The following is a 115,343-nucleotide window of genomic DNA, read 5'->3' on the forward strand; positions in this document are numbered from 1 at the left end:
AAATATCTAATCCAAAGGAATCCCAACACCAACACCAACCAAAAAGGCCGATGCCAGTGACGAGGATAAATTGGCATATGACATAGTGCACGCTGTTGAGTTCTCAAGGATCGGACACACCCGACCATCGGCCCCTCGGCCTACTTGTCGGAGTAACTTCCCTTCGTCCACCGAACGGGCCACGCGTCGAACACGAGGTTCAGGATGTGGAACGCTGGTGGATGTTTGCCCTCAAGCCAGTGGTTCTCTCCTCCAGGAGGAGTAGCTCTTCGGCTGAGGATCGTCCCGCTTGAGGCCGGAAGCTTTTCGCTTTCCGCACCTTTGGGGTGACAAGTAAGTACTTTACGCAGGATGGGCGGGGGGCGGCAAATCGCGGTCGCAGCCCGGGCGTGTCGCGGCATCCACCCGCATCGAGGCCGACACGCACCGCTGTCGGCTGCCCCGCTGGACCAGGCCACCGACGTGGCGGAAGCTCTGAGAACCGGAGGCGGCGACGGGGACCGGCGGAATCCTCCGGTCCCCGTCGCGAGAGCGCGAACACTCCGGTTTCGGCGACACGGGCGCTCGCGACATGAGCGCACGCAAGCCCGGCACACGCGACCCGAGCAGAGGACGCGGGCCACATGCAACGTGGCCGCGCAGTCCTCTAGATCCCGCGCGCGAGCCGGTAGTACGCGGCACTCCAGTGCAGCTGCTGCTCGAACTCGCGCGGACGTGTGTCCTTGTCGATGACGACGAGCTCGGTGCCCGACATCCGTGCGTAGTCCTCCCAGGCCTCGATGCCGACGGCGTTCGTCATGACCGTGTGGTGGGCGGCGCCGGCCTGCAGCCAGGCCCAGGCCGACGTGCGGAAGTCGGGCTCGGGGATCCAGACGGCGCGTCCGACCGGCAGCTTGGGCAACGGCTCGCTCGGAGCCACGACCTCGACCACGTTCGCGGTCAGACGGAAGCGGTCGCGCATGTCGGAGAGGGCCACGACGACCGCGGGACCGGCATCCGCGTTGAAGACGAGCCGCACCGGGTCGTCCTTGCCGCCGATGCCCAGCGGGTGGATCTCGAGCGTCGGCTTCGACGTGGTCAGGGACGGGCTCACCTCGAGCATGTGGGCGCCGAGGATGCGCTCCTGCCCGGGGGTCAGGTCGTACGTGTAGTCCTCCATGAGGGATGCCCCGCCCGGCAGCCCGGCGCCCATCACGTTGGCGATGCGCACGAGCACGGCCGTCTTCCAGTCACCCTCGGCGCCGAATCCGTACCCCTCGGCCATGAGCCGCTGCACGGCGAGGCCTGGCAGTTGCTTGAGCGAGCCGAGGTCTTCGAAGTTGGTCGTGAAGGCGCCGAAGCCGCCATCCTCGAGGAACAAACGCAGTCCGAGTTCGATGGCGGCGCCATCCCGCAGCGACCGATGCCGCTCTCCCCCGCGGCGCAGCTCCGGCACGACGTCGTAGAGCTCTTCGTACTCGGCCACGAGCGCGTCGATGTCGGACTCGGATGCCCCAGCGACGGCATCTGCGAGCTCGTTCACGCCCCACGTGTTCACCTGCACGCCGAACACGTGCTCGGCCTCGGTCTTGTCGCCCTCGGTGACCGCGACGAAGCGCATGTTGTCGCCGAAGCGGGCGAGCTTGAGAGAGCGGGATGCCGCGTATCCGGCGGCCGCGCGCGTCCAGATCCCGACGCGACCGCTCACCGCCGGGTCGCTGACGTGTCCGACGACCGTGGTGCGGGCCACGCCCAGGCGCGACTGGATGTATCCGAACTCGCGGTCCCCGTGCGCCGCCTGATTGAGGTTCATGAAATCGAAGTCGATGTCAGCCCATGGCAGCGCAACGTTGGCCTGCGTGTGCAGGTGCAGCAGCGGCTTCTGCAGGGCGTCGAGGCCGGCGATCCACATCTTCGCGGGGCTGAAGGTGTGCATCCAGGCGATGACGCCGATCACGGAGTCGTCGGCATTGGCGTCGAGGGCGACGCGGCGGATCTCGTCCGATCCCGTGAGCACGGGCTTCCAGACGATGCGGACGGGCACGTCGGCGGAGGCGCCCAGATGGTCGGCGATGGCGCGCGACTGGTCTGCCACCTGGGCGAGCGTCTCCGGACCGTAGAGATGCTGGCTCCCGGTGAGGAACCAGACCTCGTAACCATCGAGCGAAGTGGTGAGCGGGGTGCGGGTCATGGGATTTCCTTACTGATGGAGCGGATGGCGGATGTTGCGGCGTTCACTCCGCACCCACGTGCGCACCGCGTGGTCTGACGCCGAGGGAAGCGTCGCAGCGGAGCACAGGGCTGAGAAGAACGGGAACTCTCGAGGGGAGGAACAGGCACCCTCGGGCGGAGGAACAGGCACCCTCGGGCGGAGGAACAGGCACCCTCGGGCGGAGGAACGGGCACCCTCGGGCGGAGGAACAGGCACCCTCGGGAGGAGGAACAGGAACGCTCGAGGGGAGGAACGGGCACCCTCGGGCGGAGGAATGGACACCCTCGGGAGGAGGAATGGACACTCTCGGGCGGAGGAACGGGCACCCTCGGGCGGAGGAGGGGTCAGAGGGCATCTGCTGCTGCTCGTTCGATGGCGAGGCCCGCCCGATAGCGGTCGAGGTAGTCGGCGAAGCCGGCCACGTCCGCCGGGTCGGGGGCGACGACGGCGGACTCGGCATCCCGGAACACCGTGTCGTTCAGGTAGTCCGCGAGCGAGGACCCGGATGCCGCACCGCCGGCGGCCAGGTACGCCGCGAGCACCGCGATCCCCCACGCGCCACCCTCGGCCGCCGTCTCCGCGACGGCGACCGGAGCGTCCAGTGCCGCGGCGAGGATGCCCTGCGCCACCCCGGCCGTGCGGAAGATGCCGCCGTGGGCGTGCATCCGATCCAGGGCGACGCCCTCGTCGGCGAGAACGCGCATGCCGAGGCTCAGCGTGCCGAACACTCCGTAGAGCTGGGCGCGCATCACGTTGGCGAGCGTGAAGCGGCTGTCAGGGGTGCGTACGAAGAGCGGACGTCCCTCCGTGGTGCCGGTGACCGGCTCGCCGGCCAGGTAGTTGTAGGCGAGAAGGCCGCCGGCATCCGCTTCGCCGTCCAGCGCCTCGCGGAACAGCAGCTCGAAGACGCGGTCGGAGTCGACGGATGCCCCTGCCAGCCCCGCGAAGCGCTCGAAGAGCCCGACCCACTCGGCCAGCTCGCTGGCTCCGTTGTTGCAGTGCACCATGGCGACCGGGTCGCCGGACGGCGTGGTCACAAGGTCGAGTTCCTCGTGGGATGCGGCGAGCGCACGCTCGAGCACGACCATGGCGAAGATGCTCGTGCCGGCGCTCACGTTGCCGGTGCGCGGCGCGACGGCGTTCGTCGCGACCATGCCGGTGCCGGCGTCGCCCTCCGGCGGACACAGCGGGATGCCCGGTCGCAGCGCCCCCGACGGATCCAGCAGCGCCGCGCCCTCTGCGGTGAGCTCGCCGGCAGGATCGCCGGCACTGAGCACCTCGGGGAGGAGGTCGGCGAGAAGGTCTGAACCCGCGGTCAGCGCGTCGAAGCGGGCGAGCAGGTCCGCGTCGTAGGTGCCCGTCGCGGAGTCGATCGGGAACATGCCGGAGGCGTCGCCGACGCCGAGCACCCGACATCCGGTCAGTTTCCAGTGCACGTAACCGGCCAGCGTCGTGAGGAAGGCGACATGCGGAACGTGAGGCTCGGCATCCAGCACGGCCTGCCGGTAGTGCGCGACCGACCACCGCAGCGGGATGTTCACGCCGAACAGCTCGCTGAGCTCGGCTGCCGCCGCGCCCGTCGTCGTGTTGCGCCACGTGCGGAACGGCACGAGCAGCTCGCCGGATGCGTCGAACGGCAGGTATCCGTGCATCATCGCGGACACGCCGATGGCACGCAGCGAGGCGAGTTCGGCGTCGTATCGCCGACGAACATCCGCGACGAGGTCGGCGTACGCGGCTCGCAACCCGGACCAGACGTCGTCGAGCGTGTAGGTCCACCTGCGGTCGACGAAGCGGTTCTCCCACGAGTGACTGCCCGACGCGATCGTCACGGACGGGTCGTCTCCGATCAGGCAGGCCTTGATGCGGGTCGACCCGAGCTCGATGCCGAGCACGGCGCGGCCGGAGCGGATGACGTCTGCCGCGGGTTCCACGACAGGGGAGGTCTCTGCGCTGTTCGACGCGACGTCTCGCGCTTCGAGGTCCTTCGCCTGTTCGGTGCGCTCGGTGCCGGCGGCGCTCACGAGTCGCTCCTGCGGGCATCCGTCGCCTGGCCGTACACGTTCTGATACCGGTCGTACAGGCTGTCGATCGCCTCCTGAGGGATGGGGATCAGCTCGCCGCCCTGGCGGGCGATGTGCACGGTGCGGGCGACATCCTCCACCATGACGGCGGCCTTGACGGCGTCCTTCGAGCTGACGCCGATGGTGAACGGGCCGTGGTTCCGCATGAGGACGGCACGGCTGCGGTGCCCGCTCAGCGTCTGCACGATGCCGCGGCCGATGGAGTCGTCTCCGATGATCGCGAACGGCCCGACCGGGATAGGTCCGCCGAACTCGTCGGCCATCGCCGTGATGACGCACGGGATCTCCTCGCCGCGCGCCGCCCACGCGACGGCGTACGTGGAGTGCGTGTGCACGACCCCGCCGACCTCCGGCAGGTTGCGGTACACGTAGGCGTGCGCGGCGGTGTCGCTGGACGGTGAGCGGTCGCTGCCGAGGGTGCCGGGCACGACGTTGCCGTCGAGGTCGCAGAGGATCATGTTCGCAGGTCGGAGGTCGTCGTACGAGACGCCGGACGGCTTGATCACGAAGAGGTCGGCGCCCGGCACACGCCCCGACACGTTGCCGCCCGTCCACACGACGAGTCCGTACCGGACGAGCTCTGCGTGCAGCGCCGCGACCTCCGCTCGGGTTCGCGCTACTGCCGGGTCGTCGTCGAGGGCTGCGCCGTCGATGGGGTGGGGGGACATGGGGCTCCTCCGTCCGTGTCGCGTCGACGCGACCGATGTGACCGTTTCGCTTGAGGAGTATAGCCAGGGCGGTATCCGCCCGCTCGGCCGAGCGTGCACGACGGGCAGCCAAAGGCGAGCCGCCTGCGCGGATATCGCACGAAACGGTCACAGCCCGACCCGGTACCCTCTCGCTATGGCCGCGAGCACCGACAGTCGACGACCACCGACTCCACGGGAACCGACTCCACGGGAACCGACTCCACGGGAACCGAGTCGACGGGCACCGAGCATCCGCGACGTGGCACGCGTGGCGGGAGTGTCCTATCAGACGGTCTCGCGCGTGCTGAACGACCACCCCAACATCCGCCAGGAGACCAGGGAGCGAATCGTCGCCGCGATGGCCGAGCTCGGCTACCGGCCCAACAAGGCGGCACGGCGGCTCGTCACGAGCCGCAGCCAGACCGTCGGCGTGGTGGCCAGCGTGTACGGATCGTATTTCGGGCCGACCAGCATCGTGGCCGCCTTCGAGGATGCCGCCCGCGAGCGCGGATACGCCACCCTGCTCGCCAGCCCGCGCACGCTGGACGAGGCCTCCCTGCGGGATGCGATCGAGCACCTGATCGACGAGAACGTCGAGGGGATCGTCGTGCTGGCCCCGCATGCCCGCACCGCCGAGGTGATCGCCTCACTGCGCACCCCCATCCCGATCGCGCTGCTGCAGTCCGACCGAGTGCCCGCCGATCTCGGTCTCTCCGTCGACAACGCCCTCGGGGCCACTCTCGCGACCCGGCACCTGCTGTCGCTGGGGCACACCCGTATCGCGATGGTCGCCGGACCCTCTGACTGGGTCGACGGACAGGCGCGCTCACGGGCGTTCGGTGAGACGCTCGCCGCATCCGGGATCGAGCCGGTTGTCGTCGTGCCTGGCGACTGGACCGCCGAGTCCGGCTACCTCGCGTACCAGACGCTGCGGGAGCACGACGTGACCGCCGTGTTCTGCGCCAACGACCAGATGGCGCTCGGCCTCATCCACGCGGCGGCGGAGCGCAGGGTGCGCGTCCCTGCCGACCTGTCCGTCGTCGGGTTCGACGACGTGCCAGAGGCCGCGCACTACCTCCCGCCGCTCACCACCATCCGCCAAGACTTCGCGGAGCTCGGGCGACGCGCCATGTCGGCACTGTTGGCGCGGTTGGGCGGTGAAGAGGGCGCGGCCGGGATGCCGGTGCCTCCGAAGCTCGTGGTGCGCGCATCCACGATGCCCGTCGGCGGCGAGCGAGCCGCCTGATCGCACCGCGTTCCGGCTCAGACCGCGCCGAGCGTCGAGCCGCGCGTGACGAGCCGCGGCTCCACGAGCTCGATTCCCGGATGCGCTGTGCCGCCGATCGCGTCCAGCAGCATCTCCGCAGACCGCCGGCCGATCTCGCCCAGTCGTCTGTCGACCGTGGTGAGCGGCGGACGGCATCCCTCGACGACGACGTCCCAGTCGTCGAATCCGGTGATCGCGATGTCGTCGGGCACCCCGACACCGCGTTCGCGCAGCCGTTCTGCCACTCCGCGGGCGATCTGGTCGTTGCCGCAGGTGATGGCATCCGGTGTCGTGTCCGCGTGGTCGAGCAGGATGTCCGCCGCAGCCCTGCCCCACGCCTCCGTCCACGCACCGAAGAGGGGCTCATGCGTGAGGGAGCGGCCGCTCGCGTCGGCCGCCGCGAGCGTGGCATCCCCTCGGACGCGCGCGCTGCGCTGATCGGATGGTCCCGTCACGTGCGCGATGCGCTCCCGCCCCAGGCTGGTGAGGTGGTCGAACACGAGGCGCACGCCCCGCTCGTCGTCGGTGATGACGGACGTGTCGCCGTCGCGGATCGACGGTGCGTGCGCGTACACGACGGGGAGCTCGGTGCGAAGGCTCGGCCGCGGACTCGTCGGCCCGCCGGTCACGATGACGCCGTCGACGTTCTGCTCAGCGAGGCGCTCCAGGTAGTACTGCTCGCGAAGCGGATCGTCGCGGGTGTCGCAGAGCAGCACCATGATCTGCCCCAGGCTGAGCGCGTTCTCGGCGCCGAGCAGGATCGGGAGGCTGAAGCGTCCGACCGAGTCGCCGGTGAGCAGCGCGACGGTGATGCTGCCGGTCGACTCGCTCTCGCGTGGGCGCGCCCTGAATCCGAGGCGTTCCGCGGCCTCCCGCACGCGCTGCCTCGTGTCATCGCGCAGCTGCCCGGTGTTGCCCAGCACCTTGGACACCGTCGCAGGCGACACACCGGCCTCCGCTGCCACATCCGCGACACGCACGAGTCGTGACGCGGGCACCGCGCTCGGCGTCTGTTGCATCGCAGCCCTCCGCACTCTGTCCAGGCACCCATCGACCGGACTCGGAAACACTTTCCGTGCCACCAGGAACCGTACATTCCTCACGATATCAGGGCACTTCTCCTTGACCGGGTGTGGGGCGATCGTTAGATTTGAACCCATTCCAGAACGTTTCCGGAACATTCCTTCACCTTGACGAGGATCCCGTGACCGACACCACGTACGACACTGTCCGCCGCACCGACGGCATCCCCGGCCCCGCGCATCCGCTTGCACCGACGACGCTTCGACCTCTCGGCGTCTCGGACGTGCGCATCGGCGAGGGATTCTGGCTCGGCCGACAGCACGTGAACCGTGACGTGTCGATCCCCGACGGCCTGCGCCAGCTGGGCGATGCAGGCAACCTGCACAACTTCGAGGTCGCCGCCGGTCGGGCAAAGGGCGAGGTGATCGGCCCGATCTTCGCCGACTCCGACGTGTACAAGTGGCTGGAAGCCGCCGCGTGGGAGTACGGACGTGAGCCGAACGAGCAGTTGCTGCAGGACCAGCTGGCCATCACCGAGCTGGTCGCCGCCGCCCAGGACGACGACGGATACCTCAACACCGTCGTGCCGGTGCGGGAGGGGAGACGGTACGGACACCCGGAACGCGACCACGAGCACTACTGCGCAGGCCACCTCATCCAGGCCGCCGTCGCGCAGAAGCGGGCGACCGGGCACGACGAGCTGCTGAACGTCGCGATCCGCGTGGCCGACCACCTGGTGCGCGAGTTCGGACCGCGCTCCGCGACGGGGTCTGCCGGCGATGTGGACGGTCATCCGGTCATCGAGACGGCCCTCGTCGAGCTCTACCGCGAGACCGGAACGCGCGACTACCTCGACCTCGCGGAATGGTTCGTCGATGCCCGCGGCCACCGCACCCTCGAGCGTTTCGGCGGCAACGCGACCTACCTCTCCGACCGCGTTCCGGTGCGCGAGGCGACGACAGTCGAGGGACACGCCGTGCGCGCCGTCTACCTCGCGACGGGGGCAGCGGACGTTGCCATTGAGACGTCGGACAGCGAGCTCGTGTCGACGCTAGCGGGCCAGTACGCCCACATGGCCGAGACCAAGCAGTACCTCACCGGCGGACTCGGTTCGCGCTGGGAGGGCGAGTCGTTCGGCGACCCGTTCGAGCTGCCGTCCGACCGCGCCTACGCCGAGACGTGCGCCGCGATCGGCGCCATCCAGTGGGCTTGGCGCATGCTGCTGGCCACCGGCGAGGCGTCGTACGCGGACCAGATCGAGCGGATGCTGTACAACGCGTTCCTGCCCGGCGTGTCCCTGCGCGGCGGCGACTACTTCTATGTCAACACGCTGCAGGTGCGCGAGGACTCGCACGCGGACGACGAGCGCTCCGCGGTCGGCGGACGCCACCGCTGGTTCGGCTGCGCCTGCTGCCCGCCGAACGTGATGCGCACGCTGTCCAGCCTCGGCGGATACGTCGCCACGTCCTCTGCGGACGGCGTGCAGCTGCATCAGTACGTGCCGAGAACCGTGCGCGCGGTGACGGATGCCGGCGAGCTGACGCTGACCGTGGAGACCGGCTATCCGTTCGACGGCGCCGTGCGCGTCACCGTCGACGCTGCACCGGATGCGGCCGTCACGCTGAGCCTGCGCATTCCATCCTGGGCGGCGGGTGCCACGCTTGACGGCACAGAGGTCGCTTCCGGCGGCTACGCCACGGTCACACGCTCGTTCGCACCCGGCGACGTGCTCCTTCTGGACCTGCCGATGGCTCCGCGGATCGTACGACCGCATCCGCGCGTCGACGACCTGCGCGGCTCGCTCGCGATCGAGCGCGGGCCGCTGGTCTACGCGTTCGAGGCGGTCGACCAGCCGGACGGCCTGGTGCTCGACGACGTCATCGCGGATGCCGGATCCGTCACGGACGGCGGTGTCGGGGCGGGTGCCGACGCCTCAGCCGGGCTCGCCGACTCGTCCGGTGCCGTGGACGCTGCCGGCATCCCGATCGCGGGACCCGACACGGTGCCCGGCCTGGTCACGGTGAGTGTCGGCACCGCATCCGGGGACGTGCTGACCGGCATCCCGTACTTCGCCTGGGCCAACCGCGACGTCGCCGACATGCGGATCTGGTTGCGCGAGGCCTGACGGCCCATCCGCGCGGCCGTCGTCGCTGCAGGCCAACCCCGAGTTCCTGGCCCGAACTGTCGCTAGACCGACGTGTAGCGACCGAACGCGCCAGGAATTCGCCTGGGTGGGTGGACCGACGCTACGGCCCGGACACCAGGGTCGCCGTCACCGTGTGCTCCGTGCCGTCGCGCACGTACGTGATCTGAACCCGGTCGCCGGCCTTTCTGGTCAGCATGAGCTCGGTGATCACGTCGGAGTTCGTGGCTGGTCGTCCGTCGATCTTCGTCACGATGTCACCCACCTGCAGGCCTGCTGCAGCGGCGGATCCCTTCGGGTCGACGTACTGGATGTAGAGACCGTCCTCGATCCCCCACCGTTCCGCGACCGCAGCCGGGATCGGGGTGACCTCGACGCCGAAGTACGGATACGCGACCTCGCCCGTCTCGATGAGCTGATTCGAGATGCGGATGGCGAGGTTGACCGGAATGGCGAAGCCGATGCCCACGGATCCGCCGCCGCCCACACCCTCGGAGTTCGGCACGGTCGAGATGGCCGTGTTCACGCCGATGAGATGCCCGCGGCAGTCCACGAGGGCGCCTCCGGAATTGCCGGGGTTGATGGAGGCATCCGTCTGGATCGCACCGGCCAGGATGGCCGTCGTCCCATTGTCACTCGGCACCGGCACGTTGCGTCCGAGGGCACTCACGATGCCGGCGGTCACCGTGCTGGAGAGCCCCAGCGGTGCGCCCAAGGCCACGACGGGCTGCCCGACGACGACCTTCTCGCTGTTGCCGAGCTCGATCGTCGGCAGCTGGGAGTCGGCGCTCACCTTGAGCACGGCGAGATCGGACTGCGGATCGCGTCCCACGATCTTCGCCTGCTCGGTGTGGCCGTTCGAGAAGGTCACGGTGACAGCGCCGCCGTTCGCCGCGGCGGAGATGACGTGATTGTTGGTCACGATGTAACCGTCGTGGCGGATGATCTCCCCGCTCCCCACGCTGCTGCCGGCGGACGCCGAGACGTTGATGGTGACGATGGTGGGGAGCACCTCGTCGGCGACTGTCACGGAGTTGCAGGAGCCTCCCGCAGATCCGCTCGCCGTTCCGGTGGACCCCGTGGAGGCGGAGGTGTGTTCGCCGGAGATCCACGCACCGAACCACCCTGCGCCGAACCCGAAGACGAGAGCGATTAGCAGAGCGATGACCCAGACGAGCCAGGCCGGAACTCTGGACCGCGTGGATCCTCCCCCGCCGAGTGCAGGGGTCGACAGTGGCTGCGCGGCGGACGGCGAGGCGGCAGACGCCGGAGATGGATCGCTCGCAGCGGAAGCGGCCGCCGGTGTCGACGATGCGTCGTGGGCGTCGGGCGCACCCGGCGCGCCGCCGTCGCGCCGTTCGTCGCCGCTCGACGGCGTGGACTGCGGATCGCTCATCGTGCATCCCCCCGATGTCACTGACAGGACCCGTCGACCAGGTGCTTCATGGCCCCGCCGTTACGACTGTAGTGCGACGGTTGGGCCTACTTCTCGCCGATTCTGGGCTATTCGCCGTGTCGAGTGGTGCTCGTCAGCCGACGAGACGCCGTCCCTCGAATGCGCGGCCCAGGGTCACTTCGTCCGCATACTCGAGGTCGCCGCCGACGGGCAGCCCGGAGGCCAGCCTGGTGACCCGCACCTCCATCGCCTGGAGCATTCTGCTCAGGTAGGCGGCCGTCGCCTCGCCCTCCACGTTGGGGTTCGTGGCGATGATGACCTCGCGCACCGAGGCATCCGCGAGGCGGGTCATCAGCTGACGGATGCGCAGCTGGTCCGGTCCGACGCCCTGGATCGGGCTGATCGCGCCGCCGAGCACGTGGTAGAGGCCACGGAACTCGCGCGTGCGCTCGATGGCGACGACATCCTTCGCCTCTTCGACGACGCAGATGAGGCTCTGGTCGCGGCGCGGATCGCGGCAGATGGAGCAGGTTGCCTGCTCGCTGACGTTGCCGCAGATCTCGCAGAACCGCACCTTGTCGCGCACGGTGGTGAGCACATCCGCGAGTCGGGACGGGTCGTAGCTCTCGGTCTGCAGGATGTAGAACGCGATGCGCTGCGCAGACTTCGGCCCGACGCCGGGCAGGCGACCGAGCTCGTCGATCAGGTCTTGGACGACACCCTCGTACATGGCGCCCTCCTACCTGTTCCAGCCGGACGAGCCGGATTGACCCGACTGCGCCACCTCTTGCTCCTCGATGAACTTCGCACCGAGCAGCTCGCGGACGACGGCCTCGCCGTATCGTGCCGGCTCGCGGAATCCGACGGATGCCTTACGCTTCGCTGGACCCTGCTCGCCTCGGGCGGGGTCCGCCGAGGCCGAAGGGCCATCCGGTTCGTCCTTCACCGTCGGCCGCGTCGCCGCATCACCACCGGCGGGAGCGGATGTCGCACCGTGAGTCGCGACGACACCGACGCCGACGGACGTGCCGCCCGTGACGCGTGCCGTGCTCTCGCCGTCGTCGGGGAAAGGCGGTTCGTCGTCGTCGGGCGCGTCAGGACCCACGTACCAGCCGTCGGCATCGGTATCCGTGGACATCTCGGCCGGCCTGGCGTCTCCCGCGCGCTGCCCGGCCCGTGCCGTCGCCGGTTCGGCGACGCGCGCCGGCGACGGAGCCACCGCAACCGGCCGCTCCTCCTGTGACGACTGCTGCTCCTGCAACGGCTGCTGCGGAGAAGACGCGTCGTCGTCCGGGCGCTCCAGGACGGCCGTGGCGGCACCGGGGATCGCGACCGTCGGCCATCCCCCCGATGCGGCAGACCGTGTTGGTGCTGGACGTGCCGCGCTTCCGGCGCGGGGGCCGTCGGACGGATGAGACGCCCGCTGGGGCTGGGGCGAGGACTCGCGCACCGGATCGCTCGGTGCCGGATCGCTCGGTGCCGGATCGCGCGGCCCCGAACCGGGCCTCGTCGGGCTGAGCCCGGTGGGCGCGGACCCGGCGGGGGCTCCCTGGGCCGGACCATTCTGGGTCCGGCCGTTCTGGGACGGACCGTTCTGAGACGAACGGTCCGGGGTCCGACTGCTCTTCGTCGAATCGTTCTTGGTCGGATCGTTCTGAGACGGACCGCTCCGGCTCGGACCGTTCTGGGGCCTGCCGCCGCCGTCGGATCCTCCCGCGCCGCCGTCCGGTCCGGCCGCCTTGGCGAGGAACTTCACCTTGACGCCGAGCAGGTCGACGATGGCGTTGCGGAGCACCTCGCTGGCGGCATCCGTCGCCCCCGGCGTTCCGCGGAAGCTGTCCACGTCGTTCGCGCTGGGGAAGGAGAGCGAGAGGACGTCGCCGTCCAGCGAACGGACCGACGCCGTGTAGACGACAGTCCACGCGGTGCGGCTGGCCTCCTCGACGGATTCCAGGATCTCCGGCCACGCGTCCTTGACCTGCTGCGTCGTCACGGGTGCGATCGCGGGGGAGGCTGCATCGTCGGTCACCCCGGGGGTCGCCCAGCCCGACGCGGATGCCGGTCCGCCTACTGACGGTGCGGACCCCTTCTTGGCGGCCGCTGCTGCGGCGAACGCTGCGGCTTGCGCGACGGCGGCGTCGGCGGAGGGTGCCTCCGCTGTCGGCGTCGGCGCGGAGGGCGATGCGGAACTGTCGGCGGGCGGTGCGGGGGGTGCCGTCGCCGCCGTTGACGTCGACGCTGCCGGAGGTGCCGACGCTGCGGCAGTGGCCGAAGCCGCGGGAGCGGCGGAAGCGGGAACGGATGCCGCACTCGGCGCACGCACTGACCAGGCTGCCGCCGCCGACTCGGCGTGGTTCGCGACCGATGCCGCCTCGGCGGCCTTGCCGGTCAGCGGCGCAGAAGACGCGCGGACTGGTGGGGCCGATTGCTCCCGGGCGGGAGCTGAAGCCGGAGCGGATGGCTGGGCGGAGGTCTGCTGAGACCGGGCCCCCGCGGCCGGAGCCGGACGTTCCGCGGCCGCAGTCTGCGGTGACGCGCCGGCCGGCGCCGACGAGCCCTCGACGCCCACCCGGCGTTCCAGCCGCTCGACACGTGCCAGCGCTCCGCGCTCGGTGGCGTCGGATGCCGGCACCAGCATGCGGGCCAGCATCAGTTCCAAATGAAGCCTGGGCGAGGTCGCGCCGGTCATCTCGGTGAGTGCGGCGTTGACGATGTCCGCGCAGCGGGAGAGCTCGGCGGATCCGAACGCGCGTGCCTGTACCGACATGCGGTCCAGTTCCTCCTGCGGGGTGCCGCGGAGGACGGCGGCTGCGGCATCCGGAGACGTGGCGGCCACGATGATGAGGTCGCGGAGGCGCTCGAGGAGGTCTTCGACGAATCGCCTCGGGTCCTGCCCGGTCTGGATGACCCTGTCCACTGCGGCGAACGCGCTGGCGGCATCCTGCGCGCCGATGGCATCCACGACCTCGTCGAGCAACGCCGCGTGCGTGTAGCCGAGCAGTGCGACCGCACGCTCGTATTCGATGGTCTCGCCCTCCGAGCCCGCGATCAGCTGATCGAGCAGCGAAAGAGTGTCACGCGGGGATCCACCGCCCGCACGCACGACGAGCGGCAGCACGCCGGGCGCCACCGACATGTGCTCGCTCTCGCAGAGCTGCTGCACGTAGTCGAGCATCTGCGCGGGCGGAACGAGCCGGAACGGATAGTGATGGGTGCGCGAACGGATCGTGCCGATCACCTTGTCGGGCTCGGTGGTCGCGAAGATGAACTTCACGTGCTCCGGCGGCTCCTCGACGATCTTGAGCAGCGCATTGAAGCCCTGCGGCGTCACCATGTGCGCCTCGTCGAGGATGAAGATCTTGTAGCGGTCGCGGGCCGGAGCGAAGATGGCGCGCTCGCGGATGTCGCGAGCGTCGTCGACACCGTTATGGCTGGCGGCGTCGATCTCGACGACGTCGAGGGATCCCTGTCCCCCGCGACCCAGCTCGATGCAGCTCTCGCACTTTCCGCACGGGGTGTCGGTTGGGCCTTCCGCACAGTTCAGGCAACGGGCCAGGATGCGCGCGCTCGTCGTCTTGCCGCAGCCGCGCGGGCCGCTGAACAGGTAGGCGTGATTCACGCGATTCGTGCGCAGCGCCGTCATGAGCGGCTCGGTCACCTGGGACTGGCCGATCATCTCGGCGAATGTCTCTGGCCGATAACGGCGATACAGGGCGGTGACCACGCCCCCATGGTAGCCGTGACCACCCACACTCGATTCGGGCCCTGTACCGTGCAGCGGCATTCCGTCTCGACACGCCGCGGCCGACACCGGCCGCCCGACGCGTCGCAACGGAATGCCGCGGTTCAGTACACTCCACCTCTGTGGCGGCTATGTCGCTTCCGAGAGTTCCATCGACAGCGCCTTCTCGATTCTTCAGCGCTTCATCAGGCGTTTTATGCTGGCTTGTCGCCGCGAAACCCGAACGCGGCAGCAGATAACGGAGCCTTTCGTGCAGCACATCGCCGTCATCGGTGCCGGCCCCTCCGGGCTGGCCGGTGCCCGCGCACTGACGATGGCCGGGTTCGAGGTCGATGTCTTCGAAGCCGGCGCCGACGTGGGCGGTCTCTGGAACATCGACAACCCGCGTTCGACCGTCTACGAGTCCGCGCACCTCATCTCCTCGCGCACCACGACCGAGTTCGCCGAGTTCCCCATGGACTCCACGACGGACTATCCCGGCCATCGCGAGCTCATGCGGTACTTCCGGGCGTATGCCGACGCGTACGACCTGCGGCGACGCATCCGCTTCTCCACGACCGTCACAGCTGTCACGCCTGCCGACGGCGACGCCTCCGGCTCGAGCGGATGGGACGTGACGGCCCAGGGACCGGATGATGAGGCGAAGACCGAGCGGTACGCATCCGTCGTGCTCGCCAACGGCACGCTGTCGAAGCCGAACGTGCCGACCTTCCGCGGAGAGTTCACCGGCGAACTCATGCACACGAGTGCATATAAGAAGGCATCGGTGTTCGACGGAAAGCGCGTGCTCATCATCGGGGCGGGCAACTCCGGCTGCGACATCGCCGTGGATGCCGTGCACCACGCCGCATCCGTCGACCTGAGCGTGCGTCGCGGCTACTACTTCGTGCCGCGGTACCTCTTCGGCAAGCCGTCCGACACTCTGAACCAGGGACGTCCGCTCCCCGCACCGATCAAGCAGTTCATCGACACCCGGGTGCTGCGGGCGTTCACCGGGGATCCGGTGAAGTTCGGATTCCCGAAGCCCGACTACCGCATCTACGAGTCGCACCCCATCGTCAACACGCTTGTCCTCAACCACCTCGGACAGGGCGATCTGCGCGTCGTGCCCGACATCAACCGGTTCGACGGTGACACCGTGCACTTCGCCGACGGCAGCAGCGACGACTACGACCTGGTCATGCTCGCGACGGGATACAAGCTCGACTATCCGTTCGTCGACCGCACGCACCTCGACTGGACGGGTGCCGCGCCGTCGCTCTACCTCAACATCTTCCCGCCCTCATTCAACGGGCTGTACGTGCTCGGCATGATCGAGGCATCCGGGATCGGCTGGCAGGGGCGTGCCGAACAGGCCGAGCTGCTCGCCGCCTACCTGGCGAGCGTGCGAGACATGCCGGCTGCGGCATCCGCTTTCCGAGACCGCGTCACCAAGCCGTGGCCGGACCTCAGTGGCGGCTACCACTACCTCGGACTCGAGCGGATGTCGTACTACGTGAACAAGGATGCTTACCGTCGCCAGGTGCGCGCCCACCGCGACGCGCTCACGCAGGCGGCACACGCGCAGCCGGGCCCGCCGGTGAAGGACGGACCTCAGACGTCGGCGGCGCCGAAGGATGCAGTGCAGACGTCGGCGCAGAAGCTCGTCGGTCGGCAGGATGCAGCGCAGCAGTCGCCGCAGAAGCTCGCCGGTCGACAGGATGCAGCGCAGAAGGATGCCGCACGATGAACGTCGACTCCGTCAGCGTCAGCTTCGCGCCGGGATCGCTGATCGCCCTCGACGTCGTACTCGGACTGATCATGTTCGGCATCGCGCTGGACACGAAGCTCGAAGACTTCAGGGCCGTGCTCAAGGCCCCGAAGGCCATGATCATCGCGCTCGTCGCCCAGATCGTTCTCCTGCCCGCCGTCACGTTCTGCCTGACGCTGCTGTTGAACGTTCAGGCATCCATCGCGCTCGGCATGATCCTCGTGGCGTGCTGCCCACCGGGCAACATCTCGCAGGTGCTCACCTACCGCTCAGGCGGCAACGTGGCACTGTCCGTCTCGATGACCGCCGTCTCGAACGTGATCTACATCTTCGTGCTGCCGCTCAACGTCGCCATCTGGGGCAACCTGCACCCGACCGCGCGCGGCATCCTCGAGCAGGTCAACGTCAACGTCGTGCAGATGGTGCTCGAGATCCTGCTCGTGATCGGCGTGCCGTTCGTGCTCGGGCTGTTCATCCGGAACAAATGGCCGAAGTTCGCCGGCCGTGTGCACCCGTATGCACGGTGGATCAGCCTGCTCGGCCTCGTCGGTTTCATCGTGGCGGCGCTCGCCGGCAACTGGGCCGTGTTCGTCGAGGTGATCGGCGTCGTGCTGATCGTCGTCTTCCTGCACGACGCCGTCGCGCTGGGACTCGGGTACGCGAGCGCACGGATCGGCGGTCTCGGCGTTCGGGAACGCAAGGCCATCACGTTCGAGGTGGGAATCCGCAACTCGGCGCTGGGCCTCGGCCTCATCTTCACGTTCTTCGGCGGGCTCGGCGGCATGGCCGTCGTCGCCGGCTGGTGGGGCATCTGGGACATCATCGCCGGTCTCATCGTCGCGACGTTGTGGGGGTGGCACACGAAGCGGAAGGATGCCCGCGGCGCGGCCGGCGCGACGGCTTCGGTCGGCGCGACGGCTTCGGTCGGCGCGACGGCTTCGGCCGGCGGTGGGGTGAGGAGCGCCGCGGATTCGGCGGGATCGACCGGCGGTGGCGGCGGCACGGTATCGACAGGGCCGGCCGGCGGTGGTGGTGGTGGCGCGATATCGACAGGGCCGGCACGCGACGGCAGCGAGGGGGATCCGGCATGAGGCGCGTGCTGGTCACCGGCGGCAGCGGATTCCTCGGATCCAGCGCGGTGCGCGCGCTTGCGGGACATCCGGCCGTTGACGTGGTGGTCGCTGGCGACATCCGGAACCCCGGGCACCCGGTCGAAGGCGCGGTGTACGAGACGTGCGACATCACGAATGCGGCGAGTGTGGCATCCGTCATCGCTCATCACGACATCGACACCATCGTGCACCTCGCGGCGATCGTGAACCCCGGCACGCTCAGCGAAGAGATCGAGTACCGGGTCGACGTCGGTGGAACCCGCAACGTGCTCGAGGCTGCCGTCGCGGGCGGCGTGACGCGCATCGTCGTGTCGTCGTCCGGTGCGGCCTACGGATACCACGCCGACAACTCCGAGTGGCTCACCGAGGACGACCCGGTGCGCGGCAACGACGAGTTCAGCTATTCGCGGCACAAGCGTCTCGTGGAGGAGATGCTCGCCGAGTATCGGACGGAGCATCCGGAGCTCGGGCAGGTCGTGCTGCGCATCGGCACGATCCTCGGGCCGACGGTGAAGAACCAGATCACGGCGCTGTGGGATGCCCCACGACTCCTCGTCGTGCGCGGTTCGGACAGCCCGTTCGTGTTCGTGTGGGTGGACGACGTGGTCGGGGCGATCGTGGCCGGCGCGACGGGCGACGTCACCGGAGCGTTCAACGTCGCCGGTGACGGATGCCTGACCGTGCCCGAGATCGCGGTCCGCCTCGGCAAGGGCACGATCGCGGTGCCCGCCCGTCTGCTGGCAGGCGTGCTGCGCGTGGGACACGCACTGCACCTGACGGTGCACGGACCGGAGCGCGTCGGATTCCTCCGCTACCGGCCGGTGCTCGACAACACGCGCCTCAAGACGGTGCTGGGCTACACGCCGCAGAAGACGAGCGCCGAGGCGTTCGACGCATACCTGGAGCAGCGGGTGCGCTGAGCGCACCTCGAGGCAGTGCGTGCTGACTCCCTCGCCAGGCGGTCCGTGCTCACTCCGTCTCCAGGCGGGCCGTGCTCACTCCGTCTCCAGGCGGTCCGTGCTGAAAATCGGAGTTTCGTCTTGTGTGCCGCGTGTCGCGAGCGGATGGCGGCGTGGCGCGCTGTGCCTCCGATTTCCGGCACGCTTCGACACCCTCCAACTCGTGTCGGGTGCGCCGCGCGACTCTGCGTCCCCAGCCATGAGAAAGCGGGCTCGCCCCCACATCCGCGATACCGGCCCCATCCGTCCGTCTCGACGTCAACGGTGGACGCATGCTCTTGTGCGCATTGGGACACGTCGCAGCTTCCGGCCGTCTGATCGCGGCTGGCATGTCCAGGCGAGATGTAGCCAGACTCGGGGCGGATGCCGCGGTCTGGCGTCCACGCCGAGGCACGCTCGCCTGCGCGCACCTCTCCGGCGATGCACGACTGGCGGTGGAACTGGGCGCACGACTCGACTGCCTCAGCGCGCTACGCGAACGCAACATCTGGACTGGGGGCGACGACCGTCTGCATCTGCGGCTCCCTCGTGGTGGGCGCATAGCGCGTCCGGCCCTGCTGCCGGATGACGCCTGCATCCATTGGTCGGATGCGCCAGCCGGAGGCGACCAAATCCGTGTGTCCGTACCAGCAGCGCTTCGACGTTCCACGACCTGTCTGGGCGAAGAGGATTCCGTGGCCGCTCTGGAATCCGCGCGCTATCGCAAGGCGATCTCATCATCTGCGTTCCACCGACTGGTCGCCGGTGCCCCAATACGTATGAGGTCGGCATTCGCTCTGGCGGTCGAGGGACCGCAATCCGGATACGAGACCAAAGCACGCCTTCGATTGCAGCGCGTCGGCTTCCGAGTCCGTCCGCAGGTACTCGTTCCCGGCGTCGGGCACGTTGACAATCTGGTCGACGACGTCGTCGATCTCGAGACAGATGGTCGCGAGTTCCACGCTGAGTCGTTCGCCGACGATCGCCGACGGGATCTGGCCGCTGAATGGATCGGCATTCGAGTACTGCGTGTTCCGGCCGTTTCGGTCGATGCAGAGTGGGACTACATCGAGGAGACGGTGGGGCGGATGGTGCGGGACGCCCATCGCCGCCATCTGTGATTGCTCTGCGCGGACGCGACGAAAACCATGAGCGGGCCGTGCTGGAAATCGGAGCTTAGACGCGACACACCGCATCTGTGCCTGCGACACGTCGGACGGGAGGCTCCTTCCGGTTTTCGGCACCGGTCGTGGCCATGTCGCTGCCGCACTGGCCACGCAAAGGACCACGTCGGCCCCATTACCTCACGGCCTGAAGCGTCTGGCGGGCGATCTCGAGTTCCTCGTTGGTGGGTACGACGAGGACCGTCACGGGTGAGGCGTCCGTGGAGATCATCCTGGGACCGTTGTTCGGGGCAGCATTGCGGTCCGGATCGAGCTCGATGCCGAGGCGTTCCATTCCTGCGAGCGCGCCGGCGCGTACCGGCACGGAGTTCTCCCCTACTCCGGCTGTGAACGAGATGACGTCGACACCGCCGAGTTCCGCCATGTAGGCACCGAGATAGCGCTTGATGCGACGCAGGTAGACGCCCAACGCGAGCTGTGCGGCAGGGTCACCCGTCTCGGCCGCACGTGTGAGGTCGCGCATGTCCTTGTGCCCGGACAGCCCGAGGACCCCGGACCGCTTGTTCAGCACATCGTCGAGGTCGTCGACGTCGATGCGGGTCTTGCGCTGGAGGTACAGCAGCACTGCGGGGTCGATGTCACCGGCCCGTGTCCCCATCACGAGGCCCTCGAGCGGGGTGAATCCCATGCTCGTGTCCACCGAACGGCCGCCGTCGATCGCGCAGACGGATGCCCCGTTCCCCAGGTGCAGCACGATCTGCTTGAGGTCCGTGAGCGAGCGCTGCATGAACTCCGCTGCCGCCTCCGACACGAACTTGTGGCTGGTGCCGTGGAACCCGTAGCGACGGATGCGGTACCGCTCGGCGAGAGATGTCTCGAGCGCGTAGGTGTAGGCATCCGGCGGCATCGTCTGGTGGAACGCGGTGTCGAACACGGCCACGTGCGGCAGATCGGGGAAGGTCTTCTGCGCCGCCTTGATGCCCTGCGCGTTGGCCGGATTGTGCAACGGCGCGAGGTCGGAGAGGTCCTCGATGTTGATCAGCACGAGCGGCGTCACGAGCGTGGGCTCGAAGAATCGGGCGCCGCCGTGCACCACGCGATGTCCGACGGCGACCGGCGGATGCTCGTCCAGGCTCGGTCCGTGCTCCCGGAACGCGTCCAGCATCACGGCGAACCCTGCCGTGTGGTCCGGGATCTCCAGCGAACGCTCCCAGTGCCCCTCATCCGTATCGTGCGTTGCGTGCCCCGTCGCCTCGCCGATGCGCTCGACGAGGCCGGATGCGAGCCGCTCTTCGCTGTCCGCATCGATCAGCTGGTACTTGAACGACGATGATCCGCTGTTGATCACCAGGACGGATGCCATGGTTTCCTCTTCTCTGCCGGCTCCGCCAGGCTCGACCGTGTTGTTTTCTCCGTCGACTCCGCCACGTTCGGGTGTGTCGTCCAGCGGCGATCTTGTGCGACACGCCGGGATCGACGCCCCGACGGCGGCGCGTTTGACCGAAGCACCGCTCGAACGAACAGGGACGCGTGCGCAGGAGCGTCGGGTTTGTATGCCGAGGTGCCTCGCCAGGTCATGCCTGCGCCTGGATCGCGGTGATCGCGATCGTGTTCACGATGTCGTCCACGAGCGCGCCGCGCGACAGGTCGTTGATCGGCTTGCGCAGGCCTTGGAGCACCGGTCCGATTGCGACCGCGCCCGCCGAGCGCTGCACCGCCTTGTACGTGTTGTTGCCGGTGTTGAGGTCGGGGAAGATGAACACCGTGGCACGGCCGGCGACCTGGCTGCCTGGCATCTTCGCGGCGGCGACCGCGGCATCCGCGGCGGCGTCGTACTGGATCGGGCCTTCGACGAGGAGTTCCGGCGCCCGGGACCGCACCAGGGATGTCGCCTCCCGCACCTTCTCCACGTCGGCCCCGCTCCCCGACTCCCCCGTCGAGTACGACAACATCGCCACGCGAGGATCGATGCCGAACTGGCGTGCCGTCGCGGACGACGAGATGGCGATGTCGGCGAGCTGGTCCGCCGTCGGATCCGGGATCACCGCGCAGTCTCCGTACACGAGCACCCGGTCGGCGAGCGCCATGAGGAACACGCTGGACACCACGGAGACGCCCGGCCTCGTCTTGATGATCTCGAACGCCGGACGGATGGTGTGCGCGGTCGTGTGCGCCGCGCCGGACACCATGCCGTCGGCGAGGCCGAGCTGCACCATCAGGGTGCCGAAGTACGAGACGTCGGTGACGACATCCGCAGCCTGCACACGAGTGATCCCCTTGTGCGCGCGAAACCGGGCGTATTCGTCGGTGAAGCGTTCGTGCAGATCGGCGTCGAACGGCGACAGGATGCTCGCCCCCGCCAACTCGAGACCGAGCTCGGCCGCGCGCGACCGCACCGCATCCTCCTCGCCCAGGATGGTGAGGTCGGCGATGCCCCTGGAGAGCACGATGTGCGCGGCGCGCAGGATGCGGTCGTCGCCGCCCTCCGGCAGCACGATGCGCTTGCGATCGCCCCGCGCTCGCTCCACGAGTTCGTACGCGAACATGAGCGGGGTGACGATGGGCGATCGGGTGACGTCCAGCGCAGCCAGCAGCCGGCCCATGTCGACGTGGTCGGCGAACAGCTGCAACGCCGTCTGCCGTTTGCGTTCGGAGTCGGCGGCGAGACGTCCTCGGGTGTGCGTGATGCGCACCGTGGTCTCATAGCTCCCGTAGGGCGAGGAGATGATGGGCAGCGACGAGCGCACGCCGTCGAGGAGCCGCCTCACGGGCTCGCTCAACTCGAATCCGCCGTTGAGCACGATCGCCGAGATGGACGGGAACGTGCCAGCCGCGTTCGCCATCAGCACCGCGAGCAGCACCTCCGTGCGGTCGCCGGGAACGACGACCACAGACCCTTCGATGAGTCGCGACAACACGTTCTCCATGGACATCGCCGCGACGACCACGCCGACGGCCTCACGGTCCAGCAGCTCGGGGTCGCCGCGCAGCAGCTCGCCGTCGACGGATGCCATGATCGCCCGCACCGCCGGCGCCACCAGCATCGGATCCTCGGGGATGGTCCACACGATCGTCGACTCCGCAGCCATGTGGACGGCGTCCGCGATCGCGGGCAGGGCGTTCGGATCGGCGCGGTTGACGACCACGCCGAGCAGGTCGGCGTGCTCCGCCCGCAAGGAGGCGACCGTCACCTCGGCGAGCTGGTGCAGGTCGGCGGGAGTGCGGGCATCCGCTTGCCCTAGGCGCTCGTCGGAGCCCTGGGCGATGCGTCCGCCGAGCACGAGCAGCACCGGGGCACCGAGATTGGCGGCGATGCGGGCGTTGAAGCCCAGCTCGGTCGGTGTACCCACGTCGGTGAAGTCGCTGCCGACGATGACGACCACATCGCTGGATGCCTCCACCGCCTTGTACCGGTCGATGATGCGCCCGAGCGCGGCATCGGGGTCGGCGTGCACGTCTTCATAGGTCACCCCGAGCGCCTGCTCGTACCCGGTCTGTACGCCGTCGAGCCCCAGCAGCAGGTCGAGCACATAGTCGCGCTCGGACGCCGACCGTGCGATCGGCCGAAACACGCCCACTGTCCGGCCCTGCCGCAGCAGCAGGTCGACCACGCCCAACGCGATGGTCGACTTTCCGCTGCGTCCCTCGGCCGACGTGATGTAGACGGACTTCACGCGTTGTCTCCTCCGGTGTCCGCTGACGCGTTCACCGTCTCATCTGCGCTGTCCTGCGGATGTCCCCATGCCCAATTCGCGACCTCGGGGAGGTCTTCGCCGTGATCGCGCGTGTACTGACGCGCCTCGAGCCGCGCATCCTGCATGCGCTGCCGCAGTTCGGCATACCGCTCAGACAGGCCGGGAACACGGTCGATGACATCGATCACGAGGTGGAAGCGATCGAGGTCGTTGAGCATCACCATGTCGAACGGCGTGGTGGTGGTGCCGTTCTCCTTGTATCCGCGCACGTGCAGATTGTCGTGTCCGTGCCGGCGATACGTGAGGCGATGAATCAGCCACGGATAGCCGTGATAGGCGAACACCACCGGCCGATCGGCGGTGAAAATGGCATCGAACTCGCGGTCGTTCAGCCCGTGCGGATGCTCCGTCTCCGACTGCAGGCGCATCAGGTCCACGACGTTGACGACGCGTACCCGCAGGTTGGGGATCTCGTCGCGCAGGAGTTGCGCCGCCGCGAGCACTTCGAGCGTCGGGATGTCTCCTGCCGCGGCGAGCACGACATCCGGCGCCTGGCCCTCCACCTCGGTGCCCGCCCAGTCGAAGATGCCGATGCCCCGCGTGCAGTGCGCGATGGCCTGCTCCATGGTGAGCCAGTTGGCGGTCGGCTGCTTGCCGGCGACGACGACGTTGACGTAGTCGACGGATCGCAGGCAGTGGTCGTAGGTGGACAGCAGTGTGTTCGCATCGAACGGCAGGTAGACGCGAACCACGTCGGCGCTCTTGTTCACGACGTGGTCGATGAAGCCCGGATCCTGGTGGCTGAAGCCGTTGTGGTCTTGGCGCCACACGTGGCTGGACAGCAGGTAGTTGAGGCTCGAGATGGGTCTGCGCCACGGGATCTCCCGTGTCACCTTCAGCCACTTGGCGTGCTGGTTGAACATCGAGTCGATGATGTGGATGAACGCCTCGTAGCAGTTGAACAGGCCGTGCCGACCGGTGAGCAGGTAGCCCTCCAGCCATCCCTCGCATTGGTGCTCGCTGAGCATCTCCATGACGCGACCGGCGCGCGCGAGGTGGTCGTCCGTCTCCCAGATCTCCGCGTTCCACTGCTTGTCGGTCGACTCGTAGACTGCGGGCGCGAGCCGGTTGGATGCCGTCTCATCCGGCCCGAAGATGCGGAACGAGTGCGGATTGTCGGCGATCACCGTCGCGAGCCAGTGTCCGAGCACCTTCGTGGCCTCGGCCGTGGTCGCGCCTGGCGCCGGCACGTCGACGGCGAAGTCACGGAAGTCACGCAACGAGAGCTCCTTGCGGAGGAGGCCGCCGTTGGCGACCGGATTGGCGCTCATCCGCTTGTCTCCGGATGGTGCGAGCTCGGTGGCGATCGGCACCGGAGCGCCGTCCTCGTCGAACAGCTCCTCCGGACGGTACTTACGCAGCCAGTCCTCGAGGATGCGCGTGTGCTCCTCGGTGTCCCGCGCGTTCGCGAGCGGCACCTGGTGGGCGCGGTACGTGCCCTCCACCTGCACGCCGTCGATCTCGTGCGGGCATGTCCATCCCTTTGGCGTGCGCAGGATGATCATCGGCCATGGCGGGGTGGAGCCGTGCTGCTCGTCGCCGGGCGCGGCGTCGTATCGGCCGGCACGGGCATCCGCTTTGATGGTCGCGATGTCGTCGAGCACCTGGTCGAGCACGTCGGCGAAGCGCTTGTGCACCGCGATCGGATCTTCGCCGTCGAAGCCCCCGGTGACGAGGTACGGCACGTGGCCGTAGCCGCGGAAGAGGTCGAGTAGTTCGTCCTCCGGGATGCGCGCGAGCACGGTGGGATTCGCGATCTTGTACCCGTTGAGGTGCAGGATCGGCAGCACGACGCCGTCGTTTCGCGGATCCACGAATTTGTTCGAATGCCAGCTCGTCGCGAGCGGCCCGGTCTCCGCTTCGCCGTCGCCGACGACGCAGGCGACGAGCAGATCCGGATTGTCGAACGCGGCACCGTACGCATGACTCAGCGAGTAACCGAGCTCACCGCCCTCGTGGATGGATCCGGGTGTTTCTGGCGCGACGTGACTCGGGATGCCGCCCGGGAACGAGAACTGCCGGAACAGCTTGCGCATCCCCTCGGCGTCCCTGGTGATGTGCGCGTACACCTCCGAGTACGTGCCGTCGAGGTAGGCATTCGCCACCATGCCGGGGCCGCCGTGGCCGGGACCGGTGACGTAGATGGTGTTGAGACTGCGCTCCTGGATGACGCGGTTCAGGTGCGCGTAGACGAAGTTCAGTCCCGGCGTGGTGCCCCAGTGCCCGAGCAGACGCGGCTTGATGTCATCCCGTGTCAGAGGCCGTGTCAGCAACGGATTGTCGAGCAGGTAGATCTGTCCGACGCTGAGGTAGTTGGCCGCACGCCACCAGGCGTCCAGCGCCTCGATCGTCTCGTGCCGGAGGCCTTGCTCGGTCCTGTGCGGAAACGCCGGATCTTCACCCGACGCCGGGCCATCATGACTCGGTTCGACGGCAGTGGCGGATGCCACGACCTGCGCCGTCTCGTTCCCCTCGCCTCCTGCTTTCTTCCGCTTGCCTGCCTCGTTCTTCTTGGTGCGGGACTTCGTCGACGTCGACCCGAATGGCACGGATACCCCCTCCAATCCGGTCGCGGTTGCGGCCGCATCTCCATCCTTGTCGGGTGGACGTGTGACGCGCCAGGCATGTGGAGAGATCAATGCTGCGGGCCCCCCTGTGGACGGAGGGATGCGTCGCCGCCGCCCCGCCCCGGTTGAATCCGAACGATCCTGTTCACCGGACGCGGATGACGCGCATTCGGGTGGATCCGCCCGCTGGGCTCAGGCGTGCCGGCCGCGATGCGCGGGAGGGGACCGACGCAATGGAAGCCGCCGGCGCGACCGTTCGGACCCGCACCAGCCGGTCGCCCGGAACAGCGACAAGCCGCCCTCCCCGGAACGCAACACGCTCCACGTCGCGGCGGCGTGTACGCCGCGACAAACGCAACCATTCAGACTGCCGACAGCGGTGCGCCGGGCGGGGCGCGCTGGAGCTGAAAGCGGAGGCCATTTCTGGCCTCCGCCGCGACGTCAGCGCTGGCGGCCGTCCCGGCCGCCAGGTCTCGGCGCGTAAAACAAAAGGGACCCCTCGCGCACCCGCCAGAGCCCGGTTACCCTTGCTACGTTTCCGTCCTGGGGGAGTTGGCCTGGATGGCGCCACGCGAGGAGCCGTCGTCCAGTGTACCGGCATCCGGATGCCCGTTGCTCCGCGGCGCCTGACCGCCGTGTTCGTGGGCGGCAGACGCCTGATGCCCGGTGCGACGGCGCCCGACGACCGCGGTCTGCAGCGCCTCTGGCGTCGGGTAAGATTCTTTGAGGCCGTTTGCGCGGCCGCCCGGAGGATTCGCCTAGTGGCCTATGGCGCACGCTTGGAAAGCGTGTTGGGTGAAAGCCCTCGGGGGTTCGAATCCCCCATCCTCCGCCATGAATTGACGCATCTACCGGGTGTTTTCCTCTCCTCAGCAGCACAAGACGACACATGAGGCGCCCGGGTGGCTCAGTTGTGTGCGGTTTCACGCTGCGACACGCTGGTGCACGCCTCCGAAGGATGGGATTCCCGCGCGGGGGGGGGGGGGGGCTGGAGCGACGAGTCCGGCTTTGTTCTGTCGCACCCGCGGGCAGGCTCTCACTTCTTGGATGAGCGGTTGAGTAAGCGGTTCTCCACGCTGACCATCCAAGACAGCTGTTCCAGGCGCTCGATGTCAGTGTGGAGTACGTCTGCGCCGTTGGGATCCTTCCTCATCGACGTCGTCGTGCACGCGCTGCATCGTCGCGACCGTCGCGTCGATGCGTGCCGAGATCATGTCGACGACGCTCGCTGTGTCCTGTTCACCATTCGGGAATGCCGGCAGGGTCGTGGTGGCGGCGATGGTGTCGCTTCGCCCGTCGGGGACCGCGTGCAGCGCTCGCAACCGTTCGGCGGTGGTGCGGCAGCAGTTGTGACTGCGCACTTTTCGGGCGACAATGCGCGATCGCATCCGGCGTCGCATCGTCATACAGCCCTACACCAACCGCGCGCAACCACTCGACGGCGGCTCCGACGCACGATGACGATGAGGGTGGGCGGAAGACCTTCGGGCGGGCGATGGAGAGAGCAGTGGCGCAGCAGACGCGAACTATGACGGAGATCGTCACGAACCGCCGTGACGGCCTTGAGGACTACCTGCCGGCGGCACATGAGGCCGGCGAGATCGATGACCTCCTCGCACGCCTGCCGAACGCCGGTGCAGACGTGCCACTGCCTGGCAGGGGTCGAACCGTCGATCGCTTCTCCGGGCTCGCGACGGCCGGATTCACCGACATGACGGCCGCGCGGGTGCTCGAGCCGCATCTTGACGCCCTCGCCATCCTGCAGGAGGCGAACGTTCGACTCGATCGGCACAGGTCGTGGGGTGTTTTCGCCGCCGAGGCGCCTGGCGTTGCGCTCGACGCGAAGGAGACGGCGAACGGCTGGATGCTGACCGGCATCAAGCCGTGGTGCTCGCTCGGAGACCGGCTGGATGCGGCGCTCGTCACCGCCGCGACGGGCCCTTCGTCTCGACGGCTGTTCGCCGTCGACCTGCGCGCCGACGGGGTGCAACCTGTCGAGCACGAATGGGCGGCTGCCGGCCTCCGACAGATCGACAGCGGACCTTTGCGCTTCCGCGACGTCCCGGCCACGCCGGTCGGCGACGACGATTGGTATCTGAATCGGCGGGGATTCGCCTGGGGCGGCATCGGCGTGGCCGCCGTGTGGTGGGGTGGCGCTCAAGCACTGGCAAAAACCGTCGCCGACGCCGCCCGGCAGAGGGGCGGAGGCCCTTTGCTGGAACATCGGGTCGGCACCCTTTGGCAGCTGCTCGACGCGGCACGCGCATCGCTCGAACGCTCGGCGTTGCTTGTCGATTCGGCTCATTTGACCGCCGACGAGTGGGCGGCGGTCGCCCACTCGACGCGCGCGACGGTGATCATGGCGGTAGATGATGCGCTCTCCGCCGTTCGCGACGTCAACGGTCCAGCAGCTCTCGCGTTCGATTCGACGATCGCGCGTCGGGCCGCCGATCTCGAGTTGTACGCGGCCCAGTACCATCGGCTGCGGGACCCGGGGGCGATCGGACGGCGTCTCCTGGCGGGCGACCTTCGATGGTGACCTTCGATTCCGCGCGCGCGGTCACGTCCGCATCCGAATGGATGGCGGCCCCCGCGTGGACACACGTGCCCGTCGCTGATCTCGACCTGCTGTTCGGCAACGGGCTGCTCGTCTGGTCGGCGCATCCAGATGACGAGACGTTAGGCGTCGGTGGCCTGATCGCGGCGGCGGCCGAACGAGGGGTGCAGGTGCACGTCGAGCTGGCTACGGGCACCCCCGAACGGCTCCGTGAGCTCGCGTCCGCGCTGGCACTGCTGCATCCCGACGCAACGTTCTCCGCTCTTGAACTCACGGACGGCGCCCTGCGCGCCGAACAAGACCGACTGGATGCTGCGGTGCGGTCGAGCTTGAGCGAGTACCCCGGCCGCACGATCGTGGCCCCGTGGAGCGGAGACCGCCACGGGGATCACCGTGCGCTCGGCCAGGCCGTCTCAGCCGTGGCCCGCGACCACGGTAGACAGGCATACGCGTATCCCGTGTGGTTGTGGCAATGGGGCGAGCCGGCCGACGTTCCCTGGTCGGATTCGATCGCACTTCCGCTGACCGAAACGGCCCGGTCGCGTAAACGCGCAGCGGTGCGCGCGTTCTCGTCCCAACTGTCCGGTGACGATCCGGTGCTGCGTTCCGGAGTGTTGGACTGGGCCGATGCCGGCCGTGAAATCCTCGTGCTCGAGCCGACGAGTGCCGACCTGCATTTCGAGCTGCTCCACGGCTCGAGCACGGACCCGTGGAACGTACGCGACAGCTGGTACGAGCGGCGCAAGCGTGCCGTCCTCCTGTCCACGCTCCGGCAGGAGCGATATCGCGCCGTCCTCGAACTCGGCTGTTCGATCGGTGTCACCACGGCGGAGCTCGCCGGGCGCGCCGACGACGTGCTCGCCGTCGACGGATCCTTCGCCGCGGTGCATGCGGCACGGGATCGAACGCGGTCCAGGCCCAACGTTCGCATCGAACGGATGCGCCTGCCGCACCAGTGGCCCGGCGGCGCCTACGACCTCGTCGTGCTTTCCGAGCTGGGCTACTACTTCACACCGGACGAGTGGCACAGCGTCTGTGGACGTGTCGCGGACGCGCTCGTGTCAGGCGGCGAGGTGATCATCGCCCACTGGACAGGCGACGCGGCGGACTTTCTCCAGAGCGGGACGGCAGCACACCACGCGCTTGCCACGGCGATGGGCACGCCCGCGGATGTCACCCATCTCGAGAGAGACTTCCTCATCGAGAGCTATCACCGCCCGGAACGCTCATGACCGTGCACGGAGGAACGCACACGGACCGCATCGTCGTCGTCGTTCCCGCGCACAACGAGGAAGCGACCCTGGCCGGCTGTTTGGACTCGATCCTGGTCGCCACGCGACGCATCGATGTCGAGAGCGCGGATGTGCTCCTCGTGCTGGATGACTGCAGCGACGGCTCTGCAGCGGTGTCCGCGGGCTATCCGGCCGTGAGTACCGTCGTGATCAACTCCTCGTGCGTGGGAGCTGCCCGATCAACCGGGGTCGCGCGAGCCTTCGAAGGCCGCACCGACGAGGAACTTCGCCGAACATGGCTGGCGACGACGGACGCGGACTCCGTCGTGCCGCCGAACTGGCTGCGTGTGCATCTGGCCGCAGCGCGGGCGGGTGCCGACGTACTGATCGGTGCCGTCGTGCCCGTGCTGGAGGACCTCGACGAGCATCGTGCGCGGATCTGGCGGGCTCGGCATCAGCCGGGCGCGACCCTCGGGCACGTGCATGGCGCGAACCTCGGGGTGCGGGCCTCCACCTATCAATCGGCGGGCGGATTCCCGTCGACCACGGAAGACGAAGACATCGACCTCGTTCAGACGCTGCGTGGAACGGACGCCATCATCGTCGAAACGGAACAGGAGCCGGTCGTCACGTCGGCACGACTGAGAGGAAGGGTGCCGAACGGATACGCGGCGTACCTGGCAGCGCTCGACTGAGTCGATCACGCCAGATCGTGCACGGACACTCGAGGCGGTCGGACTACGGACGGCCCGCAGCCGCAGGGCGTCGATCGCTGATGACTACGCGCCGCTCGCGTTGAGGATCCGCATCAGGCGCGCACAGCCTCCACCACCGATTCTTCTTCCATCAGGACCAAGCCCCGTGAACTGTCCGCTGCAGCACGAAGGGCGAGAACCCAAGCCGCGTTGATGTTCGGCGACCGCGACCCGTCGAAATGGAATGTGAGGTCCGCAGACGGATGCAGCCACAACGACGTGCGACCGCTGCCCTCGCTCAAGGGAATTCTCCATGAGAGAGCAAAACTCTCGCCGTGCCGCAGCTTGTCGATCACAACGATGTGAACATGAGCAAGCGTGCGATCCTCGAACCGGTATCGCTCGCCCTGATAGATCACGTAACCCATGACGGCCCCTTCCAGCAATCCGGAAGAGGCAAAACGTCGGGGTCTGGGAAGGTTCACGACATCCGGTGATTCAAGTATCACCCTGTGCAGCGGCGACCGACACGCTCTCCTGGGCGCTCTGCGGCGATGTCCGAACGCAACGAGCGTGATCGATCGTTCCGCTTCACGTCCGCCGTCGACATGTCAACCCGAAGACGCAACGGCCTCGGCCCCATACGCTCGAGCCATGAAGGAGCTCATCTTCTGCGGAACTCCCGTGTTGATCGGTGACGAAGCCGCAGACACGCTCGTCGCGTACGCTGCCACGCTCAACCGCGTCGGCCGAAGCGACAACGTCGAGCTCCGCGCCCTCACGACCGAAGGCCACGACATCTCCGTGCGCTACCTCCTCAACTCTGCAGCCACCCTCATGACGCAATCCACAACCATGGCGGCGCTGGAGCCGAACAACCGCCAATCCGTTCGCTACATGAAAGCCGCCCAGCACAGACTCGACCCGCCGCTCGACGAGTACGCCCAACCAAACACGGCTGAATGAGCACGGCACACGGCGTCTGAGCGTCTGATCCCGTGAACCAGGCTGCCGCGCGCACCGATTGTGACGGTCGAGGGTCGATGACGTTCGTCGGAGAGCCGAGTCATCCCTGGTTCAGAGTCCGATCCGCAGCGGCGGTTCCGTCGCGGCGATCACCTGGTCGACGGTGACCTCGGGTGCCAACTCGACCAGCCGCAGTCCCTCCGGGCTGACGTCGATCACTGCGAGGTCCGTGATGATCCGATCCACCACACCCTTCCCGGTCAGCGGCAGGGTGCACGCGTTGACGATCTTCGGGGATCCGTCCCTGGCCACGTGCTCCATGAGCACGATGACTTGACGGGCACCGTGCACCAGATCCATCGCCCCGCCCGGGCCCTTGACCATCTTGCCCGGGATCATCCAGTTCGCGAGATCTCCCGAAGCCGACACCTGCATGCCGCCCAGAATCGCGGCATCGATCTTGCCGCCGCGGATCATCCCGAAACTGAGCGCGGAGTCGAAGAACGCCGCCCCCGGCAACACCGTCACCGTCTCCTTGCCGGCATTGATCAGATCCGGATCCACCGCGTCCCCGCTCGGGTACGGACCGACACCGAGGATGCCGTTCTCCGACTGCAGCACGACACTCACGCCATCCGGCACGTAGTTCGGCACCAGCGTCGGCAGACCGATCCCGAGGTTCACATAGGCTCCATCCGACAACTCCAGTGCCGCACGCGCCGCCATCTGCTCGCGGGTCAATGACATGGTCAGGCCTCCCCTCGCCCGGTCGCCTGCGATACGGGACGCACCGTGCGACGCTCGATCCGCTTCTCCACGTCGCGCCCCACCACCACGATGCGGTCGACGTAGACGCCGGGAAGGTGCACGGTGTCGGGATCGATACCACCGGCATCCACGAGCTCCTCGACCTCGGCGATGCAGATCCGGCCCGCCATCGCGGCCAGCGGCGAGAAGTTGCGCGCCGATTTGTCGAACACGAGATTGCCCTGCCGGTCCGCGAGTTCAGCGTGCACCAGCGCGAAGTCGGTGCTGATCGCTTCCTCCAGCACGAAGTCCTTCACCGCACCTGCCACGGTGAACGGCTGCACCGGCTTCGGCGGCGACGCCACCGCCACCGAGCCGTCGGCGTTGTAGCGTCGCGGCAGTCCGCCCTCCGCCACCTGCGTGCCGACACCGGTCTGCGTGAAGAATGCCGCGATGCCGCTGCCTCCCGCGCGCAGCTTCTCGGCGAGCGTGCCCTGCGGAGTCAGCTCGAGCTCCAGCTCGCCCGAAAGGAACTGTCGCTCGAACTCCTTGTTCTCCCCCACATACGACGACGTCATCCTGCGGATGCGGTGCGCGGCCAGCAGTACGCCGAGCCCCCAGTCGTCCACGCCGCAATTGTTCGACACCACGCTCAGCTCGTCGACTCCGGACTCGAGCAGAGCGTCGATGAGCACCATCGGGATGCCGCACAGCCCGAACCCGCCCACCGCGAGACTCGACCCGCTCCGGATGTCTGCAACGGCATCCGCCGCGGAACCCACCACCTTGTCGATCACCGCCGACACCACCTCCTCAGGACTCGCGATGCCGAGGCATTCGCACATTCGGTTCGGACATGAACCCCTTCGGGTCACGACCCGGTTCGGATCATCAACCTTTTCGGGTCACGACGCGCCTGGACCGCTCGTCGCCACGTGCGCCGCTGCCTCCCGCTGCGCGAACTCGCGGAATGTCGTCGGTCGCCGTCCCAGCAACCAGGTGAGCACGCCGGGGTTTCCCACGAAGTCGTGGTCGCTGTACGTCGCGGTGATGCCGCGCAGCACACTCAGTTCGTGCTGCACGGATGCGGGATCCGCGTCGCCCACCCAGGCGCGGAGGTAGGCGTCCGCGTCGATCTCGCGTGCCTCGATCGGGCGGCCGAGAACATCCGACAGCACCTCGACGATGTCGTAGGCGGTGAACCTGCCGGGCGCGACCAGTTCGTAGGTGGCGCCGGCATGAGCATCCGGATCGGCGAGTACTGCCTCCGCGACCTCGGCCACGTCGGCGAGGTCCACCATCGACTGCCGCCGCTGCAGCGACCACGACAGCTCGAAGACGTCACGCTCGAACACCGGCCGCAGCTTGAGCGGCAGCATGTAGTTCGCCGGCTGCAGAATGCTGAACTCGAGGCCCGACAGCACGAGATGCTCTTCGATGTCGCGCTTGAGCTCGTGCTGCACGAGGCTCGTCACGATCGAGTGCAGCACAGAGCTGAAGACGAAGTGTTCGACGCCCGCCTCCTTGGCGGCGTCGACGAGACCGATTCCCATCGCGCGTTCGCGCGGGTGCAGCGTTGGCCCGATGTGATAGATCGAGCGGATGCCGTCAACAAGGCGGCCCCAGCACCGCTCGTCTCCCAGGTCGGCGGTCACGACTTCCGAGACGCCCGCATCGCGCAGCGCCTGCGCCGACCCTTCGCCGGCCACGACCGCGCGCACCTCGTCGCCTGCTGCGACAAGCCGGGGAATCAAGTGTCTGGCTTGGTTGCCGTTCGCCGCCGTGACCAGGATCATCGCGTGAACCGCTGTCTGATGGTTCCGATGCCCTCGATCGAGGTGGCGAGCGCATCACCGTCCGTGAGGTATTTCGGCGGCGTGAGTCCGGCACCAACGCCTGACGGTGTTCCGGTGAAGATGAGGTCGCCAGGGTGCAGCTCGACGATCTCCGAGAGCCGACTGACGAGCTCGGGCACGTCGAAGATCAGCTGGTCGGTGCGCCCGTCCTGCAGAAGGGTCGTCTCACCTTCTGCAGAGGTGAGCTCGGTGGTGATGCGCAGGTTCGCCGGATCGTCGAACTCGTCGAGCGTGACGATCACGGGGCCGATCGGCGCGAATCCCTCGAACGACTTGCCCACGCTGAACTGCGCCGGCTGGCCCTGCCACTGCACGGTGCGTTCGGAGAGATCCTGGCCGACGGTGAAGCCGGCGACGTGCGCAATGGCATCCTGCGAGGCGATGTGACGGCCGCCGCGGCCGATCACGACGACGAGCTCGGCCTCCCAGTCCACCGTCTTGCCCGGCAGGCGCACGTCGGCGTCGGGTCCTGTCACGCTGGAGGGGAACTTCGTGAACACGAGAGGGAACTCGGGCAGAGCGAGCCCTGACTCCTTCGCATGGTCGGCGTAGTTGAGTCCGATGCCGAACACCTGCGACGGAGCCGGCGACGGTGCACCCAGGTCCGCTGGCGAGTAAGCGGCGGCGTCGGGGTGGGATGCCACGTCGACGCCGCGCGCCCACCCGGCGAAGTCGTCCCATCGAGGGAAGACTGCCTGCGGCTCGCTGCCGAACCGACCCTCTGAGGCCTTCTCGACGTCGAGCGCCAGCTCGTCGGTCACGAGCGCGAGTCGATCTCGCAGGTTGGCGATGCGCATGGTCATTCCCCTTCGGTGAGGTGGGTTGCGGTGTCGGGAGCCGCGGTGAAGTGCGGTTCATCGGTGTGGTGAGCCGCTGCCTGAAGTGCTTCGGCGGTGTTGGCTGCTCCCGTTGAGGTGAATCCGCGGAGCACCTCGCCGAGGACTGCCCCTGGATCGGCATACGGTGCGCCGATCCAGGCGATGTGCTGATCCGGCCGCACCAACACAAGCTCGTCACCTGCCACCGGAGCGAAGCCCTGTACAACGGGGTCGACGCGGCGCAGCGGGATGCCGCGGTCGTCTGCATACTGCTGCCAGGCATCCGTCGACTGCATGTCTGAGGCGAAGCCTGGGGCGAAGAGCGTGAACTCGGGGCCGAGGAGGTCGAAGAGCGACTCGCCGCGGCCGTTGCGCTGGTGTGGCAGCCGATTGCCGGGCCGCGCAAGCGGACGGTAGACGTCGGTGGTGGGCGCCTGCGCGGCGGCGTCGGGTCCGTAGCCGTAGCCCAGCACGAGGCCGAGGGCGTGGAACTCCGCGCGCTTCGTCTGTTGGATTGTCGCCGCCGCCGCCGCTCGCGCACGATCGCCACGCTCCCCCTCGGCCATCAGGTCGGGTGAACTGAGGTCGTGCGACAGCGTCTTCATGTTCGTCGCCGCGAGGTCGGTGGTCTGCTGGGCGATCGGCCTCCTCTCGGCCTCGTAGCTGTCGAGCAGTTCGGGCGGCGCCCAGCCGTGCACAACCGCGGCGAGTTTCCACGCGAGGTTGACGGCATCCCCTACCCCGGTGTTGAAGCCGTGGCCACCCCACGGCGGGTTCTGGTGCGCGGCGTCGCCCACCAGGAAGGCCCTGCCGCGGCGATAGGCGTCGGCGAGCAGCAGGCGTGCCTGCCATGGATCGGTCGCGAGCACCTCGACGTCGATGTCGGCGCCGACCAGCCGCCGGATGACCTCGGCCGCCTCTGCGTCGCTGTCGATGCGCTCCGTTCCGGTGGCGATCGCCCACCACTCGCCATCGAGGTCGAGCGGCCCCAGCACGCCCGGCGCCGCAGGGTTGAGCGCCCAATGATGCACGGCGGTGCGCGGCGGCAGGATGCCCGTCAGCTGTCGCGACCGGAAGGTCACGTTCACGTTCGGTCGTCCTCCCGCCGCGCCGACGTAGTGCGCGCCCATGGCATGCCGGACCAGGCTGCGCGCGCCGTCCGCACCGACGAGATAGTCGCACACCACCGTGGTCTCGACTCCGAGACCATCCACGATGACGGCGCTCGGACGGTCCCCATCCAGGTCGACGCTCAGTCCGGCGCTGCCGTACCGGCACTCGACGGTGGGGATGCCGACGAGCAGGTGACGCAGGCTCTCCTCGACGATGGACTGCGTGACCTGCTGGCCCGCTTCGGCGGTCAGGGCGGAATCCTGAAGCTCGAGTCCGAGAACGTCGCTGAACCAAGTGATGTCGCGGCCGGCAGGGGTCGTGCAGAATCGCACCTCTGCGCTCCAGCTGACCGGGATGGGCGCACGGCGTCGGATCTCCGCCGCCGCGCCGGTTCGCCGGAACAGCTCCATGGACCGTGCCGAGGTGGTCTTGGCGCGCGGCCGGGAATGCTCCACCTCGGTGCGCGGCTCGACCAGCAGGCACCGCACCCCGTGGAACGCCAGCTCGAGCGCCATGGTCAGTCCCACCGGTCCTCCGCCGAGAACCAGCACCGGCACATCGACGTCGGCGGCGATCATGCTTCCTCTTTCCTCCGCCCCTGCGCGAACATCCGTCGATCGCGGCGTGCGTGATCGAGGTTGCCGGCCGCGGTCCGTTGGGGGTCCCGAACCGCGGCCGTCCGGCTCACCAGACTTCGGGGCTCACCAGACTTCGGGAAGGAAGATGTCTTCGGGAATCGTTGCCGGCAGATACTCACCGGCACGGGCACGCTCGTGGATCTCCTTGAACGAGAACCCGGCCTCGCGAGCCTCGACCAGCTTGTCGGGGTCGAAGAACGTGCCGATCGGGTTCTCCGCGAACTCCTTGGCGTTGGCCATCCACTCGGTCGAGTCCGCCCAGTCGCCGAAGCCGTCCACCTGGATCTCCACGCCGTTGCCGTCGGGGTCCTGGTAGTACACCGACATGGTGATGCCGTGGTCGAGCGTGAGGAACGGAAGGATCCCCTTGTCACGCAGCCGGATGTAGTTGTTCAGCCACATGTCGAACGTCTTGAACTCGAACGCTGTGTGATGGATGCCCGTCTCGTGCCCCTTGTCAGTCGGATGCTTGAGCCCGGGAGGCGACAGCAACGCGATGCGGTGGTTCGCCTCGTCGTTGGTGAGCCAGGCGGCCTCGTCGCCGTGGAACACCGGGTGAAGTCCACAGACGACGCCGTACCACTCGACCATCTGATCGAGGCGGAGCGTGGTGAAGGTGGTGTGGTGAAGCTTGGGCGCGTTCACCGGATAACTGGTGTTGCGATTCTCCGGCACGGGTCTCTCCTTTGAGAAACGGCCGACCAGGCGGGCCGACCGATGAGAACGGGTTCGTTCGATTCAACGTGCACAGGCTGGATGTCGGCTAGTGCTCCCAGCACAAGGTCGGCATATCGATTGTGCGAGTGGCGCAATCACCGCCGGGCAGCGATGCCGGCAGCTGGCCATCTCATGCGTCGGTGCGGCGTGTCGGCGCTGTGTCAGCGCATCGCCTTCTCGTACACGGCGAGCGCCGCCTGCAGTTGCGCACGACGCACGGCGACGGGGCGTCCCAGCAGTTCCTCTGCACGCTTCACCCGGTAGGTGACGGTGTTGCGGGAGATCCGCAGGCGCGCGGCGGCGATCTGCGGGCTGCCGCCGACATCCAGGTACGCGGCGAGCGTGCGACGGATCTCGTCCATTGCCGCGCCCTCCTTGGCGAGCGCTCCGAGCTCCGACCGTGCGAATCCGATGGCGCGTGGCCGGTCGGCCAGCAGCAGGGAGAGCAGGTCGACGTCACGATAGTCGGTGACGGAGGCGGGATCAGGATGCCGCGATTGCAGCGCGAAGACGGCCAAGGCATCCCGATGCACGGAGCGGAAGCCCGCCGTCCCCTGTGCCGGTCCCGCGAACGCCACGTGGGTCGACGGCGGGAGCTGCGCCATCGCGATCCGCGTGCGGATGTCGAGCCCTGCCTGCAGCGTGATCCAGGCCCAGACCACAGCGGGTCCGGCGTCGAGCACGAGCTTCTGCTCGCAACCGATGCGGCGGATCAGATCGCAGGCCGTGTCGTGCATCGCTCCGGGATCGACGTCGAGCGATCGCGCCGAGCTCCACACGACCAGCGCGACGTGCGCGCGCGAGAGGTCGTAGCGCAGCCGGCGCGAGACGAGCGCTTCGGATTGGTCGTGTCCGCGCAGAACGTCTTCGACGAGGGCGAAGCGTTCGACGGCGTCGCTCTTCGCCCAGCGTCGCTCCTCCTCGCGGTAGAACGCCGCCATCTCGGTGGAGAACGCATCGAAGAAGACGAACATGCGCTCGGACAGCGTGCGCATCTGCTCGGACCGCTGGGACGGATCGCCCAGTCGCGCGCACTCCGTGAGGAACGCGGCCGCGATCACCGAGTGACCGAGCTGGATGCCGCGCAGCATGTCGTCGAGGCTCACCCGCCTGCGCACGAACTCGGGCACTCCGGAGAGCGACTCCGACGTCGCGGCCGCGCTGAGCTGGACACCGGAGAGTGCCAGGAGCAGCTGCAGGGTCGCGGATTCGGTGCCCATGCGGAGCACCTCGAATCCGTTGTCGGCCACGTGTCCTGGGATCTCGGCGGCCACCCGCTCTGCGACATCACGGCCGACCTCGACGGCCCACTGCGCGGCATCCGCACTCACCGCCTTGGCGACCCTCGAGACCTGGCCGCTGCTGCTGGCCGGCGTAAGTCGGGCTCCACTCCCCGCGGGCGCCAGCTCGTCGAGCCACGGCAGCCTGGCCTCCAGCGTGCGCACCGCGAAAAGGCCGGGCATCGGCACCGGGACCACCGCTCGAAGACCCTCGTTCATCTGCGACCTCCTGCCCTCAGCGCCTCGCCGCTTCGACGAGATCCAGCGCCGCCGCCACCTGGGCATCGGCGCCGATGCCGTGCAGGCTGTAGAGCTCCTGCAGGGTGCCAGTCTGACCGAACTCGGTGACGCCGAGGTTGACGCTTTCCACGCCGCGGATCGTGGCCAGGAACGCCAGCGTGTGCGGATGCCCGTCGAGCACTGTCACCATCGGCAGCGCGCGCTCGGCAGAGAACACCTGGTGGATCACGTCAGTGGACTCGGTTCCGTGTCCACTCCGTGCGCGCACGGCTCGGTAGAGCCGGTCGGCGCTCGTCACACAGACCACGTCGGCGCCGATCCCCATACCCTCGAGCCGGTCGGCGGCCCTCAACACCTCGGGCATCGCGGCGCCCATGCCGGCGATCGTCACCCGCGGATGCTCGCTGCGGCGCAGCAGGTAGCCGCCGGCCGTCACGTGGCGACGCCGTCTCTCCCTCGCTGCCGGATCGCCCGGCACCGCGGCCAGCGCCTGGTCGATCACCCGCGAGGTGAGCCGGAAATAGCTGGACGAGCCGTCCGGCCGTCCCAAACGGGAAAGGGCGTCGAGCATGCACCACTCGAAGTCCTGCACGAATGCCGGCTCGAAACTCACCACCCCCGGCTGCTCGATGCCGACCGACGGCGTGATGATCGACTGGTGGGCACCGCCTTCCGCTGCCAGCGTCACACCGGAGGGCGTGCCGACCAGGATCGACTGACCGCCGCCGTAGACGCCGAACGACCACGGCTCGAGCGCCCTGGTGACGAACGGGTCGTAGAGCGTTCCGATCGGGAACAGCGGTTCGCCCCATCGGCTCCAGGTGGCACCGAGCTCACCGAGCAGCGACACCAGGTTCACCTCGGCGATGCCGAGCTCGATGTGCTGGCCCGTCGGCCGCTCGTTCCAGTGCAGGATCGTCTCGCCGTCGTCCGCGAACCAGTCCGTGCGCTCGGTCGGTGACCACACGCCGGCCTTGTTCACCCATCCGCCGAGGTTGGTGCTGGACGCCACGTCGGGGGCCACCGTGACGACGCGCGCTGCGGCATCCGGAGCGATACGTGTGAGGTCGAGCAGCAGCCGCCCGAGCGCCTGCTGCGTTGAGCTGTGCCCCTTGACCTCGCGTCCGAAGTCCAGCGGAACCGCCGGGGGCGTGTGCGATGGCACGGATGCCCGGTGCAGGCGCTCCGCGGTGCGCGCGCAGAGCATGGCCTCGGCCGAGCCCGCCTCGAAACGGCGCCACGGATCATCCGTGCTCTCGCCGAGCTCTGCTGCCACCTCTGCCAGCTGCTCCGGCCCCAGCAGGTTGGAGTGGTTCTGCGGATGCCCGGCGTTCGGCAGCCCGTTCCCCTTGATCGTGTAGGCGAGGATGACCGTCGGTCGGCTGTCGTCGATGCGATCGAAGGCCTCGAGCAGGCTCGGCATGTCGTGTCCGGCGAGTCCTCGGATGACGCGCACCACCTCGGTGTCGTCGAGACCGTCGAGCAGAGCGGAGATGGCCTGCGCGCCCTCGCCCGCGCCGGGGAGCCGTTCCCGCAGCTCGGCGGCCGAGCACCGCAGCAGACGCTGGAACTCGGGGTTGGACATCTCGTCGATGCGGCGCTGCAGATGCTCGCCGCCCTCGCGGGCGAACAGGTCGGTGAGCAGGTGACCGTACTTGAGCGTGATGACCTGCCAGCCCGCCGCCGCGAAGAGAGCCTGCAGCTTGGTCGCCGAGATGTTGGGAACGACGCGGTCGAGCGACTGCCGGTTGAAGTCGACGATCCAGACGAGCTCGCCGAGGTCGGCCACCGTTGGGTCGAGGACGGCCTCCCACACTGCGCCCTCGTCGAGCTCGGCGTCTCCGACCAGGCTGTACTGCCGTCCCGTGCTGCGCGGCAAGCCGGCGGCGTCGGCGACGTAGCGCCGGGAGATCGATCCCCACACGGTCGCAGTGGCGCCGATGCCGACAGAGCCGGTCGAGTAGTCGACCGTGTCGGGATCCTTCGAGCGGCTCGGGTAGCTCTGCAGCCCGTGGAACGCGCGCAACGTGCCCAGCTGCTCCGACTCGAGCTCTCCGAGCAGGTAGTTGATGGCGTGCAGCACGGGAGAGGCGTGCGGCTTGACCGACACCCGGTCATCGGCGGTGAGAGTGGTGAACCAGAGCGCCGTCATGATCGTGGCCATCGACGCACTGGATGCCTGGTGCCCGCCGACCTTGAGCCCGTCGGGGTCTTTGCGCTCCGGGGAGTTCGCAGCGTCGATCATGGCGGTGGAGAGCCAGAGCACCTTGCGCTCGACGGATTCGAGCACGGCGACCTCCGTGGCAGCCGGCGAGCGCACCGTCGTCACGTCCATGCTGAACTCCTTCGTTCCCGACCTCTTTGCCGGCGACCGTTGTCACGGCACGATTTCATCGCCGTACCGTGATAGCTCGTGTCCCGCAGAGGATATATCTTATACAGTAGCTATCGGCTCCACGTGGACGCAAGAGTCGAGGCGACGACCCACGATCTGCGTGCGACGATGAGGTACGCACAGCCCGAAGGAGGACGGATGGCGCTGGAGACGCAGGTCAGATCGGTCGCGGAGGCCAACGCATCCGCGGTCGATCTCGTGACGGCGGAAATCCGTCGCGCCGTGCTCACCGGGGCGTTGGCGCCGGGATCGACCTTCTCCATCCGCGACCTGGCATCGCAACTGGGCGTCAGCCACATCCCGATCAGGGAGGCGCTGCGGCGGCTCGAGTCGCAGGGCCTCATCGTGCTGCGCAGGGCCCGCAGTGCGAGCGTCGCGCCGCTGACCACCGCGGATCTGCAGGCCATCTACCGCCTTCGCTACGTGATCGAGCTGCCGCTGGCCGGGGCATCAGCAGGCAAGAGGGATGCCGCGACACTCGAGCGTCTCGACGCACTTCTGGAGGGCAGCCGCGATCCCGATCCCGAGGTCGCCTGGCAGGCGCACTACGACTTCCACGCCGCGCTCGTGCACCCCGCGGCGAACGAATGGGACGACCGCATTCTGCAGAGCCTGTGGATGGCCGCCGAGCGCTACACGCACCTCGTCTTCGACCCGACGCGCATCACCGAGGCGGAGCGGCGGCGCCGCTACGAGACCCACAAGGTGCTGCGTGACGCGGCGGTCGCGGACGACGCCGCAGCGATGGTGGACGCCCTGCACGCGCACCTCGCCGCCAACGAGGAGCGCATCCTGAAACACGTCGCGGCGCTCGAGTCGCATTGAGGGTCCAGCGGTACTGAGCTCCAGAGGCGCTGAGCCCCCGTCGCGCTGGGTCGCAGCCGTGCTGAGTTCGATCGTCACCGAGCTCGAGCATCCCGGATCAGGGCGAAGCCGCCAGACGGCAACCGAACGGCGAGCCCCGCACCCACCATGACCGGCCTTGTGCCACGGGAGAAGTCCCTTTAGCATCGCGGATATATCGTAGCGAATAGCGAGGAAACAACGGTGTCGACTCTCATCCTCGGCGCGACGGGCAACATCGGCCCGCACGTCGTCTCAGAACTGCTCGTCGCAGGTGAGACCCCACGGGTGCTCGCTCGAGACGCGGCGAAGGCCCGCGAGGTGCTCGGCGACGATGCCGACGTCATCGAGGGCGACATGCGTGATCCTGCGGCGATCGAGGCAGCAGCCGACGGCGTCGACACGGTCTTCCTCCTGTCACCGCACGGCTTCGACATGGCCGATGTGCAGCTCGGCGTCATCCGTCAGCTGCGCCGGTCGGACGCTCGCATCGTGAAACTGTCGGGCACGAGCTCCGCCATCACGCCGAACGGGCCTCACGCGTGCCGTCAGCACTGGGAGATCGAACGCGTGCTGATCGAGAGCGGCCAGCCGCACGTCATCCTGCGTCCGAACTCGTTCATGCAGGTACTGGTGGAGCGGCTCATGCTGCCGTCGCTGCGCGCGACCGGCACGCTGATGAATCCGCTGGGCGCGTCGGGAATCAGCTTGATCGATGCCCGCGATATCGGTGCGGTCGCCGCCCGGGTCGTGCTCGACCACAGGTGGGACGGACAGACACTCGTACTCACCGGACCACGTGCCGTCACCTACCACGAGATCGCCGAGCTCGTGTCTGAGCGCTCCGGAACACCCACCGAGGTCGTCGAGGTCACGCCGGCGGACGTGCGCGGCACGCTCGTCTCCCGTGGCATGGCGGACTGGGAGGCCGATCACTTCGAGGAGATGTACGAGCTCTTCCGAGCCGGCGAGTCGGCATTCGTCACCGACACCGTCGAGCAGGTCACCGGTCGCGCACCGCGCACGATCGAGGCGTTCCTCGACGAGGTCGTCACCCCCGCCGGAGCGAACGCATGAGCGCCTGTCTGCCCTGCGACCTCGAACAGGCTGATGCCGATGCAGTCGTCTACCGCGACGACACGTGGTCGTGCGAGGTCGCCGACGGCTACGACGTGCCGGGGTGGTACATCCTTCGCCTGCGCAGGCACGCCGAAGGCTGGGCCGCGCTGTCCGCGGACGAGGCGGCGTCGTTCGGCGCGGTCTCGCAGCGGATCGCCGAGGCCATCCAGTCCGCCACCGGTGCAACCGGCGTGTACTTCATGAGCTTCGGCGAGAACTATCCGCACTTCCACTTCCTCGTCATCGCCCGGCCGGCCGAGCTGGCGCCGGAGCTGAAGAGCGCGGGCATCCTCGCCCTGCGCGCAGACCACCGGGATGTCGTCGCGTCGCTCGCGACGGCGGCCGATGTGCGGACGGCACTCGCCGCCGCGTGATCACCAACCCACCCGAAAGGACGACGATGTCCATCTCCTTCACCCACTCGGTCAGCGGCTCCGGCGCCGCAGCAGGCATGAGCTTCAGCGGGCTCGCCAACGACGCCACCCCCGGCCGCGACGTGCCGCTCGTGATCGCGCTGCACGGCGGCACGTACAACTCCACGTACTTCGACATCCCGGGGTACTCGCTGCTGGACCACGCCGCGGATGCCGGCATCCCGGTCATCGCGCTCGACCGACCCAACTACGGGCAGTCCAGCCCGCTCGAGGAGGGTGAATCGATCATCCTCGCCAACGCCGAGGTGCTCGGCGACGCGATCGGTTCGATCTGGCGCGAGCACGGCGCGGGGACCGCGGGCGTCGTGCTCATCGCGCACTCGATCGGAGCCGCGGTGGCGACGGCGATCACCGCAGAGCCGCAGGACTGGCCGCTGCTCGGACTGGCGATCTCCGGATGCCTCGTGCGCGTTCCCGGTGAGTCCCGCGACGCGTGGGAGGCACTGCCCGACATCCCGATGATCGAGCTGCCGACGCCGATGAAGGACCAGGTGATGTTCGGACCGGCGTGGACGATGGCCGACGACATGCCCGCTGCCAGCCATCCGTCGAATACGCTCGTGCCGAAGGCGGAGCTGCTGGACATCACAGGCGGCTGGATCGAGCGCCGCGCGGAGGTGTGCGGCCGGGTGACGGTCCCCGTCTTCCACCGGCAGGGCGAGTTCGACGCGCTCTGGCTGACGGACGACAGCGAGATCGACGCCTTCCGCGCGGGCTTCGCGAACGCGGCATCCATCGATACCAGAATCATTCGTGGCACGGGCCACTGCATCGACTTCCATCGCCCGAGCGAGGCGTTCCAGCTCGCCGAGCTGGCCTTCGCGCTCGAGTGCTCGACCCCCAAGGAGGCATGACGGCATGACACGAACGGTGTTCCGCGAGGTGCGGGTCTACCGCGACGGCGGATTCGGCCAACCGACCGACGTCGTGGTCGACGATGGCGTCATCGTCGAGATCGCGGAGGGCGCCGCGTCCGGCCACGCCTCGGCGAGTGGCGAAGAGCACGTGCACGATGTCGGCGTGCACAGTGTCGACGTGCACAGCGTCGACGTACACAGTGTCGACGTACACAGTGTCGACGTACACAGTGGCGGCTATCTGATCCCCGGTCTGATCGACGCGCATATCCACCTCGACGGCGCGGAGAATCTCGAGCAGCTGGCCGATCACGGGGTCACGACGGCGCTCGACATGGGCTCACCCACCGCGTTGGTGGACTCTCTGCGCGGAACACCGGGGGTCACCGACATACGCAGCGGCCTCATGGTGGCGACCTCGCCGTCGAGCGCACACGCCCAGCGCATGCACCTCGACGACGACACGACGCTCGTCGGCAGCCCCGAACAAGCGGATGCCTGGGTCGCCCGCCATGTCGAAGACGGCGCCGACTATATCAAGATCGTGATCGACCTGCCCGGATTCGACGTCGAGACCGTCACCGCGATCGTGGATGCGGCCCACCGCCGCGACCGGATCACCGTCGTCCACGCGTCCAGCTTCGACGCCGTGGCCATGGCCCAGGCCGCGGGCGTCGACGTGCTCACGCACGCGCCGCTGGATCGCCCGATCGGCGCGGAGCAAGCCGCAGCGCTCACCGCGGCGGGCGCGCAGATCGTGCCGACCCTGGTCATGATGCGCGACATCGTGTCGGCGATCAATCCGAACGGCGGCCCCGGTCCGCGCTACGCGGCGGCCGAGGAGTCGGTGCGGACACTGCACGAGGCCGGCATGACGATCATCGCGGGCACGGATGCCAACCGTGCGCCCGCGGCACCCGCCGCGCCGGCGCACGGCGAGAGCATGCACGAGGAGCTCGAACTGCTCGTGGCGGCCGGCCTCTCCCCCGCAGATACGCTGGATGCTGCCACGTCGTCCGCCTCCGCGCGCTTCGGCCTCGACGATCGCGGCAGCATCGCACAGGGGCTGCGCGCCGACCTGGTGCTGCTCGAGGACGACCCGACCACGGACATCCGTGCGACCCGCAGCATTCGCGGGGTGTGGTGCGGAGGCGTCCGCCGCCGCTGACCCCGCGCTTGCGCCACGACCATGCAAATGCGCCGTGTGCGCACTCTTGCGCTGCTACTCATGGCGCGGTAGCGCGCACGTGGCGCAGACGGGAACGAACACCGAGCAGAAGGAGCATCCATGCCACGCCGCATCATCACGCTCGAGGAGCACTTCGCCGATTCCGCCGTCGGCGCTGCCGGCCGCGAGCGATCACACGAGCTGAGCCCGGGATTCCCGGTGTCGTACGCCCCCTCGACCGGCCTGCCGTACACGCCGACGCCCGACCAGCTCACGGATCTCGGCGAAGGCAGGATCGCCGACATGGATGCCAACGGCATCACCGTGCAGGTGCTGTCCAGCCTCGGCGCGCAGTACGTGCCAGCACCCCACGCGGCCGAGCTCGTAGGCGCGGCGAACGACCGGGCGGCGGCAGCGGTGCGCGAGCATCCCGATCGCTTCGCCGCATTCGCGGCCCTGCCGACCACCGTGCCGGAGACGGCTGCGGACGAGCTCAGCCGCTGCGTCGAGGAGCTCGGCTTTGTCGGGTCGCTGATCCACGGCCGCACCGACGACGAGTTCCTCGACGCCGAACGGTTCGCCCCCATCCTCGCCCGTCACGAGGCGCTCGACGTTCCGCTCTACCTGCATCCGGCGCCGCCGCCCGCCGCCACCTCGGCCACGAACTACGACGGACTCGGAGACATCGTGACAGCGCGCTTCCAGACCAGCGCCTGGGGATGGCACAACGAGACCGCCGTGCACTTCATCCACCTCGTGCTCGCCGGCGTCTTCGACAGGTATCCGCGTCTGCAGATCGTGCTCGGGCACTGGGGCGAACTCGTGCCGTTCTACCTCGATCGGCTCGACGAGGCGCTGCCGCAGGCCGCGACCGGCCTCGACCGCACGTTCGGCGAGGTGTTCCGGCAGAACGTGTACATCACGCCGAGCGGCATGTTCACGCAGGCCAACCTCGACTACTGCGTCGCCACGCTGGGCGTCGACCGCATCATGTACGCCGTCGACTATCCGTTCGTCGGCCAGGAAGGCGCTGCCGAGTTCCTCGAACAGGCGAAGCTGACCGACGCGGAGAAGGACCTGATCGGCGCGGGGACCGCCGCGCGCGTGCTCGGGCTCTGAGCCGGAGGGGCACGCATCGCGGCTCCTCGACGTCAGCCCTCCTGCACGGGCAGCTGCAGATACGAAGGGTGCTCGCCTCCGGTGTGGATGACGTGTCGTCCTTCATTGGCGGGTGCATATTCGCGGATGGCGGGCATGAGCGTACCGAGCAGGTTGCGGGCGCCGATCACGAATCGGAGTTGCTCACCCGGGTGGAAGGTCAGCCCGATCGGGAGGATGTCGATCTCCACGTCCACGATCTGCCCGGGCGTGAGCTTCTCGACCCGGTCGAATGTGTGGGCCGGCACCTCCACGGTGGACAGGGTTTCGTCGAGGTGTCGAGCCGAGACGCGAAGCCGCCCGTCCGCGCCCTTGTATCGCAGGATCGTGGCGCCGTGGTCGGTGACGTCGTGCACCATGGCGCCGTGGTTCGGCGTGGTGAAGGCCTGCAATGGCGTGCCGTGCTCGTCGAGCTTCTGCACCAGCACGAACAGATCCATGTCGTCGCTGCCGCGGACTTCGACCCAGAGGTGCGCTTTGGGGTACCCGACGAGGGTCGTCTCACTGTCGAACCGGGTGAGGAATGACACCGCGTTCGGATTCGCGCCGACGTCGTAGCCGACCTCCACCTCGGAGTCGGGAGCGGTGGCGGTCAGCGTTCGCTTCGCTCCATCGAGGTAGTACTTGGTCGATACGACGCCCCTCGGCGGGAACGCGTCGGCCGGCAGCGCGATCCGGTCGCCACCTTCGAGGTCGAGAACGGAGTAGCGCACTCGAGGCGTGTCCTCCCATCCGTTCTGTTCGTCCTTCAGATAGCGGTCGAAGAAGCGCTGCAGATCGTGCACGTTCGCTTCCTCGTAGTAGTCGGGCCATTCCTGACTGTTGTGGATGCGCAGCCACTTCTCCTGAGATCCGATGCGGCGCCAGGCGCGGAAGGTTCCAGCGGTGTGCAGGGTGTTGGAGTAGCTGGCCACGATGTACGTCGGCACGGTGATGCGCTCGAATGCGGGAATCTTCTGCTCCCACAGATCGGTCATCAGCGGGTAGCGCTCGACTTCGCTGATGATGTCTTCCTTTCGGTTCTTGCCGAAGAAGCTGCCGTCCTGCAGCTGCTGCGCGAAGCCGGTGTCGGGCATCCCGCCGCGCATCACGAGGTCGCGATAGACGTCGCTGACGCCCTCCCACGGATTGATCGCTGCCAGGTGCGGCGGCTGTTCTGCTGCGGTGAACCACTGCGAGACAGCGAGGTAGGAGGTTCCGCTCATGCCCACCTTTCCGGAGCACCACTCCTGGTCGGCCAGCCACTCGATCAGGTCGTAGCAGTCGCGACCCTCCTGGCGGTCCCACAGCACACTGTCGCCATCGGAGTCGACCACCCCGCGGATGTCGGCGTTGCAGATCGCATAGCCCCTCGCGCACCAGAACGCCGGGTCCGGGCCCTCGAACTTCTCCAACCCGGAGACGATGCCGTTGTCCAGGCCGACCAAGCCGAAGACGCCCATCACGCTGAGCGAGGTGCCCTGTCCCTTGCCATACGGGCTCCACGCCACGATGACGGGCACAGGCTCGACGCCCTCCGGGCGGAACACGTCGACATGGATCGTGACGCCGTCTCGCAACTGCACCGGCACATCCTTCTGGAGGATCACGTTCACGGGCAGCTCACGGAAAGGAGGCGCGATCCGGAATCCCGCCTCCACGACGCGGGTTCCGGGGTCGAAGGGCGTCAGCACGCCGGTCCTGGCCTCCGGCAGCGGGCTCGAGGGCAGGTAGATCTTCTGGTCAGCGCTCATGTTCGAATTCCTCTTCTCGGCATCTCACAGCCGCTTCGTCGACGCCAGGCTAGGTTGAAATCGCGATAAACTCAACACTCGTTGAGAATATTGACGGATACCGGTAGATTCGCTGCATGAGCGCGCAGGAGAAGGCGAGTCAGACCCCACGGCGAGGACGCAGGCCCGGGCGCTCCAGCACGCGACAGGGTGTGCTCGACGCGGCGAGGGCCAGATTCGCCGCTGACGGCTTCGCCGGCACCACCATCCGAGCGATCGCCGCTGACGCTGGCGTCGACGCTTCACAGGTGATGCAGTTCTTCACGTCCAAGGACGAGCTCTTCGCCGCCGTGATGGCCATTCCCGCGTCCGCCCTGGAGAGGTTCGACACCGCCTTCCAAGGCCCGGACGAGCAGCTCGGGGAACGCGTCGTCCGCGCGTACCTCGCAGCATGGGAAGGGCCACCAGACGAGTCCGAACCACTCATGGCGATGCTCCGGAGCGCGATCACCAACGACCGGGCCCGAGCAGAATTGCGCGACTTCCTTCAGTCCAGGCTGTTGCACGGCACCACCGGCCGACAGGATCCCGATGCAGCGCTACGCGCCGGACTCGTCTCATCCATGCTGGTCGGCATGATCACCGGACGCCGCGTGATCGGCGTGCCCGTCCTCGTGGACGCAGACGCAGAGCGCGTCGTCGCCACCGTCGGGCCGGCGATCCAACACATCCTCGTGGATTCGCGCTCGGGTATCGAGCAAGGCGAACGGCGAGCAGACAACGACGGTGAAGGCGTGACAGCGATCGACCGTCACGACTGAGCGTCAACGACGGATGACTAGGTGTGCGGCTCGTCCGCGAACCGCTGCGCCAGCACGCGCTTCAGCACCTTGCCGCTCGGACCCAGCGGCAGCTCGCCCACCAGGTGCACGACCCGCGGGTACTTGTACGCGGCGAGCCGTTCACGGGTGAAGGCGATCACGTCGTCGACGACGAGTTCGGTGCCGTCCCGCACCACGATCGCCGCGTGGATCTCCTGCCCGTGCACCTCGTGCGGCAGCCCGAACACGGCGACGCTCGCCACGGCCGGATGCCGCACGATCACCACCTCCACCTCCGTCGGGTACACGTTGTAGCCATTGCGCACGATCATGTCCTTCGTGCGATCCACGATCGTGAGGATGCCGTACTCGTCTATCCGGCCGAGGTCGCCCGTGCGCAGCCAGCCGTCCACGACGGCGGTGGTCGAGGCATCCGGTCGCCCGAGGTAGCCCTTGAACAGGTTGTGGCCGCGCACCACCACCTCGCCGAGTGTGCCGGGGTCTGGCAGCAGCACGGTGCGGTCATCGACCTCGGGATCGGCCACGGCGATGTCGACGCCCCACAGCGCGCCGCCGACCGTTCCCGGTCGGATCGGCTCGAAGCTCGTGTTCACCGTGACGGTCGGGCCGGCCTCGGTGAGTCCGTATCCTTCGTGTACCTCGGCGTCGAACGCGGCCGTGAATGCCTCGAGCACGGCCACCGGCAGGGCCGCACCGCCGGAGATGGCGAAGCGGAGCGGTGGGCGGGCATCCGTCTGCTCCGCGGCCTGGATGAGCCCGATGTACATGGTGGGCACCGCCGTGAACACCGTCGCCTTGTAGTCGACCAGCAGTTGCAGCGCCTGGACGGCATCGAACCGCGGCAGCAGGATGATGGATGCGCCGCGCCGGAACGCCAGGTTCAGCACGGCCGACTGTCCGAACGCGTGGAACAGCGGGAGTCCGCCGAACACGATGTCGTCGTGGCGCAGCTCGATGGAGTCGATCAGCGTGGAGTTCACCTGCTCCACCACGGCGAGGTGCGAGGCGACGGCGCCCTTCGGGGTGCCCGTGGTGCCGCTGGTGTAGAGGATGGTCGCGGCATCCGTCGGCAGCACGGACTCGTGGCGCGCGATCGGGGTGGCCGTCTCGGCCTCGTCCTCCAGCCGCGGCAGCACGACCTCTCGCGCGGCGGAGTCGGCAGATGCCAGCGCATCCGTGCGCGGCACCAGCACGGTGAGCACCGGAACGCCCACCTGCTCCGCCGCGGGCACTGCCTCGGCGAGCGCCGACGCAGCGGCGACCACGAGGTCGGCGCCGCTGTCGCGCAGCACGAACGCGATCTCCTCCGCCTTGAACAGCAGGTGCACGGGCACCACTATCGCGCCGAGCGAGAGGATCGCGTAGTAGACCCTGGCGAAGTCGGGCACGTTCGGGACGAGCATCGCGACCCGGTCGCCCTTGCGGATGCCGCGAGCGCGAAGCGCTCCCGCGTACGACCTGGTCTGGGCCCACAGCTCGCCGTAGCGAATCGTCTGCCCGGCGAAGTGGAGCGCATCGCGCTCGGGCCAGCGTGTGGCGGTCTCCGCCAGGATCGCGGCGGCGGAGAGCGTGCCGTATCCGGATCCGTCGATCGCGGGATCCGGCGCGTGGCGGTGCTGCGGCTGTGGAGCAGGCGCGGGCGCCGGGGTGTCGGTGATGGTCATGTCGGGGTCTTTCATCGTCGTTGATGAGTTCTGGGGCAGGATTCGGCAGGCTCAACCAGCGGTGTCGCGGGCGAGCTCGGCCTTGCCGAGGGAGGACAGGTGCACCTCGTCCGGGCCGTCGGCGAGGCGCAGTGCACGGGCGCCGGCGAACATCTCGGCGATGGGCTGGTCGGAAGAAAAGCCGGCCGCACCGAACAGTTGGATGGCGCCGTCGAGGATGCGCTGCACCGCCCGCGGCACGGCGATCTTGATCGCCTGGATCTCCGTCATCGCCTGCCGGTTTCCGACCGTGTCCATGAGCCACGCGGTCTTCAGCACGAGCAGGCGCAGCGACTCGAGCTCGATGCGGGCGTCCGCCGCCCACTCCCTGACGCCCTGCTTGGATGCCAGCGGCGAGCCGAACGCCACACGGTCGCGCACCCGCTCGCGCACGAGGGCGATGGCGCGCTCGGCCATGCCGATGGCGCGCATGCAGTGGTGGATGCGCCCCGGCCCGAGTCGCGCCTGCGCGATGGCGAAGCCGTCTCCCTCGGCACCGATCAGGTTGGATGCCGGGACGCGGACGCCCTCGAACGAGATCTCGGCGTGCCCGCCATGGTCGCGATCCTCGTATCCGAATACCGTCAGCGGTCGGACGATGCGCACGCCAGGTGTGTCCCGTGGCACCAGGATCATGCTCTGCTGGCGGTGGCGCGGCGCATCCGGGTCGGTCTTGCCCATCACGATGAAGATCGCCGCGTCGGAGTTCATGGCGCCGGTCGACCACCACTTGCGGCCGTCGATCACGTAGTCGTCGCCGTCGCGACGGATGCGCGTGGCGATCTGCGTGGCATCCGACGATGCCACGTCGGGCTCGGTCATGCAGAACGACGAGCGGATGCTCCCGTCCAGCAGCGGATCCAGCCACTGCCGCCTCTGATCCGGGGTGCCGAACGCGTCGAGCAGGTCCATGTTGCCGGTGTCGGGCGCCGCGCAGTTGAACGCCACGGGACCGAGACGCATGCTCCACCCGGTCACCTCCGCGATCGGCGCATACTGCAGGTTCGTGAGGCCGGCGCCGTGCTCGCCGGGCAGGAACAGGTTCCACAGTCCCTGCTCGCGCGCCTTCGCCTGCAGCTCGCGCACGACGGGCCGCAGGTTCCAGTCGTCCGGTGTCTCGGCGAGCTGCCGGTCGAGCACCGGCTCGGCAGGCAGCACCTCATCGCGGATGAACGCCTCGGCCAGCTCGGTCAGCCGCGTCGTCGCCGCATCGTGGGCGAAATCCATGTCAGGACCTCCTCATCGAGATCACGGCGAGGCCGTGGTCGGCGAGCGGCTCGACCATCTCGCCGACGTGTTCGAAGCCCGGCCCGACGGTCTTGCCGGAGCGATACCTGAAGTGGATGCCCTCCGCGATGACAGCGAGCTTGAACGCGGCGAACGCGCGATACCAGCGCAGGTCGGGCACGGGCGTCCGCGCGGCCGCCGCATACGCGTCGACGAGCTCGTCGAACGTCGGATACCCGGCAGAAGTGTCGACAGCGCTCGGCACGGCGAGCGATGCGCCGGGGATGTCGCCGACGGTCCAGTACAGCCCGAGGATGCCGAGGTCGACCAGTGGGTCGCCGAGCGTGCTCATCTCCCAATCGACGATGGCGCTGATCTGGGGGTCACTGATGTGGGAGTCGCTGATCTGGGGGTCGCTGATGTGGGAGTCGCTGATGTGGGAGTCGCTGATCTGGGGGTCGCCGGCCGAGCCGTCGACGAGCACGTTGTCGAGCCGGTAGTCGCCGTGCACGACGGCGTGCCGGCCGCTGTCGTCTGGCACGCTCTCCTCCAGCGCGAACTCGAGACGCGCCAGGATGGGCAGCTCCCGTGAGCGCGATGCGTCCAGCTGCCTGCGCCACGTCACCAGCTGACGCGCCACATAACCGGCCGGATGCCCGAAGTCGCCGAGTCCGACCCCGTCGGGATCCACGGCGTGCAGCGCGGCCAACGCGTCGGCGAGCCGCAGCCCGAGCCGGTGCAGCCCGGCTGCGGAGTACGCCGCGTTCTGGTCGCGATGCGCGATCGCGGCGCCCGGCATCCGCCGCATCACCAGGAACGGCGTGCCTGTCACGCGGGCGGCATCGGTGTCGTCGACGAGGTCGATGGTCTGCGGCACCGGGACCGACGTGTCGGCGAGCGCCGACATGACGCGGTACTCGCGCGCCATGTCGTGCGCGCTGGCGAGCACATGGCCGAGCGGAGGACGACGCACGACGAGCGGCATGGCCGCTCCCTCGACCGCGTACGTCAGATTGCTGAGGCCGCCGGTGAGACGATGCGCGGTGATGGGGGCATCCGCCTTAGCGGGCACCAGGTCGGGATGCGTGTCACGCAGCCAGTCCGCGAACCCGGCAACGTCGAGGCCTTCCGGCGCGGGGAGCGGATGACGCGCCGGGTCCGGGTTACCACTGGTGTGCGTCATCCGCTCCTCCTCTCCTCGCCTCGCTCGAGTGCCGCGAAACTCCCGGGGGTGGAGTCGGATGCGGCGCCCTCGGGCGGTGCGGGTCTCGGGTTCGACCTTGCCACGATCGTCAGTGCCTCACGGGCCAGATCGCGGCATCGGGGATGCCTGGATCGAACATCAGCTTGGCGTGCGCTTCCGGATCGGCGAGCGTGGCGAACGCGCCCGCCACGCCGTCCAGCCCGACGCGGCCGGTGACGATGGGCGTGGCGTCCAGGGTGCCGTCGGCGAGCGCGTGCAGGGTGTCGCGGAACTCGAGCGGCGTGTAGCCGACGACGAAGCGCAGGTCGACCTCTTTATTGATGGCCAGCGAGGGACGCACGGCATCCGGCCCCATGCAGACACCGACCACGACGATCCGGGAATGCAGCGGGGCCTGGGCGAGCACGCCGTCGATCATGCCGGGGACGCCGACGCACTCGAAGATGACCGGACGCTTCGGGGCCGTCGCGCCGACGGCATCCAGCGTGCGCCACGCCTGCCACCACGGCACCGGCAGCTTGCGCATGCCGTCGATGGCGTCGATGCCGGTGTTGTACTCGGTCTCCATGGAGCGGACGAGGCCGCCGGCCTGAGCGAGGTCCCACACCGAGACGCCAGACGGGTCGACGACAACGTCGGCGCCGCACCGTCTGGCGAGCTCACGGCGGCCTGCCGAGAGGTCGGCGGCGATGACCGTGCGGACGCCCCTGGCCTTCAGCACCGTGATGACGGCGAGCCCCACAGGTCCGCAGCCGAACACGACGGCGATGTCCTTCTTGGCGACCTGTCCCCTGTTCACCGCGTGCCAGGCGACGGCCATCGGTTCGGTCATGGCCGCGATGTCGGGCGACATGCCCTCCGGAACCGGCATGGTCAGGGTCTCCTGCACGAGGACCTGCTCGGCGAAGCCGCCCGGTGCGTGCGCGGAGAGTCCGATGCCGTCCACGTCACGACCGCGCCGCACCAGCGGCACCGAGACGACGGCGGTGCCGAGTGGCAGCGTGCGCTTGGTGCCGGGACCGTATCCGGCGACGAGCCCGTAGATCTCGTGCCCCATCACGACGCTCTCGGTGGAGCGCATGTACCTGTCGTATCCGCACAGCTCGAGCACCTCGGCGAGGTCGTCCTGCGAATGCCTGGCGTGCAGGTCGCTGCCGCAGATGCCGCAGCGCTGCACCTCCAACAGCAGCTGACCCGGTCCGGGCTGCGGCGTGGGGAGCTCCTCGACGGCGAGTTCGCCGCCGTACAGGGTGACGGCCCTCACCGTGCGGCTGCCGTCGTCGAGTCTGATGCTGCCGCGGGTCGTGCGCCCGCGCTCGCGCCCAGCGTGTAGGCATCCGGACGCCACTTCGAGGCCAGGCGGCGGTAGCGGAACGTCCAGTCCGGCCAGATCGTGGCGTTGCGTCCGGACGCGTCCTGGTAGAAGGTCACGCAGCCACCGGTCTCCCACACGGTCTTCGCGAGCTTCTTGTCCACGTCGCGGTTGAACCGGTCGTGCGCCTGCTGCGTCACCTCGATGGTGGAGGCGGATGCGGCATCCATGGCCTTGATCGCCTTCTTCACGTGCTCGATCTGGGCTTCGATCATGTAGATCATCGAGCTGTGCCCGAGGCCGGTGTTGGGGCCGAGGAACAGGAAGAAGTTGGGGAAGCCGGGAACGGATGCCCCCAGGTACGCATGCGGGCTGCCCTTCCATTTGTCGCCGAGCAGCTGGCCGTCGCGCCCGCGCACCTTGTCGGCGAACGGAATGTCGGTGACGTGGAATCCGGTGCCGAAGATGATGGCATCCACCTCGCGCTCCACGCCGTCCGCGCCGACGACGGAGTGCTCGCGGATCTCGGTGAGCGCGTGCGGCACGAGCGTCACGTTGGGCTTCTGCAGAGCCGGATACCACTCGTTGGACGGCACGATCCGTTTGCAGCCGAGCGTGAAGTCGGGTGTGAGGAGCGCGCGCAGTTCGGGATCGGCCACCTGGGACTCCATGTGCCGTCGCGAGAGCTTCTCCACCTGGTGCATGAGCTTCGGAAACTTGGCGAAGCCGAGGATCAACGCCTCCTTCGAGACGTAGACCTTGTTGCGCTCTCTGCGCTGGGCCGCAGGGTTCGCCCGGAAGGTCGCCCGCTCCTCGTCGGTGATGGGCCGCTTGTCGTGCGGCATGATCCACGGTGCGCTGCGCTGGAACACGTACAGCTGTCCGACCTGGTCGGCGATCTTCGGCACGTACTGGATGGCGGATGCCCCTGTACCGATCGACGCGACCCGCTTGCCGGTCAGGTCGTAATCGGCATCCCACCGTGCGGAGTGCATGAGCATGCCCTGGAACCTCTCGATCCCCGGCACATCGGGCAGCTTCGGCTCGGTGAGCGGTCCGACCGCGCTGATCAGGATCTGCGCGGTCCAGACACCCTCGCTCGTCTGGACGACCCACTGCCTGTGCTCTTCGTTCCAGGCGGCCTCTGTCACCTCGACGCCGGTGCGCAGGTTGCGCCGCACGCCGAACCGGTCGAGGCAGTCCTCGAGATACTGCCGGATCTCCGGCTGGGGCGAATACGTGGATGTCCAGTCCGGGTTCGGCGCGAAGGAGAACGAGTACAGGTGGCTGGGCACGTCGCACTGGCAGCCCGGATAGGTGTTCGAGTTCCACACCCCGCCGACGCCGTGCGAGCGCTCCAGGATGACCACGTCGAGCACCCCCGCCCGCTTGAGCTGGTACGCGAGGCCGATGCCGGAGAATCCGGCCCCGACGATCAGCACGCGCGCGTGGCGCGTGTCGCTCGCGGGACGCACGGCACCTGCGGGCCGCGTTTCCGTTCCCGGGCTGCGTTGTGCGGTGTCAGTGGGCTGCGTCATCGGTGACCTCCAGCTCCTCGGTGCCGAGCATACGTTCGCGGTCCCGGGTGAAGGTGCGCGCGGCGAGCACCATGCCGAGTCCCGCCGCGGCGAACGCGATGGGCACCACGATCGCCAGCGCCGCCTGCAGGCTGCCCAGTGAGTCGGAGACGGCGCCGGCCACGATCGGGCCACCTGCGCCGCCGATCAGCAGGCCGATCGCGTAGACGATGCCGATCGCCGTCGAGCGCTTGGCGGGCTCGATCACGTCCGAGATGATCGGCGCGGATGCCGCCAGGTAGATGATGCCGAGCAGGTAGCCGATGAACGAGAACACGATGAACTGCCAGAGCGCGCCCGCACCGGCGAGCAGACCGATCAGCGAGAACACCGCTGCAGCGATCAGCAGGAATGCGGTCAGCCAGACGCGTGCCGCATGGGATCGCTTGACCGCCCGATCCAGCAGGCGGCCGCCGAACAGCAGACCGATGAGGCCGGAGAAGCCCAGCACGACGCCGCTCACCGCGCCGGCCGGCACGAGGTCGAGGTGGTACGAGCGCTGCAGCACGACGGTGATGAACGTGCCGAGCGCGTACGCGGCGAAGTTGTAGCCGGCGAACGCGACGATCAAGCCCCACACGGAGGAGACGCGGAAGATGCCTGCGAACGAGTTCTTGCGCTTCGTGGACGGCGCGACCGTCACCGGTTCGGCCGCGCCGCGCTCCGGTTCGCGCACGAGCAGGAGCAGGATCGCCACGATCACACCGGGGATCGCGGAGACGAGGAAGACGGCCTGCCAGCTGCCGAGCGCCTGCGCCAGGGCACCGGTGAGGAAGAACGCGAGCAGCAGTCCGACCGGGAAGCCGAGCATGAACACGGCGTTCGCACGCGCGCGGCGCTCAGACGGATACAGGTCGGAGATGAGCGAACCGGTGGCAGGCGAGTACGCCGCCTCCCCGATGCCCACGCCGACGCGCGAGGTGAAGAACACCCAGAACGCCGCGCCGACGCCGATGGCGGAGACGGGAACGAACACACCGAAGAATCCGCCGAGCGCGGTGAACAGGCTCCACGCGAGCAGACCCCATCCGGCGACCGCCTTGCGCGGAAACCGGTCGGCCAGCCAGCCCAGCGGGATGCCTGCGATCGCCGCGACCACCACGAAAGCGGAGGCCAGCACGCCCGCAGCGGCATCGTCGACGTGGAACGTCTTCTCGATCTCGCTGAGCACCACCGACGGGATCTGACGGTCGAAGAAGTTGAGCGTGTTGCCGATGAACAGCAACGTCATGATGTAGTCGGCGGCCGTTGTGGCGCGCCGCCCGGCGGCGGGCGTACCGCTCGGGGCCGAGGAGTTCGTGCCGGGCACGATGTCGTCTGCCGGGGTGGTCTGGGTCATCGCAGGTGTTCCCTTCGTCGTTGAAGAGCTGTCGTCGTCGCGGAGTCGAGTCGGATTCGTCGCATCCGCCGCGTTTGTCAGACGCCACAATTCGCGCGGATGCCCGGAACCATTGTGAGAAGACACGAGCATGCAGCCAATGGACCGGCGGCCAACGTTGAAGAACTCCTTTTGTTCTCCCGAACAATCCCGTGACCTAGAGTGCCTGCATGGCACGCAGCCGTCACGAGACATCCGCTCCGATATCCGCACCGATGCCCGCGCCCGACGCCGTGCCGGCCGCGGAGCCGCCGGCGCCCTGGCCGCGACGCACCCGGATGCCGGACCTCACCGAACTGGACCTGCAGACGCAGCGCATGGTCGCGGCATCCGTCGATCGTCTCCGCGAGGCGGTGGACGGCTGGACGGATCGATTCCTCGGCGTCGTGCGCGAGCAGCTTCCGGGCTACGCCATGCTCACCGACGATGAGATACGCGACACCGCGCGCACCTTCGTCGAGACCGAGATCGCGGAGCTCACCTCGTTGCGGGTGCCTGACGACGCCCTGCGCGCCCAGCTCCAAGGACACGCACTGCGTCGGGCATCCCGCGGCATGTCGATGGACACCCTCACCCGCGGCTACCAGATCGGCTCACGGGAAATGCTTGCGCTCATGGACGAGATCGCGGCCGACGTCGGGCTGCCCTCCGATCTGCTGCTGGCCATCCACGACTCCACCTGGGAGTTCGCGAACGAAGCCGCGAGCGTCTTCGCGCAGGTGCAACGCGACCTCACGGCGGAGCAGGCACGGTTCGACGCCGAGCGGCGAGCGGCGTTCACCCGTGGCATCCTCGGCGGAACGCTCCCCGTAGAGCAGGTCCATCGCGATGCCCCGGTCTTCGGGCTGGACGGTCGCGTGCCTGCCGTCGCACTCGCCACCGCTGCACCCTCGACGGATGCCGAAGCCGAGTCGTTGCGGCGAGCGGTGGCATCCGCGCTTCACCTTCCGCCCAACCGCCTGTTGTTCACCGACCTGGGAGCCGTGCTCGGATGCATCGCTCCCGCGGCGCCGACGCGGCTGCGCGGTCATCTGGTCGCGGTCGGTCCGGCTCTGCCGCTCGACGGTCTGCACGCCGGGTTCGAGGAGGCTGTCACCGTGCTCGAGACGGCGCAGCACTTCGGGCTGATGGGTGCCGTGCGGCTGGAAGACCTCGGGCCGCGGCCGCTCGTGCTGCAGGCATCGGCGGTGGCCGAGCGCCTGCACGAGCGGTACCTCGCGGGCATGGAGCCGCGCACCGCCTCCGACGTCGAGCGCACCGTGCTGGTGTACCTGGAGTGCGATCAGCACGCAGCGGATGCCGCGGCCCGGCTCACCGTGCACCCCAACACCGTGCGCTACCGCGTCGGCAGGTTCCAGGACTCGACGGGTCTGGACCTCGGCCGCACCGACGACCTCGTGACGGCGTGGTGGCTGCTCAACCGCTCACGGCCGACTGGATGAGTCTGCGGCGCCGCCAAGCTCCGTGGTGATGTCGGCGGCGGTCTGCAGGAGCAGCGTCCGGCCGCGCTCGATCTCGCCGGCATCCAGGTTCTCGCGCGGAAACACGAGGGTCACCGCCAGCGGCAAGGCGTCGGACGCGCTGAACACCGGTGCCGCCAGCGAGTACAGTCCGGCGATCACACCGCCGACGGACGTGCCGTAACCGAGCCTTCTCACGTCGGCGCGCAGCGTCTCGACGTCCGCACGCGTGCGGTCGCCGAGATCGACCGCAAGCGCCTGCTCGGTGATCGTCCGCTGAAGGTACGCGAAAAAGACCTGCCCGGCCGCCGACCCCAGCAGCGGAAGCGTGGCGCCGACCCTGGCGCTCAGCGAGAGCGCGTGCGCCCCGTAGTCCCAGCGAACGATGACCGGGCCGCCATCGGACCACACCGTGAGATTGACCGACTGCCCGGTGAGCTCGCTCAACCGCATCGTGTATTCCGAGGCGATGGCCACGTCGTTCGTGCGGCGCAGCGCCTCGCCGCCCAGGCGCCGCATGGCCGGCCCGAGGTCGTACTTGCCCGTGGCGTGCGACTGGCTGGTCAGGCCGGTGCGCCCCAGGCTCACGAGGTAGCGGTGGATCTTGCTCGGCTGATCTCCGCAGCGCTGCGCGATCTGGTTGAGCGTGAGCGGGCCGCCGGCGGCTTCCAGCACGAACAGCACCTTCGCGGCGGTCTCGACCGATCCGATGCCCTGGCGAGCGTCGGCATCCGGCTCGCTCGCGGGGCCGGGGCTCGCCGTCTCGGTCATCCGCACGAGTATCTCACGTGGAGGAACCGAGACGGCGGGCTTCATGGGCTCAGGATGCTCGTCGCACGATCCTCGGGACCAGCACGGCGAGCACTGCGCCAACAGCACCGACGATCGCGAAGGCGTAGAAGTTCCACTGCACAGGGAGCCCCGACGTGAGCACCCACGCGCCGAGGAGAGGACCGATCATGCCGCCCGGTCGCCCGGCGGCAAGCGCCCAGCTCAGGCCGGTCGCCCGGAGATCGTCGGGATAGCGGCTGAGGATGTACGCGTTGACGAGCGCCTGGGACCCGATGAATCCGAATCCGCTGACGAACATCAGCACGAGCAGCAGCACCACGTTCGGACGCTGCGCCATGAGCACCAGGCTCACCGACCCGATCAGGAATGCCACGACCACGACCGGTTTCGCACCGAGCGCGTCGGCGACGCGGCCGCCGAGAACCATGCCCACCCCGGCTCCCGTCCACATCACCGCGGTGAGAAGCAGCGCCGATCCGAGTTGATAGCCGGCCTTCTGCATGATGGTGGGCAGCCAGGTGCCGATGCCGAACACGAGCAGCAGCCCGCATCCGGCGGTGAGCCAGAAGAGGATCGTCGCCGGCCACACCCCGCGCTGGAACAGGGGCTTGAGACCGAATCCGTCGCCTTTGCCCTTCTTCTCCGTGATCGCCGGCAGCGGGATGCCCATGGTCGAGGTGAGCACCTCCGCGTCGGCCGTGCGACCGGTGCGCACCAGGTGCACCGGGCTCTCCGGGAACAGTCGAGCCGCGAAAGGCAGCGCGATGAGTGCGGGAATCACGCCGATCAGGTACACCCAGCGGAACGACTGCGCCGGCAACAACGCGGCGCCGATCAGCGGAACCACGAGACCGCCGATGGCGTAGCCGGACATCGTGATGCCGATGTTGCGGCTGCGCTTCTCGGGTCTCGATAGGTCGGCGACGTAACCGAGCAGCGTTGGCAGGATCACGCCGAGACCGATTCCGACGATCGCACGGCCTGCCGCGAAGATCCCGGCGGACGGAGCGACGACGCAGATCAGCATGCCGGCCGAGAACACGATGACGCTGATCAGCACCAGCCGGCGGGCACCCCATCTCGTGATGGTTGCGCCGGAGGCTGCGGCGCCCACGAGCATCCCGAGCACGGTGATGGAGCCGATGACGCCGGCCAGCGCTGTGGTGAAGCCGAGCGACGTGTCGGCGAGCAGCGAAGGCACGGTGACGCCGAAGCATCCCAGGTCGTAGCCCTCGAGCAGAGAGAACGCCACCGCGATGACGAGAAGGCTCGGCTCGGTGAGCCGGGTGGTGACACGTCTGTCGGTCGAGACGGCGGTCATCAGCCGGCTTCCGCGTAGTTCTGCGTGATCTGCTTGAACTCCAGGAAATCCTCGACGCTGGCGAGTCCGCCGAGACGGCCCAGACCGCTGGACTTGAAGCCGCCCTCCTCGAACTCGATCGTGAGGTTGGCCCAGCTGTTGACGGAGATGAGACCGGCGTCGAGGCGACGGGCGACGCGGATCGGGCGATCGGCATCCCTGGTCCAGACGCACGCGCTGAGCCCGTATTCGGTGTCGTTGGCCAGCTCGATCGCCTCGTCCTCGGTGTCGAAGACCTGCACGGTCTGGACCGGGCCGAACGTCTCCTTCTGCACGATCGGAAGCGTCGAGTCGTCCACCGCGAGCAGCGTCGGATGGTAGAACGCGCCGCCTGCGAGCGCCGGATCCGTGCTCGGTCCGCCGCGCACGATCACGCGGGCGCCCGCCGCGATGGCCTCCTCGACGGCGGCGTCGACCCTCGCAACGGAAGCCTTGTCGATGAGCGGGCCGATCTGGCTGTCCGGGTCGGACGCCGGTCCCGGCTTCACCGAGCTCAGTGCACCAGCGAGCGCCTCGATGTACTGGTCGGCGATCTCGCGCTGCAAGAGGATGCGGCTGCCGGTCATGCAGAACTGCCCGGCGAAGACGGTACTGGAGGCGACGGCGGTGCCCACTGCAAGAGGGATGTCGGCGTCGGCGAACACCAGGTGCGGCGTCTTGCCGCCGAGTTCAAGCCCGACCTTCTTGAAGTGCGGGGCCGCGGCCTGGGCGATGATCCGACCGGTTGCCGTGCTGCCCGTGTAGCTGACCACCGGAACCTGCGGCGAAGAGACGAGCAGCTTGGCCACATCCGAGCCCGACTCGACCACGATGTTGACCGCTCCCCCAGGGAACTCCGGCACCGCTGCGAAGATCTCGCTCATCAGGGAGGCGGTCTGGGCTGCCTGGCCGGGCAGCTTGAGCACAACGGTACATCCGGCGGCGAGCGCTGGGGCGAGGGCACGAACGGAGAGGTAGGCGGGCGAGTTCCACGGCACGATCAGGCCCGCGACGCCGACCGGTTGCCGGATGGAGATGGCCTGCTGGCCGGGCATCGTGTCGGTGGCGCGACCATGCGGATGCATCGCAAGGCCAGACGCGAAGCGCAGGGCGCGCGGGATGAAGTGCGCCTCGTAGCCGGCTTCGCCGGCGAGCTTGCCGTTCTCCCGGCACAGCGTGGCGATGATGTCGTCCATGCGGCTGACGTAGACGTCGGCGAGGTGGCTCAGCGCGTTGGCCCGCAGGAACGGATCGAGTCGCCACTCGGTGTCGGCGAACGCCTTCGCTGCGGCGTCGATCGCCGCCTGCCCCGTTGCCTCGTCGGCGTCCGCGTACGTGCCGATCGCTTCGCCGGTGGCGGGATTGATGCTGATGGACGTGCCGCCCGAGGCGACACGCTCACCGCCGATCCAGTGCGTGACGGCGATGGCGGATGCGGCATCCGCGTCGTCGACGCTTCTTTGCGCCGTATCGATGCTCATGATGACTCCGATCTTGTTGTGACTCTTCGTTTCGGGTGGTGACGAATCAGGGGTGCCCGCGGAGCACGACTCACTGGCGGATCACCGAGCAGTCTCCAAAGGCGCGGTGCCCTGTGGAAGGGCGGGGCGCACGGTGTGCTCGAGCCGATCGAGCAGTTCGACAAGGCCGGCGGGATCGGCGGACGATCCGAACACATAGGCGTCGGGACGCACGAGTACGGCCCAGGCGTCGTGGTCGTCGAACCACGCCGAGTAGATGCCGTCGACGTCGTCGACGGGAGAGACGGTCACGACGTCGTCCACCAGCGCTCGTGCTCGCTCGATCACCGCGTCGGCGAGTCGTGGCTCGTCGCGCACGATGAGCTGGAAACCCGGATTCGTGAGCGCATCGAAGCGAGCGACGGCGCCGCCGCGCGCGATGCGTCCCTGCGGCATGAGGGATGCGCTGCCGGACGCATTCGCGAAGAATCCGTCGCCGAGATCGGGCAGCCGGAGTTTCTCGGTCGCGCCGGCCTCGCCGCGTTGCGCGAGCAGCCTCCTGTCGCGCTCCTGTGCAGCCTTCGGGTCGCGGATGGTCTGGAGCCTGCCGAGCTCGATGCCCTTGCGGATGATCGCGGTGACGTGCGGCATCCGCTCGGTCTGGTAGGTGTCGAGCAGGTCGTCGCCGGAGCGCCCGCCCAGCACGAGGTCGAGCTTGAACGCGAGGTTCTGGGCGTCGCGGATGCCCGAGCACATGCCCTGCCCCAGGAACGGCGGCATCTGGTGGGCGGAGTCTCCGGCCAGCAGGATGCGGCGGTCGCGCCAGCTGTCAGCCAGCAGCGACCGGAACGTGTAGGTGGCCACACGGATCAGCTCAGCGTCGCCCTCCGCGATGTACGGAGCCGCGCGCTCCCAGACGCGCTCCGGCACGCTCTCCACGGGGAAGTCCTCGATGGAGTCGAGCATGAAGCTGATGCGGTGGTGCTGAGGTCCGAGCGCGATGACCGAGGTCGGATGCTCGGGGTCGCCCACCTGACGCGCCATCGGCACCCCAGGGTTGGTCCCGTAACGGAAGTCGCAGACCATCCAGGGCTCGGCGAATCCGAAGTCCTCCAGCCGCGCACCGATCGCGTCGCGGCTGAGCCCGTTGCCGCCGTCGGCCGCGATCACATACGACGCGCGCACGTCGCCGGCGGTGCTGAGCACGGTGACGCCGGCGTCATCCTGCTTGTAGCCGGTGACCTCAGCCCCGAACCGCACCTCGACGCCGGCGCCTGTGCATGCCGCGAACAGGGCGTCCTCGACGTCGGGCTGGTACATCTGGTACCACTCGGCCCAGCCGCTCCAGCCGTCCGCCGCGTATTCGTACTCGATCAGCACGTCGCCGGCAGCATTGCACCACTCATAGGTCGGCTGGTGATGGATGGTCGGCAGAAGCCGCTCCGCGAGCCCGAGCCGGTCGAACGTGCGCATCGTCTCGTCGTCGAACGTCGCCGCGCGGGGCAGGTTGTACAGCCCGGAGTAGCGCTCGAGCACGACGACCCGATGTCCGGCGCGTGCGACGAGGGCGGCAGCGCTCATGCCGACCGGCCCGCAGCCCACCACTGCCACATCGAAGTGCTCGGTCATCCGTCCTCCACGTCGTCGTGTGCCGGTACGCGGCGATGCGGCGAGTGCCGCCGCCGGGTCATGCGGCTCGTTCCGGTCCTGCACGGCAACGCACGGCGGCTTCACCGGAACTCGTGCCAGCGACTCTAGGATTCACTATTCATAAATGCAATGCTTATGCGTGAACCATTCGGCGCCTTGTGCAGAACGCCTCGCCTCGAGGTCGCGACCGTGCACGAGGCACAGCGGCGGCCGACCCGATCGGGCGACGCGCGTGATCACGCCGCCCGGGCATCCGCGACAAGGAGGACGCAATGCGCACGATCGGACTGGAAGAACACTTCGTCACCCCGGAGCTCGTCGGCTATGGGGCATCCGCGAAGAGCATCGCGCAGCCCGCGAAGTGGGAGGAGGCGGGACGCCGCCTGCTTGACCTCTTCGACGAGCGCATCGCAGAGATGGACGCCTCCGGCCTCGACCTCCAAGTCCTGTCGTTGAACGCACCGGGGATCCAAGCCGAACCGGATGCCCGCATCGCCACCCGCGCGTCGGCAACGGTCAACGACTTCCTGGCCGGCGTCATCGCCGATCGACCCGACCGCTTCCGCGGCTTCGCTGCCATCGCGCTGCAGGATCCGGAATCCGCGGCAGACGAGCTGGAACGCGCCATCACGCAACTCGGCTTCCACGGTGCTCTCGTCAATGCGCACACCCAGGGCGTGTACCTCGACGATCGTCGTCTCGACGTGGTGTGGGAGCGGGCGCAGGCGCTCGATGTGCCCCTCTACCTGCACCCCGCGAACGGCGTGGACGTCGCGCACGTGCTGTCCGGGCATCCGGAGCTCATCGGGCCGATGTGGAGCTGGGGCATCGACACGTCGACGCACGTGCTGCGTCTGGTCTTCGGCGGCGTCTTCGACAGGTTCCCCGGGGCGAAGCTGCTCATCGGCCACATGGGTGAGGGGTTGCCGTACGCACTGTGGCGGTTGGACTCGCGTTGGGAGTTCCACAATCGGCACGGGGTCGAGCTGGAGCTCGAGCATCCGTCCGCCTATCTGCGCCGCAACCTGTGGGTCACCACGAGCGGGGTGTGCGACGATGCTCCGCTGCGCTGCGCGATCGACGCGCTCGGCATCGATCGCGTGCTCTTCGCCACCGACTATCCGTTCGAGTCGATCCCCGTCGCGACGGAGTTCCTGCGCACCGCCGCTCTGACCGACGCCGAGCGCGACCAGATCTCGCACCGAAACGCCGAGCGTCTGCTGCGCATTCCTGCGCCACAGCCGGCGCCGCTTGCGTAACGGTTCCGCGACCTCGCCACGGCCGTCAGCAGCGTGTCGCCGGCACGAGGTAGCGTCACGCCATGGTGATCTACACGATGACCGTTTCGGCGGACGGCTTCGTCAAGGACCGCGACGGCGGCATCGACTGGAGCGCTCCGAGCGACGAGCTGTTCGAATTCCACCTCGACCGGGTCCGAGGGCTCGGCGGTCACCTGATCGGCCGCCGCCTGTACGAGACCATGCTGGTGTGGGAGACGGATCCGTCGCTGCGCTCCTCCCCCGCATTCACCGAGTTCGCGGATGTCTGGACCGGCCTTCCCAAAGTCGTGTTCAGCCGATCGCCGATGAAGGTGACGGGAAACGCCCGGATGGCGACGGCGCCGCTCGGCGAGGAGATCCGGCGCATGCTCGCGAGCACGGATCGGGACGTCGAGATCGGCGGTGCTGAGCTCGCGAGCCAGGCGTTCGAGCTCGGCATGGTCGACGACATCCGCCTCTTTCGTGCGCCGGTCGTGCTGGGCGGCGGCACGCCGTTCTTCCCACCGAGCCAGGCGGTGACGCGGCTGGAACTCGTCGAGACGAGGGTCTTCGAGCCCGGCATCGTGCTGGAGCACTACCGCGTCGGCAGCGAGGGCGCCGCGGACTAGCGGTCAGGCCGCGAACCGTCTGTCGCGAGCGACGGACGGATGGTTTCAGAGCGCGTCCCTCAGCGCACCGCGCCCCAGATCACCCGCCCGACCTCTCCTCCGCAAGCCGCATCGCGACCCTGACCGCCTGCTCGTCGTCGAGCCCCTGATCCCTGACCAGGGTCCGCCACGTGTCGAAACCGATGGCCAGCGCGATCCCCGCGCGCAGCAGCGTCTTGCGGCGGCCGCGAACGCCGAACGGGGCGACGAGCACATCCGCTGCATGCCGCCAGTGCGCGTGGTACGGCGCCATCACCGGCTGGTCCCGGGAATCGGCGAGTGCCCTCGAGATCATGTCCTCGGTCTCGCGGTGGTAGCTGTACGCGTCCGTCAGTGCCGTGCGGAGCCTGTCGAGCGGATCGGCGATGGGCTCCCAGTCTGCGGGATCCGGCGCCGGGTGCAGCTCGAAATAGTGGCCGCTGCAGGCTGCGGCGAGCGCGGATTCGTCCGGAAAGTGCCGGTACACCGTCACCCGGCCGACGCCGGCGCGGCGAGCGATCTCGCTGAACGTCGTGGCCGCCGGTCCGATCGTCTGGTGCAGCTCGATCGCGGTGTCGACGATCCGCTGCCGCGTGTCGTCCTGCGTGTCGGCTCGCCTGTTCAGGCGATAGGTGCGTGCCATCGGCATCCATGATACGTGCTGTATCGCGAATATTGACATCGCGACGCGACCGTGCCTAAGGTCGCACTATCGCGGTACACGCTGTCTCACGAAATGAGGGTCGGTGACGATGAACGAGCGCGGAGACGAACGGCGAGTCGACGTGGGGGGCGTGCGCCTGGCCGTCCGCGAACAAGGTCGAGGGCCGACGGTCCTGCTGATCAACGGCACGGCGCCCGCCCTGTGGGGATCCCTGCCGGAACGTCTTGCCGCGACGCATCGCGTCATCGACTACGACCGACGCTCCTTCGCGGCATCTCCGGCCCCGCCGCCGAAGGGCACCCGCCGCCACACAGACGATGCCGCAGCCCTGCTGAGGCGACTCGACGCGGGTCCCGCGTTGCTCGTCGGATGGAGCATGGGCGCCGTCATCGCCGCCGAACTGGCGTGCCTGCATCCGGAGCTGGTGTCGGGGCTGGTGCTGCTCGAGCCTCCGTTCCGGGCGAAGCAGCATCCGCGACCGGCGATGCTCGCGGCCATCGGGGGCGCAACGCTGCTCGGCCGGTTCGGGCGTGCGTCATCCGGCGCCGAGCGCTTCCTGCGGTGGGCGCTCCAACGCCGGGACGGATCGTCCGCGTACGTCGACGCCGGCCAGGAATGGCAGGCGGATGTGCGTCGCGACGGGCCGTCGATCGTGAGCGAGGTGAGCGCCGGCGAACAGCTCGATCGTGACGCGCTGCGGGCGATCGCCGTTCCGACGAGCGTTCTCACCGGAGAGCAGAGCGACCCGGTCTTCAGCGACGCTGCCCGCAGGATCGCGGACCTCATCCCGCGCTCCGAGCTCGTCACCGTCCCCGGCAGCAGCCACGCCCTGCCGTTCGACGCCACACCCGCAGTCGCCGATGCCGCGATGCGGATGGTCGCCGCCGAACTGAATTGACCGGGGCTGAACCGGGGCTGAACCGAACTGGGCGAGCTGGGGTGGGCCGAGCTGGGGTGACCCCGCGACGTTCACGCCCGTGTCACTGCGATCCCGTCGGAGTCGATTCGACGCGCGCAGGACGACAATCGTCAGCATGAGGCTGACAGACGCGGATGCACGCGCCCGGCTGGGCAGCGCACGCGTCGCCACGCTCGCCACGGTCGGCGACAACGGTTCTCCGCACGTGGTCCCCATCACGTTCGCGGTCGAGGGCGACCGCATTTACAGCGCCGTCGACCACAAGCCGAAGACGTCGACCCGGCTGCAGCGGCTGCACAACATCACAGAGCATCCGCGAGTGTCCCTGCTGGTCCACCACTACGACGACGACTGGGACGCTCTGTGGTGGGTCCGTGTCGACGGGAGCGCCCGCGTGATCTCATCGGCCGAGGAGCTCCGGCATCCGGTCGACCTGCTCGTCGAACGCTATGCGCAGTATCGCGAACACCGTCCGGCAGGGCCGGTCATCCAGATCCTGGCGGACCGCTGGACCGGCTGGTCCAGCTCGTGAGCCACACGACCGGCCGCACTGCGCCGACTCGGGCGATAGCGATAGCGATGGCGAAGGCGAAGGCGAAGGCGAACACCCGAGCGGATGACACGCGAGGGCGCCACCGAACGCCCGAAGCGCCGACTCGGTCGGTCGCCGGCGTCAGGCCTCCGCGTCGGATGACCGGCGCCGCGCCACGAGCTCCGCGATCGCATGCTCCCAGGACCGCAGATACTCGGCGAAACCATCCGCGAACCGCCGCAGCTCCGCCTCGGCGGATGGACCGAGCGCCGTCAACACGTACGTGACCTCGACGTCTGTCGACTCGGCGCTGGCGCCGGAACCGTCAGCAGGCTGTGCGAGCCTGACGGTGACAGTACCTGCGCGATCCTCCGCGGTGAACCGTGCGTAGGAGATGTGCACCGGGCGGTCGCGTGCCGTCACGACCCAGGTCGTGCGCCAGCCGTGAGCGTCCGTTTCGAAGACCGTGCCTGGCTCGGTGTCGTCGCGCTGCTGGGCGTCGGGCTCCGATTCGTCGTGTCCGTCCGGGAAGTGTGGATCCCACCCGTGCGCCCACTCGCGCTCCCCTTCGGGGGTGAAGAGCGGGAAGGCATCCGCGATGGCCAGAGGCACGCGGATGCTGCCGGCCAGTCGATGTGTGCGGGTGGTCATGACGTCTCCGTGAGAGTGTGCGCGTCCGCAGCGGTGAGGGTCAGTCCGTAGACCTCGCTGAGCTGGGCGATCTTCGCGAGCGTCTCGGATCCGAACGGCGCCGTGCCCTCGAAAGCGTGCAGCACGATTCCCTCCACGAGTTCCCCCAACGGCATGTCGAGGTACTCCGCGAGCCCCTTGAGCACCTTCAAGGTGCTCCGTTCGATCCGGAGTCCGGTCTGCGTCCTCTCAACTGTTACCATGGTAACAATATAACACGGATGATCGACGACACTCGTGCATCATCCGACGGTCGGCCGGAGCGAACCGGGCGGACGAGTACGAGGCGCAGTACCGCCTGCTGTGGCCGGGCGAGCCGGTGCCGCAGACGGTGTGATCATCCGACCTTCATCGTGACGGTATGCCACCCGGTGGCGCCGTTCGGTGCGGGCGGGGCGGTCGCGGATGTCTGCGTCGAACCGTCCTCGTTCGTCGCCCGCACCTGGAGGGTGTGGTCGCCGCGGGTGGCATCCCACTCCCACACCCACTGGCGCCAGGTGTCGGCCGAGACCGTCTCCGCAAGACGGGCTTCGTTCCAGGGTCCGTTGTCGACGCGCACCTGAACCGAGCGGATGCCGGTGTGCTGATCCCAGGCGACACCGGCCACCGCATAGCGGCCGGGCTTGACGGTCGCGCCCTCGCGCGGACGGTCGATGCGCGAGGCCGTCTTGACCGGACCCTTGACCGACCATCCCTTGTCGGTCCAGTAGCCCTGGGCCCGGTCGAACCGGGTCACCGTGAGCTCGGTCAGCCACTTGGTGGCCGACACGTACCCGTAGAGGCCGGGCACCACCATCCGCACCGGGAACCCGTGCTCGAGGGGCAGAGGCGAGCCGTTCATGCCGACGGCGATGAGAGCATCCGTTCCCAGGTCGGTGAGCACGCTCAGGGGTGTGCCGGCGGTGAACCCATCGACACTTCTCGAGAGCACCATGTCGGCGGATCCCGTCGGTCTCGCGCGAGCCAGCAGCTTGCGCACCGGGTACCCGAGCCAGGTGGCATTGCCGACCAGGTCTCCCCCAACCTCATTGGAGACGCAGGCGAGCGTGATCACGTGCTCCTCCAGCGGCAAGGCCAGAAGCTCAGCGAACGTGAGCGTGACGGGCTTCTCCACCATGCCGCCGATCGTCAGCTTCCATGTGTCCGGATCGATCGACGGCACCTGCAGTGCCGTGTCGATGCGATAGAAGTCACCGTTCGGCGTGACATACGGCGTGAGTCCGGCGAGCTTCAGATCGGCTCCGGCCGGGATCTCAGGCGCCGCCTTCACCGGCTTCGGCAGCCGCACCATCGCGCGCGCGGACGCGATCGCCACGCTTCCGGCATTGATCGTGCGTGCGACGACGCCGGCGACCAGGGCAACCGCCCCGATGCCGATCCCGAACGCCAGGAAGGATCGTCTGGCCGGTCCAGCCCCCTTGCCAGGCACCCGCGACGGCTCGGATGCGCGGCTCCACTCGCGCAGGCGGTCCAGCATCCGCACGAGCACGTAGACGCCGACGAGCGAGCCGGCGACGGTCGGCAGGAGCCACCAGTAGGTGGCATCCGCTCGGGTCATCACGGCGATCAGCGCGATGACCCCCACAACGCCGAGCAGTACGGCACCGAACGGTCGGCGCTTCAGTTCCAGGATGCCGGCGACTCCGGCGAGGACGACCACAAGGATGCCGAGGCAGACGAACAGGAACACCTTGTCGCCCGTGCCGAAAAGCCCGATGACCAGCTGCTTGAAGCCGGGAGGCGTGAGGTCGATCACCCAGGATCCGACCGCGAAGAGCGGACTCGATGCCGCCCCCACGAACACCGCGAGCACCTCGGCGACCGCCCAGCCGGCGAGCGCCGCGACGACGCCGCACGCCGCAGCCGTCAAGGTCAGGCTGCGCCCGCGGGGCGCAGCGGCGGCGGTCGGCATGAGGCACAGCTTAAGGCGGTGACCCCGGTACGACGTCGGCGTCAGGGGCGAGCGGAACCCGGAGCGCCACGTACGTGTCCGGCCGCGTCAGCCGCCGACGACTTTGAAGGCATGTCTGTGCCACACCAGAGGGCTGCCCGCGTCGTCGCTCGTGATGGCGAGCACGCGCAGCACGATGATGTCGTGGTCGCCCGCCGGATAGGTGTGCTCCACGATGCATTCCAGCCACACCGGAGCATCGTCGATGAACAGGGCTCCGGAATCGGCGACGGTGCAGTCGATGCCGTTCAGGCGGTTGGCGTGGTCGCGTGAGGCCAGCTGCCTGGTGATGTCGACGTGGCGCTCGCCCAGCACGGAGATGCCGATGGTGGATTCCGCGGCCAGCATCGGCCACGTCGTCGACGCCCGCTGCACGGCGAACGACACCATGGGCGGTTCATGTGACACCCCGACGGAGAACGAGGATGCGACCATCACCGTTGGCATCCCCGCTCGCACGGCGGCGATGGCGGCGACGCCGGACGGGAAACCGTCGAAGGCATCCCGCATGCGCACCGGGTCGTTGACGAATTCGGCTGTCATGCTCACGCCCGTCCTCCCGCCATGACGGTGCTCGTCCCCGCGGCGCTCATCGACGCGCTGCTCGTCGCCAGTGTCAGCACGGTGGCGGCCCAACGGTCCACCCATATCTGCAGGGAGTCGTCGTCGGCGTAACGGGAATCGAGCTGATAGAGGCCGGCCGTCGGGCAGCAGGCGCCGAGTTCGACGAGCACGGGCTTGAGCAGCAGCTCTGGTGCGAGCGCGTGCGCGGGGCCGCCGCCGAGCATCAGCGGGATGCCGACGCGGCCGGCGAGTCCGGTCGCCGTGGCGAACTGGTCGAGGAACACCTTGAGCAGGCCGCTGTAGGTCGCCTTGAAGGTGGGCGACGCGGCGATCACGATATCCGCCTCCTGCGTCGCTGCGACCGCGGATGCGACATCCGGGTCGCCCCAGCCGAGCAACCCGGCACCGAGCGCGGACAGCTCGATGACCGTGGCGTCGGCGTGCAGCGCAGCAGCCAGGCGTTCCGCGGCGTCCCTGGTGCGGGAGTTCGGCTTCGGGTTGCCGATGAGGAGGGCTGCTGTTGTCATCGTTGTGCCTCTCTGGTTGTCGGGGCGGGGACCGCGGCCATCGTGGGGACGGCTGCTGACGGCAGGGCGCGGACGGATGGGACATCACGGGCGGCGCGGTCGCACGAGCACGCGGCCAGGATGTCGCGGGCATCCGCTTCGTCTCTCCGCATGGCGGCGACGAGGTCGGCCACCTCGTCGAACGCCGTCTGAGCTCGCAGCAACCGGCGCAGTTCGACTCGCGCCGCCCGGTCGTAGAGGTCGCCCTCGAAGTCGAGCACGTGCGCTTCGAGCGTTCGGCGACGACCGACGAAGGTCTCGTTGCTGCCGACCGAGATGAGGGCGTCACGGGGCGATGCCCATTCGTCGAGCGTGAACGTGCCGAGGTACACGCCGTCCGGCGGCAGCGGAGCGCGCCCATCCGGCTGAAGGTTCGCGGTGGCATATCCGAGTCCGGTGCCCTCGCCCGCACCGTGCACGACGAGTCCGGATCGCACGACCGGGAGCCGTGCCGACCGGGGCAGCATGCTCAGCGCAGACGGGACCGCCAGTACGGCGACGACTGCGATCACACCGAGCGTCGCCGCATCGGACGTCACGGCCAGCACGCTGGCGGTGACGGCACTGCCGACGGCGGCACCGAGCTGTTTGACCGTGTTGAAGACGGATGACGCGCCTCCGGCGAGCGCGGACGGTGCGTCGGCGACCGCCGCCACCGAGAACGGCGCCCACACCAGGGAGTTCGCCGCACCGAAGACGGCGAAGGCGGCGGAGACCGTCCACAGTGGCGCGTCCACAGCGAGGAGCACGGCTGCCGCGACCAGCCCGGCCGCGAGCATCGTGCCGCCGAGAGCACCCGACATCCGGATGCCGGCCCTCGCGGTCAGCCGCGCTGCAACGGGCACGAACGCCACGCACATAACCCCCATCGGGAGCAGGACGACGGCGGCGGAGAGGGGGTCGAGCCCGCGGCGGTCCTGAAGATCGAGCATGAGCGGAATGGGTGCAGACCCGACCGCGAAGGATGCGAACGCCGCTCCCGCGGACGCGAAAGCGAGTGACCTGCGGCGCAGGATGGACATGGGGAGCAGCGCGGATACACCCTGCCTGCGCTGGCCGACCACGACCGCGACGACGACGAGTGCACCGGCGACGCACCAGCACCACCGTGGAACGCCGAACGCATTCGGTCCACCGTCCACCCCCTGAATGCCGATCAGGACGGCCCCCACACCGAGGAGACAGGCGGCGAGCGCGCCCAGCGAGAGTCGGACGCGGGGTCCGCGGGTGGCGGGCACGAGCATCCGCACGGCGACGAAGGCGAGGACGCCGATGGGCACGTTCACCCAGAAGACAGCGCGCCAGTCGGAGACCGCGAGGATCGCGCCACCGACGAGCGGACCGGCGACGGTCGCCGCCCCGCCGACACCGCTCCACACGCTGAGCGCTGCGGCGACACGCTCCCTGCGGAACAGACCACGGATGATGACGAGGCACTGCGGCGTGATGATCGCCGCGCCGATTCCCTGCAGCACGCGGGCGCCGATGAGCGCCGGCGCGGTCGGTGCGAGAGCGCAGAGCAGGGAACCGGCGACGAAGACCGCCAGTCCGCCGAGGTACAGGCGACGATGACCCCAGCGGTCGCCGAGCCGCCCGGTCACCAGCAGGGGTACCCCGTAGGCCATCAGGTACGCGCTGTTGAGCCACATCGCGGTCGTGCTCGAGGTGTGCAGGTCGGTCTTGATCGCCGGCAACGCCACCGAGGTGATGGTGCTGTCGAGCATCAGCATGAAGAACCCCAGGCAGAGCGCTCCGAGCGCCACCCAGTTCTCGCGTGTGCCGACGGTCACCTCACGCCGCCAGGTTCTCGCGCAGCGTGGGACCCGGATAGCGCGGGGCGAGTGCACCGCGCCTGCGCAACTCCGGCAGAAGGTGCTCGCTCAGGTCGGCGAAGCCCGACGGCATTCCCAATGGGCTGATCAGCATGTAGCCGCCGCGGGATCCTGTCTGCTCGAAGTTGGCCTCGAGGTGATCCGCCACCTGCGCAGCGTCACCGATCACCGTGTGGTCGAGCCCGGTCGCCGAGCGCCGGCCGTGCTCGAAGAACTCGTCCCTGGTCAGCTCGTGGTCGGGGCCGAACTCGTCGACGAGCGTGCCGACCAACCCACCGGGGCTCGCCTGCGAGGCCACGATCTGCTCGTGCACCTCCCCGAGCGTGAACGTGGCGGGCAGCCGGGAGAAGTCGAATCCGGAGTTGTGAGAGATGTACGCGCCCACCGCCTCCTCGTTCCAGAACGCGAGCACAGCGTCTCTGCGCGCTTCCGCCTCGGCGAGCGTGCTGCCCACGATCACCTGCGTCGCCCACAGGATGCCCACCGACTGCGGGTCGCGACCCTGCGCACACAGGGCCTCGTCGAGCATCCTGCGGTGCCGCAGCTGCCCGCCGAGGCTGCCTCCGAAGCCGAAGACCACGTCGGCGAATGCTGCGGAGGCGGCGATGCCGCGCGGCGAGTTGCCCGCCTGCACGAGCACCGGATGCCGCTGCGGGCTCGGCACCGACGCCAGCGGCCCTCGCACGGTGAAGAACTCGCCCGCGTGGTCGATGGCGTGCACCTTCTCCGGGTCCGCGAATCGGCCAGACTCGGGATCGGCGACGATCGCGTCGGGGGCCACGGAGTCCCACAGCGCCTTGCACACCGCGACGAACTCCTCCATGCGCTCGTACCGCAGGTCGTGGTCGACCAGGTGCGCGTAACCGTAGTTGGCTGCATCCGCTCCCCTGCTGGAGGCGACGACGTTGAACGCGATGCGACCACCGGTCACATGGTCGAGCGAGTTGAGCAGCCTCGCCACATAGAACGGATGCATGAACGTGGAGGAATACGTCAGCCCGAACCCGATGCTCTCCGTCACCGTCGACATGGCGGCGATGACCGGGGACATGTCCTGCCGTGGCCACTGGATGCCCCACTCCACCGCTGCGTCGATGCCGCCGCGCCACGTGCTCGGGATGCCGGACCCGTCGCCGAAGAACAGCATGTCGACCCCGGCGCGCTCGGCGGTCTGGGCGAGCTCCATGTACATGCGCACGTCAGGGAACGACCTGCCCACCCAGCTGCCGGGAAGCCGCCAGCGGCCCTCGGTGTGAGTGAACGAGAGGTCGTAGGCGATGTGCATGCCGCTCACGCGAGAACCTGCTTCCAGCTGTCGACGATGTCGGCGGAGGAGCACACGACCCCCACGTTGATGGCGAGAGTGCGCAGCGCGGCCGCGTTCACGTCGAGGTCGTAGGCGGCCGTGGCGTCGGAGGAGATGGTGACGGGCCAGCCGAGCTGCATGGCGTCCTCGGCCGTCGCCGCAACGCAGCATTCGGTGGTGAGGCCGACCACGGTGAGCCATTCGTAGCCCGCGATGCGCAGCCGGTCGGCGAGCCCGGTGCCGAGGAATCCGCTGTAGTGCGGCTTCACGATCCGCGCCTCGCCGGGCGCGGGCTGAACGCCGAACCACTCAGCCCCCTGCGTTCCGACCTTGCACGGCTCGTCCTGAGGCATCGCGCCGGTGTATTCGCCACCGCGCAGCCACGTACTCGACCGCCACGGGAACGACGGATCGCTGCCGAGCTCCACCCACACGACCGCCACGCCGAGCTCACGCGCAGCGTTCACCAGGTCGGCGACGCCGCGCACGGCGCCGGCGACGGCGTCCAGGCCCTCCTGCGTGGGCTCGTACATGCCCAGTCGTGCGGGATCGGCGAAGTCGTACTGCACATCCACCACGACGAGTGCGGGAACGGCTTTGCTCTGGATGAGGGCGGCCAGCCGGGGGTCGGTCGCCGTCGGCGCGGTCATCGCACACCTGCCAGATCGTGCTCGCGCAGGACGGGCAGCACGGTGCGGCCGAATTCGAGGATGTCGTCGTCGTACTCGGGGAAGATGAGCATGAGCCCGTCGAGGTCGGCCTCCCGCACGATGTACTCGATGTGGTCGAGCACGGTCTCGGCCGAGCCCGCGACATACGGGGTCTGGAACGCGGCCTCCCCGACCGCGCCCGCCGCCCACGCGCGTGCCTGGTCTTCCGGAACGCCCCAGGACGCTCGCATGAGGGCCAGCGCCTCGCGGTCGACTCCCGCTCCCCACTCGACGACTCTCTGCTCGGCGAGGGCATCCGTGTCGGCCTGCACCACCGTGAGCATCGAGTACGTCTTGCAGCTGCGACCGTACGAGGCGGCACGCTCGTGCACGTCGCTGGAGAGCTCGCGCATCTCCTCCAGCGTGTCGCCGGCGAGGAACGCGCCGTCCGCGTATCTGGCCTGGAACTTGCGGGCGTCTTCCGACTTGCCCGCACTGATGATGGTGGGCGTCGATGCCGGGTGCGGGCGCGACTCGCAATCGACGAGATCGAAGAACGGCGTGTGCATGGTGACGGAGTCCTCCTTCCACAGCCGCATCACCGCTTCGGTCCACTGTTCGGTCATGACGTACCGGTCGGCGTGGCTGAGCTCGGCGTCCCACATGCCGAACTGCTGGAACTCGGCCGAATACGCGCCGTTCACGATGTTCATGCCCGCTCTGCCCCGCGAGATGTCCTGCAGTGTGGTGTACATCTTGGCTGCGACCGCCGGGTTGTGGATGTTCGCGTGCATCGTCGCCCAGATCTTCACCGTGCTGGTCGCCTCGGCAAGCGCAGACATCATGGTCATCGACTCCAGCGAGCGACCCCAGTGGTCGGTCTCGCCGCCGAATCCGCGCCACTTGGCCATCGACATGATGAAGTCGAGTCCGATGGCCTCGGCGTTGAGTGCCGCACGCTTGTTCCAGGCGTAGCTGGCCTCGGGGTGCGGGGCGGTGCTGGAGAGCATCCATCCGCCGTTGCCGATCGGGAGAAAGATCCCGTATTCCTTGCTGGGCATATCGCTTCTTTCCTCGTGGGGTGCTGGTCTGGCGGGCCGGTCCGTCGTCATGACGCGGGCCAGGCGAGCTTGCCGTCCCGGTAGACGGCCGTGATGTAGGAGTCGTCGAACCATCCGGCAGCGGTCTTCGAGGAGAGCGACGACGGGATGATCTCGAACTGCTTGAGCATGTCGACGAGCTTTGTCACGTTCTTCGGGTCGATGCCGCCGAGCGGCTGATCCGGCGTGGGGTTGTCGGCGACCACCTTGGTTTCCGTCTTCCAGATGGTGGCGTTGAGGTTCTTGTCGTATGTGCTGCCGGAGAGCTGCGCCGCGTAGCCGACGCACTCCTTCACATGGGCGTCGCTCGAGCTGCAGTAGTCATAGGCGTGCAGGGCGGCGCGCAGCACGTCCTGCACCGCCGTGGGGTGCGCCTTCGCGAACGCGGGGTTCACCGCCATGGCGCCGAGGGAGCTCGGGATGCCGTACTTCACGGGTTGCCACACGGTCACCTTGTGACCGGCCGCCGCGAGCTGGTTCGGCTCGTTGGAGATGAAGCCGGTGAGCGCTTCGAGGCCGTCCTGCTTGCGTGTCAGCACGGTGGGGTCGTACCCCTCCTTGACGAGCTTGAGGGAGTCCCAGCTCACCCCCGCCTTCACGAGCATGGCTTCGACCGCGGCGGGAACGTATCCCTTGTGTCCCACGACCTGTCCGTCGAGCTGGGTGAGCTTGGTGATGTCCTTGTTGGTCATCAGGATGTCGAGCCCGGCGTTCGAATACGACGAGATGCCCGTGATGGCGATGCCGTTCGCCCTGGCCTGGATGATGTCCTGCTCCGAGACGGCGGCCACGGTGGCCTGTCCGCTGGCCAGCAGCTTCGTGTTCTGGGCGGTGTCTCCGCTGCCTGGCTTGAGCTGCACGTCGAGGCAGAGGTCCTTGAAGTAGCCGAGCTTGCTGGCCGCGACGTATTCGAGGATCGACGCGGACGACTGGAATTGATAGCCGGAGAGGTAGTTGACGGTGCCGGCCGCCTTGTTCTTCGCGCAACGGTCGGCAGAGATGGCCGAGCTCGACGGCGTCGTGTCTGCGGATGCGGTGGACGTGCAGGCAGCGAGTCCGGCGACGAGTGCTGCCGCCGCGACGAGCGACGACATGGACTTGAGCTTCAGTGAGCGGCGCATTGCGGTGATCCTTCGGGTCGGGGGCTTTGACGGTGCGGGCTGAATGTGCAGGAGATCGGGGAGGAGGGTGCGCTGAAGCGCGGCGGCAGCGCACGGGGGCTGCTGGGCCTCGGAGGACGGTGCGGACGCGGGGATCGGGTGGTCGCGAAACGGTTTCGGTCGACGTGGGTCAGTCGCTGGAGCGGGCGTGCCATCGCAGCACCCGCTTCTCCACGAGCGTGATCGCGCCGAGGAGCAGCACTCCCATGACGGCGAGGATGAAGATGGCCGCATACACCACCGCGAGCTGGTTCATCGTGGATGCCGTGCTGATCAGCGTGCCGAGACCGCCGGTGGATCCCGAGGCGGACAACTCGGCGACGACCGCGCCGATGATCGACAGCGGAAAGACGATGCGCAGTGCGGCGAACACGAAAGGCAGCGCGTTCGGTATGCGCAGGTGCAGCAGGAGTTCGAGGCGGCTGGCATCCATGGTCTTGTAGACCTGCAGCACGGCCAGCGGGACGGAGCGCAGACCGGCGGCCGTGTTGATCAGGATGGGGAAGAAGCAGATCAACGCCGTGATGATGAGCTTCGGCAGAGGGCCGAATCCGAACGCCACCACCAGTGCAGGGGCGATGGCGACCAGCGGAGTCACGTTGAGCACGACGGCGATCGGCATCACGGCTCGACGGGCGATGGGCAGCTCGCTGATCAGCACGGCGACGACGAACGCGGCCACAAACCCGATCGCGAGCCCTGCGACCGCCTCGCCGAGCGTGATCAGGGCGTTCATCAGGTACGACGGCAGGTCCGTCACCAGCGAACGACCGACATCGGTGAGCGGCGGCAGCAGGTAGGGCATGGTGGCCGCACCCCACTGCCACAGTGCGGCGAGCACGACGAGCATGACCGCCAGCGGCAGCCAGACGGCGGGACGCAGCATGGCGGGCACTCGCATCCGTGCGCTCCGGGATGTCGCGGATGCCGGCGTGAGGTCCGCCGTGCGACCGCCGCGTCCCGGCACGGTGACGGAATCGGCCGTCACGGAATCAGCGGGCAGAGGTTCGGTGGCGATGGTCATGCTGTCTCCCTCGTGACGGATTCTTGGGATGCTGCGGATCACGCGGCCTTGGCGGATCGCCACGCGCTGTGCAAGCGCTCACGCACCAGGTCCTCGTATTCGTGGAATGCGGGATCAGCGAAGACCCTTGCGTTGCGCGGTCGCGGCAGGTCGATGTCGACGACTTCGACGATGCGGCCGGGGCTCGGCGCCATGACGACGACGGTGTCGGAGAGGCGCACGGCCTCCGACACCGAGTGCGTCACGAAGAGGACCGTCGTCTTCAACTCGTCCCACAGGTCGAGCAACTGGTCCTGCAGGCTCTCCCTGGTGAACTCGTCGAGTGCCGAGAACGGCTCGTCCATGAGCAGCACGTCGGGCCTCAGGCCGAACGCCCGCACGATGGATGCCCGCTGCTGCATGCCCCCGGAGAGCTGGTCCGGCAGTTTGGCCGCGGCATCCGCGAGGCCGGCCTTACGCAGTAGATCGAGCATGTCCGGCTCGCCGGTCGCGGTGCGCTCGGTGAGCGATTCGATCGCGGCCCTGCGACCGGCTGATCCCCTGTTGATGCGCCGCGGCAGGCTCACGTTCTGCATCACGGTGAGCCACGGCAGCAACGCCGGTGTCTGCGGCACCAGTCCGATGAGCTTGGCGGCGCACGCCTCCGCGGTGCTGACGCCGTGCACCGCCACGGTGCCGGAATCCGCGCTCTCGAGTCCGGCGACGATGCGCAGCAACGTCGACTTTCCGCAGCCGCTCGGTCCGATGAGGCTGACGAACCGGCCAGCCGGAATACTCAGCTCGACGTCGTCAAGGGCCACAAGCCCTCTGCCTGCATCGGCATAGACCTTGCGCACGGCATCGAGTTCGACAGCTGCGGCTTCCATGGGCTCTCCGTTCGGTAGACGTGGTCTCTGTGCGCGTGTGGCGAGAGGACGAGGTCGTGTACCGCGGAGAGCGTGCTTCGCGAGAGCTGATTCTGCGATGCGGAGGTCCGCTTGATGTCTTCGACGCTACGGCGCGGATGTTTCGGCTAACCGCCGCCACGTATTGCGGGCGGGTAAACGGTTCCATCGAGCGCGACGATTTCGGCGTCACCGATGAGCAGCACATCGATGCCCATGTCGGCAGCGGCCTGCGGCACCCATCCCGCGAGTGCCGGCACCACGGCGTCGGTGACGACGAGAACGGCGATCTCGACACTCGAGAGGCTCTGGCGAACCCACGCGAGCTTGAACAGATCGGCGAGAACCTTGTTCCGGTAGGCCGCCTTGTAGGTGCCACGATTCCCGATCACCTGCGCGACGATCCTCAGCTCGTCGTCCGTTCCCTCCACCTCGATCTGGTTACCCGTTTCCGTCACCAATCGCTTCGGACGGAGTGCGCATCCGAGGCGCCTCCCGGCCGCCTCCAGCGCGAGACGCTCGAAAGAGTGCGCACCGAATCGTCCCCATTCACGGGCCTCTCTGCTCTCTATCGGTCGCATGGCGGCAGAGTAAGCAGCCCGCGTTTCTCGCGTGTTTCCGCCTGGAGACGTCCGGATCCTCGTCGGCGTCGTGTGCTCCGCCCCTCCCGGCGCCGCATGCGCGGCCTTCCACGGCGGCAGCGGCATCGCGATACTGAGAACGAGCGCCCGGCCCGGACACGGTCGTTCGCATCACGAGAAGGATCGTGGAGAGGGGCACGCGATGGCTGTCATCACTCGCGGATTCGGCGCTCACCGCGCCGCGCGCGACGACCGGATCCCGCCCGGCCAGACGCGGGTCGAGGACTGGCCGGTGCTGAGCGCCGGCGCCACGCCCGACGTCGATCAGGCGGAGTGGGAGTTCGTGGTGGTGCCGGAGTCGGGCGATCCGGTGCGCTGGGACTGGGACTCGTTCCGCGCGCTCGGGCTCGAGGACTTCACGGTCGACATCCACTGCGTCACTCACTGGTCGCGCCTCGGAACGCACTGGCGGGGAGTCCCGCTGGATCGTGTGTTCGAGCACGTCGACACGTCGTACGACTACGTCATGGCGCACAGCTACGGCGGATACACGACGAACGTGCCGCTGAACGAGCTGCTCGACGGCCAGGCGTGGATCGCCTTCGAAGCGGATGGCGCGCCCCTGGAAGCGGAGCACGGCGGCCCTGCCCGACTGGTGGTGCCGCACCTCTATTTCTGGAAGAGCGCGAAGTGGGTGCGCGGGCTGCGCATGATGCCGCAGGACGAGCCCGGTTTCTGGGAGGAACGGGGCTACAACCTGCACGGGGATCCCTGGACCGAAGAGCGGTATTCGTGATCGCGCATGCCGCCTGGCATACGGCCACGGTCTCGACCGTCGTCGCGGAGACGTCGAACGCGCGGAGGATCACCCTCGACATCCCCACCTGGCCGGGCAACGCGGCCGGGCAGCACGTCGACGTCCGGCTGACCGCCGAGGACGGATACCAGGCCAGCCGCTCCTATTCGCTCGCGTCAGCAGGTTCGTCGACCTCCGTCGAGCTCGCCGTCGACAAGGTCCCTTCCGGCGAGGTCTCGCCCTTCCTCGTGGACGAGCTGCAGGTGGGCGATCAGCTGGAGGTGCACGGTCCGCTCGGCGGATGGTTCGTGTGGAGGCCGGGCGGCGCATCCGAGCGTCCGGTGCAGCTCGTCGCGGGCGGCTCCGGCGTGGTGCCCATGGCAGCCATGGTGCGCGCGCATCGCGACGCCGCCGATCCCACGCCGTTCCGGCTGCTGTACGCCGTGCGCAGCCCCGAAGACGTGTTCTTCGACGCGGAGCTGGCGCGCGAGACCGGCGACAAGGAAGCGGATGCCCTGCACGTCGACTTCGTCTACTCACGGCGCGCGCCCGCCGGCGACGACCGTCCGCCCGGGCGTCTCACCAAGGAGCGTCTGGCGGAGCTCGTCTTCCCCGCTGCGCAGAACCCGCGCATCTTCGTGTGCGGCGCCACACCGTTCGTGGAGCAGGTGCTGACGTGGCTGAAGCAGCTCGGATACGACGTCGACGACGTGCGGGCCGAACGATTCGGCGGTGCATGATGAAGCGGAGTCAGCTCATGCTGGAGGTCTCGTGATGCAGAAGCTCGACGGAAACGTGCTCGCCGGACCCCTGGCATCCGTCTTCGATGGAGACGCGACCTCCGCGACCGGGCGCTGCACGAGCTGTGGCGACACCGCAGCCGTCGCGCAGGCCGTCGTCTACGCCACGACCGGGCATTACGTCGCCCGGTGCCGACGCTGCGACCAGGTGCTGCTCACCATCGCGGAGGACGGCGACTCGGTGCTTCTCGCGATGACCGGGATCACCGGATTCGCGATGACATCCTGACCCGGCAGCGGTGCGCTCCTCAGGGAGCTACGGAGGCCTCAGGCTACGCGCGGGCAGCGGCCGGTGCCGCTCGCAGCTCGGAAACGATCGCGGCCCGGTCCGCCACGGAGACGCCTTCGATCTTCTGGAGGTCGATCCGGTCGGCGTATCGGCCGTTCTTCTCGACGAGGGCGGGCGCCACGTGGGCGGGTTCGGCCTCGACGGCGAAGGCCCGCAGGACGTCGTCGTCGATCTCGCGCGTCATCCGCTCCCACTTGTCGGGGAGTCTGCTCACCGAGAGCTCGTGCAGCTTCTCGCCTAGGTCACCCCAGCCGTGAGTCTCGAGCACCCCCTTGTACGTCGGCGTGCTGCCGTAGAACGCCACGGATGCCCGCGCCCGCTCCCGCGAGGCGGCCATCGCCTCCTCGGTTCCGCCGCTCACCAGAAAGCCGCCGCCGCTGATCTCGATGTCGGTCCTGGATCGTCCCGCCTTGGCGAGCCCACGCTCGATCGCCGGTGCCAGCACCGCATCGTGGTACTCGGGCGTCCAGAACGGGTGCAGAAGGATGCCGTCACTCACCTCTGCCGCCATCTCCGCCATGAGCGGCCCCACGGCCGCAACCCACACGGTGGGTGGTGCCGCCGTCGTGGTCTTCGGGCTGAACATCGGCGTCATGAGCGTGTGTCGGTAGTACTCCCCCTCGAAGGCGAGCCTCTCGCCGGTGCGCCAGGAGTCCCAGATCGCACGCAGCGCGAGCACGTACTCGCGCATCCGCGCGGCAGGCGCCGACCATTCCATCGAGAATCGTCGGGTCACATGCGCCTTCACCTGGCTGCCGAGGCCGAGCTTCATGCGGCCTCCTGACATCTCGTTGAGATCGTGTGCCGTGTATGCAAGCGTCATTGGGCTGCGCGCGAAGGCGACGGCGATCTTCGTTCCGATCTCCAGCCCTGGCGCATGCTCGGCCGCCAGTGTCAGCGCGACGAACGGGTCGTGCCCGAGTTCGGCGGTGAATCCCCCGTCGTATCCGATCTGCATGAGTTCTTCGGCGTCCGATCCACTGCGCGCGTATTCGTCGCTGAGATGCCCATCGACCTTCATTCCGTCTCCTCCATCGCCGGACCATCCGCCGTCCGGTAGCAGCGGAGTGGGAGATCCCTTCTGCACTGTATACAATTCGGCCTCCCTTCGATAGCATCGGCCCGGGTCGACGACGACGACGAACGTACGGGATCGAGGATCATGAGCGACGTAGTACTGGAACGGTTGTCCGGCGGTGTGCTGCTCGTGCGATTGAACCGGCCGGAGCGGTTGAACGCGATCGGCGGATCCATGGCGCAGGAGTTCGCGGACGCCATGCGGCTCGCGCGCACGGACGCTGACGTGCGCGCCGTCGTGATCACGGGCGCCGGGAGGGCCTTCTGCTCCGGTGCAGATCTGGGACAGACATCGGCAGCCGCCGCCATGCCCCGAGAGCCGAGTCACCTCGGCGGGACGGAAGCGATCAACGACCTGCACACCAACTGGTCGGGAGCCGCTTTCCGGGTGCCGAAGCCGACCATCGCACTGGTCAACGGTGCTGCGGCAGGGGCGGGATTCGGTCTGGCACTCTCCTGCGACTTCCGGATCGCCGCCGAGTCGGCGATCTTCGTCTCCGCCTTCGCGCGCATCGGCCTCACCGGCGACAACGGCATCACGTGGGGGCTGACGCGGACCGTCGGGCGACCGAAGGCACTCGAGATCCTCATGCTCAACCCTCGCATCACGGCATCCGAGGCGCTCGAGCTCGGGATCGTCCGTCAGGTCGTGCCCGACGACGATCTCTACGAGAGGGGGATCGAGTTCGCCGATCGCCTTGCTGCTGGCCCCGTCGAGGCATTCGCGATCATGAAGCGCAACCTGGAGTTCGCCGAGACGGCGGACTTCGAACAGTCGCTCCGCCGTGAAGCGGAAGGCATCTCGGTCACCAGGCTGATGGGTGAGAGCGCCGAGGCTGTCGATGCCTTCCTGCAGAAGCGCGATCCGGACTTCCGCCGCCGCTGACATCGGCGGGTCGTTCGGCCGCGTTCGAGTGCGGTGAGCGCGAGCTGGTCCCATCGCGCGCAATGTATACACTCGGCAGCGCCGTCGCTAAGATGACGCCATGCGCGCAAGTGATGTCGCCTATCAGCGGCTGCGAGACGACATCATCGAGTGGAACCTCGAACCCGGCACCCTTCTCGGCGAGATCGAGACCGCTCAGCGACTCGGCGTCTCGCGCACGCCGGTCCGCGAGGCTCTGTCCCGGCTCATGGCCGAGGGGCTCGTCTCCTCGGGCACCGGCCGAACAGCGATGGTCTCGCTCGTGTCGCTCTCCGATGTGAAGCGACTCTTCGAATACCGCGTCGCGCTGGAGACCCAGGCTGCACGGCTCGCAGCGTCACGGCGGGATCCCGCGGTCTTCGAGCAACTGCGGGAGCGATTCCTGGGGGCATCGGTGACGACGACGTCTGGAGCGAAGCAGGATCTCGGGCCGAGCACCGAGCGTCCGTACTCCCTTGCGGACGAACTCGACGATGCGATCGACGCCGCCACAGACAACCCCTACCTCGTTCGCGCGCTACGGGATCTGCGCGGTCACCTGGCTCGCTACCGTCGGCATGCCAGGACGAACCCGGCCCGGCTTGACGACGCCACGAAGGAGCACCTCATCATCGTCGAGGCCATCCTCAGCGGTGACGGAACGTTGGCGTCGCAGGCCACGGCCGTCCACCTGCACAGGAGCCTGGAGAACATCCTCGCCACGGTGCCTGCGCTCCAGCGGCAACGGGCGGAGTCGGCAACTGGTCTGGCGATCGCCGTCGGCTGAGGTCGCCCCGAACGCGGCGCTCCGCGCTGAACGGACCGCGCTCAGTGGGCCGCGCCGGGAACGGTGAAGTCGAACACCGAGGAGTCGAACGCGTTGTAGCCCTCGTAGTCCAGCAGTTCGTACAGTCGTGCGCGCGTCTGCATCTGCGGAACCACACCGGCGAGCGTGCCGTCTGCGACCAGGGCGTCCAGTCCCCGCTCGATGGCGCCCATCGCGATGCGCAGGAGCGAGACCGGGTAGATGACCAGGTTGATGCCGACATCTCCGAGCTGACGGGTGGTGAAGAGCTCGCTCTTGCCGAACTCCGTCATGTTGGCCAGCACAGGCACGTCGACCGCGGAACGAATGGCGGCGAACTCCTCGAGACTCGCCATGGCCTCCGGGAAGATCGCGTCCGCACCCGCATCGACCAGCTGCCTCGCCCGGCGGACGGCGGCGTCGAGCCCTTCGATCGCGCGGATGTCCGTGCGCGCCATGATCAGGAGGTTCGGGTCGCGGCGCGCGTCGACCGCGGCCCGGATCCGCTTGAGGGCCGTCTCGTCGTCCACCACCTGTTTGCCGTCGAGGTGGCCGCAGCGCTTCGGGTTCACCTGGTCCTCGATGTGGAGTCCGGAGACGCCGGCATCTTCGAGCAGCTGGACGGTGCGCGCCACGTTCATCGGCTCGCCGAATCCGGTGTCGGCGTCCACGAGCGTGGGCAGATCCGTCATGCGACCGATCTGCGCGGCACGCGTGGCCACCTCGGTCAACGTGGTGAGCCCGATGTCGGGCAGCCCCAATTCTGCGGACAGCACAGCGCCGGAGACGTAGACGCCTTCGAAGCCCTTCTCCTGGATCAGACGCGCGCTGAGCGGGGTGAAGGCACCTGGCATCCGCATCAGGCTTCCGCCGGACAGTGCCTCCCGGAACAGGCGGCGCTTGTCGGCCGGGGTGACGGTGGAATGCAGCATGAGGAACAGCCCCTATCGCTGTGCGGCGTTCTCAAACGCCGTCGACTGACGGTGACGATGGCCGGCGGCTCGCCAACGGCCACGGCCGGATGCCATGGAGCGCCGAAGCGGCGCCGTCCACCATTGTATACATTCAGTCTCCGCCCTGGCTTGTGCTGACGCCAGGGCCGGCGTGCGGGCGATGACCGACGCAAGCGCCTCAGAGCCCCGGCCGTCTCAGCTCGTACACGACGGGAGCGTCGCCCGTCGTGACGACGACGCCGTCCTCCACCAGGTACACGAGGTGCGCGATCGTCTCGGCGACCGCCGACCACTGCTGGATGGGCCCCAGCGTGTCCCAGCCGTGCGCCCAGGTCAGTCCACGAGCGAGTTCCCAGGCCGTCAGCGGCCCGCGCTGAAGGTGACCGAGGATCTCATCGAGCCGCTCGCGATGGTGCTCCTGCAACTCAATGACCCGGTCGGGCAGCCCGCGGAAACGCCACTGGTGCGCCGGCAGCACCTCCAGATCGACGTGCTCGAGCCTGGCGAGCGATCCGAGATAGGCGCGAACCGGAGACGTCGCCGCGTGCGGATGCAGCCCGACGTTCGGGCTGATGCGCGGCAGCACGTGGTCGCCGGTGAGGATGACATCCTCGTCCTCGTCGACGAAGCAGAGGTGTCCCGGCGTGTGGCCCGGGGTGAGCACTGCCCGCACCGTCCGGCCGCGCAGAGGAACGACATCGCCGTCACCGAGGTGGAGGGTCGCCGGAGGCATCCGCTCGAAGACCCCGTTGTCGGAGCGGATCACCTCCAGCGGCGCGGATGCCGGCACGCCGGCTGCGGCCAGTTGCGCGCGGAACGCCGCCATCGCGGTGTCGCGAACGGAACCGCGGTGGCCGTCGAGCGAGGCGGCCTCGTCGGCGCTCATGCCGATCCAGGCATGAGGGGCGAGGTCGGCGACGAAGTGCGTGAGGCCGTGGTGGTCGGGATGCACGTGCGTGATCAGCACACCGGTCAGCTCGGATGGCGTGACACCGGCCTCCCGAAGTCCTGCCGTGAAGGCTTCGAGTCCCTCCGGCGAGTCCCAACCGGGGTCGACCACCACCGTCTCGCCGTCGCCGATCAGCAGGTAGCAGATCGTGTAGCGCATCGGGTTGTTCTGGAACGGGATCGGGATGGACCAGATGCCATCGCGCACGCGCTCCACCGGCGGGAACGTGCGACGGTACCAGGCCTCCAGCAACGCCTCCGACGTCACCTCGTGCTTCTGGATCGGCAGAGTCGATGCATGCTCGGTCATGTCCCTCCTCGGACGTCCGGCGGCGGATGGTCGCACCCAGCCGGTGACCGCAATCGCGGCTGGGCCGCGTCTCAAGCGGATGCTGCACGTCGCGTTCGTCGTGACCGTCTGGCATCCTATGTATACATCAATCGGCTGTACGCGTGCGGCGCAGGGGCGGCCTCCGCGGATGCCGTGCTGCCGCACCGTTGCGTTCAGCACGACCGGCGTCTGCGAACCCGAGTTGTATGCACGCTGAAGGGACAGCATCCATGGACGGATCTCCTCGCGAACGGCCGGTCGACGACTTCGGATGGCTCGACGACGTCGGGGTCGACGTCGACCGGTTGCATCCCAGAAGGCTGCCGCGCTCCGAGGGCGAGCTCAGCGCGATCGCGTGGGGCGAGGATCCGTTCGAGGTGCTGTACCTCCACGGGTCGGGGCAGAACGCGCACACCTGGGATCTCGCCGCGGCTCTCGTCGGACACCCGGCCATCGCGGTGGACCTCCCCGGGCACGGACACTCGGCGTGGCATCCGGAGCACGATTACCACCCGAAGACCAACGCCGCCGCGGTGGCTGTGCTGTCCGACGAGCTCGGGCTCCGCCCACGACTCGTCGTCGGCATGTCACTCGGCGGACTCACCGCCCTCGCCCTGGCCGAGCTCAGGCCGGAGCTGGTGCCGAATCTGGTGCTGGTCGACATCCTGCCAGGGGTCGAAGAGGCCATGGCCCGTATGACGCGGGTCGACCTCGGCCAGGTCGCGCTGCTCGCCGGCCCGGCCGAGTTCGAGTCGCTGGAGGCCATGGAGGATGCGACCATCGCCGCAGCGGGCGGCTCGCGTTCCGCAGAGTCGCTGCGCCGAGGCGTCTGGCACAACGCCGAGCGAGGCGACGACGGCGTGTGGCGCTGGCGGTACGACCGCGAGCACGCACGAGGCGGGCCGAGCAGCGAGTTGCTGTGGCCGGCAGTGCGCGCGGTGCCGACCGTCACGCTCGTGAAGGGCGGCCGGAGCCCGTTCGTCGGCGAGGAGGCGCTGACGCGCCTGAGCGCTGAGCGTCCGGCGACCCCCGTGCACGTCGCACCCGACTCGGGCCACGCGGTGCAGAGCGACGCGGCGCCGTTGCTCGCCGCCGTGGTGAGTGACGCCCTGTCTGCCTGAACGTCCGACGCCCCTCCCGGTCTCGCCGCCCCCGCCGCACGCCTCCCAGTCTCGCCGCCCCCGCCGCACCCCCCCTCCCATCCGCCCCTCTCACCCACCCGGACGCCGCGCCACCCCGTTCGGTCTTCAGGCACAGAGGGCCCTCGACCGCGATATGCGGTCGAGAACGCCGTGGGCCTGAACGCGGAACATGGGAGGGGCGCCGGCGGGGAGAACGGCTGGCGGCGGTTGCCGCGACCGTCGGATACCGGGCCTACGCGGTCTCGATCCACGGCGCGAGCTTGTCCGGATTGCGGATGGCCCAGATGCGGCTGATCCGCTCGCCCGCCACCTCGAAGGCGTAGACCGACACCGTCACGCCGTCCCGCTGGGCGATCAGGCCCGGCTGTCCGTTGACCGTGCGCTCCAGCACCGTGAGGTCGCTGATCGTGTCCTGCAGGCCGAGGAACGCGTGGCCGATCTGCTCGGCGCCGCTGATCGGACGGATGATCGTGCTCACCCGTCCGCCCCCGTCGCTCACGACCGTCACGTCGGGTGCCAGCACGCCGATGAGCGCGTCGACGTCGCCGGCATCCCACGCGGCCTTGAACCTGCGCACGACGGCCGCCTGGGTTCGCGTCGGCGTCGTCGGCGTGTGCGCCTCGCCCAGCCGACGACGGGCCGAGGATGCCAGCTGCCGGCACGCCCCTGGCGAACGACCCACGATCTCCCCCACCTCGGCGAACGAGTAGCGGAACACGTCGTGCAGGATGAACGCCACGCGCTCCGCTGGAGTCATCGACTCGAGCACGACGAGGAACGCCATGTTCAGCGACTCGTCGAGGCTCACGCGATCCGCGGGATCCGCCGCGATGTCGTCCTGGCGCCCCGTCATCCATTCCGTCGAGTCGGGCACCGGCTCGGGGATCCACTCGCCGACGTAGGTCTCGCGGCGAACGCGCGCGGAGGTCAGCAGATTGAGGCAGAGCCGGCTGGTGACCGTGGTGAGCCACGCGCCTGGGGAGGCGATGGCATCCTGCTCCTCTGCGGTGCGCGAGAACCAGCGGGCGTAGGCCTCCTGAACGACGTCCTCCGCGTCGGCCAGCGAGCCGAGCAGGCGATACGCGAGGTTGATCAGCTGCCGTCGCTCGCCCCAGACCGCGTCGACGCTCGCGTGAGCCGTGCCGCTCGCATCCGTGGTCCTTGGGTCGGGGGCGCCTGCATCGGTGCTGCTCGAATCGGTGCTGCTGGAATCGGTGCTCATCGTCCTGTTCGTCCTCCCGTGTCACGCCCCCGGGACGCCTGCCTTCCGCATTCTGCCCCTTCCCCACCGACAGGCCAGGAGCACGATTCGTCAGGTCTTCAGCCATGGCCTGACATTCGGATGCCGCCCAAGGTCGAGTAGGTGAACGCGTTCCGCGGATCCAGCGGTCCGCACAACGCCGACCGCGAGGTCCACGACCGAAGGGAACATCATGCCAGCACCCGGACTGCACGGCGGAGTCCACACGCGCCCCGCCGTCGTCGTGATCGGAGGCGGCTACTCGGGAGCCGTCGCCGCGAATCGTCTGCGCAAGCGAGACGACATCGACATCACGCTCGTCAACGCACGGGCGGATTTCGTGGATCGCATCCGGCTGCACCAGTTCGTCGCGGGCACCGGATCCGCCACGGTGGACTATGCGAGCCTCCTCGGTGACGAGGTGCGGCTGGTCGTCGATCGCGCAACACGCATCGACGCCGACGCACGCCGCGTCGAGTTGGCCTCCGGCCGCAGCATCGACTACGACTACCTCGTCTACTCCGTGGGCAGCACGGGCGTCGTACCCGCGTCGCTTCCGGGCGCGGCGGAGCACGCGGTCGCCGTCGCCGATCTCGACGCGGCGCGCCGTCTGCGCGCGAGGCTCGACGACCTTCCGCTCGACGCTCCCGTCACCGTCGTCGGCGGCGGTCTGACGGGAATCGAGACGGCCGCCGAGCTGGCCGAGCAGGGACGGCACGTCACCATCGTCTCTGACGAGTCCCTCGCCGGTGCGGCGAGCGCCGCTGGACGACGTTACGTCGTCCGCTGGCTCGTTCGGCACGGGGTGACGGTGATCGAGCACGCCAGGGTGAGTGCCGTGCGGCGGGATGCCGTGACGCTCGCGGACGGCAGCTCTCGCGCGAGTGCGCTCACCGTCTGGGCTGCGGGGTTCGGCGTGCCGCAGCTGGCATCCGCCAGCGGTCTGCGCACCGACGATCTCGGACGACTGCTCACGGATGAGACGCTCACGAGCGTCGACGACGACCGGATCGCCGCGGCCGGCGACGCCGCGGCACCGTCCGGGCGCCCCCTGCGGATGAGCTGCCAGGCCGCGTCCCCGCTCGGCGCGCTGGCTGCCGACACCGTGCTCAGCCGGATCGCCGGCACGGATCCCGCCCCGATCGACTTCGCCTTCACCGGATCCTGCATCAGCCTCGGGCGCCGCGTCGCGATGCGCCAGGTGGCGCGCAAGGACGACACCGCGATGAACCTCTACATCGGGGGCTGGGTGAGCGGCCGCTACAAGGAGCTGACAAGCAGGCTCGGGGTGTGGAAGATCCGGCGGGAGGCACGCAAGCCGGGATCCCTGTTCTGGCCCAAGGGCGGACCACGCTCGACCTGGCCGGAGACCACCCGGGTTGCCGAGCCGACGACGCGCGGCGTGTGACGTTTCCTCCGCCTGCGGTGTCATCACTGTGACGGCATCGCACGACGAACCCACCGGCGACGGAAACCGTGCCGGATCCGACACGAACGAAAGGGCGTCCCATCATGACTGCACCGAGCACCGCACAAAGCACCGCACCGACCTCCGCACCGAACACGCCGCAGCGCGCCGCACCGCGCTCGGTCGCAGCACGCGAGGAGGACGAGGGCGAGATCCGCCGGCACATCGGCAAGATCGTGGACGGACTCGCGGCAAAGGACCTCGACTTCCTGAGGTCTGTCTACTCCCCCGACGTCGTCTCGTTCGACGTCGAGCCGCCGCTGCAGCACGTGGGGATCGATGCGAAGCTGAAGAACTGGGAGCGTGCGTTCGGTGTCTTCGACGAGCTGCACTACGAGCTGCGCGACCTGGAGGTCACGGTCGGCGACGACGTGGCTTTCTGCCACGGCTTCGGACGCATCAGCGGCACTCTGACGAACGGCGCCGCGACGGACGGCATGTGGGTGCGCGCCACGTTCTGCCTGCGCAAGATCGACGGATCCTGGCTCATCGTGCACGACCAGGCATCCGTTCCGCTCGAGTTCTCGAGCGGGCGAGGCGTGACGGATCTCCAGCCCTGATTCCCCCTCGAGCGCGCCGCCGAGCACGATCTCGGCGACGCGTGCCGGCCTCCGTCACACCCTGGTGGCCGTGCCCCGTGCACGGCCACCTTCGCCGTCAGCCTCCGCGAGTCGAAAGCCGCGCCTCCTGGATGGTCGGCTCGAACAGCTCCACCGGGTTGCCCGACGGATCCTCGATCAGGATCTGCCGCCCGCCGACGCCGTCGACGATCTCGTTGCGGGTGTGGACGCCTTCTGCGCGCAACCGCGCGACGAGCGCATCGAGGTCCGTCACCTCGAGCGCGAAACGGTTCCAGCCGCCAGGGGCCGGGACCCTGCCGTCCGGCATCGCCTGGCCACCGCCGCCCTGAGCGTTCGGGGCGGAGAGCACCAGCCGGAGGTCGCCCCTCGCCAGCATCGCGAAGGCGGGCGCCGGGTGCATGACCACCTCGAATCCCAGCCGATGGACGTAGAAGCCGATCGCGGCATCCACGTCGTCCACGATGTATCGCACGCTCACCGAAGGCATGTCCCGTCACCCCCGTCGCCGTCAGGACGGGTCCATTGTGCGCCCTGGACCAGAGTGCCACTCGGATCCTGATCCGGATCCGGTCCCGTTCTCCTGTCGCGTCTACCGATCGTCAGTGCTTCACGAGCGGAATGACCTCGACACCGCTGTGATCGGCGCGGGTCTCGGCGAGCAGCGACGCCAGCTCGACGGCATCCGCCTTCTCCGGCACGTCGATCACGTAGAAGCCGCCGATCATCTCCTTGGTCTCGGCGAACGGTCCGTCCATCACCTTCTTCCGGCCGCCGACCGTGCGGACCGTGATCCGTTCGGCTGTGCCCTCCAATTCGCCTGACGAGCGGATGGCGTCGCCCGCCTTCGCCCAGAATGCCCGGTGGGCGTCGTCGATGTCCTGGCGCTCGGCCTCGGTCAGGGTCGCCCAGCGATCCTCGACGCCCACCATCACCAGCAGAAACTCGGCCATGTCGTTCTCCCGTCTCGGGCGGACAGGTCGTCCGCACTTCGGCTGCCGATCCCGATCCTGTACGGGTGGCACACACTGACGTCGAACGACTCGAGCGCGAATCCGACAAATGAGGTTCCGACGAATGGTGCGGATTCCGACGCGCAGCTCGGCCCGCCGGCCGTGGCATCCGTCCGGGAGCGCGTCAGCCGCTCAGTCGAGCTTCGAGATCACGTGCACGGGGATGGCGAATGCGAGCGCGATCGCGATGATGCCGGCGAAGAACGTGACGCTCTCCCAGCCCGTCGCCTCTGAAGCGAATCCGAAGAGCGCCAATCCACCGAGGAACAGCACGAACGACACGATCAGTGCCACGACATTCATTCGGATCACTCCTGTCTCAGGGCACCGTGGCTCCGATGCCTCCTCACACCAAATTACGGCATCCGGGACCGCTGGCGGGGCTTCAGCGCGATCGAGATCGCCTCTTTCACGCCGGCTCCGCCGAAGATATGTCGCGCCTGCGAGCAAATTCGAGGAAAGGGGCGGAAAGGGGGTTCTATCCGAGCACGAACCTCGCTAGTCTGACCCACACGGGGAACCGAGGTTGGTGGATGGAACCTCGACCCGATCGCTCGCGGTGAATGCACCGCACCGTACGATCGCTGACTGCGACCGTCTGTTACCCGAATGCAAGTCCTCAGTGGGGTGGAGGAGCGTCTGTGCTTGACGAGCAGGTGGTCACAACCGAGACACACATCTTGCATCCGCACCGCTATCTGCTCATCAACGGCGTGATCGCCGCCCTCGCCCTCACCACCCCGGTCTTCGCCGTCGCCTACTGGATGACCATCGCGGCGGGAACCTGGCCCGTCATCGTGGCCGTCCACCTGGTGGCCGTGCTGATCGGCGCATTCGTCGTGCTGCGCTATCAGCGCACGACGGTCACGGTGTCGCCTGACGGCATCCGGGAACGCGGATTCCTCGGCGGAACGGCGGAGATCAGCAACGACGAGATCGGCTCCCTCTGCCTGGTCGAGATCTACCGGGACAGCACGTTCGACACGCAACCCAACCTCTTCGTCCTCGACAAGTCGGGTGCCTCCCGCATCCGCATGCGCGGCCAGTACTGGTCGCGTGGCGACATGGAAGACGTCTCCGACGTGCTGGACCGACCGATCGTGAATCCGCCGGACTCTGTGACTCTCTCCGAGCTGCGTTCGTCGCGTCCGGATTGGCTCTACTGGTTCGAGCGGATGCCGCTGCTCTCCTGGCTCTGACGTCGCGCCTCTCCGCGCAGGCGACAGGTCCCTGAGTGACCGCGATCCATCACACGACGGCGTCGGTGCGCAGCCCGACCCGCGTGCCGGTCGTGCTCGACGGGAGCGGACGGAATCCGAGGCGCTCGTAGAACGCTCCGGCGTTCACGTTGTCCGGCGCGTACTCGAGGTACACGGCGGGGGCGCCGCGGGACGCGAGGGCGCGCAGGAGGGTGCGCACGAGCATCCGCCCCTGTCCCTGGCCCTGCAATTCGGGGAGCAGGTCGATGTGCAGGTGCGCCGGGTAGTCCTCGAGCTCGGGGACGAGCATCCGCTCGGGATTCCTGCCGTCGCGGATGAAGTGCTGTGTCGCAGAGTCCTCGTCGGTCAGCGGATACTTCGCCTCGAACCCGGGCAGCCAGTCCGTGCGCAGTCGCGAGACGAACGCCCGGGTGTCGGGAACACCGAGGATGTAGCCCCGCGCGCGTCCGTCCACGTCGACCACGAACGCGGTCCCGGGCTCGAGGTCCACGTACGGAAGGGCGTAGATGTCCGGGAGCAGGTCGTCCGTTTCGAGCCAGCCGGTGGCATCCTGCCCCGACTTGCCGGTCTTCACACAGATCTCCGAGATGTCGTCTCTGTCGCTGGGGCGGTACGGACGGATGTCTGCCACGGCTTTCCTCTCTACGTCGCCGCTCTACCGCGCGAGCGCAGGCACCGTGCGCGGACGCACGACGAACCAGAGCGCGCACACGGACACGATCGAACAGGCGAGCATCACGATACCCATCGGTGCGGCGCTGGCCACGCCGAGCAGCCCGACCAGCGGCGAGATGAGCCCTGCGATCGCGAAGTTCGATGCACCCTGCAGCGACGCCGCCGTACCTGCTTCTGCACCGTGGCCGTTCAGCGCGAGGACCTGCACGCACGGGAAGCCGAACCCGCACGAGGCGATGAAGAACCAGAGCGGCACGATGACACCCCACATGCCGAAGGTGCCCGTGCTGCCGAAGATCACGATGAGTGCGGCGGCGAGCGTCATCGTCGCGGTCGAGACGGAGAGCACCCACTGCGGGCCGACGCGCTTCGCGAGCCGCGCGGCGCTCTGCACACCGATGATGATGCCGACGGAGTTGACGGCGAACAGCGCGCCGTACTGCTGGGCGTCGAAGTGGTACACCTTCTGGAACACGAACGAGCTCGACGACAGGTACGAGAACAGCCCGGAGAAGTTCATCGCGCTGACGATCACGATGCCGACGAAGACCCTGTCGCTGAGCACCGACTTGAACCGCTGTCCGACGCTGGAGTGTCCTGACGCGAGACGCGCCTCCTTCGGCCGGGTCTCCACGATCCACAGCACCAGACAGACGAGCATCACGGCGCTGTACGCGGCGATCACCCAGAAGATGCCGCGCCACGGCATGATCAGCAGCAGCTGCGATCCGAGGACAGGCGCGATCACGGGAGCGAGCCCGTTCACCAGCGCGAGACGGGAGAGCATCGTCACCAGGCGGTGTCCGCTGAACAGGTCGCGAACCATGGCCATCGCCACCACACCGGATGCCGCGGCGCCGAGTCCCTGCAGCAGGCGGAACAGGCTGAGCAGCTCCACGTTCGGGGCCATCGCGACACCGAGGGACGCCAGGATGTGCACGGCCGTCGCGAGGATGAGCGGCATCCGCCTGCCCACCTTGTCGCTCCACGGCCCGACGATCAGCTGGCCGAGGCCGAATCCCACGGTCGTCGCCGTGAGGGTGAGCTGGATGACGGCGGTCGAGACGTTGAAGTCCGTCTCGAGCTTCGGCATGGACGGCAGGTAGGTGTCCATGGTGAAGGGTCCGAGCGCGGTGAGCGCGCCGAGGATCAGGATGTACGAGATGCGCTTTCGCGTCGGCAGCGCGTCGCCGGGATGCACCACGGACGAGGGCAGCGTCACCGGCGAGCGCCCCTTGCGCTGGGCCGGCCGCTCGATGGTCGGGATGCCGCCGGTGGGCATCCCCGCTGTCACGCCGACGATCGGGATGCCTGCCGTGCGCGCCACGTCGAGGTCGTCGTTGTCGACTGCTCGTGGCGCTGCAGGGCCGCGGTGGGCGGCGCGCTGGCCGGACTGGCGCAGGTCGGACTGGCGCAGGTCGGACTGGCGCAGGTCGGACTGGCGCAGGTCGGACTGGCCCGGCGCGGACAAGGGATTGGCTTCCGTCACCGGAATGGGCTGGGTGGCTGTAGACATGGATGTTCTGCGGTCGATTTCGTGCGGGACGTGGTGTGAGACGGAGTGCGGATGCGCCGGCCCTGGGACGGGCGCGAGGTGCGGCATCCGCTCGGCGCTCGAAGGTCGACGGGTGCATGACCCGCTCGAGGCGGCCGACGATGTACGCGGCGCGAGGTGTGCGATCGGTGCGGTCGGGATGCGAACCGATTCCGCAGACCGGGGACGAGTGTCGCGCGAGATCCTCGAATCGATTCGAGATGAGTCTATCCGACGACCGCCTGAGGAAATGCCGGGCCGGGCACATATTCGCAAACGCAATGATCAGGCTTGGGCATCGCGATGATGGCGTGCGTGACGACCTGGTGGCGGGGCGGACATTCGCGGCAGGCACCCGGCGACTCATCGCTCAAGCAGACTCCGTCTTGCACAACGACAGGGCAGACTCTGGCTGGTCGATCCGCCGCTCTCACTCGGGATCGGCGAGGATCCCCTGTCCCGGCACAAGCGCGTTGCGTTCGCCCGCATCCGCCGCCGCAGCGAGGGCCTCCGCCGCATCCGCGCCGCGCTCGAATGCGGCGAGCAGGCCGCCGAGGAAGGAGTCCCCGCTTCCCGCCGGGAACCGCCCCAGACGGGTCGCCCGGGGCACGGAACTCGCGACGCCGCCGATCAGCGCCGCCGATCCGTCGATGCCGTCGGTGACGACGACATCCGCGCCATACCGCTCGTGCACCGCACGGCACGCCTCGGGCGCATCGGCGAGCTCGGCACCCAGCAGTTCGGATGCCTCGCGCCGGTTCACCTTGATCAGATCGGCATGCGAGGCGGTCGCCAGCAGCCCTGCGCCCGATCCGTCGACGGCGATGCGGGCGCCGGCCGCCCGCAGGTCGCCCAGCAGCTCGCCGAGTCCGGCAAGCGGAACGCCGGGCGGAACGGATCCGGACAGCGCCACCCACGGCAGCGGGCGTCGGGCGACCGCCTCGGCGACTGCGGTGCGCGCGGCCGCGGCGAAGGCATCCCATTCGACGCTGTCGAGCTCGGTCGCGGGCTCGTACAGGTCGGTGCTGGTCGCGGATTCTGCCCGCTCCACCACGGCGATGCACGTGCGTGTCACACGGGAAAGCGGCACGACGACGGCGTCCACGTTGTCGTCGGCGAGCATCGACGCCAGCCACTCCCCCGTCGCACCGCCGAGCGCGACGACCGCGTGCACGTCGGCGCCGAGAGCCGATGCCGAGCGTGCCACGTTGAGCGACTTGCCGCCTGCCACCCGGGTGACGGCGAACGGGCGCGTGATGTCTCCGACGTTCAACTCGTCGACCTCGTACGTGACGTCGAGGCTTGCCGAGAGCGCCAGCGCGATGATCATGTCTCGAAGCCTAGATTTCGTCGGCCCGGAGCGCCGCCCTCAAGATCGTTCGAGCAACGATCTGCACGAACCGCGAGTGCGCTCCTGCGGGAATGTCGCTGATCGTCGTCCACTGGATGCGCACCCTCTGGCGCGCCCGAGGGTGCCCGTTTCGCCACCCGAGGGTGCGGGTTTCTCCACCCGAGGGTGCCCGCTTCGCCACCCCAGAGTGCGTGTTTCGCCACCTCAGAGTGCGCGTTCCGCCACCCCAGCGTGCGCGTCTCTCCGAACAAACCGGCACCCTCGGGCGGAGAAACCCGCACTCTCGGGGACGGAGTCAGGCACCCTCTCGGGCCGGGGTCAGCGCTGGAGGGCCGTCGGGTCGGCGATGAGCCGGGTGAACGCCAGTTCGGCGGCGCCGATCGTGAGCACATCGGCGCCGAGTTCCGCGCGCACGATGTCCACCTGCTCGGCGGATGTCGCCAGCGATTGCGCGCGCACCTGACGATCGAGCGCGCCCGGCATCGCATCATGCAGTGCGCCCAGGAATCCGCCGAGCACCACGAGCCGCGGGTTGAGGATGTTCACCCCGTTCCGGATCGCCACCGCCAGGTACCGCACCTGCCGCTCGACCTCGGTGCGTCCTGCACCGTCGAGCTGCTTCATCGCGTCATCCAGCCGCTCGGGATCGTCGACGCCGAGCGCCTCGAGAAGCCGAGCCTGCGAGACTTCGGTCTCGAGACATCCGATCGCGCCGCAGTGACACCGGCCTCCTGCGGAGTTGACGAGCGTGTGGCCCAGCTCGCCGGCGTAGCCGAAGCTGCCGGTGAGAGGCAGCGCGTGCGTGATCACGCCGCCGCCGATGCCGCCTGCGCCGCCGTTGAGATAGATGAGGTCGTCGATGCCGCGCCCGGCCCCGAAGAGATGCTCGGCGCCGGCGCCGAGGCTGGCGTCGTTGGCGACCACGGAGGGAAGGCCCGTCGCCTCCTCGAGCAGTGCGGCGAACGGCTCGTCGACCCACTCCAGGTGCGGCGCCAGACGCACGACTCCGTCGGCGTCGCGCACGCTGCCGGGGACCGCAGCACCGATCCCCGTGACGCGGAGCCCAGTGTCGATGAGCGCCTTGAGCCCATCGAGGAGAGCCGCCACGATGCGCGCGGCCTCCGCCGCGGTCGGCGGCGTGGTGGTCGCGTGCCGCACCTGCCGGTGCACGGTGCCGTCGAGTCCGACGACACCGACCGTCACGCCGTCCACCTCAGGGTTCACGGTGATGACGACGACGTTCGGGTTCGCGCGCACGACGGGGCTGGGGCGGCCCACACCTGTCGACTCTCGCGGCTCCGTCTCGGAGACCAGGCCCATCGCCGCCAGCTCGGCGACGAGGGCGCCGATGGTGGACCGGCTGAGGCCGGTCGCCCTGGTCAGTTCCGAGCGAGACCGCCCGGGAATCCCGTGAACCAGCCGAAGGACCGTGCCCAGATTGTGCTGACGCACCCCATCGAGATTGCTCCCGAGAGGAGGGCGTACAGGCACGTTTTCGGGCAGCGCCGTCGGTAGTGCTTCGGTCACCCCGGCAGCCTAACGGTATTCACGTTCGGAGGCCGAACTTATTGCCGGGTGGCCGGCGCAGTGCGGGGCCGCACCCACGACGCACGTTCGAGTCCTCGGCGAAGGACCGTTTCCCGCGCCCGTGATACCGTCTCGCCGTGGCGCTCGAAGTTGCCGTCCCCGTGCGCGGCGAGGCCCGTCCCGCCTCGCTCTACCTGCCTGAGGGAGACGTTTCAGGAACGATCGTGTTCGTCCAGGGAAGCGGGCCGGGATCCGCCGGCGGATTCCCATCGCTTGGCGCGCGTTTCGCTTCACTCGGCATCGCATCCCTCGTCGTCGAGAAGGTCATGGACGGCTACACGAACTTGCGCCGCGACTACGACGCTCTCGCCCGTGACGCGCTCGACACCCTGGCCTGGGCTCACGCACGACCCGAGCTCGAGAACGCACCAGTGACGCTCCTGGGTTTCAGCGAGGGTGGGTGGGTCTCCACCAAGGCGGCGGCGCTCGCCCCCGAGCTGATCGATCTCCTCGTCCTGTGCTCCTCTCCGTTGACCACGCCCCGAGCGCAGACCGCCTACCACCGGGCCAACGCCGATCCGAGTTCATCGCGGGCGATGCGTCGGCTTCGGTACGGCCTGACGTGGGCGATCATGTCACTCGCCGACTACGGCGACTGCGACACCATCCCCCAGCTGCGGGCGCTCCCGGTCCCCGTGGTCCTGGCCGTCGGCGCCGACGATCCGACGATCGATGTGGACCTCGCCAGGGCCGTGTTCACACGCAACCGTCCGAATGATCCGGCGCCGCTCGTCGTGGCGGGCAGCGGCCATTTCCTCCCGGCCGACTCGGAGTGGACCACCGCTGTCGCAGCCTTGATCGCGGGCCGTGCGAGCCCGTCCCCGAACTGACCCTTGCCGTCGGACGGGCCTGTTTCGGACTGCACCTAGAGTGGTCCTACTCAACGAGGAGTATCAGTGACCCGAACACTCGCTGCGGCCGAACCGGTCGTGGCCTACGCCCATCCGCGCCGCCTGCTGGTCTGGCTGTTCCTGCTGAACGCCGTGCTGCTGTCGTGCTACGCCGCGTTCATCGTGATCTTCGTACCGAACCAGGTGCAGAACATCGACCCGGCGCAGAAGGTCGGCAACCTTGCGATCGTGACCACGTCGGCATCGATCGTGACCATCTTCGTGCAGCCGCTGATCGGCGCCTTCTCCGACAGGACCCGAAGCAGGCTGGGCCGACGCGCGCCCTGGGTGCTGCTGGGAGCATCCGGAGGCGCGATCTTCATGCTGCTGCTCGCCGGATCCGCGACCGTGGTGTGGATCACGGTGTTCTACGTGCTCGTGATGATCCTGCTCAACGTGCTGAACGCGCCGATACCGGCCATCATCACGGACCGGGTGCCCGTGCGCGGCCGAGGCGTGGCATCCGCCGTCCTGGCCATGGGCACGCTCGTCGGCATGGGTGTCGGCGTGATCGTCGCCGGCTACTTCGCCGAGCTGATCGGCATCGGATACGGCCTCTTCGCTGCGCTCGTGCTGCTGGCCGCGTTCGGGTTCGTGGTCTTCAACCGCGACTTCTCGTCGACGGATGCGCAGCGCACGCCGTTCTCGTGGCGCGCGTTCTTCGCGGGGTTCTGGGTGAGCCCGCGCAAGCATCCGGACTTCGCATGGGCGTTCGCCGCGCGATTCCTGATGATCCTGGCGTACCAAGGCGTGCAGAGCTACCTGCTCTACATCCTGCGCGACCACATCCACCTGAGCATCGACGCGTCGAACTCGTTCGCGGGCGTGCTCACGGTCGTGCAGCTCGCCGGCGCGCTGGTCAGCACGTATGCATCCGGCAAGCTGTCGGATCGCGTGCAGCGCCGCAAGCCGTTCGTGATCGCGGCATCCCTCATCATGGCCGCAGCTCTGGCCGTGCCCCTTGTCTGGCCGACCGCCGCCGGCATGGTCGTGCTGGCCGCCCTCTTCGGATTCGGCTACGGCGTCTACCTCAGCGTCGACCTCGCACTCATGACCGAGGTGCTGCCGGCGGAGGGGACCTCGTCGGGCCGTGACCTGGGCATCCTCAACGTGGCGACAACACTTCCGCAGGCGCTCACACCGCTCGTTGCCTGGGCGTTGATCAGCGTGACGGGGGGCTACGCGTCGATCTTCGTCGCGGGCATCGTGTTCGCCGTGCTCGGATCGGCCGCCATCCTGCCGATCAAGAGCGCCCGATGACCGCGGAGGGTGTGCTGACGCCCGAGCACGAGCTCACCGCGCCCGTCGACCTCTGCCTGCCGAACGGGCGGCTCAACCCCGCCGCCCTCGGCTGGACCCGCCACCAGCAGCACGACACCGGCGGCGTCGCAAGCCGACCGGGACGGGGACGGATGCCGTATGCCTGGGGTCGCAACAAGCGCTGGGAGTACTGGGCGCTGACGTCGCCCACGCACATCGTCGCGTTGACCGTCTCCGCCCTGGACTACGCGGCACTGCACGAGGTGTGGGTCCTGCACCGTCCGACGCTCACCGAGATCGACCGCGTCGTGGTGTCCCCGCTGGGCGGCAGCGTCGAGCTCCCGCCCACATTCACGACGGGGCCGGCACGCGCGACCGCGAAGGGCCTGAGCATCGCCATCGACGAGGTGGCGGGCGGCACTGCGCTGCGAGCACAGACCGACCGGGTGCTGCTGGAAGCCACGGCACTGCGTCCGGCGGGACACGAGGCGATGGGCGTTGCCGCCGCCTGGAACGACAGGCTCATCCAGTACACGGTGAAGGATGTCGCCCGGCCCGTGATCGGATCCCTCACCGTCGACGGATCCGAGTATCCGTTCCCCGACGGCGAGAGCTGGGCCGTGCTGGATCACGGCCGAGGGCGGTGGCCGTACCGCGTCTCGTGGAACTGGGGTGCGGCATCCGGATCCGTCGACGGACGACGGATCGGTCTGCAGCTGGGCGGCGAATGGCTACCGAACCGCGGCCCCACGGAGCACTCGTTCAGCGTGGACGGCCGCATCAACAAGCTCGCCGGCGTGCTGCACTGGGAGTTCGACGCGTCGAATCACCTCGCGCCGTGGCGGATCACCGGTGATCGTGCCGACCTCGAATTCACGCCGTTCTACGACCGCAACGCCCGAACGAACTACGTCGTCGCGGCGTCGTCGACGCACCAGTGCTTCGGCCATTACTCCGGGTGGATGGTGGACGACGCCGGCGCTCGCGTGCGCATCGACGGCCTGCTCGGCTGGGCAGAGGACGTGCACAACCGCTGGTGACGGCCACCGCCGGTCGAGCCTTTCGAAGCCGCCCCACCGCCGATTGAGCCCGTCGAAACCGCCTCACCGCCGATTGAGCTTGGCCCCGACCGTCGATTCCGTCGCGTGGCGAGGTGACGGCCGTGCGCGTTGGGAAGCGAAACGTGCACTCTCGCATGGCTGGTCTTGACAGGCTCAACCGGCAGCGCGTCTCAACCGACAGTGTGGATCACCGAGGCTCTGCTCAACCGACGGCGGCGGTCGCCTGCGTCACTCCGGGATGCGGCCGCTCTCCGCGAGCTGGGCGTACCAGGCGGCGCTGTCCTTGGGCAGCCGCTCGAGCGTGTCGTAGTCGACGCGCACGATGCCGAACCGCTTGGAGTAGCCGAATCCCCACTCGAAGTTGTCCATCAGCGACCATACGAAGTAGCCGCGGAGGTCGACGCCGTCCTGCAGCGCGCGGTGCACGGCGGTGATGTGACGGCGCAGGTAGTCGATGCGCTCGGTGTCGTGCACGGCGAGGCCGCTCTCGTCGTGGGCGACGACATCCGCGAAGGCAGCGCCGTTCTCGGTGACCATGAGGGCCTGCTCGGGGAACTCGTCACGCAGCGACGTGAGCAGGTCGTAGAGACCGGAAGGCTCGATGTTCCAGCCCATCTCGGTGTAGGGGCCCGGCTGCTCGAGGAACTCGACGCGATCCGCGCCGGGCCACGGCGATGCGCCGACATCCTTGTGTCCGTCGGCGTGCTGACGCTCGCCACGACCGTCCCACAGGCGCACGCGGTTCGTGGAGTAGTAGTTGACCCCGAGGATGTCGATCCTCTGGTTGATCGTCTCCAGGTCGCCAGACTGCACGAACGACCAGTCCGTGATGTCCTTCGTGTCTTCCAGCAGGTCGGCCGGATACTCGCCCTTCAGCATCGGATACGTGAACGCCCGGTTGCCGAGGGCGTCGATCTGCCGCGCGGCCTCGGGTCCGGTGTCGCCCTCCGGGCGGATGACGTGCAGGTTCAGCGTCACCGAGTACTGGGCGTCGTCGTTCGAGACGGATGCCCGCAGCGCCTGCAGCGCGAGCCCATGGCCCAGGTTCAGGTGGTGCACGGCCCGCAGCGCTGCCTCGCCATCGGTGCGGCCGGGTGCGTGGGCTCCGGATGCGTACCCGAGGTACGCGGAGCACCAGGGCTCGTTCAGCGTGGTCCAGACGGCGACGCGGTCGCCGATCCGCTCGCCGATCGCTGCCGCGTAGTCGGCGAAGGCGTAGGCGGTGTCGCGGTTCGGCCAGCCGCCCTCGTCTTCGAGCGTCTGCGGGAGGTCCCAGTGGTACAGGGTGGCGACGGGTGTGATGTCGCGTTCGAGCAGGCCGTCGACGAGGCGGGAGTAGAAGTCGGCGCCCGGCTTGTTGACAGCACCGCGCCCGTTCGGGATGACCCGCGGCCAGGCGATCGAGAACCGGTACGCGTGCAGTCCGAGCTGCTTCATGATGTCGAGGTCGGAGTCGAGCCGGTGGTAGTGGTCGTCTGCCACGTCTCCGGTGTCGCCGTTCCACACCTTGCCGGGTGTGTGGCTGAAGGTGTCCCAGATGGACGGCAGGCGGCCGTCTTCCTTGACGGCGCCCTCGACCTGGTACGACGCGGTCGCCGAACCGAACACGAACGAATCGGGGAACTGCAGACCGCTGTCGCGGTAGTCGTCACTGCCTTGTGTCATGTCTTCCTGCCCTGAACGACGCGCGAGCGCGGCACGGACGCGGCGTCTGGTTGGTGATGATGAACGGATGAACGCTGAGAGCGCTCTTTCTCCCCGGCCACCATAGCGCGCGAACGGCGGCCCCTTAATGAGAGAGGTCGAAACGATTCGGGTGCAGCGCCTGACGCCCGTCCCCATCGCCGCGGTCCCTGCAGAACCGCCCGTGCGCAATCGCACGTGCCCCACCGACCCGAGCCCAACCACCCTGTGCATGACCACCCCGTGCATGACCACCCCGTGCGCAGTTCAGGCAGAGAGCCTGTTCGGCTGCGATATGCAGGCGAACAGGCTCTCTGCCTGAAGTAGCAACAGAAGGTGCAGGGATCGGCAGGCCCGACGCTGCCCCGAGGCAGCGGATCCGCTGACTACCAGGTGGCAGGCGTCGAGTCGAGCGGCACGGGAGCCGGACGCTCGACGGTGCTCACGATGTCCACGACGGAGTGCGACTCGGCGGCGCGCAGGATGCCGTCCATCACCTCGAGCACGTGGAACGCGAGCTCGCCGCTCGCGCGGTGCGGACGATCCGTCTCGATGGCGCGGGCCATGTCCGCCAGTCCGTATCCGCGACCGGAGTCCGCCCAGCCGGCAGAGACCGGAACAGCCTCCCACTCGCGCGTCGCGGCCGGCGCGATCTCCACGTCACCGTCGAACCGGTTGGGATCCGGAACGGCCATGGTTCCCTCGGTGCCGAAGACCTCGAAGAGCGGGGCACGGGACTTCCACACGTCGAAGCTCACCGTGAGCGTGGTGGTCAGGCCGTTCTCGTGCTCGAGCAGTGCGCTCACGTGGGTGGCGACATCCACCGGGATCGCGGTGCCGGCCAGCGGTCCCGTCGCGACAGAGCGCTCGCGCGGCGACGTCGTCGCCACGCCCGTGACCCGCGCGACCGGACCGAACAGCGTGACGATGCTCGTGAGGTAGTACGGGCCCATGTCGAACAGCGGTCCGCCGCCCGGCTGATAGTAGAACGCGGGCGCCGGATGCCACAGCTCATGTCCGGGCGCACTCCAGTGGATCGCCGCCGCGATCGGCTGCCCGATCGCTCCGTCGTCCAGCGCCTTGCGCGCCGTCTGGATGCCCGTGCCGAGAACCGTGTCCGGCGCACTGCCGACGCGCAGCCCCTTCTCGGCGGCGAGCGCCAGCAGCGGCTCGGCCTCTGCCGGATTCAGCGCGAGCGGCTTCTCGCCGTACACGTGCTTGCCGGACTCGATGGCACGGATGCCGATGGCCGCATGCGCCTGAGGAATGGTCAGGTTGAGGACGGCGTCGATGTCGGCATCCGCCAGCAGCTCGTCGACGGTGAGCGCACGCAGTCCGGGGGCGCTGTCGCCCTGCTCCGCTGCGACCTCGCGCGCACGCTCCTCGTTCACATCGGCGACCGCGACCAGCTTCAGGTTCGGCAGGTTCGGGATGTGCGTGAAGTACTGATTGCTGATGTTGCCGACGCCGATGACGCCCAGCCGCAGCACGCCGGAAGTCTGCTCGCTCACTCGCCGGACTCCTCGTCCTCGCCGGCAGCGGGGAACGCGCCGGAACGCACATCATCGGCGCTCGGCGCCGGCTGACCGGATCCGCGAGCGGCCCAGAGCAGGCCGCGCTCGATGATGCCGCGCACGTTCGGATCGTTCACGACCTCGAGCTTGTGGCCAGGCGCCGACACGAAGATGCGGCCATCGCCCCACAGCCGGGTCCAGATCGCCGGCGCGGTGACCGGACGGTGCCAGGCATCCCACGGGCGAACGGTCTGCGTCGTGGTCGCGAGCACGTCGTTGAGCTCGTCGCTCAGCACCCAGTACTGCTCGGTGACGAGGTCGAAGTCGGAGACGCCGGCGGTGATCGGGTGCACCTTGCCGAGCTCGGTGATGTGGACGGTGTAGGGAATGTAGTTGTCCGCCTGTTCGCCTGCCAGCTGCTCCTTGGGCGCCTTGTTCGCGTGGTGCGCGAATTGCCCGCCGATCATGTGGAGGTAGTCGGCGTTGTTGCGATAGGCGTCGGCGATGCCGCCGTGCCAGCCGGCCATGCCCATGCCGTTCCGGACCGCCCGATCGAGGCCGGCCATCTCTTCGCGCTCGATGGTGTTCATGGTGTTGATCTGCACGAGCAGATCGACGGTGTCCATGTACGCCTCGTCGGTGTAGATCGCCGGGGATTCCTCGATGCGCACCTCGAAGCCGTTGGATTCCAGGAACGGCACGAAGGAGTCGGTGGTCTCGACGGGCTCGTGCCCGTCCCATCCGCCGCGCACTATGAGCGCGCGACGCGTTGCGTCAGTCATGTTCTGCTTCCAGTTCTGTATTGCGTAAGTTCCTAGCGTTCCCTCTGCCTACCGACCGCCGAGACGGCGGTCGGCGCTGGGGCCCCTCGAGCCGGTTCCGGGCGGCGGTGTTCCGCCGTCCGGCCGAGCAAGAGGGAGGGTCGCGGCGAAGGCCAGAAATGGCCTTCGCTCATAGCTCCACCGCGCGGCTCTGCGAGAACGCCGCGTCGAAGGCCTCGGCCGGCGGCGTGATCGTGGCGAGCTTGCGCACGAAGGCCAACGCCTCCGGGCCGCCGACGAGGCGGTCCATTCCGGCGTCCTCCCACTCGACGCTGGTCGGGCCCTCGTAGCCGATCCAGTTGAGGGTGCGGAAGATCGGCTCCCACGGCACCTCGCCGTGTCCGGTCGAGACGAAGTCCCAGCCGCGACGCGGGTCGCCCCACGGCAGGTGGGATGCGAGGCGTCCGTTGCGGCCGTTGAGCTGCGTGACCGACTCCTTGCAGTGCACGTGGAAGATCTTGTCCGAGAAGTCCTGCAGGAACGTCACCGGATCGATCTGCTGCCACACGAAGTGCGACGGGTCGAAGTTGAAGCCGAAGGCATCCCGATTGCCGATCGCCTCGAGCGTGCGCTTCGACGACCAGTAGTCGAACGCGATCTCGCTCGGATGCGGCTCCAGCGCGAACCGCACGCCCACCTCGTCGAACACGTCGAGGATCGGGTTCCAACGGTCAGCGAAGTCCCGGTAGCCGTCGTCGATCATCGAGTCGGGCACCGGCGGAAAGCCGGCGATGGTCTTCCAGATCTTGGATCCGGTGAAGCCGGTGACCGTCTTCACGCCGAGCGCGGCGGCGGCCCTGGCCGTCGTCTTGAGCTCCTCGGCGGCGCGTTGGCGCACACCTTCCGGATCGCCGTCGCCCCACACGTGCGGCGGCACGATGTCCTGGTGCCGCTGGTCGATCGGGTCATCGCACACCGCCTGCCCGACCAGGTGGTTCGAGATGGTGAAGACCTTCAGCCCGTTGCGCTCCAGGATCTCCAACCGATTCGCCACGTAGGCCGGATCGGTCGCCGCGCGGTTCACATCGAGGTGATCGCCCCAGCTGGCGATCTCGAGGCCGTCGTATCCCCACTCGCCGGCGAGACGCGCCACCTCCTCGAACGGCAGGTCGGCCCACTGGCCGGTGAACAGGGTGATCGGACGCGTCATCGTCCTTCCTCCTTCAAAACGTTGTCGATTCGGATGCTTGCTTGCCGGCTCAGGTCGCGAGTTCCGCCCGTACCCGGCGCCCCGAGATGGCCGATTGTGCGACCTGAACGGTGGCTCAGGCGGATCAGGGGATCGCGGTCCACGCGGATCCGTCGCCGGCAGACTGCTCCACTGCTGCGAGCACGCGCTGCACCTGCAGCGCATCGTCGAACGACGGATGCGGCTGCTCGCCCGCCGCGAGATCGCGGACGAGGTCGACCACCTGGTGCGTGAATCCGTGCTCGTAGCCGAGCCCGTGTCCGGCCGGCCACCAGTTCGCGACATACGGATGCACCGGCTCGGTCACGATGATGCGGCGGAATCCCTGCGCCTCAGCGTCGTCCGATCCGTCGAAGTACTCGAGCACGTTCATGTCCTCGAAGTCGAACGCGACGGATCCCTTGGACCCGTTGATCTCCAGCCGGATGGCATTCTTGCGCCCGAGCGCGAAGCGGGTCGCCTCGAACACCCCGAACGCGCCGTTGCCGAATCGAGCCGTGAACGCCGCGGCGTCATCCACCGTGACGGGCCCCTTTGCGCCGTCCGCGGATCCCTTGCCGCCGAGCCCGACCAGGTCGCCGCCGACCGGACGCTCCGTCACGAATGTGTTCATGATCGCGGAAAGACCGGTGATGTCGGAGCCGGACACCCACTGCGCCATGTCGATGATGTGCGCACCGATGTCGCCCAGCGCGCCGCTGCCCGCCTTCGACTTGTCCATGCGCCAGGTGAGCGGGGCATCCGCGTCGCTCAGCCAATCCTGAAGGTACTGAGCGCGCACGTGGCGGATCTCGCCTAGTCGGCCCTCCTCCACGAAGCGGCGGGCCAGCGACAGGGCGGGCACCCGACGGTAGGTGAATCCGCACATCGCGAACACACCGTTCGCCACGGCCTTGCGCGCGGCATCCGCCATCTCCTCGGCCTCCTCGACCGAGTTGGCCAGCGGCTTCTCGCACAGCACGTGCTTGCCGGCCTCGAGGGCGGCGATGGCGATCTCGTGGTGCGTGTCGCCGGGGGTGCAGATGTCGATGAGATCGATGTCGTCACGCTCGAGCAGACGGCGCCAGTCGGTCTCGACGCTCTGCCAGCCCATCCGCTCCGCTGCCTCTGTCACTGCCGCCTGGTTGCGACCGGCGATGGCGGTGAGCTGCGGAGCGAGCGGGAGGTCGAAGAATCGGGGAGCAGTGCGCCAGGCGTGCGAATGCGCCGCCCCCATGAATGCGTACCCCACCATGCCGACACGCAACTGCGGCGTGCTGTCTGCCATCGCGACTCCTTCGTGGCGTTCTCTGTGTCGTTCGTCATTGCGACGCCCGCGTCCTTGACGCTCGAACACCAGGACCTGCGAGCCCCGGCGCCTTGCGTGCGTCGTTGTTCATGCAGTGTCGACCGGCGGCCGGCGAGCGTTCACCCGATCGACTGACACCGTTCAGTTGCGCGGATAGTTGCGCAACTATGCCGTCGCGATACGACACTGTCCGCTTGATCTTCGCACCGCAGGAGCCGCGAAGCAAGCGGAATATCGTGCGCGGAGTTGCGCAACTTTGCCTTAGCATGTGCGTATGACCGATGGGGAGCCGCACGGCGGGGCGCGAGCCGGCGCCGAGGCTGCCGCGACCACGTCGGCCGTTGCCGCTCCCGGCGCGAGCCCTGCGCGCCGCGCACTCACCATGGCCGAACTCGCGAGGCTGGCCGGAACCACCGTGCCGACCGTCTCGAAGGTGCTGAACGGGCGCTCCGACGTCTCCGTCGCCACGCGCGAACGCGTGATGCAGCTCGTCGAGGAGACCGGCTACCGCCGGAAACGCCGCAGCGGTTCCTCGCGCGACGGCGAAACCGGCGGCCTCGTCGACCTCGTCATCAGCAAGGTCAGCGGATCGTGGGCCAACCTCGTGCTCAACGGGGCAGAGCGGGTCGCGGCATCCGCCGGCCTCGACGTCGTGGTCACCGTCGCACGACCAGAGCAGGATGCCGGCGCCGACTGGGTCGCGCGCCTTCTGGCCCGCAAATCGCGCGGAGCGACCGTCGCGCTGCTGACTCCGAGTCGCACGCAACTGCAGGTGCTCACCGCGGCGGGCATCCCCCTGGTGCTGCTGGATCCTTCCGCCGATTCCGCCTCAGGCGTCCCCAGCATCGGGACCACCGACTGGGCCGGCGGGTACGCCGCCGCCGCGCACCTCGCCGCGCTCGGCCATCGTCGAATCGGCCTCATCGCAGGGACGGGCGACTACCGCTACGGCCGCGCCCGCGTGGACGGATTCCGCGCCGGACTGGAGCAGGCGGGCATCCAGCTCCCCGACGAGCTCATCGCGACCGCCGACTGGCGGAGGGAGAGCGCGGCAACGGTCGTCGCGCGGATGCTGACCTCGTCGAACCGCCCGACCGCCCTGTTCGCGTGCTCCGACGAGATGGCGCTCGGCACCTATCAGGCCGCGCGGTCCCTCGGATTGGGGGTGCCGGACGACATCAGCGTCATCGGGTTCGACGACCTGCCGGAGTCGGCATGGGTGACCCCGAGTCTGACGACGGTGCGACAGCCGATCGAGGACATGGCATCCGCCGCGATGCGCATGCTGCTGCGGTTGAGGGCCGGAGCGCCCGCCGGCTCGGCCCGCGAGGAACTGGCCACCGAGCTCGTCGTGCGGGAGTCCACCACAACGGCTCGGTAACGGGTTTGGCCGCATGACGGATCGTCGTATAGCGTGTGCGTGAGAGCGCTCCCACGACTTTCATCACATCTTGATTTCGGATGCCGGCGACACGCGTGGAAGGCCCTCATAAAATGTTGACACGTCCAACAAAAGACTGAAAGATAACCAGGACGGCTGTGGAAGACGTGGCCCGGCCAACGCACCAAACCTGACATTCAACGACGAATCTCCGTATCGACGCCCCACGTCGATCGGATGGAAGGGATCTGATAATGGCATCGGAATCCACTGGCGCAGCATTCACCCGGCGCGGCTTCATCGGCCTCGCCGGAGGCGTTGCGGCCACGACTCTCCTCGCTGCTTGCACCAGCGGCAGCGGCGGAGGCGGCGGCAGCAGCAAGCCGCTGAAGTTCTGGAACATGCCCTGGGGCGGAACGCAGTTCAACCCCACCGACAAGAAGATCACGCTGGCCTACAAGCCGAAGAGCGGTCTTCCCTCGGCCACGTACCAGGAGATCCAGTGGGCGAACTTCACCCAGACGTTCTCCTCCGCTGTGGCCTCCAACACGGGCCCCGCGGTCAGCTCCGGCGGTGGCACGCAGGCCTTCCAGTTCGCCCACCAGGGCAAGATCGCCTACGCGGACGACCTCCTCGACTCGTGGGGCAGCAACGGCTTGAAGGATGACTTCCTCGAGGGCCTGCTCGACACCATGAAGACGGACCAGGGCTACGCGGCCGTGCCGTACAACCTTGACGTCCGCTGCTCCTGGTACAACAAGACCCTGCTCGACCAGGCAGGCGTCGACGTTCCCACCAGCTGGGACGAGTACAAGGCCGTCTGCGCCGCTCTGAAGAAGATCGGCGTCTACGGCTTCGGTCTCGGCTCGGGTGCCGGCAACTTCACCGGCAGCCACATCCTCACCGCGTTCATGATCAACAACGGTGGAGGCCTCTTCAACTCGAAGAAGGAGCCGGACTGCGTCACCTCCGAGAACGAAGAGGCGATGACGTACGTGCTCGAGCTCGTGCAGAACGGCTACTCCGACCCGGCGGCCGCGACCTACACCAGCGCCAACGTGCAGGCACAGTGGAACGCCAAGAAGTTCGGCTACGGCTGGGACGGCGCCGGACTGGCTGCCTCGGTGAACGCCGCAACGGCGGCCAACCTGGTGGTCGGCGACCCGCTGACCAGCCCGTCGGGAAAGAAGGGCGGCCTGTACTTCCCGAACAACATCATGATGTACAAGAACACCCCCAGCCAGAAGGGCTCGGAGGCGTTCCTCACGTACTACTACAAGAACATGTCGAAGCTGTGGACGGACAAGACCGGTATCGGCCTTCCCCCGCTGAAGTCGATCGCGGAGACCTCGGTGCTCAAGAGCGACCCGGTGACGGTGAAGATCCTGAAGGACTGGAACCCGATCTACGGCACGTGGGCGGCCCCGGGCGGAAAGGGTCTGTTCTACAACATCGCCAACACGGTGGACGGCACCCAGCCGATGATCACCTTTGCGCAGTCGATCCTCGGTGGTAAGACGGATGCGAAGACGGCTCTGCAGACGCTGCAGAACTCCATCGAAGGCCTGATGAAGTAATTAGAGGAATCCGGGTGGGCCCTGAGCGAGAGCCGGGGCCCACCCGTTTTCGCTCGTATCACCCTTTCTGAAGCTGTCGAAGGAGAAGCTCAATGTCGACCGAGTCCGTGACCGGCGCCTTGAAGAGGGCGCGGAACGGCGTGGGGGTCGCCGGATCAGGGCGCTCGCCGAGTACCGGCAAGCGTAACCGTGCCATATCCCACACCTGGACCTTCCTGCTGTTCGCCCTGCCCTCACTGTTGCTGCTGGTTCTGCTGAACCTGTACCCGGTGATCTATGCAGGCTGGCAGTCCACCCGCAATGGCGACCTCATCGACGCGGGCGCCTTCGTCGGGCTCCAGAACTACATCCACGTACTGCAGGAGCCCGTGTTCTGGCACGCGGCCCTCTTCACCCTGGTCTTCACCATCGTCGGTGTTTTCGGCAGCTGGGCTGCAGGACTCGGCCTGGCGCTCCTGCTGCGCACCCGCATTCCGGCATCAGGGCTCTGGAAGGTCCTGCTGCTGCTTCCATGGGTCGTTCCCACGGTGGTCTCCGCGACCAGCTGGAACTGGCTTGTCGCCACACCGCAGTCCCCGTTGCCGGTTCTCGCTCAGGCGCTCGGCTTCGGCAACGTGCTGTTCCTCGCCGACCCGCTGCTGGCGCAGATCACGGTCTGCGTGTTCAAGGTCTGGATCAGCTTCCCGTTCATGATGATGATGATGTCCTCGGCGCTCGCGTCGGTAGACACCAACGTGTATGAGGCGTCCAAGGTGGACGGTGCCGGAACGTGGCAGACGTTCACCCAGATCACGCTGCCGATGGTCGCCCGCACCACGTACGTGTCGTGGATCCTGATGACGATCTTCTGCGTCAACGACTTCCCGACGATCTTCCTGCTCACCGGAGGCGGTCCGGTCGGTGCTACCCAGTCGCTGGTCGTGCTGGCCTACGTGACCGTGTTCCAGAACTACCAGGTCGGTCCCGGTGTCGCTATCGCGTTCATCATGACCCTCGTCCTCGTCATCATCTCGGTGCTGCTGTACCGCCAGACACAGAAGGCGAACATCGAATGAGTACTGAAACCGAAACACCGCAGATCACCGGCGAACTCCACATCGGAGTCACCGACACCGGCAAGCGGCGCAGCCTGAACGAGCTCGGAGAACGCGGCAAGTGGTGGCGCCTTCTTGCCATCGTGGTGATCACAGCAGTGGTGCTCGTCCCGATCATCGCCGTCCTCTTCCTGTCCCTGACCCCGTCCCTGGGATCCACCGCGACCGGACTCACGTTCGAGAACTTCGGTGCCGTCTTCACCCAGACGTCGGTCGGAACGTGGCTGGGCAACAGCCTCATCGTCGCCCTGGTCACCGTCGTGGTCGCCGTGGTCGTCGCCGCCCCCGCCGGGTATGTACTCTCCCGCGGACGCAACAAATGGGTCTCCAGTTACGCGCTGGTCCTGTTCATCGTGCAGTCGCTGCCGGTCGTGACCGCGGTCATCCCGCTGTTCTTCCTGTTCGCGAAGCTCGGCCTGGTCGACAACCTGGTCGGCGTCATGATCATCTACATCGGCTCGACCATGTCGGTCGCGATCTGGATGATGGCCGCCTACTTCGACTCCATCCCGATCACCCTCGAAGAAGCAGCATGGATCGACGGTGCCAGCGTGTTCGGCAGCTTCACGCGAGTCGTTCTCCGCAACTCACTGCCTGGCATCCTCTCGACCGCGATCTTCTCGTTCCTGCTGGCCTGGAACGACTACCTCGTGGCCGTCGTGTTCCTGCGCAGCGACCAGAACTACACGCTCCCGATCGGTCTGAACACATTCTTCCAACAGAACCAGACCAACTGGGGCCTCGTGATGGCGGTAGCCGTCATCATGATGCTGCCGCCGATCATCGTGTTCTCCGTGCTGAACAAGTACTTCAGCGTCGGAGGCATCGGAGGGTCCCTTGCCGGACGCTGATCTCGGCGCCGCTTCAGCGGTGGAGGGCGGTCGCGCAGCTCGCGCGGCCGCCCTTCCTGCGCTGCGGGCAGCCATCGACCGCATCATCCCCGCGGATGCCTGGCCCGCCGGCTGGGAAGGCGGCGTCGGCGAGTACCTGACCGACGATCCCATCGCCGCCGACCGCGATCTGCTCTGGGCATGGCCAGAACTCCTTTCGCTCGCCGCCCGCCTCGACGACGAGGCACGACGGACGGGCGCCTCGGATTTCGCCGCTCTCGGAGCGGAAGCGCAAGATGCGATCCTCGCGGTCATCGCATCCGGATCCAGTGCCAGGGCGTTCGACGCGCTGCGCCGGGTGAGCTGGGAGGGGTACTACGCATCGTCGGATGGCAGGCATCCCGTCGGGCTCGACATGGTCGGCTTCCGCGGGGTGCCGGAGGGCGTCACCCCGATCGAGCCGGAAGCGCTGAAGACGGTCGCGCCGGCCAAGGTGCACTCGCACTACGACGCCATCATCGTCGGATCGGGTCCCGGTGGCGGGGTCGCCGCCCAGGTGCTCACGGCCGCCGGCAAGCACGTTCTGCTCGTGGAACGGGCCCCGTACCTCAGGGCGGACGAGATCCGTGGGGACCACCTGCACGGCAAGCGCAACGCCGTGTACTGGCCGACCGTGGGACCCGGCCCCGGGCATCCGCGGATCGCACAGACACCGGACGGTGACCGAGTCGTGGACGGCACCGGCGATGCCGGGCTGTACGGCCTGAACGCCGACACGGTCGGCGGCGGCACTCGCATCTGGCAGGGCATGGCCTGGCGGTTCATGCCGGAGGACTTCCGGATGGCGTCCCTGTACGGCAGCCCGGACGGCGCGAGTCTCGCGGACTGGCCGGTCTCGTACGACGAGTTGGAGCCCTACTACACGAAGGCGGAGTGGGCGCTCGGCGTCGCCGGCGAGGAAGGCGGACTGACCTCACGGACGCCGCGCTCCGGCGGATATCCGATGCCGGCGATGGGAACGGAACCGTCGCGTGAGCTGCTCGGCGCGGCCGCGGACCGTCTGGGCTGGGGCTGGGGGCCGATCCCGCTCGCCATCAACTCGCAGCCCTGGGACGGCAGGGCCGCGTGCGTGCGCTGCGCCCAGTGCATCGGCAACACGTGCCCGGTCGACGCGAAGAACGGGTCGCAGTCCACCTTCATTCCGCGCGCGATCGCGACAGGTCTCTGCGACTTGCTGCCCGACGCAGAGGTGGTCGAAGTGCGCGACGGCATCGGCGCCGCCGGAGTGACGATCATGGCGGATGCCACGAAGCACCCCGTCGAGCTCACCGTGAGCGCCGACGTGGTGATCGTCTCGGCGGGTGCCGTCGAGACCGCCCGCCTGCTGCTCGCCAGCGGCCTTGGCAACGATCACGTCGGCCGATACCTGCACGATCACCGCAGCG

The 115,343-nt window shown here is 68.4% G+C and carries 99 protein-coding genes, 1 tRNA gene, 1 other RNA gene and 1 pseudogene (1 of these 102 running past the window's edge); 39 read left to right on the forward strand and 63 right to left on the reverse strand.

Annotated features, from left to right (window positions below; all coding sequences use genetic code 11):
• Window positions 1–646 precede the first annotated feature (646 nt).
• The 3 genes from araA to ACX9R5_RS16320 all read right to left on the reverse strand — a co-directional run bounded on the left by araA (window position 647) and on the right by ACX9R5_RS16320 (window position 4,943).
• Window positions 647–2,170: an L-arabinose isomerase gene (gene araA / locus ACX9R5_RS16310; protein ID WP_459410113.1), complete on the reverse strand. Its 1,524-nt coding sequence runs from the start codon at window positions 2,168–2,170 to the stop codon at window positions 647–649.
• A gap of 365 nt (window positions 2,171–2,535) precedes the next feature.
• A complete protein-coding gene (locus ACX9R5_RS16315) occupies window positions 2,536–4,125 on the reverse strand; it encodes a xylulokinase (RefSeq protein WP_459410365.1) in 1,590 nt (529 codons plus the stop codon).
• 86 nt (window positions 4,126–4,211) lie between these two features.
• The gene (locus ACX9R5_RS16320) at window positions 4,212–4,943 is read right to left on the reverse strand and encodes an L-ribulose-5-phosphate 4-epimerase (RefSeq protein ID WP_459410114.1); all 732 of its coding nucleotides are present in this window, start codon (window positions 4,941–4,943) and stop codon (window positions 4,212–4,214) included.
• Window positions 4,944–5,223: 280 nt separating this feature from the next.
• On the opposite strand from ACX9R5_RS16320, the gene ACX9R5_RS16325 reads away from it, so the two are divergent.
• Window positions 5,224–6,210, forward strand: coding sequence for a LacI family DNA-binding transcriptional regulator (locus ACX9R5_RS16325; protein WP_459410115.1), 987 nt, complete (start codon window positions 5,224–5,226; stop codon window positions 6,208–6,210).
• Window positions 6,211–6,227: 17 nt separating this feature from the next.
• Here ACX9R5_RS16325 and ACX9R5_RS16330 read toward each other — a convergent pair whose 3' ends face one another.
• Entirely contained in the window at window positions 6,228–7,250 is a 1,023-nt protein-coding gene (locus ACX9R5_RS16330) for a LacI family DNA-binding transcriptional regulator (RefSeq protein ID WP_459410116.1), read from the reverse strand.
• A gap of 185 nt (window positions 7,251–7,435) precedes the next feature.
• Between ACX9R5_RS16330 and ACX9R5_RS16335 the strand changes: the two genes are divergently transcribed.
• Window positions 7,436–9,379 carry a glycoside hydrolase family 127 protein gene (locus ACX9R5_RS16335; protein ID WP_459410117.1) on the forward strand — a complete coding sequence of 648 codons (1,944 nt, stop codon included), beginning with the start codon at window positions 7,436–7,438 and terminating at the stop codon, window positions 9,377–9,379.
• 121 nt (window positions 9,380–9,500) lie between these two features.
• Here the strand turns inward: ACX9R5_RS16335 and ACX9R5_RS16340 are convergent, their stop codons facing one another.
• The 3 genes from ACX9R5_RS16340 to ACX9R5_RS16350 form a co-directional block, all read right to left on the reverse strand.
• The gene (locus ACX9R5_RS16340; protein WP_459410118.1) at window positions 9,501–10,793 is read right to left on the reverse strand and encodes a S1C family serine protease; all 1,293 of its coding nucleotides are present in this window, start codon (window positions 10,791–10,793) and stop codon (window positions 9,501–9,503) included.
• 133 nt (window positions 10,794–10,926) lie between these two features.
• Window positions 10,927–11,523: a recombination mediator RecR gene (gene recR, locus ACX9R5_RS16345; protein WP_459410119.1), complete on the reverse strand. Its 597-nt coding sequence runs from the start codon at window positions 11,521–11,523 to the stop codon at window positions 10,927–10,929.
• Window positions 11,524–11,532: 9 nt separating this feature from the next.
• Window positions 11,533–14,517: a DNA polymerase III subunit gamma and tau gene (locus ACX9R5_RS16350; protein ID WP_459410120.1), complete on the reverse strand. Its 2,985-nt coding sequence runs from the start codon at window positions 14,515–14,517 to the stop codon at window positions 11,533–11,535.
• Between the two features lie 268 nt (window positions 14,518–14,785).
• Here ACX9R5_RS16350 and ACX9R5_RS16355 point away from each other — a divergent pair, with 268 nt between their 5' ends.
• From ACX9R5_RS16355 to ACX9R5_RS16365, 3 genes are read left to right on the forward strand one after another with little or no spacing between them, the layout of a single operon-like run.
• Window positions 14,786–16,264, forward strand: coding sequence for a flavin-containing monooxygenase (locus ACX9R5_RS16355; RefSeq protein ID WP_459410121.1), 1,479 nt, complete (start codon window positions 14,786–14,788; stop codon window positions 16,262–16,264).
• Complete coding sequence (locus ACX9R5_RS16360; protein WP_459410122.1) at window positions 16,261–17,376, forward strand: bile acid:sodium symporter family protein; 1,116 nt, start codon at window positions 16,261–16,263, stop codon at window positions 17,374–17,376. Before ACX9R5_RS16355 ends, ACX9R5_RS16360 begins: the two co-directional genes overlap by 4 nt.
• On the forward strand, window positions 17,373–18,317 hold the full coding sequence (locus ACX9R5_RS16365) for an NAD-dependent epimerase/dehydratase family protein (protein ID WP_459410123.1): 945 nt from the start codon (window positions 17,373–17,375) through the stop codon (window positions 18,315–18,317). The genes ACX9R5_RS16360 and ACX9R5_RS16365 overlap by 4 nt, the downstream gene beginning before the upstream one ends.
• Before the next feature lie 755 nt (window positions 18,318–19,072).
• Here the strand turns inward: ACX9R5_RS16365 and ACX9R5_RS16370 are convergent.
• From ACX9R5_RS16370 to ffs, 5 genes are all read right to left on the reverse strand, one after another.
• Window positions 19,073–19,450, reverse strand: a complete 378-nt coding sequence (locus ACX9R5_RS16370; protein WP_459410124.1) for a hypothetical protein — start codon at window positions 19,448–19,450, stop codon at window positions 19,073–19,075.
• Between the two features lie 184 nt (window positions 19,451–19,634).
• Window positions 19,635–20,822 carry an acetate/propionate family kinase gene (locus ACX9R5_RS16375; protein ID WP_459410125.1) on the reverse strand — a complete coding sequence of 396 codons (1,188 nt, stop codon included), beginning with the start codon at window positions 20,820–20,822 and terminating at the stop codon, window positions 19,635–19,637.
• A 211-nt stretch (window positions 20,823–21,033) separates the two neighbouring features.
• Complete coding sequence (pta, locus tag ACX9R5_RS16380; protein ID WP_459410126.1) at window positions 21,034–23,133, reverse strand: phosphate acetyltransferase; 2,100 nt, start codon at window positions 23,131–23,133, stop codon at window positions 21,034–21,036.
• Window positions 23,130–25,664 carry a phosphoketolase family protein gene (locus tag ACX9R5_RS16385; protein WP_459410366.1) on the reverse strand — a complete coding sequence of 845 codons (2,535 nt, stop codon included), beginning with the start codon at window positions 25,662–25,664 and terminating at the stop codon, window positions 23,130–23,132. Before ACX9R5_RS16385 ends, pta begins: the two co-directional genes overlap by 4 nt.
• Window positions 25,665–26,268: 604 nt before the next feature.
• Window positions 26,269–26,365: signal recognition particle sRNA small type (ffs, locus tag ACX9R5_RS16390), an RNA gene on the reverse strand.
• 163 nt (window positions 26,366–26,528) lie between these two features.
• Between ffs and ACX9R5_RS16395 the strand changes: the two genes are divergently transcribed.
• Window positions 26,529–26,616 (forward strand) — tRNA-Ser (locus ACX9R5_RS16395).
• A 201-nt stretch (window positions 26,617–26,817) separates the two neighbouring features.
• Here the strand turns inward: ACX9R5_RS16395 and ACX9R5_RS16400 are convergent.
• Window positions 26,818–27,112, reverse strand: a pseudogene (locus tag ACX9R5_RS16400) (Dps family protein); the annotation flags it as partial.
• A gap of 197 nt (window positions 27,113–27,309) precedes the next feature.
• Here ACX9R5_RS16400 and ACX9R5_RS16405 point away from each other — a divergent pair.
• The 3 genes from ACX9R5_RS16405 (at window position 27,310) to ACX9R5_RS16415 (ending at window position 30,265) form a co-directional block, all read left to right on the forward strand.
• On the forward strand, window positions 27,310–28,320 hold the full coding sequence (locus ACX9R5_RS16405; protein ID WP_459410127.1) for a hypothetical protein: 1,011 nt from the start codon (window positions 27,310–27,312) through the stop codon (window positions 28,318–28,320).
• Window positions 28,321–28,385: 65 nt separating this feature from the next.
• Window positions 28,386–29,570, forward strand: coding sequence for a PIG-L family deacetylase (locus tag ACX9R5_RS16410; RefSeq protein WP_459410128.1), 1,185 nt, complete (start codon window positions 28,386–28,388; stop codon window positions 29,568–29,570).
• Entirely contained in the window at window positions 29,567–30,265 is a 699-nt protein-coding gene (locus ACX9R5_RS16415) for a glycosyltransferase family 2 protein (protein ID WP_459410129.1), read from the forward strand. The genes ACX9R5_RS16410 and ACX9R5_RS16415 overlap by 4 nt, the downstream gene beginning before the upstream one ends.
• 113 nt (window positions 30,266–30,378) lie before the next feature.
• Here ACX9R5_RS16415 and ACX9R5_RS16420 read toward each other — a convergent pair whose 3' ends face one another.
• Complete coding sequence (locus tag ACX9R5_RS16420; RefSeq protein WP_459410130.1) at window positions 30,379–30,693, reverse strand: DUF7882 family protein; 315 nt, start codon at window positions 30,691–30,693, stop codon at window positions 30,379–30,381.
• A 226-nt stretch (window positions 30,694–30,919) separates the two neighbouring features.
• On the opposite strand from ACX9R5_RS16420, the gene ACX9R5_RS16425 reads away from it, so the two are divergent.
• A complete protein-coding gene (locus ACX9R5_RS16425) occupies window positions 30,920–31,231 on the forward strand; it encodes a hypothetical protein (RefSeq protein ID WP_459410131.1) in 312 nt (103 codons plus the stop codon).
• A gap of 111 nt (window positions 31,232–31,342) precedes the next feature.
• Here the strand turns inward: ACX9R5_RS16425 and ACX9R5_RS16430 are convergent, their stop codons facing one another.
• From ACX9R5_RS16430 to ACX9R5_RS16465, 8 genes are all read right to left on the reverse strand, one after another.
• Complete coding sequence (locus ACX9R5_RS16430) at window positions 31,343–31,978, reverse strand: CoA transferase subunit B (protein ID WP_459410132.1); 636 nt, start codon at window positions 31,976–31,978, stop codon at window positions 31,343–31,345.
• A 2-nt stretch (window positions 31,979–31,980) separates the two neighbouring features.
• Window positions 31,981–32,775 (reverse strand): CoA transferase subunit A, encoded by a 795-nt coding sequence (locus ACX9R5_RS16435; RefSeq protein ID WP_459410367.1) that lies wholly within the window; start codon window positions 32,773–32,775, stop codon window positions 31,981–31,983.
• 108 nt (window positions 32,776–32,883) lie between these two features.
• On the reverse strand, window positions 32,884–33,774 hold the full coding sequence (locus ACX9R5_RS16440) for an NmrA family NAD(P)-binding protein (protein ID WP_459410133.1): 891 nt from the start codon (window positions 33,772–33,774) through the stop codon (window positions 32,884–32,886).
• On the reverse strand, window positions 33,771–34,631 hold the full coding sequence (locus ACX9R5_RS16445; protein WP_459410134.1) for a fumarylacetoacetate hydrolase family protein: 861 nt from the start codon (window positions 34,629–34,631) through the stop codon (window positions 33,771–33,773). The genes ACX9R5_RS16440 and ACX9R5_RS16445 overlap by 4 nt, the downstream gene beginning before the upstream one ends.
• 2 nt (window positions 34,632–34,633) lie before the next feature.
• A complete protein-coding gene (locus ACX9R5_RS16450; protein WP_459410135.1) occupies window positions 34,634–36,343 on the reverse strand; it encodes an FAD-dependent monooxygenase in 1,710 nt (569 codons plus the stop codon).
• A 123-nt stretch (window positions 36,344–36,466) separates the two neighbouring features.
• Window positions 36,467–37,078 (reverse strand): VOC family protein, encoded by a 612-nt coding sequence (locus ACX9R5_RS16455; protein ID WP_459410136.1) that lies wholly within the window; start codon window positions 37,076–37,078, stop codon window positions 36,467–36,469.
• A gap of 203 nt (window positions 37,079–37,281) precedes the next feature.
• Window positions 37,282–38,619, reverse strand: coding sequence for a PucR family transcriptional regulator (locus ACX9R5_RS16460; RefSeq protein ID WP_459410137.1), 1,338 nt, complete (start codon window positions 38,617–38,619; stop codon window positions 37,282–37,284).
• A 16-nt stretch (window positions 38,620–38,635) separates the two neighbouring features.
• Window positions 38,636–40,975 carry a transketolase-like TK C-terminal-containing protein gene (locus ACX9R5_RS16465; RefSeq protein ID WP_459410138.1) on the reverse strand — a complete coding sequence of 780 codons (2,340 nt, stop codon included), beginning with the start codon at window positions 40,973–40,975 and terminating at the stop codon, window positions 38,636–38,638.
• 198 nt (window positions 40,976–41,173) lie between these two features.
• Here ACX9R5_RS16465 and ACX9R5_RS16470 point away from each other — a divergent pair, with 198 nt between their 5' ends.
• From ACX9R5_RS16470 to ACX9R5_RS16495, 6 genes are all read left to right on the forward strand, one after another.
• On the forward strand, window positions 41,174–41,860 hold the full coding sequence (locus tag ACX9R5_RS16470) for a GntR family transcriptional regulator (protein WP_459410139.1): 687 nt from the start codon (window positions 41,174–41,176) through the stop codon (window positions 41,858–41,860).
• Between the two features lie 222 nt (window positions 41,861–42,082).
• Window positions 42,083–42,955 (forward strand): NmrA family NAD(P)-binding protein, encoded by an 873-nt coding sequence (locus ACX9R5_RS16475; RefSeq protein WP_459410140.1) that lies wholly within the window; start codon window positions 42,083–42,085, stop codon window positions 42,953–42,955.
• Entirely contained in the window at window positions 42,952–43,371 is a 420-nt protein-coding gene (locus tag ACX9R5_RS16480) for an HIT family protein (protein WP_459410141.1), read from the forward strand. Before ACX9R5_RS16475 ends, ACX9R5_RS16480 begins: the two co-directional genes overlap by 4 nt.
• Before the next feature lie 26 nt (window positions 43,372–43,397).
• A complete protein-coding gene (locus tag ACX9R5_RS16485) occupies window positions 43,398–44,285 on the forward strand; it encodes an alpha/beta hydrolase (RefSeq protein ID WP_459410142.1) in 888 nt (295 codons plus the stop codon).
• Between the two features lie 4 nt (window positions 44,286–44,289).
• Window positions 44,290–45,456 carry an amidohydrolase family protein gene (locus ACX9R5_RS16490; protein WP_459410143.1) on the forward strand — a complete coding sequence of 389 codons (1,167 nt, stop codon included), beginning with the start codon at window positions 44,290–44,292 and terminating at the stop codon, window positions 45,454–45,456.
• Window positions 45,457–45,576: 120 nt separating this feature from the next.
• Window positions 45,577–46,575 (forward strand): amidohydrolase family protein, encoded by a 999-nt coding sequence (locus tag ACX9R5_RS16495; protein WP_459410144.1) that lies wholly within the window; start codon window positions 45,577–45,579, stop codon window positions 46,573–46,575.
• Window positions 46,576–46,607: 32 nt separating this feature from the next.
• Here ACX9R5_RS16495 and ACX9R5_RS16500 read toward each other — a convergent pair whose 3' ends face one another.
• Window positions 46,608–48,347 (reverse strand): CocE/NonD family hydrolase, encoded by a 1,740-nt coding sequence (locus ACX9R5_RS16500; RefSeq protein ID WP_459410145.1) that lies wholly within the window; start codon window positions 48,345–48,347, stop codon window positions 46,608–46,610.
• A gap of 116 nt (window positions 48,348–48,463) precedes the next feature.
• Between ACX9R5_RS16500 and ACX9R5_RS16505 the strand changes: the two genes are divergently transcribed.
• The gene (locus ACX9R5_RS16505) at window positions 48,464–49,147 is read left to right on the forward strand and encodes a TetR/AcrR family transcriptional regulator (RefSeq protein WP_459410146.1); all 684 of its coding nucleotides are present in this window, start codon (window positions 48,464–48,466) and stop codon (window positions 49,145–49,147) included.
• 17 nt (window positions 49,148–49,164) lie between these two features.
• On the opposite strand, the gene ACX9R5_RS16510 is transcribed toward ACX9R5_RS16505, so the two are convergent.
• From ACX9R5_RS16510 to ACX9R5_RS16535, 6 genes are all read right to left on the reverse strand, one after another.
• On the reverse strand, window positions 49,165–50,832 hold the full coding sequence (locus ACX9R5_RS16510) for an AMP-binding protein (protein WP_459410147.1): 1,668 nt from the start codon (window positions 50,830–50,832) through the stop codon (window positions 49,165–49,167).
• A 51-nt stretch (window positions 50,833–50,883) separates the two neighbouring features.
• Entirely contained in the window at window positions 50,884–52,098 is a 1,215-nt protein-coding gene (locus tag ACX9R5_RS16515) for an acyl-CoA dehydrogenase family protein (protein ID WP_459410148.1), read from the reverse strand.
• Between the two features lies 1 nt (window position 52,099).
• Entirely contained in the window at window positions 52,100–53,281 is a 1,182-nt protein-coding gene (locus tag ACX9R5_RS16520; RefSeq protein ID WP_459410149.1) for a phosphotransferase family protein, read from the reverse strand.
• A 109-nt stretch (window positions 53,282–53,390) separates the two neighbouring features.
• Window positions 53,391–54,566 carry a zinc-binding dehydrogenase gene (locus ACX9R5_RS16525; protein WP_459410150.1) on the reverse strand — a complete coding sequence of 392 codons (1,176 nt, stop codon included), beginning with the start codon at window positions 54,564–54,566 and terminating at the stop codon, window positions 53,391–53,393.
• Complete coding sequence (locus tag ACX9R5_RS16530) at window positions 54,563–56,152, reverse strand: flavin-containing monooxygenase (protein ID WP_459410151.1); 1,590 nt, start codon at window positions 56,150–56,152, stop codon at window positions 54,563–54,565. The genes ACX9R5_RS16525 and ACX9R5_RS16530 overlap by 4 nt, the downstream gene beginning before the upstream one ends.
• Window positions 56,136–57,530: a spinster family MFS transporter gene (locus tag ACX9R5_RS16535; protein ID WP_459410152.1), complete on the reverse strand. Its 1,395-nt coding sequence runs from the start codon at window positions 57,528–57,530 to the stop codon at window positions 56,136–56,138. Before ACX9R5_RS16535 ends, ACX9R5_RS16530 begins: the two co-directional genes overlap by 17 nt.
• A gap of 209 nt (window positions 57,531–57,739) precedes the next feature.
• Here ACX9R5_RS16535 and ACX9R5_RS16540 point away from each other — a divergent pair, with 209 nt between their 5' ends.
• A complete protein-coding gene (locus ACX9R5_RS16540; RefSeq protein ID WP_459410153.1) occupies window positions 57,740–59,011 on the forward strand; it encodes a PucR family transcriptional regulator in 1,272 nt (423 codons plus the stop codon).
• Here the strand turns inward: ACX9R5_RS16540 and ACX9R5_RS16545 are convergent.
• From ACX9R5_RS16545 to ACX9R5_RS16560, 4 genes are all read right to left on the reverse strand, one after another.
• Window positions 58,994–59,800, reverse strand: coding sequence for an IclR family transcriptional regulator (locus tag ACX9R5_RS16545; RefSeq protein WP_459410154.1), 807 nt, complete (start codon window positions 59,798–59,800; stop codon window positions 58,994–58,996). The genes ACX9R5_RS16540 and ACX9R5_RS16545 overlap by 18 nt on opposite strands.
• 49 nt (window positions 59,801–59,849) lie before the next feature.
• Window positions 59,850–61,142: an MFS transporter gene (locus ACX9R5_RS16550; RefSeq protein WP_459410155.1), complete on the reverse strand. Its 1,293-nt coding sequence runs from the start codon at window positions 61,140–61,142 to the stop codon at window positions 59,850–59,852.
• Window positions 61,142–62,641: an aldehyde dehydrogenase family protein gene (locus tag ACX9R5_RS16555; RefSeq protein ID WP_459410156.1), complete on the reverse strand. Its 1,500-nt coding sequence runs from the start codon at window positions 62,639–62,641 to the stop codon at window positions 61,142–61,144. Before ACX9R5_RS16555 ends, ACX9R5_RS16550 begins: the two co-directional genes overlap by 1 nt.
• Window positions 62,642–62,722: 81 nt before the next feature.
• A complete protein-coding gene (locus ACX9R5_RS16560; RefSeq protein ID WP_459410157.1) occupies window positions 62,723–64,249 on the reverse strand; it encodes a bifunctional 3-(3-hydroxy-phenyl)propionate/3-hydroxycinnamic acid hydroxylase in 1,527 nt (508 codons plus the stop codon).
• Window positions 64,250–64,542: 293 nt separating this feature from the next.
• On the opposite strand from ACX9R5_RS16560, the gene ACX9R5_RS16565 reads away from it, so the two are divergent.
• Window positions 64,543–65,529 (forward strand): amidohydrolase family protein, encoded by a 987-nt coding sequence (locus ACX9R5_RS16565; protein ID WP_459410158.1) that lies wholly within the window; start codon window positions 64,543–64,545, stop codon window positions 65,527–65,529.
• Window positions 65,530–65,591: 62 nt separating this feature from the next.
• Window positions 65,592–66,158: a dihydrofolate reductase family protein gene (locus ACX9R5_RS16570; RefSeq protein ID WP_459410159.1), complete on the forward strand. Its 567-nt coding sequence runs from the start codon at window positions 65,592–65,594 to the stop codon at window positions 66,156–66,158.
• A gap of 79 nt (window positions 66,159–66,237) precedes the next feature.
• On the opposite strand, the gene ACX9R5_RS16575 is transcribed toward ACX9R5_RS16570, so the two are convergent.
• Complete coding sequence (locus ACX9R5_RS16575) at window positions 66,238–66,819, reverse strand: TetR/AcrR family transcriptional regulator (protein ID WP_459410160.1); 582 nt, start codon at window positions 66,817–66,819, stop codon at window positions 66,238–66,240.
• Window positions 66,820–66,928: 109 nt separating this feature from the next.
• Between ACX9R5_RS16575 and ACX9R5_RS16580 the strand changes: the two genes are divergently transcribed.
• Entirely contained in the window at window positions 66,929–67,738 is an 810-nt protein-coding gene (locus ACX9R5_RS16580) for an alpha/beta fold hydrolase (protein ID WP_459410368.1), read from the forward strand.
• Between the two features lie 136 nt (window positions 67,739–67,874).
• Window positions 67,875–68,291 (forward strand): TIGR03668 family PPOX class F420-dependent oxidoreductase, encoded by a 417-nt coding sequence (locus tag ACX9R5_RS16585; protein ID WP_459410161.1) that lies wholly within the window; start codon window positions 67,875–67,877, stop codon window positions 68,289–68,291.
• Window positions 68,292–68,432: 141 nt separating this feature from the next.
• Here the strand turns inward: ACX9R5_RS16585 and ACX9R5_RS16590 are convergent, their stop codons facing one another.
• From ACX9R5_RS16590 to ACX9R5_RS16650, 13 genes are all read right to left on the reverse strand, one after another.
• Window positions 68,433–68,942, reverse strand: coding sequence for a hypothetical protein (locus ACX9R5_RS16590; protein WP_459410162.1), 510 nt, complete (start codon window positions 68,940–68,942; stop codon window positions 68,433–68,435).
• Window positions 68,939–69,184: a hypothetical protein gene (locus ACX9R5_RS16595; protein ID WP_459410163.1), complete on the reverse strand. Its 246-nt coding sequence runs from the start codon at window positions 69,182–69,184 to the stop codon at window positions 68,939–68,941. Before ACX9R5_RS16595 ends, ACX9R5_RS16590 begins: the two co-directional genes overlap by 4 nt.
• 134 nt (window positions 69,185–69,318) lie before the next feature.
• Window positions 69,319–70,893 carry a molybdopterin-dependent oxidoreductase gene (locus ACX9R5_RS16600; protein ID WP_459410164.1) on the reverse strand — a complete coding sequence of 525 codons (1,575 nt, stop codon included), beginning with the start codon at window positions 70,891–70,893 and terminating at the stop codon, window positions 69,319–69,321.
• Between the two features lie 87 nt (window positions 70,894–70,980).
• Window positions 70,981–71,475, reverse strand: a complete 495-nt coding sequence (locus ACX9R5_RS16605) for a flavin reductase family protein (RefSeq protein ID WP_459410165.1) — start codon at window positions 71,473–71,475, stop codon at window positions 70,981–70,983.
• Between the two features lie 2 nt (window positions 71,476–71,477).
• On the reverse strand, window positions 71,478–72,023 hold the full coding sequence (locus ACX9R5_RS16610) for an NADPH-dependent FMN reductase (protein WP_459410166.1): 546 nt from the start codon (window positions 72,021–72,023) through the stop codon (window positions 71,478–71,480).
• Window positions 72,020–73,852 carry an MFS transporter gene (locus ACX9R5_RS16615; RefSeq protein WP_459410167.1) on the reverse strand — a complete coding sequence of 611 codons (1,833 nt, stop codon included), beginning with the start codon at window positions 73,850–73,852 and terminating at the stop codon, window positions 72,020–72,022. The genes ACX9R5_RS16610 and ACX9R5_RS16615 overlap by 4 nt, the downstream gene beginning before the upstream one ends.
• Window position 73,853: 1 nt before the next feature.
• Window positions 73,854–75,179 carry an NtaA/DmoA family FMN-dependent monooxygenase gene (locus tag ACX9R5_RS16620; protein ID WP_459410369.1) on the reverse strand — a complete coding sequence of 442 codons (1,326 nt, stop codon included), beginning with the start codon at window positions 75,177–75,179 and terminating at the stop codon, window positions 73,854–73,856.
• 5 nt (window positions 75,180–75,184) lie between these two features.
• A complete protein-coding gene (locus tag ACX9R5_RS16625; protein ID WP_459410168.1) occupies window positions 75,185–75,850 on the reverse strand; it encodes a cysteine hydrolase family protein in 666 nt (221 codons plus the stop codon).
• Window positions 75,847–76,911 (reverse strand): LLM class flavin-dependent oxidoreductase, encoded by a 1,065-nt coding sequence (locus ACX9R5_RS16630; RefSeq protein ID WP_459410169.1) that lies wholly within the window; start codon window positions 76,909–76,911, stop codon window positions 75,847–75,849. Before ACX9R5_RS16630 ends, ACX9R5_RS16625 begins: the two co-directional genes overlap by 4 nt.
• Window positions 76,912–76,958: 47 nt before the next feature.
• On the reverse strand, window positions 76,959–78,071 hold the full coding sequence (locus ACX9R5_RS16635) for an ABC transporter substrate-binding protein (RefSeq protein WP_459410170.1): 1,113 nt from the start codon (window positions 78,069–78,071) through the stop codon (window positions 76,959–76,961).
• Window positions 78,072–78,240: 169 nt separating this feature from the next.
• Complete coding sequence (locus ACX9R5_RS16640; RefSeq protein ID WP_459410171.1) at window positions 78,241–79,134, reverse strand: ABC transporter permease; 894 nt, start codon at window positions 79,132–79,134, stop codon at window positions 78,241–78,243.
• A 38-nt stretch (window positions 79,135–79,172) separates the two neighbouring features.
• Window positions 79,173–80,000: an ABC transporter ATP-binding protein gene (locus tag ACX9R5_RS16645; RefSeq protein WP_459410172.1), complete on the reverse strand. Its 828-nt coding sequence runs from the start codon at window positions 79,998–80,000 to the stop codon at window positions 79,173–79,175.
• A 146-nt stretch (window positions 80,001–80,146) separates the two neighbouring features.
• Window positions 80,147–80,476 carry a hypothetical protein gene (locus tag ACX9R5_RS16650; protein WP_459410173.1) on the reverse strand — a complete coding sequence of 110 codons (330 nt, stop codon included), beginning with the start codon at window positions 80,474–80,476 and terminating at the stop codon, window positions 80,147–80,149.
• 325 nt (window positions 80,477–80,801) lie between these two features.
• On the opposite strand from ACX9R5_RS16650, the gene ACX9R5_RS16655 reads away from it, so the two are divergent.
• Genes ACX9R5_RS16655 through ACX9R5_RS16665 form a run of 3 tightly spaced genes read left to right on the forward strand, consistent with a single transcriptional unit; the run spans window position 80,802 to window position 82,424 of the window.
• Window positions 80,802–81,395, forward strand: coding sequence for a molybdopterin-dependent oxidoreductase (locus tag ACX9R5_RS16655; RefSeq protein ID WP_459410174.1), 594 nt, complete (start codon window positions 80,802–80,804; stop codon window positions 81,393–81,395).
• Window positions 81,392–82,135: a ferredoxin reductase gene (locus ACX9R5_RS16660; protein WP_459410175.1), complete on the forward strand. Its 744-nt coding sequence runs from the start codon at window positions 81,392–81,394 to the stop codon at window positions 82,133–82,135. Before ACX9R5_RS16655 ends, ACX9R5_RS16660 begins: the two co-directional genes overlap by 4 nt.
• A 34-nt stretch (window positions 82,136–82,169) precedes the next feature.
• Window positions 82,170–82,424 carry a DUF6510 family protein gene (locus ACX9R5_RS16665; RefSeq protein WP_459410176.1) on the forward strand — a complete coding sequence of 85 codons (255 nt, stop codon included), beginning with the start codon at window positions 82,170–82,172 and terminating at the stop codon, window positions 82,422–82,424.
• 43 nt (window positions 82,425–82,467) lie between these two features.
• Here ACX9R5_RS16665 and ACX9R5_RS16670 read toward each other — a convergent pair whose 3' ends face one another.
• Complete coding sequence (locus ACX9R5_RS16670) at window positions 82,468–83,505, reverse strand: TIGR03617 family F420-dependent LLM class oxidoreductase (RefSeq protein WP_459410177.1); 1,038 nt, start codon at window positions 83,503–83,505, stop codon at window positions 82,468–82,470.
• Between the two features lie 141 nt (window positions 83,506–83,646).
• Here ACX9R5_RS16670 and ACX9R5_RS16675 point away from each other — a divergent pair, with 141 nt between their 5' ends.
• Entirely contained in the window at window positions 83,647–84,447 is an 801-nt protein-coding gene (locus ACX9R5_RS16675; protein WP_459410178.1) for an enoyl-CoA hydratase-related protein, read from the forward strand.
• 100 nt (window positions 84,448–84,547) lie between these two features.
• Entirely contained in the window at window positions 84,548–85,252 is a 705-nt protein-coding gene (locus tag ACX9R5_RS16680) for a GntR family transcriptional regulator (RefSeq protein ID WP_459410179.1), read from the forward strand.
• Between the two features lie 41 nt (window positions 85,253–85,293).
• Here ACX9R5_RS16680 and prpB read toward each other — a convergent pair whose 3' ends face one another.
• Complete coding sequence (prpB, locus tag ACX9R5_RS16685; RefSeq protein WP_459410180.1) at window positions 85,294–86,202, reverse strand: methylisocitrate lyase; 909 nt, start codon at window positions 86,200–86,202, stop codon at window positions 85,294–85,296.
• 199 nt (window positions 86,203–86,401) lie between these two features.
• Window positions 86,402–87,481 (reverse strand): MBL fold metallo-hydrolase, encoded by a 1,080-nt coding sequence (locus ACX9R5_RS16690; RefSeq protein WP_459410181.1) that lies wholly within the window; start codon window positions 87,479–87,481, stop codon window positions 86,402–86,404.
• Window positions 87,482–87,732: 251 nt separating this feature from the next.
• On the opposite strand from ACX9R5_RS16690, the gene ACX9R5_RS16695 reads away from it, so the two are divergent.
• Complete coding sequence (locus ACX9R5_RS16695) at window positions 87,733–88,623, forward strand: alpha/beta fold hydrolase (RefSeq protein ID WP_459410182.1); 891 nt, start codon at window positions 87,733–87,735, stop codon at window positions 88,621–88,623.
• A gap of 253 nt (window positions 88,624–88,876) precedes the next feature.
• Here the strand turns inward: ACX9R5_RS16695 and sigJ are convergent, their stop codons facing one another.
• Window positions 88,877–89,866: an RNA polymerase sigma factor SigJ gene (gene sigJ / locus ACX9R5_RS16700; RefSeq protein WP_459410183.1), complete on the reverse strand. Its 990-nt coding sequence runs from the start codon at window positions 89,864–89,866 to the stop codon at window positions 88,877–88,879.
• 211 nt (window positions 89,867–90,077) lie between these two features.
• Here sigJ and ACX9R5_RS16705 point away from each other — a divergent pair, with 211 nt between their 5' ends.
• Together ACX9R5_RS16705 and ACX9R5_RS16710 are read left to right on the forward strand one after the other, a co-directional pair.
• Entirely contained in the window at window positions 90,078–91,292 is a 1,215-nt protein-coding gene (locus tag ACX9R5_RS16705) for an NAD(P)/FAD-dependent oxidoreductase (protein WP_459410184.1), read from the forward strand.
• A 104-nt stretch (window positions 91,293–91,396) separates the two neighbouring features.
• Window positions 91,397–91,912 (forward strand): YybH family protein, encoded by a 516-nt coding sequence (locus ACX9R5_RS16710; protein ID WP_459410185.1) that lies wholly within the window; start codon window positions 91,397–91,399, stop codon window positions 91,910–91,912.
• Between the two features lie 97 nt (window positions 91,913–92,009).
• On the opposite strand, the gene ACX9R5_RS16715 is transcribed toward ACX9R5_RS16710, so the two are convergent.
• The 3 genes from ACX9R5_RS16715 to ACX9R5_RS16725 all read right to left on the reverse strand — a co-directional run bounded on the left by ACX9R5_RS16715 (window position 92,010) and on the right by ACX9R5_RS16725 (window position 93,246).
• On the reverse strand, window positions 92,010–92,420 hold the full coding sequence (locus ACX9R5_RS16715; protein ID WP_459410186.1) for a VOC family protein: 411 nt from the start codon (window positions 92,418–92,420) through the stop codon (window positions 92,010–92,012).
• A 112-nt stretch (window positions 92,421–92,532) separates the two neighbouring features.
• Window positions 92,533–92,883, reverse strand: a complete 351-nt coding sequence (locus ACX9R5_RS16720; protein WP_459410187.1) for a YciI family protein — start codon at window positions 92,881–92,883, stop codon at window positions 92,533–92,535.
• Window positions 92,884–93,075: 192 nt separating this feature from the next.
• A complete protein-coding gene (locus tag ACX9R5_RS16725) occupies window positions 93,076–93,246 on the reverse strand; it encodes a hypothetical protein (protein WP_459410188.1) in 171 nt (56 codons plus the stop codon).
• A gap of 338 nt (window positions 93,247–93,584) precedes the next feature.
• Between ACX9R5_RS16725 and ACX9R5_RS16730 the strand changes: the two genes are divergently transcribed.
• Entirely contained in the window at window positions 93,585–94,142 is a 558-nt protein-coding gene (locus ACX9R5_RS16730) for a hypothetical protein (RefSeq protein WP_459410189.1), read from the forward strand.
• A 49-nt stretch (window positions 94,143–94,191) separates the two neighbouring features.
• Here the strand turns inward: ACX9R5_RS16730 and ACX9R5_RS16735 are convergent, their stop codons facing one another.
• The 4 genes from ACX9R5_RS16735 to ACX9R5_RS16750 all read right to left on the reverse strand — a co-directional run bounded on the left by ACX9R5_RS16735 (window position 94,192) and on the right by ACX9R5_RS16750 (window position 99,250).
• The gene (locus tag ACX9R5_RS16735) at window positions 94,192–94,794 is read right to left on the reverse strand and encodes a GNAT family N-acetyltransferase (protein WP_459410190.1); all 603 of its coding nucleotides are present in this window, start codon (window positions 94,792–94,794) and stop codon (window positions 94,192–94,194) included.
• A 24-nt stretch (window positions 94,795–94,818) separates the two neighbouring features.
• The gene (locus ACX9R5_RS16740) at window positions 94,819–96,354 is read right to left on the reverse strand and encodes a multidrug effflux MFS transporter (protein ID WP_459410191.1); all 1,536 of its coding nucleotides are present in this window, start codon (window positions 96,352–96,354) and stop codon (window positions 94,819–94,821) included.
• Window positions 96,355–96,802: 448 nt separating this feature from the next.
• Window positions 96,803–97,702 (reverse strand): 1-phosphofructokinase family hexose kinase, encoded by a 900-nt coding sequence (locus ACX9R5_RS16745; RefSeq protein ID WP_459410192.1) that lies wholly within the window; start codon window positions 97,700–97,702, stop codon window positions 96,803–96,805.
• 339 nt (window positions 97,703–98,041) lie between these two features.
• A complete protein-coding gene (locus ACX9R5_RS16750) occupies window positions 98,042–99,250 on the reverse strand; it encodes an ROK family transcriptional regulator (protein WP_459410193.1) in 1,209 nt (402 codons plus the stop codon).
• Between the two features lie 137 nt (window positions 99,251–99,387).
• Here ACX9R5_RS16750 and ACX9R5_RS16755 point away from each other — a divergent pair, with 137 nt between their 5' ends.
• The 3 genes from ACX9R5_RS16755 (at window position 99,388) to ACX9R5_RS16765 (ending at window position 102,500) form a co-directional block, all read left to right on the forward strand.
• Window positions 99,388–100,140, forward strand: a complete 753-nt coding sequence (locus ACX9R5_RS16755; RefSeq protein WP_459410194.1) for an alpha/beta hydrolase — start codon at window positions 99,388–99,390, stop codon at window positions 100,138–100,140.
• Window positions 100,141–100,206: 66 nt separating this feature from the next.
• Window positions 100,207–101,460: an MFS transporter gene (locus tag ACX9R5_RS16760; RefSeq protein ID WP_459410195.1), complete on the forward strand. Its 1,254-nt coding sequence runs from the start codon at window positions 100,207–100,209 to the stop codon at window positions 101,458–101,460.
• Complete coding sequence (locus ACX9R5_RS16765) at window positions 101,457–102,500, forward strand: DUF2804 domain-containing protein (RefSeq protein ID WP_459410196.1); 1,044 nt, start codon at window positions 101,457–101,459, stop codon at window positions 102,498–102,500. Before ACX9R5_RS16760 ends, ACX9R5_RS16765 begins: the two co-directional genes overlap by 4 nt.
• Before the next feature lie 249 nt (window positions 102,501–102,749).
• On the opposite strand, the gene ACX9R5_RS16770 is transcribed toward ACX9R5_RS16765, so the two are convergent.
• The 5 genes from ACX9R5_RS16770 to ACX9R5_RS16790 all read right to left on the reverse strand — a co-directional run bounded on the left by ACX9R5_RS16770 (window position 102,750) and on the right by ACX9R5_RS16790 (window position 108,995).
• Complete coding sequence (locus ACX9R5_RS16770; RefSeq protein WP_459410197.1) at window positions 102,750–104,186, reverse strand: GH1 family beta-glucosidase; 1,437 nt, start codon at window positions 104,184–104,186, stop codon at window positions 102,750–102,752.
• Between the two features lie 404 nt (window positions 104,187–104,590).
• Window positions 104,591–105,691, reverse strand: coding sequence for a Gfo/Idh/MocA family protein (locus ACX9R5_RS16775; RefSeq protein ID WP_459410370.1), 1,101 nt, complete (start codon window positions 105,689–105,691; stop codon window positions 104,591–104,593).
• A gap of 20 nt (window positions 105,692–105,711) precedes the next feature.
• Window positions 105,712–106,500, reverse strand: a complete 789-nt coding sequence (locus ACX9R5_RS16780; RefSeq protein WP_459410198.1) for a ThuA domain-containing protein — start codon at window positions 106,498–106,500, stop codon at window positions 105,712–105,714.
• A 169-nt stretch (window positions 106,501–106,669) separates the two neighbouring features.
• Window positions 106,670–107,689 (reverse strand): sugar phosphate isomerase/epimerase family protein, encoded by a 1,020-nt coding sequence (locus tag ACX9R5_RS16785; RefSeq protein WP_459410199.1) that lies wholly within the window; start codon window positions 107,687–107,689, stop codon window positions 106,670–106,672.
• A gap of 124 nt (window positions 107,690–107,813) precedes the next feature.
• Window positions 107,814–108,995 (reverse strand): Gfo/Idh/MocA family protein, encoded by a 1,182-nt coding sequence (locus ACX9R5_RS16790; RefSeq protein ID WP_459410200.1) that lies wholly within the window; start codon window positions 108,993–108,995, stop codon window positions 107,814–107,816.
• A gap of 295 nt (window positions 108,996–109,290) precedes the next feature.
• On the opposite strand from ACX9R5_RS16790, the gene ACX9R5_RS16795 reads away from it, so the two are divergent.
• The 5 genes from ACX9R5_RS16795 to ACX9R5_RS16815 all read left to right on the forward strand — a co-directional run.
• The gene (locus tag ACX9R5_RS16795; RefSeq protein ID WP_459410201.1) at window positions 109,291–110,397 is read left to right on the forward strand and encodes a LacI family DNA-binding transcriptional regulator; all 1,107 of its coding nucleotides are present in this window, start codon (window positions 109,291–109,293) and stop codon (window positions 110,395–110,397) included.
• A 254-nt stretch (window positions 110,398–110,651) separates the two neighbouring features.
• Window positions 110,652–111,974 (forward strand): ABC transporter substrate-binding protein, encoded by a 1,323-nt coding sequence (locus tag ACX9R5_RS16800; RefSeq protein ID WP_459410202.1) that lies wholly within the window; start codon window positions 110,652–110,654, stop codon window positions 111,972–111,974.
• 92 nt (window positions 111,975–112,066) lie between these two features.
• The gene (locus ACX9R5_RS16805) at window positions 112,067–113,029 is read left to right on the forward strand and encodes a carbohydrate ABC transporter permease (RefSeq protein ID WP_459410203.1); all 963 of its coding nucleotides are present in this window, start codon (window positions 112,067–112,069) and stop codon (window positions 113,027–113,029) included.
• On the forward strand, window positions 113,026–113,919 hold the full coding sequence (locus ACX9R5_RS16810; RefSeq protein WP_459410204.1) for a carbohydrate ABC transporter permease: 894 nt from the start codon (window positions 113,026–113,028) through the stop codon (window positions 113,917–113,919). Before ACX9R5_RS16805 ends, ACX9R5_RS16810 begins: the two co-directional genes overlap by 4 nt.
• A protein-coding gene (locus tag ACX9R5_RS16815; RefSeq protein WP_459410205.1) for a GMC oxidoreductase crosses the window boundary here: on the forward strand, window positions 113,906–115,343 show its 5' portion. It continues 662 nt past the right edge of the window; only the first 1,438 of its 2,100 coding nucleotides appear in the window; the start codon lies at window positions 113,906–113,908; its stop codon lies beyond the right edge, outside the window. The genes ACX9R5_RS16810 and ACX9R5_RS16815 overlap by 14 nt, the downstream gene beginning before the upstream one ends.

The sequence above is a fragment of the Rathayibacter sp. CAU 1779 genome (assembly GCF_054551755.1).

Coding starts and splice junctions, on each gene's coding strand:
- araA (WP_459410113.1), bottom strand. CDS start 2,170: ATGACCCGCACCCCGCTCACCACTTCGCTCGATGGTTACGAGGTCTGG.
- ACX9R5_RS16320 (WP_459410114.1), bottom strand. CDS start 4,943: ATGTCCCCCCACCCCATCGACGGCGCAGCCCTCGACGACGACCCGGCA.
- ACX9R5_RS16330 (WP_459410116.1), bottom strand. CDS start 7,250: ATGCAACAGACGCCGAGCGCGGTGCCCGCGTCACGACTCGTGCGTGTC.
- ACX9R5_RS16340 (WP_459410118.1), bottom strand. CDS start 10,793: ATGAGCGATCCGCAGTCCACGCCGTCGAGCGGCGACGAACGGCGCGAC.
- recR (WP_459410119.1), bottom strand. CDS start 11,523: ATGTACGAGGGTGTCGTCCAAGACCTGATCGACGAGCTCGGTCGCCTG.
- ACX9R5_RS16360 (WP_459410122.1), top strand. CDS start 16,261: ATGAACGTCGACTCCGTCAGCGTCAGCTTCGCGCCGGGATCGCTGATC.
- ACX9R5_RS16365 (WP_459410123.1), top strand. CDS start 17,373: ATGAGGCGCGTGCTGGTCACCGGCGGCAGCGGATTCCTCGGATCCAGC.
- ACX9R5_RS16370 (WP_459410124.1), bottom strand. CDS start 19,450: ATGGCGGCGATGGGCGTCCCGCACCATCCGCCCCACCGTCTCCTCGAT.
- ACX9R5_RS16375 (WP_459410125.1), bottom strand. CDS start 20,822: ATGGCATCCGTCCTGGTGATCAACAGCGGATCATCGTCGTTCAAGTAC.
- ACX9R5_RS16405 (WP_459410127.1), top strand. CDS start 27,310: ATGACGGAGATCGTCACGAACCGCCGTGACGGCCTTGAGGACTACCTG.
- ACX9R5_RS16415 (WP_459410129.1), top strand. CDS start 29,567: ATGACCGTGCACGGAGGAACGCACACGGACCGCATCGTCGTCGTCGTT.
- ACX9R5_RS16420 (WP_459410130.1), bottom strand. CDS start 30,693: ATGGGTTACGTGATCTATCAGGGCGAGCGATACCGGTTCGAGGATCGC.
- ACX9R5_RS16425 (WP_459410131.1), top strand. CDS start 30,920: ATGAAGGAGCTCATCTTCTGCGGAACTCCCGTGTTGATCGGTGACGAA.
- ACX9R5_RS16430 (WP_459410132.1), bottom strand. CDS start 31,978: ATGTCATTGACCCGCGAGCAGATGGCGGCGCGTGCGGCACTGGAGTTG.
- ACX9R5_RS16440 (WP_459410133.1), bottom strand. CDS start 33,774: ATGATCCTGGTCACGGCGGCGAACGGCAACCAAGCCAGACACTTGATT.
- ACX9R5_RS16445 (WP_459410134.1), bottom strand. CDS start 34,631: ATGCGCATCGCCAACCTGCGAGATCGACTCGCGCTCGTGACCGACGAG.
- ACX9R5_RS16450 (WP_459410135.1), bottom strand. CDS start 36,343: ATGATCGCCGCCGACGTCGATGTGCCGGTGCTGGTTCTCGGCGGAGGA.
- ACX9R5_RS16460 (WP_459410137.1), bottom strand. CDS start 38,619: ATGAACGAGGGTCTTCGAGCGGTGGTCCCGGTGCCGATGCCCGGCCTT.
- ACX9R5_RS16465 (WP_459410138.1), bottom strand. CDS start 40,975: ATGGACGTGACGACGGTGCGCTCGCCGGCTGCCACGGAGGTCGCCGTG.
- ACX9R5_RS16470 (WP_459410139.1), top strand. CDS start 41,174: ATGGCGCTGGAGACGCAGGTCAGATCGGTCGCGGAGGCCAACGCATCC.
- ACX9R5_RS16480 (WP_459410141.1), top strand. CDS start 42,952: ATGAGCGCCTGTCTGCCCTGCGACCTCGAACAGGCTGATGCCGATGCA.
- ACX9R5_RS16485 (WP_459410142.1), top strand. CDS start 43,398: ATGTCCATCTCCTTCACCCACTCGGTCAGCGGCTCCGGCGCCGCAGCA.
- ACX9R5_RS16490 (WP_459410143.1), top strand. CDS start 44,290: ATGACACGAACGGTGTTCCGCGAGGTGCGGGTCTACCGCGACGGCGGA.
- ACX9R5_RS16495 (WP_459410144.1), top strand. CDS start 45,577: ATGCCACGCCGCATCATCACGCTCGAGGAGCACTTCGCCGATTCCGCC.
- ACX9R5_RS16500 (WP_459410145.1), bottom strand. CDS start 48,347: ATGAGCGCTGACCAGAAGATCTACCTGCCCTCGAGCCCGCTGCCGGAG.
- ACX9R5_RS16505 (WP_459410146.1), top strand. CDS start 48,464: ATGAGCGCGCAGGAGAAGGCGAGTCAGACCCCACGGCGAGGACGCAGG.
- ACX9R5_RS16510 (WP_459410147.1), bottom strand. CDS start 50,832: ATGACCATCACCGACACCCCGGCGCCCGCGCCTGCTCCACAGCCGCAG.
- ACX9R5_RS16515 (WP_459410148.1), bottom strand. CDS start 52,098: ATGGATTTCGCCCACGATGCGGCGACGACGCGGCTGACCGAGCTGGCC.
- ACX9R5_RS16520 (WP_459410149.1), bottom strand. CDS start 53,281: ATGACGCACACCAGTGGTAACCCGGACCCGGCGCGTCATCCGCTCCCC.
- ACX9R5_RS16530 (WP_459410151.1), bottom strand. CDS start 56,152: ATGACGCAGCCCACTGACACCGCACAACGCAGCCCGGGAACGGAAACG.
- ACX9R5_RS16535 (WP_459410152.1), bottom strand. CDS start 57,530: ATGACCCAGACCACCCCGGCAGACGACATCGTGCCCGGCACGAACTCC.
- ACX9R5_RS16540 (WP_459410153.1), top strand. CDS start 57,740: ATGGCACGCAGCCGTCACGAGACATCCGCTCCGATATCCGCACCGATG.
- ACX9R5_RS16545 (WP_459410154.1), bottom strand. CDS start 59,800: ATGACCGAGACGGCGAGCCCCGGCCCCGCGAGCGAGCCGGATGCCGAC.
- ACX9R5_RS16550 (WP_459410155.1), bottom strand. CDS start 61,142: ATGACCGCCGTCTCGACCGACAGACGTGTCACCACCCGGCTCACCGAG.
- ACX9R5_RS16555 (WP_459410156.1), bottom strand. CDS start 62,641: ATGAGCATCGATACGGCGCAAAGAAGCGTCGACGACGCGGATGCCGCA.
- ACX9R5_RS16560 (WP_459410157.1), bottom strand. CDS start 64,249: ATGACCGAGCACTTCGATGTGGCAGTGGTGGGCTGCGGGCCGGTCGGC.
- ACX9R5_RS16565 (WP_459410158.1), top strand. CDS start 64,543: ATGCGCACGATCGGACTGGAAGAACACTTCGTCACCCCGGAGCTCGTC.
- ACX9R5_RS16570 (WP_459410159.1), top strand. CDS start 65,592: ATGGTGATCTACACGATGACCGTTTCGGCGGACGGCTTCGTCAAGGAC.
- ACX9R5_RS16575 (WP_459410160.1), bottom strand. CDS start 66,819: ATGGCACGCACCTATCGCCTGAACAGGCGAGCCGACACGCAGGACGAC.
- ACX9R5_RS16580 (WP_459410368.1), top strand. CDS start 66,929: ATGAACGAGCGCGGAGACGAACGGCGAGTCGACGTGGGGGGCGTGCGC.
- ACX9R5_RS16585 (WP_459410161.1), top strand. CDS start 67,875: ATGAGGCTGACAGACGCGGATGCACGCGCCCGGCTGGGCAGCGCACGC.
- ACX9R5_RS16590 (WP_459410162.1), bottom strand. CDS start 68,942: ATGACCACCCGCACACATCGACTGGCCGGCAGCATCCGCGTGCCTCTG.
- ACX9R5_RS16595 (WP_459410163.1), bottom strand. CDS start 69,184: ATGGTAACAGTTGAGAGGACGCAGACCGGACTCCGGATCGAACGGAGC.
- ACX9R5_RS16600 (WP_459410164.1), bottom strand. CDS start 70,893: ATGCCGACCGCCGCCGCTGCGCCCCGCGGGCGCAGCCTGACCTTGACG.
- ACX9R5_RS16605 (WP_459410165.1), bottom strand. CDS start 71,475: ATGACAGCCGAATTCGTCAACGACCCGGTGCGCATGCGGGATGCCTTC.
- ACX9R5_RS16610 (WP_459410166.1), bottom strand. CDS start 72,023: ATGACAACAGCAGCCCTCCTCATCGGCAACCCGAAGCCGAACTCCCGC.
- ACX9R5_RS16620 (WP_459410369.1), bottom strand. CDS start 75,179: ATGCACATCGCCTACGACCTCTCGTTCACTCACACCGAGGGCCGCTGG.
- ACX9R5_RS16625 (WP_459410168.1), bottom strand. CDS start 75,850: ATGACCGCGCCGACGGCGACCGACCCCCGGCTGGCCGCCCTCATCCAG.
- ACX9R5_RS16630 (WP_459410169.1), bottom strand. CDS start 76,911: ATGCCCAGCAAGGAATACGGGATCTTTCTCCCGATCGGCAACGGCGGA.
- ACX9R5_RS16635 (WP_459410170.1), bottom strand. CDS start 78,071: ATGCGCCGCTCACTGAAGCTCAAGTCCATGTCGTCGCTCGTCGCGGCG.
- ACX9R5_RS16640 (WP_459410171.1), bottom strand. CDS start 79,134: ATGACCATCGCCACCGAACCTCTGCCCGCTGATTCCGTGACGGCCGAT.
- ACX9R5_RS16645 (WP_459410172.1), bottom strand. CDS start 80,000: ATGGAAGCCGCAGCTGTCGAACTCGATGCCGTGCGCAAGGTCTATGCC.
- ACX9R5_RS16655 (WP_459410174.1), top strand. CDS start 80,802: ATGGCTGTCATCACTCGCGGATTCGGCGCTCACCGCGCCGCGCGCGAC.
- ACX9R5_RS16665 (WP_459410176.1), top strand. CDS start 82,170: ATGCAGAAGCTCGACGGAAACGTGCTCGCCGGACCCCTGGCATCCGTC.
- ACX9R5_RS16670 (WP_459410177.1), bottom strand. CDS start 83,505: ATGAAGGTCGATGGGCATCTCAGCGACGAATACGCGCGCAGTGGATCG.
- ACX9R5_RS16675 (WP_459410178.1), top strand. CDS start 83,647: ATGAGCGACGTAGTACTGGAACGGTTGTCCGGCGGTGTGCTGCTCGTG.
- ACX9R5_RS16680 (WP_459410179.1), top strand. CDS start 84,548: ATGCGCGCAAGTGATGTCGCCTATCAGCGGCTGCGAGACGACATCATC.
- prpB (WP_459410180.1), bottom strand. CDS start 86,202: ATGCTGCATTCCACCGTCACCCCGGCCGACAAGCGCCGCCTGTTCCGG.
- ACX9R5_RS16690 (WP_459410181.1), bottom strand. CDS start 87,481: ATGACCGAGCATGCATCGACTCTGCCGATCCAGAAGCACGAGGTGACG.
- ACX9R5_RS16695 (WP_459410182.1), top strand. CDS start 87,733: ATGGACGGATCTCCTCGCGAACGGCCGGTCGACGACTTCGGATGGCTC.
- sigJ (WP_459410183.1), bottom strand. CDS start 89,866: ATGAGCACCGATTCCAGCAGCACCGATTCGAGCAGCACCGATGCAGGC.
- ACX9R5_RS16705 (WP_459410184.1), top strand. CDS start 90,078: ATGCCAGCACCCGGACTGCACGGCGGAGTCCACACGCGCCCCGCCGTC.
- ACX9R5_RS16710 (WP_459410185.1), top strand. CDS start 91,397: ATGACTGCACCGAGCACCGCACAAAGCACCGCACCGACCTCCGCACCG.
- ACX9R5_RS16715 (WP_459410186.1), bottom strand. CDS start 92,420: ATGCCTTCGGTGAGCGTGCGATACATCGTGGACGACGTGGATGCCGCG.
- ACX9R5_RS16720 (WP_459410187.1), bottom strand. CDS start 92,883: ATGGCCGAGTTTCTGCTGGTGATGGTGGGCGTCGAGGATCGCTGGGCG.
- ACX9R5_RS16725 (WP_459410188.1), bottom strand. CDS start 93,246: ATGAATGTCGTGGCACTGATCGTGTCGTTCGTGCTGTTCCTCGGTGGA.
- ACX9R5_RS16740 (WP_459410191.1), bottom strand. CDS start 96,354: ATGTCTACAGCCACCCAGCCCATTCCGGTGACGGAAGCCAATCCCTTG.
- ACX9R5_RS16745 (WP_459410192.1), bottom strand. CDS start 97,702: ATGATCATCGCGCTGGCGCTCTCGGCAAGCCTCGACGTCACGTACGAG.
- ACX9R5_RS16765 (WP_459410196.1), top strand. CDS start 101,457: ATGACCGCGGAGGGTGTGCTGACGCCCGAGCACGAGCTCACCGCGCCC.
- ACX9R5_RS16770 (WP_459410197.1), bottom strand. CDS start 104,186: ATGACACAAGGCAGTGACGACTACCGCGACAGCGGTCTGCAGTTCCCC.
- ACX9R5_RS16780 (WP_459410198.1), bottom strand. CDS start 106,500: ATGACTGACGCAACGCGTCGCGCGCTCATAGTGCGCGGCGGATGGGAC.
- ACX9R5_RS16785 (WP_459410199.1), bottom strand. CDS start 107,689: ATGACGCGTCCGATCACCCTGTTCACCGGCCAGTGGGCCGACCTGCCG.
- ACX9R5_RS16790 (WP_459410200.1), bottom strand. CDS start 108,995: ATGGCAGACAGCACGCCGCAGTTGCGTGTCGGCATGGTGGGGTACGCA.
- ACX9R5_RS16795 (WP_459410201.1), top strand. CDS start 109,291: ATGACCGATGGGGAGCCGCACGGCGGGGCGCGAGCCGGCGCCGAGGCT.
- ACX9R5_RS16800 (WP_459410202.1), top strand. CDS start 110,652: ATGGCATCGGAATCCACTGGCGCAGCATTCACCCGGCGCGGCTTCATC.
- ACX9R5_RS16805 (WP_459410203.1), top strand. CDS start 112,067: ATGTCGACCGAGTCCGTGACCGGCGCCTTGAAGAGGGCGCGGAACGGC.
- ACX9R5_RS16810 (WP_459410204.1), top strand. CDS start 113,026: ATGAGTACTGAAACCGAAACACCGCAGATCACCGGCGAACTCCACATC.